The organism is Bacillus cereus group sp. MYBK216-1, from assembly GCF_051916495.1.
Classification (GTDB): Bacteria; Bacillota; Bacilli; order Bacillales; family Bacillaceae_G; genus Bacillus_A; species Bacillus_A thuringiensis_K.
The window spans coordinates 1-115343 of record NZ_JBQAGT010000009.1; the positions used below are offsets into that span (position 1 = coordinate 1).

Consider the following 115343-nt stretch of genomic DNA (forward strand, 5'->3'; position numbering starts at 1 on the left):
ATACAGAAAGATTCCAAGAAAAACTTCACGGCCTTTCCCCGATAGAATATCGGGAAAAGGCCGTGGCATAATACTCTTTTTATTACTGTCTACTTGACAGGGAGATGACCAAGCAGATCCTCTCTTTCACTTCACATACACATAGGCTTCGTTTGCTGTTATATAATATGTTTTACCTTTACTATTGTGCACTCTATATTGTGGTGAATTATTTACAATTACCTTTGTATCAATAATGAATCCTAAACCCATATCTACAGTACCGGCAACATCTTTATCTTGCCAAGATGGAGAATCATAGAAACGTAAATTATTTACTTTTGAAATAACTCTTTTACCAATTACTGTAGCAGGTTCATTTCCTTGGTAACGTATATATGAAGAATCATAATAAATCCATTGGTTATCACCAAGATGTAACCAATTTCCTAATTTACCCCATACTTTATAAGTCTCACCTTTTTGTAGCTTACGAATAACACTATTTTCTGTTGATGGTCCAGAGCGAAGATTTACATTGTATCCTTCAATATATGCAATACCATTCGACTCTACTGTACCAGGTATTTCATTTGTCTTTTGTGGTTTGGTATCCACTGTAACCGTGCTCCCATTATAAACCTTTAACACGTCTGCTCGGAACTTAGCCTCAGATACGCCATGACTACGAAGATAATCCAGTGGATCTTCATGGTCTGTCCCGCCTAATTTATAAGTAATATCCCTATGGGTCCATAATCCTTTAGAGGGATGAATATTTCGTTCTCGCAAGATTTCCCCAATTAATTCTATATATTTTTCATATGAACGCTTAAATTTTAATGGATCACTTGTCTCACACAATTCAACATGAACAAATCTAGCATTTGCTGCTGGACCTGCCCCCCATGCCTGATGTTTTGTAGATGCAATTTGAATTTTTTCATTCCAATCCACTGCGTAGTGAACAAACGCTGAACGCCATGTACGAGACTCATATTTTTGAATATTAATTGCTGGTGCCTCTGGGGTAGCTGTAGAATGTGCCACAACACCTTCATAAGCTCCAACACCATAACGGTATGGTTGTTTTGGTAAATCAGGAATAAATAGAATTCTATCAGCAAATACATTTGTTTCAATTGATACTACTAAAATCATTGCAACAACTATGGATAAAATATGCTTATATTTCTTTTTCATTTTCTATCGGCATCCCTTTTTATAATTTTTGTATGGTCAAATAATCCACTAGCTGACAATCCGATAATCATTCCTTGAAATAAATTCATTTTAATATCTTGAGACAAAAATAAAACACCTAGCGTAATGCCAAGTGTTAAATTAAATAACGGAATATATTTTGTTTGCAGTCCAGTTGTTTTTGCAATTTGTGAAATTCCTACAACAACCCCAATCATTGCTGTAATTTCAATCATTACATACCTCCTCCTTTCAAAAAGAAGGTAAGAGCAGCTCCAATTAGTCCACCAATAATAAGGCGTAGGATCCAAGTTGTATTAGCACTGATTTTGTCTAATTGCTTATTAATATTAATAATGTCCTTTTCATTACCTGTCGTCCGCATTTCTAAACTTTTAATCTCTAATCGTATATCCTTAATATCTTGCCTTATTTCCTGAATATCACCTTTCACCTCTTGTAAACTATCCATTTTGCCACCTCTTTCCCACTTCTTATTTAATTCAACATAAACAAATTACGCACTAAACTACTCCTTTTATTCTTGAATCGATACATAAAAACAACTTAGTATAGAACACTACTGACATTTTCTATTTTCAATCATACTCCAATCCAAAAATTAAATAGCCACTCATACGAGTGACTCTAATTCTTTAACCTTATCTCACATCAAAATGTTCTTCTTTTACCCATGCATTATTTCCAATCACCAAATAACCATCTTTTCGTGCCAAAATTCTATATGGAACAGACCCGTCTACAAAACCTGTATAATTACCGTTAGGACCATCATATGTGTTAATACCACCGCCTGGGGGATATTTTGAATAAGCACTAAACCATTGCACATCAAAATGTTCCAGAGCAGCCCATGCCTCGTTTCCTAGACAAATCATAGGATTTTCATACCACGCTGCATCTATAATAAGATACGGTGTTTTATCATAAATTACCCTCGTAAAATATCCTCCTTGCGGTTGGCTATATAGATTAATCCCTCCATTATTCGGATATTTATTTACAGCAATCCCCAGACCTACTGGCTGTATTGGTTTATTATTATTGTTGTTAAATACTTTATTTACCTTCTCAATGAATTGATCCAATCTTTCCTCGTCAAGCATACGGTGTGGACAATGTTTCCCACTCCACGATTTATGTGTACGTACATTACTAATTGGAATGTTGAATTGTTTCATTAACTGAGCTATAACAATTGCTGCATTATCTTCCGCCTTATAATATCTATCCCCACCACTTAAAGAATAGCAAATTTCCACTCCGATGGATTTACGATTACCATTTCCGTTACCATCACCAGCATGCCAAGCATTACGATCAAACGGAATACCTTGTACTGCTTCTTTGTCATCTACTGCAACATGGAACGAAACTGCATTATTATTTCCAATCATATAAGAAATTTCATTTTCAGCTGATGCATTATTGTACGTATTATGTACTGTGATGAATTCTGGCTTCATTACATTGGGACATTTTATGGCATATTTACTTGAATCCACTAATTTTTTTCTAATCTCCATTACTGAACATCTCCTTTTTATTCTCTCGTTTTTATTACTAAAATTCTCACTGCATTATTTAGTACATCTAGTAACCTAATCTCCATACGGCCAGCATTTTCTCTAATAAATTCCTTGTCTTCACCTGCTAAAAAAGAAAAAGAGCAACTGTTTATCAGTTGCTCTTCCTTTAATTCCTCTCTACACTCCTACACCATCGTTTTAAACGAATTCATAGAAAAGTATCACACTGCTTCTTCCATTTAATTTGATATTTATAGATTTCAAAATACTATCTCACATTAAAGTGTTCTTCTTTTACCCATGCATTATTTCCAATATCAATATAACCATTTAGTCGTCCAAAAACTCTATATGGAACAGATCCATCTACAAAACCTGTATAATTTCCGTTAGGACTATCATATGTGTTAATACCACCGCCTGGGGGATATTTTGAATAAGCACTAAACCATTGCACATCAAAATGTTCCAGAGCAGCCCATGCCTCGTTTCCTAGACAAATCATAGGATTTTCATACCACGCTGCATCTATAATAAGGTACGGTGTTTTATCATAAATTACCCTCGTAAAATATCCTCCTTGCGGTTGGCTATATAGATTAATCCCTCCATTATTCGGATATTTATTTACAGCAATCCCCAGACCTACTGGTTGAATTGGTTTATCAGTATTGTTACCACCACCAGCTTTACCCAAGTGATCTAACGGATTCACAGCATTACTTTTACTCGCATTCCAACGTCCTTTATGCAATTCAAAATGTAAGTGTTGGCCACTAGAATCCCCCGTGTTTCCCATAACTCCAATAGTTTGTCCTTGTGAAACATAATCACCTTCGTTTACTGTTCGAGAACCACTACGCATATGAGCGTATACAGTTTCCCATGTAACTCCATCAATTGTATGCACAATCATAATACATTCACCATAACTAGATGAAAAATAAGAACGACTAACTTGACCGCTAGCCGCTGCATAAATAGGGTGATAACCTGCTTCAGCAAGGTCTATCCCATGGTGATCTGGTCTGCTGCCTCTAAAACCACTTGTTACTCTCGTTGTATCTGTAGGATAAATAAATTTTGTCATATTAGTCTCCCTTTCTATTTTTACACCATTTAAAAAAGGTACTTAAATGAGCACCTTCGTTCACTGTCTATATTTATTATTTTTTGGATATATTTTAGTTGTTCAAATTTTAAGATGAACAGAACGAAAAGCTATCCTTCATTATTTAACATTAAAATGTTCTTCTTTTACCCATGTATTATTTCCAATATCTATATAACCATTTAATCGTCCAAAAACTCTATATGGAGCAGATCCATCTACAAAACCTGTATAATTTCCGTTAGGACCATCATATGTGTTAATACCACCGCCTGGTGGATATTTTGAATAAGCACTAAACCATTGCACATCGAAATGTTCCAGAGCAGCCCATGCCTCGTTTCCTAGACAAATCATAGGATTTTCATACCACGCTGCATCTATAATAAGGTACGGTGTTTTATCATAAATTACCCTCGTAAAATATCCTCCTTGTGGTTGGCTATATAGATTAATCCCACCGTTATTCGGATATTTATTTACAGCAATCCCCAAGCCCACCGGTTGTATTGGTTTATTGTTATTACCAGCTTCATCAAAATCTACATATTGTTTAACAATTTCAGAGTAGAAGAAATTCCCTCCATTTTTATATCGATAGCCACCATTATATGCAACAGCAATAGGCTGACTATACTTGACCATAGCACCAGTTGTATTACCAAGTGATGGCGCAACAACCGTTTTAGAATACTGATCTGCCACCGGTAATGAATGTTGTTTATTGTTAGAAGCTAACCAGCGAAGGTAAGCTCGTCCAAAATTATATGATTGAACAATGGCACTTAAATCTGTAATGCCATTTTTCTTTGCATCATCAAAAGCTCCTTTTAGATGCTTTACTCCATAATAAATTGAATCTTTAGGATTTTTAATTGTATTCATCGCCCAACCTTGTGATTCACTGGACTGCATAATATCAGGTGTTGTTTCAGAGTTTCCTCCACTCTCCACCATAATAATCCCAAGTACATAGGGAACTAATTCAGACACACCTTGTGCTGAACATTCACTTTCTACCATTGATTGCCAACGTAACACTTGTTGTGGCAGATTCTTTGTTTTAACTGAAGCAGCTAATATACTCATTACTAAATCTCTCCTTATTTTCCTATTATTTTTTCTATAAAACTCTTAATCTACTAAGTACCTCTAACACTTAAATGAAAATTATTTTTTAAAATTACTTCATGTTGCTCACCTTCTTTCACAACAAAAAGAGCAACCATAAAAATAGTTGCCCTTTCGTCAAAATCTTATATTACTACTATAAATCACTTTTTCAATACTTTCTGTACACTGCATGTATCCTACAAAAAGGTAACATTAAAACCCTTCTACAAACTTGACAATCTTTCTTATTTCAGCATGTTTGCGTCGGATATAGCCTGTACTATAATGCAAGTCAAACGCTATTTGTTCTAAGGTCATTCCATCAATATACTTCATTTTGAGTATTTGATGATCTAATCCTGTAAACTTATTAATTAAAATCTTTAAATCAAATACTTCATTCATCCTATGTCCTAATTCATATTCAATAGCTTCAATCCGATCTTCTACTTTAGCCCCTTCCGATTCAGCAGTTAATCGTATATTTTGCAAGTCCCCACTAGTCCAGCGCTTTAATTCTGCTTTTGATTTGTCTAAGTTATATTCTAAATATGCAATTTCTTCTTCTAGTTTCTGATAATCTTTAAGCCAGTCAAACATATAATAATCCCCCTACTTCTCTTTATTTAAATGCTGCTTTTATTTTTATCGTTTTCCGAAAGAAGACTCCTTCCTCAAAAATGTGAAGGTGTGAAACACCAATTTTAGGTGGGAGATGAATGTCGGTTGGCATAAGCCAACATATTTGCTATCATTTACTTGTACAGATTGCTCTTCGAAAACTGAAGATATGAGGTTGGTTGCAGAAAAACGTTGCAACCGTAAAATCTTCAACGTTCTATCGCCCCACGCTTCTCAAAATTGCGAAAACCAAGCTAAAGTAGGTAGTGTGGTGAGTCAGCGTACAAGATACTTATGTTCTCACCGTAGGGACTGCGGATAGAGCCTGCTAAGATAACTGGTGGATACATCGGTGTTCGCAGGAATCTCCCACTTCAAACAGTTCATTAGGACGTTAAGTGGTGAGTAGTTCAACACCAAAGATAAGCTAACCTTTATTATCAATTTAATAAAATTTATAAATATTAATTATGATTTATATTTTTTTAATAAAGTTTTTAATCTCTCACGCTCTTCTTCAATAGTTAACTCATTATTTTTTATAGGCTGCTCTTCTGGAATATCTTCTTTTTCATGTAACCATTCTGGTACCATTTCATTTCGATTGGTATTCCCTGACCCAAATTGTTTTTTATTCTTACCAAGATCAAACTGTGCATCTAGCATAGCTACATCCTTGAGTGTTTTTACCTTTTTGGCTTCCCAATTTTTAAGAATCCCACGTACATATCTCCACTTTGGTACATTTTCATCAATTGATCTATTTACTGCTTCCCCAATTAGTTCACTACCTAATGATTCACAAAATGCACCAAGCTCTATAATTGCTATTTCACTTAATGAAATTCTATTCTTCATCAAAAATTGATGACTTATTTTAAAATCTTCATTTGTTAATTTTTTTGAGAGTAAACTTTGTTTATTATCATGAATATGATTTATATTTTGTATATTAGTATTTAGTTCTTTCGTACTTTGTATATTAGTATTTAGTAGCTTGTGATTATCCACCGGTAGGTTACCAGCAACAGGTTTTCCAGCAGGTGGGTTTTCCACTGGTGGATAATCATCCACTGGGATTTCGTAAATAATTGTCTCCCATCTAACAATTTTGTTTTTTTCATCTCTAACAGGAAATCTTCTAATATATCCGTACTCTTTTAATTCCTGCATTCCAGCTCTTAAGCTATTAATACCGTCTTTTGCATGTTGCGATAATTCTTCTCTATAAAACACCCAATCATCTGGAAGTGTAAGTATGTAAGCTAATATTCCTTTCGCCTTCCAAGAAAGCCTCTTATCCTTTAGACCGGTATTATTAATAACGGAATAATTATTATCTTTTTTTACTCGGAAAATCCCCATATTATCTACCTCTCATATTTTCAAACCTTTTTTACTTACTTATTGCAACTCTTAACTTCTCCATGACAAAATCTACTTTCCACACTTTTTAAACCAAAGTGCGGTTAAAAAGAACTTAAAGTTCGATTTATTACTAAAAAAAATATCATCTACACTCTTATCAAAAAACTGTGCAATCTTCCTAGCTGTCTCCATTGATGGCGTTCTTTCTTTTTGATCAATCATTCGAATATAGCGTTCAGTTACTCCGCAATAGCTAGCAATTTCTTTATATAAGTTTTTTTTCGGATCGTACATTTTATTTCCCATTATCACACCTCCATAAGAACAATTAGTTCTAAATACAGATTAAAGAACTAATTGTTCTTTGTCAATGCATAAAAGAACTTTTTGTGCTAAAATGAATTCAAAGAGAACAATTAGTTCAATTAGAGAGGTGAACGATGTGATAGGACTTAGAATAAAATCCTTACGAAAAAAAGAGAATTTAACTCAAAAACAACTGGCAGAAAAAATCGGCGTATCCCAAAGAATGATAGGTTACTACGAATCAGAAGAGAGGTTCCCTCCACATGATGTTTTAACTAAATTAGCTGATTGCTTTTCAGTTTCAGCTGACTATTTACTTGGTCGATCTGTTACAGGCGAACCAAACGAACAAGTAACGCCAAAAGATGAGAAAGATATAGCAAAAAGAATGGAAGAAATAAAGAAAGATCTACAAGGCGAAGATGGCTTAATGTTCTCTGGTGAACCTATGAGTCAAGAAGCGGTAGAGTCATTATTAGATGCGATGGAGTACATTGTAAAACAAACAAAAGTAATCAATAAAAAATACGTGCCTAAGAAATATCGTAATCCAGACGATAACTGATGCAAGCTTAGGAGGGAAAACATTGAAATTCGTCATTAGAGATCTAGTCCAACAACTTTGCACCAAATACAACACGAAAAACCCCTATGAGCTTGCAGATTACTTAAAAATACATGTACTAACATGGGATTTACATGAAGAAATAAATGGTTTTTATAAATATGAAAAAAGAAATCGTTTCATTGTTATTAATACTAATTTATCTCCATCTATGCAGAGAACTGTTTGTGCCCATGAATTAGGACACGCGGTTCTACATACTCATGCAAATACACCTTTTCTGCGTAAGAATACATTCTTTTCCGTTGATAAATTAGAGATAGAAGCAAATACGTTTGCTGCGCTTTTGTTAATTGACCAAAAGACCATTCAGCGTGGTGATACAAAAGCATGTATAGCATACAAAAATAATATTCCTGTTGAACTTTTGGAATTTTACAAGCCTTGCTAAAGGAATTAAGATGTTTTAATTGTTGGTTCAAACGCTGACGAGAAAAAGAGAGTGCTCCATCTTTAAAGCAAAAGAAATGAAATAGTATCTATTGTTTAAAAAATCTATACAGTTAAGCAAATAAAAAAATGCACCTCTAATTGTTAATTATGTGTCTAACAATTGGGGTGCACTTCAATAACAGTAGGTCTGTTTCAAAAAATCAATAAGCCCTAATATTGTCTATCCTTCACTGTACGAAAATCAATACACTACTTAAATATTACTTTCCCTGTACAGAAATTCCTAATACATAGTAATCTGGATGTAGAGTAACTACAGACTCCCCAGGTTTTACCCACTGTAGAGGACTTACATTTAATTCTACGCTATGATTATCTTTTTCAAAACGATTGATATAATCCTTATCATTTTTTACAAAACTATCAATTTCTTTTTTTAATTCTGGATTTGGATTTACTAATCTATCAATCTCTTTATCAAGAGTGAAATTCGGATTTATCATATGCATCCAGTTTTTCGCTAACTCAACAGTTGATTTGTCAACGACAAACATGAAATAGAAGTTATCTTCATCCTTCCCAACAAACGAAAATGAACCATGAGAGTCAATCATTCTTGGCAAATTAGGAGTATATAGATCAATTTCTGATGCTACATATCTATATCTGAAATTCGCATTATATTTCTTATTTACTTCAGTAACAAGATTTTGACCTTGTTTAGAAATAGATCGCTCTCTTACAGATGAAATTTCAATTGAATATCTATCAAAGAAAAAATCATCTGTCACTAACGCATTGGGAATACCTATTGGCGTTACCCCTGGTTTTGTCTCTGGCTTTGGCTCTGGTTTTGTTTCTTTTTCAACTGCATTAATAGAGTTATATAAGAACTGACTATACGCTTCACGTGTTACAAACATTTTGGGAGAATACATATTACCTCCAGTACCAATTGTAACCCCATTTTCCTCTAATGCACTAATTGCACCGTAAGACCAAGAATTTTTATCAACATCTGAAAATTTTGTTGTTTTCGTTGCCTTAAATTTAAAAGCATTTGTAAGTGCTTGTGCCATTTGTTCACGAGTTAAAATATCATCTGGACCATACTTCCCATCACCAAACCCATTTACAAATCCTGCTTTAGCAAGTGCTAAGATTTCTTTTTCAAACAAATGTCCTTTAATATCAGTAAAAGGATTTTTGAAGCTAGCATCTGCATCTGCTGGTTTTAGGTACATATAAATCATTCGAGCAACTTGCCCACGAGTTACATTGTCACCAAAGCCAAAGATATTATTTCCGTACCCTTGCACTACTTTACGATTTGTTAAATCATAAATTGCTTTTGTAGACCAGTGATTTGCTGGAACATCTTTAAATGTTGTATCTGCCTGTACATTTGATAAAGATGTTAAAGTTGTTGCTGCAAGTACTACACCTGTTAAAATCATTTTTTTCATTTTCATGCTATTTCCCCTTCTTCTCCTAATTATTTTTACGAATAAAAATATACTTTATTTTCCAACTTAATCATAATAACACAAATACATTATATTTATATATATTTATTTATTGTTTTAATGATAAAAATACTAATACCCCCAGAACACTATAGACTCACAAAAAAACTCTTCTTGCCTATAGAAGAGTTTTTACTACATTTTTACTGTTAAATAGCATTTTCCTTTATTTTAAGTAAATGTCTGCTGTATTCTTTTTAAACTAGCCGAGATATTGTTTTAGTATTTCTAGCCCTATTTTCAACTCTTCTAATGAGTTTGTAGAGGATAGAGCAACTCGTAAATACTGATTAGGCATGGTTTGTGCGGTAATAAAGCGCTCGGAATGAAAAACCCGAATGCCGTTCCTCTCCAAATCTGTTTCTAATTGAAATGCATCATAATGATTTTGAATAGGTAGCCAACGGTAAAAACTAAAAGGATGCCCTACAGCCTTGTTGGAAGAAAAATAGCCTGAATAAATTTCGTTTGCAGACTCCGCTAAAAATTTCTTCTGCTTAACAATTTCATGAGCTTTTCCTGATAACACTAGCTCTGTTATCACCTCTACGTCTAAAGAAGATGTTTTAACATTGACATTAAATATAGCCTTTAAAATATCCTTACGTAAGGCATCCCCGAATACCATATAAGCAACCCTTAACCCTGAACAAATGCACTTAGAAGTTCCACTAATATAAACACTTTGTTCTGGAAGTAAATTAAACATTGGTTGCTCATAATCAGAAATAACCCCTGCTGTCAAAAATGCATGAATATCATCCTCAATCAAAATTATTTGATGCTTTCGAATGATTGCTGCTAACTCTTTTTTTCGAAAATCTGAAATCATAATCGTAGTAGGATTAGAGCAAGAAGGCATTAAAAAAATACCATGAATATCTAATTGACTACATTGCTTATCGAGTTCACTTGGGAGCATTCCAAATTCATCCCCTTGAATGGGTACTAATTGAATATGTAGCATTTTTGCCAATTCGATAAAATTTGAATAGGTATATATATCAGTTGCAATTCGGTTTCCAGGTTTAAACAACGCTGTCAATGTAATTGCTAAAGCATTTTGTGCCCCCGAAACTATTGCTATATGGTCTTGATCCACATTAATGCCGAAAGACTTCATCCAATTGAGACCTGCCGTTTTTTGATGCGGAAGACCAGTTGGATCATTGTAATTTAATAGTTGCTCTAAATACTTTTTATCTACGACTTTTTGAATAGTCTCTGCGACAATACTATTAGTTTGCTCAAATGATGCTACTAATCCAAGATCAATGCAGTTTCTGATTTCCTCTGTAGAAATAGTAATGGAACGAGTTGCATTAGGAGCTACAAAAGTTCCACTCCCTGTGATTGCATAAATTAGGCCTTTAACTTCACATAGTTTGTAAGCTCGGGTAATTGTTGTAAAGTTTAAATCTAAAAAATCTGCTAATTCTCGTTGTGGAGGCAATTTTGTTCCTGGAGCTAAAAAACCATTTACAATATCATGTTCAAGTAGTGCTGCAATAGAGGAATAAAACGGACGCTTTAATAGTTCCTTATTAGGTTTCCAAGACATAGAGTAATTTTCAAATGAATTTACTGGCATGCTTCACCTCTACGATTAAATTTTTATAGTATAGATTTTAAAAGTTAAAATTAAGATTTATAAACTTTGAAAATTATTATAAGGATATAAACTCAGCATTATTTTAAAGTTAGAATAACACACTCCTCTAAAGAAAATTGTAATCCATACAATTTTCTTATTCATTGTATGGATTTTATGTGTTAAATTTGTATGCAATAAAGCTCTTGATTAAGGATGTGAATAATATGAAAAATAGAAATCAAATACGAATCGCATTCCGTGCAGCTTTCCCTTATACAATACCTATTTTTGCTGGTTTTGTATTTTTAGGAATTGCTTATGGAATCTACATGAACTCTCTGGGTTTCAGTGCAATATATCCAATTCTAATGAGCTTAATCATATTCGCAGGATCAATGGAATTTATTGCAGCTAATTTATTACTGGTTGCTTTTAATCCAATTCATGCACTTTTTCTTACTTTAATGGTGAATGCACGGCATTTATTTTATGGTATTTCTATGCTAGATAAGTATAAAGGAACTGGAAAGAAAAAGTTTTATCTTATTTTTGGACTATGTGATGAATCTTTTTCTATTAATTCTACTGTTGATATTCCAAAAGATGTTGATAAGGGTTGGTTTATGTTCTTCGTGACACTGCTTAATCATTTGTATTGGGGTATAGGAGCCGCAATTGGTGGTATTTTTGGTTCCCTTGTACACTTCAATACAAAAGGACTAGATTTCGTTATGACAGCACTTTTCGTTGTGATTTTTGTTGAACAGTGGATGAGGGAGAAAAAGCATTATAGCGCTCTTGTAGGACTGGGATTATCGATATTTAGCCTAATTATTTTTGGTGGAAACAATTTCATCATTCCTGCAATGATTATGATTTTATTAGTACTTACTATCCTAAAAAAACCAATAGAAAACGTAGAGGAGGTTTCCGTGTGACAATGAGTTTACTGCAACAAGTTATAACAGTGGGTATAGTGGTTTTAGGCACAATGATTACAAGGTTCCTTCCCTTCTTAGTGTTCCCATCAGATAAACCTACTCCGCAATATGTTCAGTATCTCGGTAGGGTACTACCTTCAGCTGTCATAAGTCTTTTAGTTATTTATTGTTTTAAGGATCTAAACTTATTATCCGGCAATCATGGTGCTCCAGAATTAATTTCAGTAGGAGTAGTAATAATGCTCCACATATGGAAGAGACAAATGCTTCTCTCCATAGCAGGTGGAACAATTATCTACATGCTGTTAGTACAATTGTTTTTTAATTAAATTTATAATGACAAGTAATTGATCCTATCATCCTTCTATTTTAGAAATAGGATCATTATATTCAATAAACTAAAGAATAAGCAATGAATGCATTAGCATGCGCAATTCTTTTCGATAATACAGTGAGCTTCGAGAAAGATTACTATTAGACTAGTTACAACGCACCAGTGGGCTAAATCTAATTATCAATGTTGTCTCTACTTCTGTAATATTTTGTATTTAACTCCAGCTACAAAAAGTATGAAGAAGGTTGGCAAATATCTTACCTCTTAGTTCAAAGCATATTAATTTTCCTAGGTGAATACAACTTTATTGTTAGGAATTCTCTTTCGTTTTTTCCTTTAAGGGAATCAGAACCTTAGCTCTTCCCAAATTCTCTTAGCGTACGAAATTTGTGTTTTGATGGCGCTACCCTATCGCTATCAAGCTAACAAGACAAAATACTCTCTAAAATGAAAAAGGCGTTATTCTTTCTGAGAAATCATAGGAAAGAATAACGTCTTTATATTAATATTGCAACCCGTATCTAAAAGCGCAATAGCTATGTCCTTTCCTTTCTCCCATACTAACGGAGAAAACTCATCTCTTAACCTTAGGAACTACAGGGATAGCATAATCAATTAGAATCCACGAAGTTTTCGTACTTAGAAATCTCCCACTTAACGACCTTACAGCCTATAAGAATTGAAAGTAGTTTAATTCTCTAACATGGATTGTGGAACAACTTTCTTTCCCACTACTTTAAATTCAATTTCCCCTTTTTCTCCATATATTAGTTCTATAATTGGAATAGTTACCATTAATTTTTCCTTTTTTTTTCTTTCTGTCTCTAAATCAATTATTTTCATATCACAATCCCCTTTATTTATTATAAACAAGGAGAAAGCACTCATTCGAGTGCTTTCTCCTTGTTTATAAGTGGACCTTGTAGGACTCGAACCTACGACCGAACGGTTATGAGCCGTTTGCTCTAACCAGCTGAGCTAAAGGTCCAAAGCATAAAATTTACTTCATAAGGCGTATTCACATATATCATTTTACCATATAATGTATCAATTCACTTTACTTTTTATTTAATATGCACATTTACATCGTGTTAAAAGTGTTTATATTCTGCAATCCTAATCCTTTGTAATTAGTACTATCTTTTAATACCTTTATAGAGGCCTAATTAACAGTAAAAAAATTCATATATCAATCATATTAAAAATGATATAGTTACAACATTGAATTGTTTATATTATCAAATGCTTTTATGCCATATTTCTTTATATCAGAAATTGTAACTAAATTATATGCCTGTTTCATTGTATTAAAGCAATTATCTATCTCTTCTTTTTCCATAATAGGTTTACCGGGACCATTATCTTCTAATTCTAGATGAGCAACTTCCCATGGTAAGTCAAATAGAATCATTTTTTCTAAACTCTTCCCACTATAACAACCTAAAGTATTCATTACACAGTCTAATATTTCCTTTTCTATTTGAGTTAATTGATTTGTACTAACATAACTAACTTCAAGATTGTCGTACTGATATACTTTATATTTATTAAAAATAACTCGATATACCGGGCCATGACTTCCTACTTCACAATCATCTTCAAATAAATATGTTCCAGTAAACACCTTACAAAATCCTTGCGCATAGTATAACAGCTTTTGAAGAGCTAAAGGAGTAATATCATCATTTTTATATAGCAAATAGTTAGCAACTTCCTCGATTTTCGTAGTCTGCGTAGAAGGGATATCACTATTTTCCTGTAGCTTTGCGATTGCTTCTTTAGAAACTCTATATGCTTTTTGAGTAATTAAATCTTTATTTCTTTCCAAAATATCTAGCATAAAAGATTGATCTCTACCTAATCTTTTCAATATATCCGAGTACTGCTTTGTCGGAATATCTCCATTTACATACCTTGTTAGGGTAACCTCTCCCCAACCTAAAAGTAAAGACAATGGACGTTTTCCAATCTTATATTTTTCTAAAACCTCTCTTATTTCAGAAATAGTGACTAACTGTTCCTGTTGTCTATAGGCATGATCTAATTGTTCTAAATTATAATCATGAATGTTAGGAACAAATATTTCAGATTTACACTCCTCGCAATTTGCTTCTTTACCTACGTAATGATATTGCTTCCCTCTAATGACTGTCACTTTTGAAACATCTTTAGTAGAATACCTTACCATATCTCGACAAAACTCACATAAAACCAACATAAAAATCCTCCCTCATTCTAAAACCATTAGTCACTTATCTTTACCTAAAAAGATAAGTGACTGGTTTATTCCTTTTATGAAAAGAAACAACAATCATGTATTTGTTCCTGTCCTTATTTTCAATTAGATTCATCTTAATATATATGTCTACCGACTTCTTTTGTCCCCAATTATCTAACTCATATTGTGGACAAAAGATATACAATTTTTCATGAGCAAAATTTGGATTTTTATTATCAACTGCATAACAAAAATCACGTACTCCTATATTAAGAAGAATCTCTTTCACTTTACTAGCGTTAATATTATTAGCCTCTAAAAATTCACTATTCTCTTTCCTTTTTTCATTTCGAGAAACCGTAAATCGATTATTTTTAATTAATTTTTTAAACTCTAATATGTACTGCTCAATCTCCCCGATTGTAAAATTAGTGTGCTTTTTTGTCTCCCTATTTTGAAAGCTAATATGCATTAAAATTCTTTCCCCTTTCAAATCGTACCTCATATTTACTAGAATTACAATAAAAAAACGTATCAATTGATACGTTTTTTTTAAAATTCACAGTAAAATTCTATTCATCCTTCTTATAATGAGTACATTTATGTCGTCTACAAAACTTCTATATAATTATTTTTGCTGCGATTCGTAAATCTATTATGTATCTATTTTACAACCACAGTTTCATATATCCGTGTATACATTTAACGTAAAAAAACTACATATCCCTCCAATTTCCCTGATAAACAAATCAATTACTCATATGTTTTCTCCCCCTATATAAATTTCCTATCTTAATCTGTTGTTTTATACAGAAATGTATATTTATACCTGTTTAAACCCAAACAAAAAAGGCCTCCTCAAGTCGATTAATTGTGCATAGCAAAATAAGCTAATTACACTAATCGGCTCAAAGAAGCCCTTTCAAAATTAAAGTAAGAAAAAAACTTACTTCTACAACTCAACCACAACACATAAGGTGTGGGAATGAACGGAATCAAATAAACTAACAATATACCTATATATTACAAAATACATAGGTTTATATCAAGATATTTTAAAATATTTCCAAATGCTGATTTTCATTCTTTATTTTCTTCCAAATAAAAAAGCATATAAATACTTTATTCTTTCCAAAACTGTTCCAATAGAATGACAATCACGGTACCCACGAGCAATCCATTCCTTAAAACATATTGTAAGGAAGAAGGAATGCCACTAAATGCGCTTTCTGGAAGAAACATTATTCCTAAACTGATTAATAATGTAATTCCTAATATAGTTAATCGGCGTTGATTTAATTCTTCGCTTAAAATCGATTGAAATGAAATGCCTATTACTTGGACAAATGTTGCTAAAAGTGCAGCATTGGCAATAGGGCCTGGAAGCAAGGATATAAAGCTTACGATTGAGGGAACAAAAGAAATTCCTGCTAATATAAGACTTGCTATAAGGAACGACTTCAACTTTCTTTGTCCTGTTAATTGAATAAATCCTGCTGATGCAGGTAATGGTACAATACCAATTGTAGAAAACAACGACGAGATAATATGTGATATACCTCCGACCCATACACCACGGTTCAATGTTTGCTTTTCACTTTCTTTAGATAAGGGAGCTACTTGTTTTACAGCTGAAATAGCAGCAATTGTATTTGCAACTAAAAGAAATGTAAATAAAGTTGCAGTTAGGGTCATTCCAATATCCAATCTAGGTGTGCCCCAAGCAAATATCTCTGGTAACTTAACTAGCGTTGTATGTGTAGGCATATAAGATGATTCTCCTAAAAGAGTATACAAAAGCCAACCACATGAAATTCCAAGTAACACAGCGTACCTTTTCATCCATCCTGTCCCTTTAATTGATAAGAAAGTAATAAGGGCAAAAACAAAGAGCGCAATAATAGCTGTTGGATAATCAGGATGAGTTGCAGATCCTTGTAATCCCATCATTCCTTTTAGTAACACACCACTAAGTTGAAGTGCTAAAATTAAAAGAAATGTCCCTGTAACTAAAGGAGTAAATAAACGTAAGATTCGATGAACAAGCCCTGTTATACCAAGAACGAAGAGTAATATACCTGCAATAATTAACCCACCTTCTAAAAGTTGCAACACGTCTTTTGCACTTTGTCCCTGATGCATAGCAACTTGTCCCAGTATGACAAATATACTTACCCATGAACCGGCTGGACCATCCGCTATGGGATAGCGATGCCCAAACCATGCTTGTATAAATGAACTTATTCCCACGACTAAAAAAGTTCGCTGCATTAATGTTGAAATATCTTCTACTGATAAATGGAATATGCCACCAATAATGATAGGCAATGCAATTGCATTTGCTAATAGAAACACAAACCACTGTAGAATACTAAAGCTTGTATTAAAGTATTTTTTATTCATATTATTCTCCTTTACTGAAAAAGAATCTCATAGTAAAAATCCATCCTTTCTATACAGTTAGATTAAAAAGGATGGATTTTGTAAATCTATAAAATTACTTTAATTATATAGATGAATTTTCAATTGATTACCATGTACGAAATGGTAAGAATTTCCCATTAAGTGTAATAACGATACGAGGATCGCCACCTTTTGGATCTTCTTGTGTATCCACACCTAAATTGAAGTTAATTGCACTCATTACACCTTCACCAGCTTTTTCTAAGATTAATTCTCTAAGAGTTGGTGCGTATTGTAACATCATTTCATATAATCGATATAAGATTGGGTCAGTAGGAGGCATTTGCATTACTTGACCTCTAAGTGGAACTACTGTTAATGCCTGAATTACTTCTTCATCTAATTCTAATAGTTTACCGATTTTTTCTGCCTCCGGACGTGTCATTGTAGCCTGCCCTAATAATGCTGTTACAACCCAAGTCTCAGAGTTTTCACTTACTTTTGAAATTTCTTCCCATGTTAAACCTTTTGCGATTTTTGCTTCCATAATTTTTTGCGTAGCTTCTTGTCTATTCATATTTAATAACTTCCCTTCATTTAAGTAATGATTAATGTTTCATACCATTTAATGTTTTATATCCATCAACTACTACATCTAATTTACCTGTGTGAGGATCAATAACTAAACCATGTACAGGAACATCTTTTGGAATAAGTGGATGATTTCTTACTAAATCAACATTAGCTTGAGTCGAATCACAGATATCATCGAATCCAAATAGCCATTTTTCAAGGTCAACACCAGCATATTCAATTGCTGCTAAAATTTCTGGTGAAGCTACTCCACGATCTAATATTTTTTGAAGTGTTCCTTTGGGATTAGTTTGGCTTGCACCACATCTATGGTGTCCGATAAGAAAGATTTCATCTGCATTTAGATCATATACTGATGCTACAATACTTTGCATAACACTATCGAAAGGAGCAGCAATCTTACCACCTGCATTTCTGATAACTTTTGCATCTCCATCGTGTATATCTAAAGCTTTTGGAAGTAGCTCAATTAAACGAGCATCCATGCAAGAAACAACAACCATACGTTTCTTAGGCATTTTTGTTGCTTCACGGGGGGCGTATTTCTTATTTTCTACAAATTTTTCATTGAACGATAAAATATCTTGTAATAACATATTTGTAACCTCCTTTAAATCTAGATGTATTTTTTTGTTGCGTCCTCTGTGTTATAAGTAAATATAACTAATAAACAATGCGATGTAAGAGGATAAACTTAGTATAGTGAATTGTATCGATAAGCTGAATAAGTTGGCGAAACACTTTCTGCTTTTCTACTTTCACGATGAAAGGATTGGTTTATATTATTGATCAAACAGATTTTGAGATACTGAAATTATTAGGAGAAAACTCAAGAATACAATGGAAAGAACTAGGTCAAAAAATACATATGACTGGGCAGGCTGTAGGAAATCGAATTAGGAGATTAGAGGATTTAGGGATTATTGAACAATATACAATCGCTATAAACCGAATCAAACTAGGACAAACCGTGACTGCATTTGTTACTTTGTTTGTCACATCAGCTAATCATCAAGAATTTATGGATTTCTTTCAAAAAGAAGAAGAAATATCTGAAGTACATCGTGTAAGTGGTGAAGGATGTTATTTATTAAAAACACATTTTTCTTCTAATGAAGAATTGGATAACTTTCTAGGTCGACTATTAAAATATGGGAATTATCGTGTTAACCTATCAATAGGGAAGTTAAAATAAAGTCTTTTTTCTTCCGAGGGGATAAGTTATTTTCTAATCCTTATTTCTATAGAGATAATAAGAGCCTTACTACAATTTATGTGTAGTAAGGCTCTTTAAATACTTATTAAATGCTATCTAATTGGCAGGGACTACCACATTAAAGGTAACCCCTTTTCATAATTATTGACTTACTTTTGCTATCTCCTTTAAATATCTTTGCATATTTTGATTTACTGCATAGACATAACATCCATTTATTCCGCGAGATAATAATACATAATAAATACGTTTAATATAGGATGTTAACTCCTCATTATTTATATCTGTTCCCTTAATTGGAAGACCGTTTCGATCTTTATATTCTTTTGGATTCACTACAATCTTAGCCTTATTTAAATCATAGTCTCCATTTTCTTCACCTGCGTAATCACAATCAATTTCAGCTCCTAAAATCACTCCAACATAATTTAAATCCGCACCTTGTGTAGTATGTATACATCCTATTTCCTCTATACTATTCTCAAAGTTAATCCAACCTTTTACCTTTGAGTTCCATTTGAATGTCTCACCTGTAACGGGATCTTTTATATCATAGTGATTTTTATCCTTTTGTGTAATCCATTTCCAAGAATATCCTGCGACTACGCGACATAATTCATGTTTTTTATTTAATATTTTCATAGATTCATTCAATTCTGTAATAGAATCCATTACCTTAAAGTCATATCCCTGTAATAACCCTTCTTCATACACTCCAACATTATTTGCTATTTGTAAATATTTACGAAGCCATGCTAAATATTGATCTCCAGATTTTAAACGGAATTGTTTATGTAAAGGATGCCTCTTATAATTCGCTGTCAACTGCTGGAATACATCTGTATCTATATCTGCTGGTCGAATTGTTTGGTATGGATCATAAACCACAGTTAAGTGATACGCAAATGTTTCTATTAATTCCAACTCAGTTGTATAACCATTATCGGTGACTAAATGTTTTAAATCACGTGCTTGTTTACCAAAATATTGTTTTAGACGATGTGCTTCGTCCACAAAAACATATTTATATTTTGTGCCCCTTCTTTTTGCCTGCTTAATAAATTGTGAAGGTGACAGTACTGTAATACTTTGTAGACCTAGTTTGTTCATCAAGCTCTTATATAAATTTAATGAGTGGTTTTGTGGAACAACAAGTGCTATATCCTTATAATTCAATCCCTCTCTCGCTTTACCAGTTTCACTGTCATAAGCAAGCGCATATAAGATGTTTGTTAATACAATTGTTTTACCAGTACCCGGGTCCCCTGTAATCAAATGTCGACTATTTGATGTAGTAAGCATTGTATTAAAAATGTCTTTACAAACCTCAATTTGATTAGCCGATAACTCTTTAAACGGTGAATATTTATAAATAAATTTATTATGTATCTCACCTAAATTCTCACTTGCTACCCCTTCTTTAATTAACCCATTCCAAATTTCTTTAAACATACTTTGAACATCTTCAATGCCGTTATAAGAATGAATCTTTTGGCCCCTTACTTTATTCAGTAAGTTAAATTTATCATCTGCAGATAAATATTCAATTAACAATGTTTCAATATGCTTAATTGAACTTTCATTAAATAATTCACTTTTTATTACAATAACTTCATTGAATGTTTTAGCTTCATCACTTATATGTGCAACAAAACGCTCATATATATCTGTAGACTTACCTACATATAAATTCTTCTTATCCCGCTGAATATAGACTACTGGTATTCCATCTATTTTAGGATCTCTGATACAACCTTGCTCAAACTCTTTTCGCTTCTTTTTAATTATGTAAAATGAAGATAATTTTGCTGCAAATGATAGCATTTGAATAACTCCCTACTTTTTAATTTTAAGAATACTTAAGGATGTGTGGATTTCATACTTTTGAAATACAATCCGTACATCCAAATCATGATCTCAACCATCTGCTTTCTCATAACCATTTTAAAAAACTGTAAAACGATTTTCGCTTTACAGTTCGTTATATTTTTTATTACTCCCAAATGCTTTTTCTACAGGATATTTCTCTGCATTCTTTTCCAACTTAGCATGTACTACTTCTTCTAGATCGATATCTAATTTATCACTTAGCATAAGTAAATAGATCATTACATCGGCCATTTCTTCTTTTATTTCCTGCATTTTCGTCTCTGTTGCTTCTTCACTAGACTTCCATTGAAAAGTCTCAAGCAACTCTGATGCTTCTAAATTTAAGGAAATTGCTAGATCCTTCGCATTATGAAACTGCCCCCAATTTCTCTCATCTCGAAACTTTATTACTGCATTTTGCAAATCTTCCATCACTATTAATCTCCTCTCAATTACTTACTATCACTTTAAAACAAAATTCATTACATCTGGAATTCCATCTAATTAACCTTAATCCAGATATAATCATCTTCATATTTAACATTTAATTTTAATCGAATCCCCTTCATATACTCCTCTAATTGTCTTGTAAAATCCTCATCATTGAATTGATCATATTTATCTATGTCTAGATATAACTTGAATATATTCCCTTTCGTTAAATCAAACTCCCATTTCAAAAAATTAAGTAGCATATTTTCCTTACTCATGTAGTGATTCGCTTCCATATAATCTAGTAATTCATATAGATTATAGTATAACAAGTTATTTGGTTTAAGCTCTTCACATTTGGGACAATATTCTCTATATCTATCTTGTAATTGCATAATCATTTCTGTTCCACATTGTTTACAGTTATACATGTACCATTCCCCTTTACTGGATAACACAATTCGTCTCTCTTATGTTCTTCCTGTCCTTGAAGTTAAAAATTATACTATTTTACTTTAAAAATATTCCTCTTATGCCACTTAAAGTATAATTTATTCTCCGGTTGAATTCCTATCTTAGCTTTTGGTATTAATCCAAATTTCAAATAATCTGTTTCCACTATTAATGAGGAAATATGCAGTCGTCCCTGTCCATCAAATGTGATAAACCCTTTATCATAAAGAGCATCATGATTACAGCACAGTAGTACACCGTTATACGGATCTAAGCGTTCCATACTTGTACTATCTTTCCATGGCTTAGAATGACTTGCTCTTAACAATTCTGGTAAATTTATTCCGCATAATGCACATTTTCCGTTCCAAATCTCCATTAATTCCTCTCTAAATTTTTGCTGTCCAATTCGGATTTTCGCTTTTACTTCGGATTCCGTCTCAGCTATAACCGGAATTAATGTGTTGTTTTCTGTCCTTCTTACCGGATCAACTGCCAACTCTAATTGCTCATCATTTATTTTATAAATGTTTGAATCACCAATTAGTTCCATTAATTTAAGGGCTAATTCTTCATTACATGGATATAAATAACCTTGGTTTCCATTTGCATCTAATTGAAAAGGTGAATATTTAATTGGCAACAGGTGCGATATCTGTTCAAATTTCTCACGTATATTAATTGTTTTTTCTAACTCATGATATTTTAAAGATACCAAATAGCCTTCATCATTCCATTGATCATGGCTTTTCATAATCGATGGTTTATTCGATTCCTTACAATCTTCTTCAGCGATACTAACTGCTACAATATTCCCTTTTACATAATGAAAGATTCGATCCCCCTCTTTTACATCCATCATTCTTTTCCATGAATGAAAGATTCGATCCCCCTCTTTTACATCCATCATTCTTTTCCATGAATGTGGTACATTACCGCCTTTATCCTTTTTAGGTGACCAAATAATTTCTAATCCTTTTTCCTCTTGATATGTATGCCCCTGCATAACAATAAAATAATTCATATACTCTCTCCTAAAGCGTTAACTCATTACGCTATTTTCTATTTAATATAATACTAAAAAACTCTCCTATGATTAGCAAATTGTCTGTTTCATTTTCAATACCAAATAACCTTCTCTACAGAAAAATTCTGCAATTCCTTTTACTCAACAATTGAGAAATCCAACTTTATATCCATTTATAAAAACAAAAGAGTTGACTCAAAAGGTCAACTCTTCTATTTTAAATTTTTTATTTCTCTTTTTCTTCTTTTTTTACAATTTCCCGTTCATTTTTAGTGATTAAATCATGAAAATGTTCTTCTTTGTTTTCTTCAATATAATTCATAAGGTCTTTAAGTTCCATTTATATCGCCTCCTGTATTTATTATATCAATAATATATTGAACTACCCCCACTTTCACTTCGTTTAGAAGTGAGGGATTCCTAAGTAAAGAGTTCTATCGAACTCTAATTGATTAGGCTAACCCCGCAGTCCTTGCGGTTAGAAGCCTTATTGCTTCATTCTTTAGATTGATACTTGCGTTAATATCCCTATCATGGTGTGTACGACAAGAAGGACAGTCCCATTCACGTAGGTTTAGATTTTTAACGTCTTTATTTTGATATCCACAACAAGAACATAATTGGCTGGAAGCAAATGTTTTCGATACGACAATGACTTGTTTGCCATACCATTTTGCTTTGTATTCCAACATGGATCGAAATTGCGACCATGATACTTCACTAATTGCTTTTGCTAACTTATGATTCTTTAACATATTCGATACTTGCAAATCCTCTATACCGATAACATCGTGGTTTTTGATGATTTCAGTTGAAATTTTGTCCAAGTAATCTTTTCTAGCATTTGATATGTATTCATGAATTCTAGCTACTTTTACTCGTTGTTTATTCCAGCGGGAAGATCCTTTCATTCTTCTAGAAAGAACAAGCTGTGCTTTCGTCAACTTATCTTCTAATGATCGGAAAAACTTCGGATTTTTATAGATGGTTCCATCTGACAAAATGGCGAAATCTTTTAGTCCCACATCCATTCCAATGTAAGAACTTGTTTTCGGGAGCTCTTGTACTTCTGTTTCGACTAACAATGAAACAAAGTATCTGCCAGAAGGGTTCCGTCTAACTGTAGCATTTACAATACGCCCCTCTACTTCGCGACTTTTGGCAAATCGAACGAGGCCTAGTTTCGGCAACTTTATTTTATTCCCTACAACGGCAATATTTTCATTTGTTTGTTTTGTGGTATAAGATTGTACGTTGTTATTCTTAGATTTAAAGCGCGGTGCGCTGTTTTGTTTTTTGAAAAAGCGCGTATACGCATCTGCAAGGTTGCGAACAGACGACTGAATCGCAATACTATCCACTTCTCTTAGCCAAACAAGCTCTTTCTTCATGGCAGGTAGTTTGGCAGAGCATGTACCATAGGTCAAGCCTTTTCCTGTCTCTTTGTATGCGTGATCCCATAAGGATAGGAAATGATTAAATACAAAGCGAGAACACCCAATCGTTTTGTTGATTAGAATTGCTTGTGCTTGATTTGGATAGATACGAAACTTATAGGCTTTATTCATCATTATTTGATTCACCTCCATTTCGGTATATGACTATTATACACCAAACATACATTCGATAGGTAGTAGAGTAATACTTTCTATATGTCGAACAATTAAGATGGCTTCCTTCCATCCCTTGTTCGAAGCCAATTCATTTCCCACCTACTCACTGGACTGTGACCCTTCACGTTCCTTGAGGAAGGAGTCTTCTTGGCTAAAATGATAAATTATAAAAGGACAGCTATCCTTAGATAACTGTCCTTTTATTAAACATGCAATAAATATATTATCCTTATCGTATATTAATTATTCAAACTTAATGTTTATTAAAATGGTAAATATGGTTTTGGATCTACTTGTCCACCTATATACTGATTCTTAATTTCGAAGTGCAAATGGTTCCCAGTAGAATCGCCTGTACTACCTACTTTCCCTATTACTTGACCTTGTTGTACATGTGCCCCTACAGTAGTTAAAATTGAGTCCATATGACCGTATAGTGTCCAAAGTCCGTCTTCATGCCTAATAACCACCGCATTTCCATATCCACCAAATCCTTGACCTCTTACACCAAAACCAGCAAATTCTACAGTTCCTGATTTAGATGCCATTATTGGTGTACCCTTTGCCGCTGAGAAATCAATACCTTTATGTACTGTCCCCCAACGACTTCCATACCATGAGCTAACATTTGGATTTTTGATAGGCATTTGATATTTAGAAGAACTTGAATCTGTTTCATGCGGATTCATCCACTTGTCGCCTTCCCATGTTTTAATCTTTAACCATCCACTAGTTGTCCCATCTATTATTCTAAAATTCTGTGGATTATATACTGCTCCGGCGTTTGCTTTGCCTGAACTAAATGAAGGCTCGTTATACGCATAGAATGATTGATTTATGAATCTTTCTTCTCCATCTAGATTCAGCCATTTCTCGCCTTCCCATGTTTTAATCTTTAACCATCCACTAGGTGTTCCATCTACAACTCTAAAATTCTGTGGATTATATAATGCTCCAGCGTTTGCTTTAGCTGCATTAAATGAAGCTTCGTTATACGCATAGAATGATTTGTTTATGAATCTTTCTTCTCCATCTGGATTAATCCACTTATAACCTTCATAAGTACCTACCTTCATCCAGCCATTTTCTTTTTTTTCTACTACTCCCCAATTTTGTGGGTTATATGGTGCTCCATAATTTGCTTTCGTTGCATTAAATGACGGCTCATTATACGCATAAATCGTTTTGTTGACAGTAATTTGTTCAGACGTAGGATTCATCCACTTGTCGCCTTCCCACGTCTTAAATTTTAGCCAACCATCTGTTGTTCCATCTACTATTCTAAATGTTTGTCGCCCATACTTCGCTCCAGCATTCGCAACCTTTGATGAGAAAGAAGGTTCATCATATGCATAGAAATCTCCCATGACACGTTCTTCCCCATTCAAGTTAATCCAAACTGGACCTTCCCATGTTTCAATCTTCCACCAGCCATTATCTCTTTTTTCTACGACTCCTACATTTTGGGCACCGTACTCTGATCCACCATTTGTTTTAGCTGAAGTAAATGACGGTTCTTTATACCCATAGAATGATTGATTCACGTACTCAGAACTATTAGCAGCTTGAGTTACCATACTAAATGTCGAGATAGATAGAATAAAGAATAATAACATTACACCCCTTTTTAACATATACTCTCTTCACTCCTTTTCGAATAAATTTATATTTCGATTATCACATTAACATATTTTTCTTTATTTTTCTATATTTTTACTATTTAAAACCCATTTGATATTCCTATCTCATTCCTATAATAAGAAAATAGTTTTTTACTCTAATATAAATATTTACAGCTTAATAAAAACAAAAAAATCCCCTGATTTAATACAGAAGATTTTGATGTTATTTCCAATCTATATATTTAAAACTCTAGCGATTTGACGGGCTTTGGAATTCTCAATATAATAATGCATTTCTAATCCTTTTCTTTCTGCACGAAGTACGGTTCCTCTCAATTTTGATAAATGCTGTGAAACCGTAGATTGTGGAAGCTCTAAAATCTCTATTAACTGTGTAACATTACATGTCTTATGATACATTAACTCATTTACAATTTGTAACCGTACTGGATGTACCTTCGCCTTTAATACCTCTACATCTTCTTCCAAGATTGCTTTTCTTTTAACTCTAACATTTCAAATTCCCCTTTATTATTTATTTCTTTTTTCCTATTATTGCTATACATAATTACTTAGGTATGTTTCCCTTTTCGCCTGTTAAAAAAAGATTATTTTTATAGAAATTACAATAATACATACTACTTGAATCTCAATAAATGCAAATTAATAGAATATTCCATCTTATATTGATAAATGCTATTAAATAGATTTTGATAGAGGAAATTTCTGATATGATACTAATTGCTGAATAATATCTTTGGAGAGGATGAAATTGAACAATGAATGTTCATATACAGGGGAACGAGCAAATAACTCATTTATTAAATGAATGGTATCAAGAAATTAGGGCTAGGCATGTAGACGCCGCTCAATTACTTAAACAAGAAATTGAAAACAGAATTCATAATATAGAAGAAAATCAAACGATATTATTATACTACTCACTACTAGATTTTAGACATCAATATTTAATTGATAGCTTAAGTATTTCTAAAGATAGCTTTAAACAAAGTGATGCTTACAAAACTCCTACAGACGATTTCCTTTCATACTATTATCACTTCTTTAAAGCCATTCATTCCAATGTTACCGGCAATCATAGTCTTGCAAAAATACATTACGATAAAGCAGAATACCTGTTAGAAACAATACCTGATGAGATTGAACATGCTGAATTCCATTATGAGTTAGCCATTTTCTATTGTCATACACATAGATCAATTTTATGTATTAATCATGTAATGAAGGCTAAAGATATATTTTCAAAGCATCCTGGATATGAATTAAAAGTTGCCTTCTGTAATAACTTATATGGATTAGCATGCACTCATTTAAAAGAATGGGAATTAGCTGAGGAACACTTTATCTCTGCTATGGATACATTCCAAAAAGAAAATTTAGAATACAATATTTTAATTGTCCGTCACAATCTAGGGTTTATGTACGCTACTCAGAATCTATCTGAAGTAGCATTACGATATTTATCCGAAGTTAATCAGAAACTACCTAGCGATTATAAAGCTGTATTCATTGAAGCTAGAGAGCATTATAAATTAGGAGAACATGAAATTGCTCAAGAATTAATAAAAAAGGGCCTCCAACTCTCTACTCAATTGGGAATTGAAGGTTATATTCATCACTTTAATATTTTAGAAAAAATAAATCTACATAGCTGTGCTAATGATTTAGAAAAAGCTGTTTTAGAAGGAATTTCTTATTTTGAACGAGAAGAACTATATGAGTATATAAATGAATATACCGAAAAGTTGGCAGTCCAATTTTACAAAGAAGATAATCATCTAAAAGCTAGCTATTACTTTTATGAAGCTAGTAAAGCCAATGAAAAAAACTTTAAAAAAGGAGCATTAAAATGAAAAAATTAGCGATTAGCTTACTTGGTATCTTAATTGTCGTTACAGTAACTTTTGGATCAAGTTCTTCAACAGGCCCTCAAAGTACTGTAAATATTATTAAATATTCACATGGACATACTGGATAATGAAAGGAAGGATTACACCTTCCTTTTTTATATTTTAGAATGATAAACGTATCCCCTATATATCTATAAGAATTTAAGAAATAAATAATTCAAAAGGTAAAATAAAATACTACAATTAAAAACTTCCATTTGTTTCTTTTCGTTGGTTTTCCAGCATGTTGTATATAAAAAAATAAGGCAATACCTGCCATAGTAATTAAAAACATTTGATAGTAATCAGTCATCTGTAATACCCCCTCCATACAAAAAATAAGAAGTCTCTTTTTAAGAGACTTCTTATTTTTAATACAAACGACATACATAGGCTAAACATACACAATAAAGTCAGGATGATGTACTTTATTGCCTTTTTATCATACCATATAATTTATCATTTTTGTTTAATAATTCCACCAAATAAAACTTTATCAACCTTAAAATTTTTTATAATAAAAAACAAAAACAAATACAAATAAAATTAATAATATATTCACTTGATGCAGACGGAATAAGCTCAAAAGATATATAGTTCGGTTACAATATCATTCATGATTTTTTAATTTTTTCCTTCCCTTCTGTTAAGAATACTTCAAAACTTGACTGATTACCTTATGTTAATACTTTATATATGCAAAATTACATACTAACCCTTATTGAAAATAATTCTCATTGTAACTATAATGGTTTCAGGGATTGAAATTTTCACTTTCGTTTCAAATCTCACAATATATTAAAGGAGGAAATACTATTATGAAAAAATTGATTTTAGCAGGGGCACTAGGAATTGCAGTATTTTCAGGTATGAACTTACCAGGGGCTGAGGCATCAAAAGCGAGTGCAGCTACTACGAATTTAGAAATTCAAGAAGTCACAAAATACTACTCTATGAGTTCCTATGAAGTGTCTCAAAAAGAATCATTTAATGTTAAAAAAGGGGACGAACTTACAGTCTTTGTACAAAATTCAGGGTTCCCAATTTCTTATACGGTCTTTGATGCGGATAATCAAGTAATTGGCACATTCAATGCTAATTCCCCATATGGTCGCGTATTTAAAGCGCAAAAAGACGGTAATATTTCTGTACAATTTCAAGCAGGTGTAAATTCTACGTACATGAAGAAGATGAATTTTACAGCTAAATTTGCTGTTTCTAAACTTAACCAATAATAAAAAATGTAACGATCCTCTTTACAAACAAATTAAAAAGGTATATCCCTTCAATGGGATATACCTTTAGTTTTAGTGAATTTTATATTGACCAGATAACTGTTCTTGCGCCATACGAACTAAACGTTTTGTAATTTCTCCACCTACTGAACCATTTGCTCGTGCAGTTGAATCCGGTCCAAGTGTAACACCAAACTCCTGAGCAATTTCATATTTCATTTGTTCAATTGCACTTGCTGCAGCTGCTATTAAGATTTCGTTTGAATTATTATTTTCGCGAATTTGCATTTTTTAAACACCTCCGTTGAATTTGGTAATATCATGCTCTATTTCCAACAAAATATGCAAAAAAATTATTCGTTTAGCTATTTTACATATATACCTAAGCTTTCATCCCTTATGTGGGAATAAATAAAGGTATAGGTCATACCCTATACCTTTACCTTCTTCTATCCTACTTACTTTTAAATTCCCCTATTAACCCCTGTAACTCTTGCGAGAGCCAATTTAAAGAATTTGCTAACTCTGCAATATCTTGTACATATAGTTCTTGTTCTTTCATACTTTTTTCCACATTACTACTGCTATTCACATATGTATTTGCAATGTGTGATAATTCATTTATAAACTGAACAATAGTTTGATTATTTTTTAGAATGTCACTTGAATGGTTCGAAGTCGCTTTAATTTGATTTGTGACAGATTGTGCAGATTCTGAAATCTTTTCAAAGAATGCACCACTACTTTGAACAAGTGTTATTCCTAATTCTACTTCCTTTGAACTCTTCTGTATGGATCTTACAGCTCTCTCTGCTTCAGCCTGGATTTCACCAATTAATTTAGCTATATCCCTTGCAGATGCCTCGGTTCTTTCCGCTAATATACGTACCTCGTCCGTAACATCTGAAAATTCTTCCCCCATCTCTCCAGCACATGAGGATTCAGTAGAAGCATTTAAAGCTAATGAATTTGTTTGATTTGAAATGGTTGTAATTACAGTAAGAATTTCATGAATTTCCTTAGATCGTGCTTCGAATGCATAAATACTAGAAGGTACATCCTGAACTGTATCTTGGATTCTTTTCATTTGATTCACGATTTGCTTAATCAAATCTTTTCCCTCTACAGAATTCTGTTTCATGTCTTCCAAAGCATTGCCAACTTGTTTTGCAGCTCCTTTAATTTCTTTCATCTTACTTTCCATTTCTTGAACAATCCCTAAACATTTTTGCACTACATATTCATGAGAATGTACTCCTAAATTTAATCCTGTAATAGCACTTGCAATTTCTTTAAAGGCTATGCTATTCTCTTTTGTACTTACCGACAATTCCTGTGAAGATGTCGAAACCTGTTCAGCAGTCTGCCTTACTTTATCTATAATCCTATTAAACTTTTTAATAGTGTTATTAAAATAGATATTGGTTATCCCTATATCATCAGATCTTTCATTCAATTTAATACTTAAATCCCCTTCACCAACTTTACGTAACCCTTCTTGTAAATCCTTTAAAGGCGATAGAGAGTTTCGTGAGATAAATATTTGAATTGTAATTGCGATAGTTAATGAAATTATAATAAATAGTAAACCTTGTATCATAAAGTTTTTCTTTGTAAGAGGAATAATAGAAGCTTCCAAATCCGCTGCAACAATTGCAATTATATTTTTATTTTCATCTGTAACTGGCTCTAAAATTGTTACCCAGAACCCTAATTCATCTTCATACACTTCTGTCATTTGTGCCTGTTTTGTTTGTATTACTTTATCGTATGTTTTCATCCAATAAGTAGGCTGCTCATAGTATTCACCTGGTTTTACAGAAACAGTATTTGCTAATTCTGTATCCAAAGCTACTATTTGTAATTCAGCTTTATCATTTAGCTTGGCTCCTGTAACATATGTTTGCCCAACACTTTTCATATCTTTTATAGATTTATCTAATTGCTCTGTCAATTTTTCCTTCTTCACTCTTTGAGCTGTGGGGTCTTTTGCTACATCTCTTACTATTTCTAGATCTAATTGATTTAATACCGCATCACCTGTTTCAAAAGACTGCCTCTCAAATATAGACATCATACTATTTTGAAACATATTAAAACTTAACGCTCCCATACTTCCAACAAGGGTCAGAATTACTAATACCGTTAGTAATACATTTTTTTGAAGCAACGATAGCTTATGCCAATATTTTTTCATTGATTTCACCTTTCTTATTTTCAACAATACAAAAACAAAGTAGTAACATATTAAGAGGTTCTCTTTCTGTTATTAATTTAAACTTTAAAATAGCATACTAATCGTTCAACCAAACGTTCCAATTTTTTTCATTTACAATTGCATCTTTTATATGTCCAGCTGCTCCTGAAAATCTATTAAAAGGAAGTCGTAATACTTCTACTACTTCATCTTTTCTATTTGTACTGATTTCTTCTAAATCGATTATATTAAAGGGTTTGCCTATAATAATTGCTATAATATTTAATGGACTACTAAGAATATTTTAAATTTCATATTTATCGCCTAAAAATTTTCACATTAGATTTGTTGAAGTTCCTTCATTGAGGATTTTTTATACTATCGTTAGTTTTATATATAAACAAGAATTTTTAAGAGCCACATCTTTAGTCATCTTTATCTTGCACAAAAAAATTGGAAAGTTTAATCCAATCTCCTATTTTATAACTTTTTTCCTTATTTTTCTATAGAATTTTGATATCTACCTGTACAAATTAAACTTAGACTCTTTTGGCCTTTACTCTTCAATCGTCTTAAATTCATATGAGATAGCGCAGAAAGTAAATTTTTAATAAAAAACTTTTGTATTAAAAAATGCAAAAATACATACTTTCCCAGAACTATATGCACTTAAATATTCATATAGTAAAATAAACAGTACAAGCTTGTCCTATACAGCATATTTCCTTAACGGGCTTGATATTATATTCATCCTAAAATTGGTGTGACCTTAATATCTCACTTAGCTCTTTAATATTTTGATATTAACAATATAGTTTTAATATATCGCTACACCTACATATAAGCCAAGAATTTAATTACAGAACGGTTTTCATCAATAGTAGACGAAAACATGTCAAACAAAAAGAGACTCAATTATTTATTACTTTTCGTATAGATGTAATAAAAGATTATAGGAGAAATATATATGCTCAAAAAAATAAATAGATTTATGTTTACTTTGCCTACCATTTCTTTTATTTTTCTTATTTTATTAGGATCATTTTTATTTGTAATACCATTAGATCTATTCTTACCTGAAATACAAAAAAACCCAATAACAGAAGCACCTCTTATTCTTCAAGTTTTATTAGGGGTATTAGCAGCACCTATATATGAAACAGTAGTTTTTCAAGTATTTTTATTTTGGCTATTAAGTTGGATCCCTTACATTAAAAATCGCGATTACCTTATCATTTTAATAGCTTCAATTATATTTGGATTAAATCATCGATATGGAATCACTTATATAGTTGGTACAACGATAATTGGTCTTTTATATAACTATGCTTATTGGGTATATAAAAAAAAGAATGAAAAATATCAGGTTACAATGCCTGCTTTTGGGGTTGTTTTTTTGATTCACTTATTACATAATTCTATTGCTTTTATAGCATCAAATTTATAAATATTTTAAAGATAATATAGATTAATGAGTTATGTTTGTACTTGTTAAAGGTAAGAGACACGAAATAAGAATTAAAAAGAGGCTAATTCACTAATACTTCTAAATAATCTTGTTTCAGTTTGTTTATTTGAAGAATAAAAAGAGAGGGCCCTGTCGGGTAGACAGGATTTTCAAAGCGCAGCTAAGCCACCTGAGTCTATATTTGTATGGACTCAGGTTATTTAATTTCTCTTGAAATCTTTGATGGTTATAAAATTGTATATATTTGCGGACTTAACATAGATGAAGAAGTCTTTTTTATGTGCATTATCCTAAAAGTTTTACGTTCGCAACATACTTTCCTTCATTTTTCTAACATCCCATCCTCTTCTTTCAATCGTTTAGTCTTTAGGTTTCATTCTACCTAAACATTACCCTTTTGTTTTCCCACGTTCTTCTTCTAGTTCTTTAATACCTAAAGTTTCGAATCATTTCATTTACCGTCTTACAATTGGATAATAAATGTCTATTTCTTTCTTAACAGTTTTACATCTTCTTTTAAGTATAAACCAACTTCCTTTTCCTTTCATTTTATATAGCAAGTAATTCTAATTTACCCCATAGAAAAATCCCCTCCATAATAAATTGGTTAATGTGTTTTCTTTTTCCTATCTACTATGAGGGGAGAATAGCATACTAAAGATAGCTTCTTTTTTGTAAAAGATCTAAGATTCTAGTGCAGTAATTAATTGCTGACGTTCTTTATCTCTAAAAATTTTAATTTCATGTTTAAATTGATAATTTCCTTCTTCAAATCTAACCCATTCCTTACTTGTCCAATATACAATATCTACATTTGCATCTAAAATTACAGAACATATGTCTACTAATTCTTCTTCATAAAATGGTGCTTCTTTTGCTAGTTCAAAAGCCAGTACTTTTGGATCCTTACTTTTAATTTGAAGTTCCCTTGAAGTTTGTCCTAAATACTGCCATGGAGAATATAGGGATTGCACATGAACATTTCGAGTTTCTTTAAACTGTGATGGAGAATGTATTGTAGCAGCAAATGTAGATTTACTCACTCCTATTGTTGTGCCTAAAGCAATAGCACCAATAATAAGTTTTTTAATCATTTTTTCAGCCCCTTTAATTATTTTGGATATGCTTCATTTTTATACTACGTTCATGTTCGTGTAAATGAAGATAATTTGACATGATTCATCATTTTTTTCAAAAACTGAATATTAATTAATCGTTATAAATTTACCCAAAACAAAAAAGTTTCCAAGAGGAAACTTTTTTGTTTTGGGTATACATTATATGTATAAAAATTAGTTTTAAAAATATTTACTTATTTGTTGATAAAATTGTATATGGATATTTTTCCTACTATTATCTACACACATCTCATACAAAGCCTCACTACAACATAAACAAATTCATCTTATGACCGCGTTTCTTCTTACGAAATTAAGTGATTGTTTCAATAGCTGGTTTGGGAATCATAGAATTACTTTCTTTCTCAGCCCTATTATTCTGTTCTTTTGCCTAAAATTCCAATATCCCCATTACTTCTTTTGTAAATAGTTTAAAATCAGTTAAATGTTTTTCAATAATTTGACGAACAATATCTAAATTCACACTTTGATAATCATGAACAGCAATATTACGAAATCCAACCATTGCCTTTAACTTATTTGCTAGATCAGCGCTAAGTAATCCTGCTGTAACCAATAAATCAAAGGCCTCTCGACTAGATTGGGGTAGTCCTAATTTTTTACCTGCAACAATATGCATTGCTAGATCAATACTCGCTTCACAAGCTCTTTGTATATTCAATATTATTGAATCTTGTTTTGTAAAGTCCTCTAAATTTTCAGGGTCATTTCCATATACATCTTGGATTCTTTTTATACAACGCTCTATTGTAGAAATTTTATTTAAAATAACCTCATTCTTCATATATAGAACCTCTTTTCTTTATATCATCAAATACTATCTGTCGTTCTTCATTCAATTTTGAATACATTTTTAAGGTTTTCATTTCAAAAATGATTTTCCGTTCTTCATCAGAACAAAATATTGTCTTTCCTGTATGTATAATCTGAGCTTGAAAAACTGTAGAAGCTTCGGATAAATCAACTAAATCAACATCTCTATGAACAATGTTAGCTAAATCCTGTGCTAATAAAAAACGTTCATAGTTCCCTAATGTTGTGTCACTTACATAAGCTATATCAATATCGCTATCTTCTCGTTCTCTATTCTCAGCCGTTGATCCAAACACAATTATCCAATAGGGATTCACCGTCTCTTGTAATTTTTCTATAATAGCTGTTATCATGCTTTGAAAAATCATTTAATTAATCCCCCTTATTGTACTTGAATTTTATTATATCATAACCAATCATAAATCCTTTAAACGACTATAAATACGTAAACAAAATTAAGCTTTTTTAGTACTTAACTCCTCACAAAATTAGAAGCTTATTTCTGACCTAAAATTATTATAGTTCAGGAGTAGATATATTGTAGCTTTGGATCATAAATAATTGTTAATAATCCAACACTTGTCTGTTAAATGCCTTTTATATTTTCTTCGTGCAAAAGTAAAAGACTGACAATAACTGTTAGCCTATTTCACAATATACATTCTAATAGTTTGAGGATATATTGCTCTAACAAAGCATTATATATTAATCCACCTTTAATTTTTCTTTTACCTTTGTAGGGAGTTCGTCTTTTTTAACTTCTTCCCAAGATTTCACACCTTTTTTCTCAGAGTAATATATACGTAAAAACGCTTCTTTACGAAGGTTTTTTAACGCTGTAAACTCCATTTCTTTCTCTTTACCATCCTTATCAAATCCAGGTAATTTATATTCGTAAGTCGTATCCCCATTTACATTTTTCTCTTTTAATTTTTCACCATCCTTGGTAATTTGCACATAATATGTATCTGTACCAAGACGATTTAAATTACACCCGGATAACAACACAGTAAACATCACAAAAATGCTACACATAAGCACTATTCGTTTCATATTATTCACCTCATATCTTTTCTCACAAAAATTATATCCTAATCTATTGGCTGCGAAAATTCATTTCCATTACGCTAACATTACGTTTTTGTAAGGTAGTAAAAACAGCTTAAAATAAAAAGGATATAAATTCATATTTCTATTGAATTCATATCCTTTGTTCTTATTGAGTAAACTATTTTGCCCCATGCTTAATAGGAAGTATTTCTATTATTCTGGGAAAATAAAGCTAGAGTCCTCTCCACTATTAGCGGTATCTTCTTTCGGGAATGTTATAGTAGATCCTTCATTTCCCTTATTTCCTTTATTTATTTCTTGTTCCTCAGGAAATACAATGGAAGAATCATTACCTAAGTTTGGTGAAAAACCAAGTTTAGATAAAATAGCTTTTAAGTCAGGTAAAACACCAATTTTATCAGAAGTTGGATCATTGGATTTCGTTCTGGTGCTAGAATCACTTAAAATATCCCTAAGCTGTCTTGGTGTATATACTCTCCCCTGATTATTTTTTGCAATTCCTTGAATTGATGCTGCAGCACCAGCAATAATAGGTGATGCGCTAGATGTTCCAGCAAAACTAGATGTATATAGATTTGTTATAAATTCACTTGGTTTAGCATCTGTAGTATCTACTGCATTCCCCCATCCATACACATCCACTCTACTACCGTAATTAGAGAAATATGAACGCTTATGAGGAACCCTTGCAGAAGCTGCCCCAACCATAATTGCCCCTGAATCTTTAAAATCAGGACTATTACGATTTAAAACTTGTTTACCATTACGGTCTCTAAATTGATCCAAGTCATTTCCGCCGTTTGCACCTGCTTCAATAATAATAATTCCCTTATTTGTTCCCATACGAATTGCATCAAATATGTCTGGTTTTACTTCCACAGGAAAATAGTTCTTATCTCCATATCCATCGTAAGTTGCTTGTGCCTCTAGTAAAAGAATATCTCCAGCTTGCATATTGTTAACCGCGCTTAAAATAGCATCAGCTGTATTATAATTTCCGTTATCCCTAATCTGAGATACAACCTTTACCTTAGCTTTCGGTGCGATCCCGATTCCACCTATGTTATTATCCTCTGCCGAAACAATTCCTAAGACTGAGGTACCATGATCATGGTGCTCGCTTTTATTCTGTCCAGATATCAGTTCAATCTTTTGATTCACTAAATCCTCATGATTAAATAACCACCCATACTCCATATCTACGAAAGTAGTTCCTTTTCCATCTCCACCTTTTATGCTCCAGGCATAAGGTGCATTAATTCCTAATGGTGCTGGTTCAAGGTAACCTTGTCTTGTAAGTCTAGACTCATCATATGGATTAACAGATAAGTTTGGCAAACGCTCTGCTGGTGGCGCCTCTTCTTCCTGTAAATACGCCGTTTCAACAAGAGATGATTTTTCAAATTTTGTAAGTAATGCTTGTACATCAATATCATCTTGAGTTTCAACAATATAATAGTTTAGCAAATTAGAAGAAATATGATCGGAATCTTTTATTTCTTTACCAAGATTTTTAATTTCTTTAGGATTTAAAGAATTAAAAAGTCGATTTATAGTTACATTTGGATATTCAGCTAAAATTCCAATTAATTCAGGATCTTGTTTTTCTTCTTTAATGAATTTTTCTATTCCATCCTGATGTGGTAAATTCGCTTCATTTTTAAATTTCAAAATTAATTGTTTAGTAACTTGCTTATGTACAGTAGAATTCAATTGCTTATTTGAATAATTGTAAGTAGCCGCATAGGCAACTTCTGATTTTTCATTTGGAAGTAGTCCGCCTACCCCATTAAATGCTGTTAATGCAATTGAAGAAACTAGAATTCCCTTAAAAATTTTCAAAACGTGAACCTCTCTTTATTAATATATATTTATAAAAAAATGTATATTATCTAATTTCTTTTTATACAAACGTTTTATATGTAGGACTATATTTTCAACTCCATTCATTCCTTAATATTTGTTTATACATCATTAATACAACCAATTCATACCAACAACTTTATTAATTCAGTTGCATTGCTGTAACCGGTATAGTTACAACTTATGGAATAGTCAACCTTAAATGCAATTTTGCATGTAAAATCATACATACTTCTACCAACTTACTCCCAATTATTTCAAGAGAAGTTGAACTTCTATCATTTTGAGTAATTGCATATATATAATATAAAACATATAAGGGGGGTTAAAACGTGGTAATCTCAAGACAAGATTCCTGGACTGATGATAACGATTTACTTCTCGCATCAACAGTACTTCAGAATATTCGTAACGGTGGAACACAGTTAGCTGCATTCAAAGAAGTAGCAAAACTACTAGCTAGAACACCCGCAGCTTGTGGATTTCGTTGGAATTCATATGTGAGAAAACAATACCAAGAAGAAATACAACAAGCAAAACAAGACCGAAAAATGGGAAACAACATTCCCCTCTCCCCATCAGAAAAAGAAAAAAAATCTTTGTCTATTACATTAGATGATATTATTCTCTTTCTACAAAATTATAAAGATGTGAATGAATTGACAAAGTTACAAAATCAAATTGAAGATTTAAAAACAGAGAATCAATCTCTTCTACAACGTATAACTATGTATGAAGAAGAGTATCGTATGTTACTGAACCATATCGATAAGACAAGAAATTTAATTGCAGTGGATTAAACAGCATAACTATAATGACTTTCCAGTAGGATCTTCACCTGCCAAAACCGCCATAAATAAAGAAAATCCAGACTATTATTAGTGATAATAAGTAAAATACACATACATAATGTATGTGTATTTTTAATTTGAATATTATTAAAAGAAATATTTAGTCTATGTTACATCTTTTCTAATATTTCTTGTCTTTCACACCATTTCGTTAACTTTTCTAACGCCTTTTTAGATAAACGTTTTGTTTTATAATTACAAAATCTAGATAATGTCGATGGAGAAATACTCATTTCATCTGCTATTTCACGAATGCTTACCTTTTTTTCATTGTGTACTTTCAGTATTTGGTCACGGATCTTTTTCTCTATTTGTTCGACTGATTCTACAGTCTTCTTTATTTCTTTAACAACTGTTACTTCCGGTAACTTCTCTTGTGGTTCCTCTATACTCTTCTTTCCTATTACCCTATCCATTGACTGTAGCATTTCTTCAGGTGGTAAAATCGTTATTCCTAAGTTATTGTAATAATTTTTAAACCAATTACGTTTCCCAATTTGTTGTTCATCCAGTGGATCACTATACTCCCAATGAGAGATTACTTTTTCATTTTCTAAATCCATTAGAACATTTTCTAACTGTTCTCTAATACGATTCGGCTTCCAATCTTTTGGGATATCCATTACTGCTAGTAGTCCTTTGTCCCCACCTATAGAATATGGCTTTTTCAATGATGAATACATTTGTCTAATTCTCCATTGCCATGTTAAGTATCGAATTAACCTTTTATGATATTTGTGTCTATAACTATTGTATTCAAGTGCTTTTTTAGACAATAGGGCTGTTGTATTATTTGATCCATACAAATAATTAGTTAAAAAGCTACCCGGCTTAATACGACAAGATTCAATGCCCATGTATTCATTAGTAACACTATGTCTCCATAAAACAACTGAATCTAATACAAATAATCTTTTGATAACTTCACGCTTTAATTCTAAACGTTCCCCCTCATCATCACGGTCATTTAATACAACGACTTCATTATCATCATTTAAATAGATAAAAATACTTGCTAAAGCTGCAATTCTCTTTGCTATCTTAATTTTATCTTCCGCTCTATAGTATTCTTTATTTTTAACAACTGTTTTTGGAATATTGCACATCTCTAAAACTTGTTCATAAGAAAAGTCAATAAAATCATCTGGAGATTTTGCTTCATTAATCCACTGTATTGTGATTGCATCTAAGCAATCTGCCGTTAAATCATCCATATTACTCATTACGTCATCTACAAGGGTATTCCATCGAGCTGCTTCTTCTATATTGGTAAGTCTTAAATCTTCATCTTTGTGTGAAGAAAGTTGAGCTACACCATTAGAAGACCTCGTTTCAATGGGATATTGTAAGACCTTACTTATTTCATCTTCTTCAAATTGATTCTTTGCAATCCCATCTCTTAATTTATAATAAACAGCAGAGTTATTTACCTCGTAATAATCCTCGTGATTCACTATATTTGGCTTATCTATATTTTGATCATTTTCCAATATCACGGAATTAGAATGTACTACATCTTGAAATTCTTTTTCTATAAATAATTCAATTTCTTTATATATTTCTTCTTTATAAGAATCAATTTTCGCATAAATTTGTACTAATGTAATTCCGGACTCTTGCTTTTTCTCTAACCAAGATACTAATGCAGTAAATGATGGAGAAGCATGGGGTGATGTAAGTACCTTATTATTATTGTTTTCAACATCTTTAAAGTATGCATTCCACTTATTCCATACTAGCTCGTTAGTTTTATAAATTGGCTCAGAGATTAACAATGCATCTCGAAACATTTGTAATAAGTTATCCACTTTCTTTTCCTCCCTAAACCATGGATCACAATAAAATAATTCTCAGTATAAAAATCTTAACTACTATTATATTTAATTTATTGTAACAGATATTTACAAATTTTTGTTTCTTTCTTTCCCTATTCTTCTTTTCTTGCATTTCTTTTGCTCTTTACTTTCCTTAACTCCTCAACTTGCAACAGTTGCTCTTTCTCTTACCTATTTCTACTTACATTCCCTTTTGCGCTTTGTTTGCCTTACATTTCTCAACTTGCAACAGGTTGTTCTTCCTCTTACCTATTCCCCCTTACTTATATTCCTTTTGCGCTTTGTTTGCCTTAACTCTTTAACTTGCAACAGGTTGTTTTTCCTCTTACCTATTCCCTCTTACTTACATTCCTTTTGCGCTTTGTTTGCCTTAACTCTTTAACTTGCAACAGGTTGCTCTTTCTCTTACCTATTTCTTTCAACTTGCACACTTTTTGCGCTTTGCTTTGCTTTCCTTAACTCTTTAACTTGCAACATACTGCTCCTTCTCTTCCTTATTTCTACCTACTTGCATTTCTTTTGCGCTTTGCTTTCCTTAACTCCTTAACTTGCAACATACTGCTCCTTCTCTTCCTTATTTCTACCTACTTGCATTTCTTTTGCTCTTTGCTTTCCTTAACTCCTTAACTTGCAATATGCTGCTCTTTCTTTCCCTATTCTTCTTTACTTGCATTCCTTTTGCGCCTTGCTTTCCTAAACTCCTTAACTTGCAACATACTGCTCTTTCTTTTCCTTTTTTCTTCTTCCTATATTTCTTTTGCTCTTTACTTTCCTTAACTCCTCAACTTGCAACAGTTTGCTCTTTCTCTTACCTATTTCCCCTTACTTACATTCCTTTTGCGCTTTGTTTGCCTTATATTTCTCAACTTACAACATGCTGCTCTTTCTCTTACCTATTTCCCCTTACTTACATTCCTTTTGCGCTTTGTTTGCCTTATATTTCTCAACTTACAACATGCTGCTCTTTCTTTTCCCTATTTCTTCTTCCTACATTTCTTTTGCGCCTTGCTTTCCTTAACCCTTCAACTTGCAACAGTTTGTTCTCCTCTTACCTATTTTCCCTTACTTACATTCTTTTTGCGCTTTGTTTGCCTTATATTTCTCAACTTACAACACGTTTGCTCTTTCTCTTACCTATTTCTAATCAACTTGCAACACGTTTGCGGTATCCTTTCCCTATCTCTTTCAACTTGCAACAGTATAATTTATTTCTCAACTAAGTAATTTTAAAAAAATCATGTCATTTTAAAGTTTTTAAGCTATTTATCTCATATTTTTAATAAGTTACATACATAATATGCAACATGTTTGCGGTATCCTTTCCCTAACTTTTCTATCATCTTCACTCTAAACCTTTATATACCAAGGGTTTAAGTGCTTTTCCATTTACTTTTATACATATCATCCAACTTGCAACACGTTTGCGGTATGCATGCCCTTATTTTTCTCACAAGATGCAACACTGTTTGCGGTATCCTTTCCCTACTTTCATTCTATAAATATCAACAAGTCCTTTTATATCAAGGGTAATTATTACAATTCATTTTTAATGATTACGTTTACTAACTTGCAACATGTTTGCGGTATCCTTTCCCTAACTTCCCTACCATTTTCACTATAATCCTTTATATACCAAGGGTTTAGTTGCTTTTTCACTTACTTTTATACATATCAAACAACTTGCAACACGTTTGCGGTATCCTTAACACAAAAAAAAATCATGAAATTCTCTTATCCCTTGATACAACTAGCTTCATAAGCTGTTGCAAGTTACTAATTTTCTTCTTAAAGGAGCACATTTCAGCAATTTTCATTTTGCTATAATCAAAATTGGTATATTTTATAGTATTTTGACATATATTTCTGAATTTGTAGAACGGAGGTGAAAAAGATGGGAAAAGCATTTGTGATACGTAATCAACGTAGCTTAAATGGGAAAACAACAAACGCAGTTTTAGTAACACTCAAATCTTGGCAAAAGTTTGTGGAAACATTTGAGGAGAAATACTACAGCTATAAAGATACATATTTAGAAGATATTCTGCAGCACATGACATACGAAGAGCGTATTGCGGATGTAGAAGGTTTTGTCGAAAAAGCCAAACCATCTTTTTCACGTCGAGCAATGTCTACACTTGCAGAAAAAGCAGGACGAAAACATAAATTATACGGTATTACGAATGCTGATCTTGAAGTGTTCTTGTACTTACATAAAAAATGCTATACAAACGGTGTCATTCCAAATGTAACCATACATATGATGTGGGAAGATTACAAGCAATATAAAGAAGAATTTGCTTATATCCAACACTCTCAATTCTATATCGCATTAAAGAAATTAAACTTACATAACATTATCTCCATCGAAAATGGAGTAGATGGCCGTTATACAATCAAACTCACTCATTTTATGAATGAGGAAACAGAAAAAGCAAATCCGTACGTATATATTAGCCCTGTTGTATTTACAAAGGATTTCTTTAAGCTATCTGTAGCAGCTAAGAAACTATTCTTAGACATCGCAATGCAACAACATACGGAAACAACATTAAAGCGTTCTTTGGACAAGCAGGACGAAAGAGGAAACAAAACTCACTTCGGTGGGATGTATCGTTTCTTACATAAAAAATATCCGCATCAGATCCGTGCGGTTATCGAGGAATTAACAACTGTATTACCATGTACGGGGAATCCCCTATTCAAAATTTGCAAAATGCAAAAAGGTGTAAAGCATACAAAACGATATACGACATTATATCTGTCTATCCATTCAGACTTCTTATGTTCGAAAGAAGCTGGAGAAGAACAACATAGGGATCCATTTACACCAAAAGCTACCTATGCTCGAAAAGCGAAATTTATCGAAGCAGTCCTACAAGAGATGAATATCGGTGAATTGTCTGCAGACATGAATAAATTCATTCATGTATTAAAGCATACTTGTCATCGTCAAATTCGCAGTGTAATTCGCGGACTACGTGACATGGTTGATCGAAAAGAAGGATATCCAACGAAGATTGTATATACGTTGAAGAAACTATTGCATCAAACATCTCAATATCAAATTCTCGATACAGCAGCAAAAGAAGGTATCTACCCTCTTATTGCGCAGCATATACCAAAAGAGAGAAATAGTGACCGTGAGCAAGCTATCTTTAATTTCGGCCTACATTATTCTATGTACTCTCTTCGTAACATTAAAAAGATGTTTAAAAATGTGCATGCATTATTGAAGCAGAAGTTTGCGGTACCAGTAACAGAAGAATCTTATCACCGTAATTATCTAAAATACCAGGAAGAAACGTTATTTAGAAAATATGCATATGATCAGGGAGTGAATCTCCATGCATATATCGCTTTAGAAATTGAAATGCGCGAAAAACTAAAAGTTCGTGGCCATAAAGAACGCACAATTCCAAGTGATGTACGTGAATGGTTTATTGAAGCAATTGATAAACTACCGCAAGAACAACTGCGTGTGATTGAGCTACCAAAACAGTTTAATTTACTAGAGTTTATGCGTACCTTTGAACGTTTAGTACGTGCTGGTGTAACAATAACAGCTCCAGATCAGGTGCTACACGCAATGGAAATAAAATAATAGTAACGAGCTCTCTATTTTTGAAAAAATCGAAATTAGAGGGCTATTCGTAGTTGTTTCATTCATACTCCTTTTCTACTACTCTATTTATAAATACAAAATCAGAAGGACTTCATGTAAAATGAAGTCTTTTTTTATGCACTTCTATACAAATTCTCTTCTAGCACTATATAACTCTCCACATAGTACTAGGGAATATTCTTCTAATGTAATAAAACCTATCTCATAATACCTACAAAAAATCAAAAATAAAATTATAAAAACAGTGGATATGAGGACAAATATACTCGAATGTGAATAGTATTTTTCTGACATCATTGTAACTACTAGTGTTGTTGTATATATCTAATAAAAATCATCAATAATAATGTGAGTTATGTGTAAATAGTGAGTTATGTTAACAAATAACTACATTTTCTGAATAAAATGTGGATAATTGAACGTTAAATACTGCTTATTTAACAAAATAAAGAAAATGAAGCCTATTTCCATAGTTGGATAAATATAAAGTAATTTGTATCAATTCCTTTCCGATTTCATGTAGAAACATATGATTTTCTTTCTGCTTTTTTGTAGAATTGAAAGTCTTATAATTATTGAATCTACGGATACATTTTTTACTATTTATGATTTTTTACGTGCTAACATCAAATTTTCCCTTGTGGGAGTAGAGTTTCCCCCTATTTTTGATAACCTATAATAGTTTTATCTTTATTTCTTTTTAATATATAAGATATATATTTATAATAGATTTTATTATTAGTAGTATGAGTGTTAATAAAATTTCAGATCTAATCAAAAAAATTTAATAATAATGATCTTTAATAATGTCCATAGTATTTTTCTAAATGAAAAAAGCCTAATAGCTGTGCTAGTTATTCACATTATTTTTTAGTTGTAATATCTAAATATAAGCCCTCGTGCCTATTTATTTTAATATCTTTACTACGGTACAAGCGATGATAGTAAATTTTCTCGCATTACATATGTCTTGTAATGTTCTTAATACCATTTGTCCATTATGCATAAATTTAATTTGTTCGGATGTATTTAACTTTTGAATGTTTAGATATTCCATACAATTGCAATCATAGATCGTTTCCTTTAAATAACCCCCTATTGTTTCATGAGAAAAACGAGCACAAATTATGTGCATTTTTCATTTAGTGTACTATTAGCCTCCGATGTTCTATATACAAGTGATTCCTAACTTGAAGGCAACACAAAAAGAACTTCTTCAAGTCGATTAAATATGTACATAGCAAAATAAGCTATATATACACTAATCGGCTCAAAGAAGCCCTTTCATAATTGAAACAAGATGAAACTTGCTCTTACAACTCAACTACAATAAAAAAAGGTGAAGCTCTTGATACAACTTCACCTTTTTTAGTATATAACGAATCATTTAATAATTTAACAGTATGTTTTTAAAGTCTCTATATTTTAGCAAACTTTACAATAAAACCGTACTTTCCTATTTTTTTGAAGAAACAGGATCCATTTTTAATGTTTTTATTCCTTCTTTTAATGTAAATGCATCTGCTCTTAATGTTTTCCAACTATCTTTTGCTGCATTCAGGTTAGGTTTTAAAAATTTAAATTTATTTTGATCTGCCTTTTGGGATGCTTTATCAATATGATTAAGTACTCCTGAATACTGAGAATCTAAATCATGCCATTGTGCTGACATATAGGTAAGAGCATTAATAGCTGATCCAATTGCATTTTGCATTTCAGCAATATTATTATACGCAACCCCAACTACACGATTTAATGTTATTTTATAGTCAACCGTTTGGCGTAATTGAGCTAATAACGGCTCTAACGTACCTAAATTATTTCTTGCAACCCCTATCATTACACCTCCAGCAATCCATGTAGGGATTGAGGGATATGATACAGTTATTATTCCATCCGATTCTACTTGTTTAAAATGTCTTATTTGCTCTAAAACATCATTTAGGCGTTTTTCATCTTCATCTATTCCAGATGCTTGATTTTTTAAAATCGATTGCAAGATATCTTTATGACCTCCAAATGCTCGGACATCTTCTCCAATACTATCTCTTAACTTAGCTAGTTCTTGTATTAAATTCTGTGTATATGCTTGGTTTTGTTTAATCTCACCTTGTAAATCTGTAATGCCTTCTTTTAATGTATCTGCATCTCCTTCATTAATTGCTTCTACTAATGTATCGTAATAATTGTCAAATGTGGTATCATACTCTACAATTCCTGTAAGGGTATCTAAAAGTTGTTTTTTTATGTGCGCATCCCATTTTGTAGCATGCTCTCTTGCATTCTTTTGATCTTGTGCTATTTGACTAGGTAGATTTGTATATCCTTTAATATCAATTCCTTCAAAGTTAACATCTGGATTATTAATTAACAAATAAGAGTAATCATTCATGGATTTTGCAAATACCCCAGCATCTTGCAAAGCTTTTTTCATCTTTTCGCTGTTTACAGAAAGAGATATATCTTCCGTACTCGTTTGTTCTATTTTACTTTCACTTGCAAAAGCAGCTACTGGTGAAACTACAGTAGTTGTTGTCAGGGTTAAAAACGTCGATACAGCAAGTAGTTTATAAGGAAAATTATTATTCACTTTAATTCCTCCTATGAATATATATTGATTTTTAGTTTGCTTTTTCTTGTTTAAAAGCAATGTCTTTGGAAATGAATTCTGCGTCCTTATGAATATCATTCCAACTTTGTTTAGCAGCTTTTAAATCGTCAGGTATTAACGAAAGTTTATGTTCTTGCATTTGATCGATATTATCATATAAATCTTTATAATTAGCCCCCATTTTATTCCATTGTTGCTGAATACTTGTTAGAGACATGATTGCTTGGTCCACTGTCTGATACAAATATGTTAGAGTGTCCTTGGTATTAGTAAGTGAAATAACCGCTTGATTAGCCAGATCAGCTTTCATACTTAATTCTCCGATTTTATTCGAAATTTCATTATAAGAATTCATATGATTAGATGCCTCGACACCAGCAGCTGTTCCTAAACCGATACCAGCGGCTCCTAGAGCTGTAAGACCACCCACAACAGCTGGTGTAGCTGTACCACCCGTCACAACAATTACTACCGCTCCTGCAATCGTTCCAATAACTAAAATAGCAGCTCCTAATCCACCACCAATTGACCAGGCTAATACATTATCAAAATGTGATTTCTGTGTAGAACGTAAATTCTCAATTTCGGCCTGAAGTTGTGGGACTAGTGCTTGTTTTCCCGCTAATATAGCCGTCAATCCGCCCTGTCCATCTGGACCACCAACATTATTTTTAAAATCTACAGTATTTGTATACAACTTTGTTTTAAAAGCCTCTAACATCTTAATGACTTCCGTAACATCATTTGAATTTGTATGAATTGTATCGATTAAATCCCCTATTCCTTCTTTGAGGCTCACCTTATCTTTCTTTTTTACAGTGTCTACTAATGTGTCGTAATAGTTTTGAAATTGCTCATCATAATTTACAATATTACGTGCTGTTTTTTGAATGTTTGGCTTCGCTGTATCTAACCAGTAATTTGCATTGATTCGTGACAGTTCCTGATTTAGGTGAATATTTTTGATTAATTCTCCTCCTCCGGAACCTAAATCAATGTTGGATAAATTTACATTCGGTTGCTTAATCATAGTTTTTGCGTACAAATCCATTACAAGAATATGAGAGCCTGTTTCGGCCAACGCTTTCTTTAATCCATCAGGTCCTAACGCATAATTTTCTATTTTCTGTTCCTGAGCTGTCTGTTCTTGTGCAAGTGCATGAATAGTACTACCATTCGTAGCAGTTATAACCGTTGCTAAAGTGGCTAAAGTTATAACCTTAAATGGAAATTTCATCATTTGATCTCCTCCTTATTTTCAGTTGCAATATAATCTTTTTGATAAACCTATGTTCTTAATATTAGAATTTATAAACTTGTTCTTCGAGTTGAGTTGTTACACTTTTTAATCGTCTTAATGTATCTTTTTGAGACTGAGTGTTATTGGCATCAACTTCAGTCGATAATTTTGTAATACTATTATTTATTAGATCCAAATCCTCTTTGTAACGTTTCATTAGCTCAATTTCTCCATCTACTTGGTTAGCAAATGTATGCAAATCATTTTGCATGAAAAGAATCATTGATTTTTGTAAATCCGCTACAGTTAATTTAGTTGTTAAGTCATATAATTTCTGATTTTGTTTCTCTAAATCATTTAAATATGCACGTTGCTCTGCTGTTAGTTTATTAATTTCAGCAAAAGTATTATATGTTTTTTTTATTTTTTCAGGATCAATCACTTTCATAAGGTCATATTCTTTCGTTTTTGTAACTGCAGCCGCAGCGATTTCGCCTTTTTTACTTTTCTCTATCGCTTCACGTGCTTCTTTTTTGGCAGCTTCAATTTCTATAGCTGATTTTCCCTTTTCTTTTGCTTCTTGTTCTGCTTTCTTCTCTGCGTCTACAATGGCATTGTTTATTTCTTTTCCTTTGTTATACGCTACTACTGCTGTTTGAGCAGCCGGTTCAATGATATCTTTCGATAGACTATAAATTTCTTGGAATACCTTTAGCCCTTGTTCATTTAAAGCCCCAGGTAATAATGCTATTTGCTGTAAATCATTTTGAATTGATTTTTTTGTATCTAGCATTTCATTTTTTAACTTATCTATTTTTCCTGTTCCCTCTGAATTAAGGACACTCTGTGCTTTTGCCACATCAGTATCAAGATTTTTCAACTTCTTATCTACCTGTAGTTTTAGATCTGTTAACTCATTAATTTGACGTTGCACACTTTCTTGGTTTGTTATGGTCATGTCTTGAAGGACTTCCAGTCTATCTGTAAACCCTTCTTTATCTTCCCCATTATCTATAAATCCTTTTAATGTTGGATAATAACTATTAAATTTAGTTACAAATCCTTTACTTTTTGAATTTAATAGAATTAATTTAGGATAAAGTTCGGATGACCACTCTTTCATATCTTGTTTAATTAGAAATTGAGTTGTATTTAAAGATGGAACTTCTTCAAGTTGTACATTCGGACTTGCTAAAGCTCCATCGATAAAGGTTTGTGTTAACTTGGAGTGTGCACCTATTTTTCGTAATGCCGAGGAAATATCTATATTATCTTGTTTTGTTTCTGCCTGAACAATTGGCGTTGCGAGAGTATTGATAGGAATAGTCGCCCCGGTAACAATTGATGTTATTAAAAATCCTGCCATAATTTTGCTCTTCATTCCTTACACCTCTTTACTATTATTTTTTACGATTTTAATCGTATATGCTGTAAAATCTAACGTTAGAATTTCTTCATACACACTTGAGGATAGAATTTTTTCGAAAGAGTAATTGCATCACGTTTTTTATTTGTTTTTGATAGAATATAAGGTCCTTACTTCCCCCCCATTTTAATCACTATGTTTTTTATAAGTAAACTAGAAAATCGTATTTGTAATATTTGATTTTTCTGATATTAAATGCTTTGTTTTTTTAAAATTATATTTAAAAAGTTTTCATACTATTATCACTTCATGAAGCGAAATAATTTTACTACTATAATTAAACATAAAATTTGTTGGTATCATTGAATCTTAATAAATATCATATAAAGAAATGTTTTCACTATAACTTTATGGGATTTTATGTATTATGTACTTTATATGAATATGTACAATTGCATACTCATATAAAGTACTATCCTTGAATAACAGACAAGGCAGTCGCCATACATTCCTATCAACTTAAGAGTTTTTACTCCCCCAAGTGTAAAAAAGTTATTATCTCTAAAATTTAACTAGAAAAGATGATGTTTTTTATCCATCTTTCAATTCAAGATAAATTACAACTATTTTTTAAAGCTTGTTCGAACTGGAGAATACAACCAAATTAATCTAGATAATATAGTGACGAAGTTTTTTCTCAGAAAGAAGGAACTGATTCTAAAAATGAAATAACTTTATTGCTACTCAACAATTCCTTAATCGGTCTTTCCGTCCAGATTTTTTGGGAACTATAAGAATATCCCTTAAGATAAACAGATCCCAAGGGACAAAACATTGCAATTTTTTAAAACGTCGAGACTTTATTTAAAAAAACGACATTAAAAATTTTCTTCAAATCCAGGAGCATAACTTTGCAGCAAACAAAAAGAACCATAAGTTTGCTGTTCCAGAAAACTTATGGTTCATATTACACTTATTTTGAAAATTATTCATGCGAATCTTATACTTATTTTTTTTAGGCTATATTACCTTTAATTAAATTGGAATAGTTGATAAAATCAATCATTCCAAATGTTCATTTAATGTTGAATCTTTTTTAGTCATGTTAAAAAATCCTCTCCAAGTAATAGTGTAACATCAATGTGTGTACATGGTCTTTTTTACATTGTCTACCTAAAGAGGATAATATCGATTATTACTTTGATTAAGTCCTTTTGTTTATATATATTTATTTTTAAACCGTCGTTTACAGCAGATTAACTACTACCTGTCTTTCTATCCACTTATCTAGCTTATTTTTCGTATCATCATTTAATCGTTTTCTTTTACCGGATAACATCCTTGAAAGTGTTGAATACGAAATATCTATTTCTTTCGCTAAATCACGAATACTTTTATTATTCTTCTCTTTATACGTGTTCATCTTTTCAATATAAAACTCAATACTATTAGGGGTTTCTTGATTTACTATACTTATTGGCTTCTCTTCAATTACCGGTGGCTTTTCTTCCATCTCAATGACCAATGGTGCGTGCTGCTTACTTTTCTTAGTAATCAACTCTTGTTGTAATTTAACAAGTTCATTTGTAGGAGAAATGCTTACTTTTAATTTTAACCAGTAGTTTTCAAACCAGTTTTTTCCCTTACATTTTTCTTCATCAATCTCGGGAGAGTATTTCCACTCTTGAATTACTTGGTCGCTCATAAGGTCATCTAAAGTCTTTTCAAAAACTTGTCTTATTAGACTTGGTTTTCTATTCATGCTTATCTCCATTACTTGTAATAACCCTTTAGGACCACCAATACTATAAGAATGTGTTAAATGTTGATAGGATTGTTGAATGCGCCAACGCCAACTTAGATATCTGGTTAATCTTTTGTGATATCTCTGTTGCTTGCTGTTATACTCTAGGGCTTTTTTTGATAATAAACCTGTTAGCTTTTCAGAGCCATAGAGATATTTTGATAAAAAGCTTCCTGGTGTAACGTGCATACTCTCTATTCCTAATGTTTTATCCGTATCAATATCTTTTGCAATGATAATTTCATCCATTACAAATAATCTTCGAATTCTTTGCTTTTTATAAGCTAGGCTTTCATTTGGATCTTCTTCATTTAATATCACGATCTCATTATCTTCATTGACATAAATAAAAATACTAGCAAGAGCAGCTAATCGCTCCATAATCTTTAATCTGTCTTCTTTTCGATAATAAGCCTTACCATTTTTGATTTGTTTCATATTACACATATTTAATACTTGTTCGTAATGTACAGGCACAATAGTCTTATCATTTTCCGCACTCTTTACCCAAAGTTCAGTTACAATATCGAGGCAGTCCGCCGTCAAATCATCCATTACTCTTGTTAAAAAAGTAGAATCAATCAGTGTATTCCATCTTTTTAATTCTTCCCTTTGTAATTTCATATCACCATCATCGTGTGACGATACTACCACTAGACTATTTTGTTTATCCTGTAATTGAGCAATCCGTACATTCTTATCTTGGTCATCTGTAAACTTATTCTTAGCAATAGTGTCTGATAAATGGTACATAAACCCTGCATTACTTCGTTCTATATAATCACTCTTAGCCTCTGAATGTAAAGGTAATTCTTTTACGATAATAGGCAGTTTAATTCCAAACTCCATATATAAGTCATCTCTTAGACATTCAAAAATTTCTTCTCTATGATTTTCTAGTTTTGGAAGAATGTCTATCGCTGATAATCCTAAAGCTTCCTTTTTAGAGACCCATTTTACTAGCCTTTCGAAAGTCTGTGATGAATAATTTGAGTTGTAAATTTCCTGTAGATCTCTTTCTACATCTTGATAGAATTGTTGCCATGTATTTAAAACCTTTTCACTTCCCTCAACTCCAGTTAAAAGAGGGTAAGCTATATATAAGGTGTTTTGAAATAGTACTTTTAACTTCTCCACTAATAATCCTCCTAATTGCTTCTAATACAATTATATCAATTGCTACTAATCATTTATACCATGTTAATTCTAATATATTTTAATGTCGTAAAAAGATAGCATACATAGAATACAACCATTAATTATTATGTATGTGACGATTTTATTTAGTGCTTTTATAGCCTCGGCTTCTCTTTCAAGAGAAATGTGGGGATTTGTACTATTAATAATTTTAATTTCAATTTTGTTTCCTTATATTTTTAACATTTTAACTTTTGCTAGAAATAGATGGACTAAATTAGTTTATTTAAAATTTCGTTTTGAGCAGATTTTAGATGAAAGTGAGAGAGAATGATTAAACGTATAAGGGACTGTGAACTCTTTATTTACAGTGTTTCCAATGTATACTTTTATTATATGAATTGAGGATATCAGGGGGTTCGGAGAGAAGTTAATAATTAAGGGGATTTGAATATAAACTAATAATGAAAAGTTTACATTGGAAAATAAGCAAAAGAACCTGGTTTTTAGGCTTCTTTTGCTTATTTATAATTCCAATAGTCTCTTTTTGTTTACTTCTTCGTTTTGACGATCCTGGAGATTATAGTGTTCAAAATGTGTTTGGTTTTAACTTTATAATTATTGTATTTTTGGGTTTTGAAATTACTAAATATAAAATTGTATATAGTACCGTTCCTAGTATTACTATCAATAAGGACATTGAAATATCTGAAATGATGCTAACCCAATCTTTATTTTGAACATATTTGATAATGTCTTTATAAAATATTAAGTTCATAAGGATAAACATTGGTAGACTCCAAAATAAAACAATATTAAATAAATGGAAACTAATATTCAAGAATTAACTTTCGTATTTGTAATAGCAACAATACACTTAGTTTTTATTAGTTTGTAAAACCCTTTTCACTAAATGGAAGTAAAACATGCAACACCTTTCTCATCTTGCGTACCCTTAGTTCTAAAGAAGCAACACCATTCTCAACTCACGTACTATTTCACTAGAATAAGCAACATTTTTCCCGTGTTGCGTACTTATTTCTCTAAAGAAGCAACATTTTTCCCAAGTCGCGTACCTATCTTATTAGTGAAATCAGCCATAAATGCTGTTATATCAGGTGATCTAAGATGTTAAATCACAAGCAATTTATATATTACACAAAAATCCTTTCCCAAGTCGCGTACCCATTTTCCTGAAAAAGGAGCAACACCTTTCCCAAGTTGCGTACCAAAAATCAATTGAATTATCAATAAAGTATTGATATTAAAGGATTTCTCCTTTTCTCATTAAATAGCATCATACAAGAAAAGAGCAACATTCCTTCCCAAGTCGCGTACCAAAAATAAAAATAACAATTTTCTCTATCCCTTGTCGCTCTAAGGCCCATAAGGTGTTGCCTTTTTTGAAATTCTCTCTTAAAGGGCACATTTTTACAAAATTCGATTTGCTATAATCATAATTGGTATATTTTATAGTATTTTGACATATATTTCTGAATTTGTAGAACGGAGGTGAAAAAGATGGGGAAATCATTTGTGATACGTAATCAACGGAGCTTAAATGGGCAAACAACAAACGCAGTTTTAGTAACACTCAAATCTTGGCAAAAGCTTGTGGAAGCATTTGAGGAGAAGTACTACAGTTATAAAGATACTTATTTAGAAGATATTCTACAGCACATGACATACGAAGATCGTATTGCTGATGTGGATGGATTTGTCGAAAGAGCCAAACCATCTTTTTCACGTCGCGCAATGTCTGCACTTGCAGAAAAAACGGGAAGAAAGCATAAATTATACGGCATTACGAATGCTGATCTCGAAGTGTTCTTATATATACATAAGAAATGCTTTACTAATGGTGTCATTCCCAATGTAACCATACATATGATGTGGGAAGATTACAAACAATATAAAGAAGAATTTGCTTATATCCAACACTCTCAATTCTATATCGCTTTGAAAAAGTTAAGCTTACATAACATTATCTCCATTGAAAATGAAATTGATGGCTGTTACACAATTAAACTCACTCATTTTCTGAATGAGGAAGCAGAAAAAGCTAATCCGTATGTATATATTAGTCCTGTTGTATTTACAAAGGCTTTCTTTAAGCTATCTGTAGCGGCTAAGAAGCTATTCTTAGATATCGCAATGCAACAACATACAGAAATAACGTTAAAGCGTTCATTAGATAAGTATGACGAAGGAGGCAATAAAACCCACTTCGGCGGGATGTATCGTTTCTTACATAAAAAATATCCGCATCAAATCCGTGCGGTTATCGATGAATTAACAATTACATTACCATGTACGGGTAGTCCCCTATTCAAAATTTGCAAAATGCAAAAAGGTGTAAAGCATACAAAACGATATACGACATTATATCTGTCTATCCATTCAGACTTTTTATGTACGAAAGAATCTGGAGAAGAACAATACAGGGATCCGTTTACACCAAGAGCTACCTATGCTCGTAAAGCGAAATTCATTGAATCACTTCTACAAGAAATGAATATCGGTGAACTGTCTGCAGACATGAATAAGTTCATTCATGTCTTAAAGCATACTTGTCATTGTCAAATTCGCAGTGTCATTCGTGGGCTTCGTGATATGGTTGATCGAAAAGAAGGATATCCAACGAAAATTGTATATACATTGAAAAAATTATTGCATCAGACATCTCAATATCAAACTCTTGATACAGCAGCGAAAGAAGGTCTCTACCCTCTTATTGCGCAGCACATACCAAAAGAGAGAAATAGTGACCGTGAGCAAGCTATCTTTAATTTTGGTCTACATTATTCTATGTACTCTCTTCATAACATTAAGAAGATGTTTAGAAATGTACATGCACTACTGAAGCAGAAGTTTGCGGTACCAGTGACGGAAGAATCTTATCACCTTAATTATTTAAAGTACCAGGAAGAAACGTTATTTAGAAAATATGCATATGATCAGGGCGTTAATCTTCATGCATATATCGCTTTAGAAATTGAAATGCGTGAAAAACTAAAAGTTCGTGGCCATAAAGAACGCACGATTCCAAGTGATGTACGTGAATGGTTTATCGAGGCAATTGATAAGCTGCCACAAGAAAAACTTCGTGTTATTGAGCTACCAAAGCAGTTTAATTTACTAGAATTTATGCGTACCTTCGAACGTTTAGTACGTGCCGGTGTAACAATAACAGCTCCAGATCAGGTGCTAACCGCAATGGAAATAAAATAATAGCAACAAGCTCTCTATTTTTGAAAAAATCGAAAGTGGAGGGCTATTCGTGTTTGGTTTATTCCGCCCTTTTTTTACTAATCTATTTATAAATACATAACTAGAAGGACTTCATGTAAAATGAAGTCTTTTTTTATGCATTTCTATATAAATCCTCTTCTACCTATAGTAGAATCTCCACACTACACATTAAGTATTCTTTACGTGTAGTAAAATATCCAATTTTATATCTACAAAAAATCAGAAGGATATTAATAAAAATAGTAGATATGAGGACAAATATGATCAAATGTGAATACTATTTTACTAATATTGTTGGGAATACTAGTGCTATTGAATTTATCTAATAAAAATCATCAATAATAATGTGAGTTATGTGTAAATACTGTGTAATGTGAACAAATAGCTACATTCTCTGAACAAAATGTGGATAAACAAAACCCGGATACTTCCCTATTTACCAAAATAAAGAAAAAACACTCTATTTTAAAGGTTGAATAAATATAATATGATTTGTATCAATTTTTTTCCGATTTTATGTAGAAATATATAATTTTCTTTCTGCTTTTTTGTAGAATTGAAATTCTAATAATTATTAAATCTAGGGATACATTTTCTACTATTTATGATTTTTTACGTTCTAATATTAAATTTTTCCTTGTGAGAGTAGATCTCTTCCCCATTTTTGATAGCCTATAAAAGTTTTATCTTTATTTCTTTTTAATATATAAGATATATATTTATAATAGATTTTATTATTACTAATATGATTGTTAATAAGATGTCAGACCTAATTGAAAATATTTGTAAAATCCGTTATAATAATGGTAATTAAACATATCATTACTCCCATGTAAAAGGACAAATCTACGAATCCTTATTAGGACGAGATTTGTCTTTTTTTCATTGAAAATAAAAAACAACATATCAAAAAGGAAAAGGGTTGTTTGTCCGTTTTCCTTTTTGATATGCCAGCAACCGAACGTAGCAAAGGGCGGTAGCAGGTCTTTCACTTATTTTTTGTTATTATATATAATAAGAATTTAGGTGATTATAATGATCAAGGGTATTAGTTTAGAAGTAGCATTAGAAGCATTTTCTGCTTATTTAGCAGAAAATGGACGTAAACAATCTAGGGTTGAACGTTATAATTACGATATTAAAGGTTTTTATAAGTGACTAAGAGTAAATGAGAAACTCCTACATATCAAATCATGGAGTGAACTATCTAAAGAAAATTATTAGGAGTATTTCTATGAGCTAGAAAACAAGACACAGAATATGGCGGTTCTTAAATAAATTGAACATGTCTAAACTTCAGTATATGGTTTTCACCTCTCCTTAATTCCTGATCAATCACTAAGTGATAAGGATTTTATAATCGAAGCAGAAAAAAATTATTAAAACAAACTATACTTTCCACAAAAGGATTAACAGAAAGACAAGTTAAATATCGCCCTCTTATTATGGATAAAAACGCTTTTATAATAGATTTAGTAGTAAACTATGGGTTGTCTACAAGAGCTTGTATCGCCTAATATGAGCCATATACAGTTTGTTAGAAATACCTTAGTGGTTCGTGGTGAGAATGGCATAAATAGATATATCATTATAAAAGGATTATACGAAAATTATCTACAATTACTATAAAACTATTTCGGAACCTTTAAGAGCTAGAAAGTATACAGATAATCCCTATTTGTGGCATTTAATTTTAATCATGGAACATATAGTTGGGTGTACGAAAAAGATGATCAAAAGGCTTTGTATGAGGTTGCTACACAAAAGATGATTCCACTTGAAGTGAAACGAGCAGGGTTGAATAAACGTATCTTGACGCAGCAGATGCGAAATAAATTCATGGTTCGTCTTATTAAGCAAGGCTCTTAATTACTGTTATCATGAGAGGTTTAGAAGTGTATAAACAAGCGATTAGCTGCTTATTTATCTGTATTAGCCTAGATATTTTGTAATGTCAGTGAGATATCAGCCATCATAGAAGTGTTTCTACTCCAACCTAGGAAGCCAAGATATCAATAGGTTTTGTACGGTTCTCTAGCAGAATCTCAGCAATTGTATTACATAATAGTGTCAACGGACTATCTTTTCCCCACTGTAACCTACAAAACAACAATTTCGAGATAAATAGACTTTTTTCATTTCCTCTTTAATTTCTCTATATGTATTCATCATTATAAAACATGCCTCTTCTTTTCTACATAGAAAAAGAGAGTCCCTTACTATAGGAACCCTCTCTTATGTATATCCTCTATTTTTAATCAATCACAATTTCATGTATATTTAGCTTGTTTAATTTTTCATTATAGAAACTCATTACTTTTTGAGCATGTTGAGCCATTAATCCATCTTGGACAGTAAGTGCTTCAAAATACGGATAAACGAATGTCTGTAACATAACCATTCAGCTTCACGTATTGTTCTAAAATCAATGAGAACTCCTCAACTAATTTACGACAAGATTTGTGCAGCAGTGAACTACCCGCCACTTAACGTCCTAACGGACTGTTTGAAGTGGGGGCTTCTCGGTTAGTCGTTACTTTTGGTAGCTAACGAATTCGTCCTAAGACAGCCGAGCTAACTCCTTTGTTCCAAGGGTTATTTTATTGCTATCTATGCTAACGCCAATAGGCGTATTGCTTCATTTTTGATATTGATAGCTGCGTTATAATCTCTATCGAGATTTACACCGCATATACAAGAATAGACTCGCTCAGACAATGACATATTTTTCACATTTCCACAACTGCTACATGTTTTTGTGGAAGGAAACCATTTGTCTATTTTCACAAGCTGTTTGCCTTGTTCATTTAGTTTATAAGCTAAGAAAGAAGTGAACATACCCCAAGCATTATCAGCGACGCTTTTTCCAAAATGAAGTGCTTGCGATATTCCCTTCATATTTAGATCTTCAATAGCTACAACATCAAAATGAGTAGCTAACTCTTTAGACTTATGATGAAGGAAGTTCTTACGTTGGTTTGCTACTTTTTCATGCAGCTTAGCTACACGGATACGTTGTTTATTCCAACGCCCTGAACCTTTTGTACGTCTTGATAATACTCGTTGAGCATTTGCTAATCGGTCTAACATTTCACGATAGAACTTAGGATAATTGGCTCTCTCATCCTCAGAACTGACGTATAATTGATCCATCGCAAAGTCTAATCCAACAACTGTTTCTACTTCTTTTTGTACGATCTCTTTTTCGTATTCAGTCAAAATGGACACATAGTATTTACCAGTAGGTGTCATAGAAATCGTACATGACTTGATTATATGGCCTTGTGGTATTTCTCTATGCTGTTTGATACGTACCATTTTCAGTTTTGGCAATTTGATATGACCGTTAAGCAACATAATATTTCCGTTCACTACATTCGTTGTATAAGACTTTCTGTCTTTTTTGCTTTTGAATGTTGGGAAGTCATTTTGACCACGAAAGAAATTTTTATAGGCAGTTTGCAAGTTTAGTTGAGCATTTGCCAAAGCTAATGAATCAACTTCTTTTAACCACTCAAATTCTGCTTTGTATTTCGCAGGAGTGGGAAGCTTTTGTTTCTTTAGTTGATTCTTATCATCTTTATGTTTTTCATACGCTTCTTTCCGTTCAGCTAACATTCTGTTATACACGAAACGTACACAACCGAAAGTTTTACGCATAAGATGTGCTTGGTCTTCTGTTGGATACAAACGGAATTTATATGCTTTATTCTGCTTTGTCATATCATTTCACCTCACTTTTCACTTTGATTTTCAATATATGTTTTTACTACGTCTATTGGCGAACCACCAGTAGTTAGCAAGCAAAAACTTCTTGACCAAAACATCTCTTTCCAAAGTTTCTTTTTCACTTGTGGAAAGTCTCTTTTAATAAGTCGAGAACTTGCACTTTTATAAGCATTGATGAATTTTGTCATTTCTGTATTAGGGTGTGCCTTGAACAAAATATGAACGTGGTCTACATCATGATTCCATTCAACTAACGTGATGTTATAGTTTTCAGATAGTCGAACAAACATATCTTTTGCATAGTCTGACATATCATCATCAAACACATTTCTTCTGTATTTCACGACCAACACAAGGTGATAATATAACAAGAATACTGAATGATTATTACTATCTAATTTCATTTATATACCAGCCCTTATAATTTATAAGACTGATTATATCAGAGGTAAAATAAAAAGGAAAACCTTTTGGCTACGCCAAACCGAAATTCATCTCCCACCTACCGTTGGGCTACGCCCTTCACACGCTTGAGGAAGGAGAATTCTTTCCGGAAATTCGTTAAAAAAAACCATAATTTTTCCTCCAGTTATATATATCGAATAGTAGCAAACAAACCTGACATTCTACCGAATATTATAATTTACAAATATAAGTATAACACACCTAAAACACTATAGGATGCCAAACAAAGCCTTAACCATTTGTTCCTCTATAGTTTAAAAAGAAAAAAGACATTGAAACAAACCGTTCAATGTCTTTTTTCTTTTTAAATGTTTGTATACTCAAAGTATAATTTTTCTGGTTTTCCATAAATGTTAATTTCATTTTGATATAGGACAGCTAATGGCTGAAACATCTCAATGCTTTCCACATAGGATAATGAAGCAGTTGCTTCTATTTTTTCTTTAATCTCATTAGGAATGGCTGAGTAAGATAAGTTATTCATTTTACTTCCTAGTTTAGTATCTGTAGCAGCTTCATAATAAATCTCGGTAATTAAAAATTCATCATCTTCCGGATCATACATGTATCCTCGATTAACTGTAATCATATTATATAACTCCTCTCAAGTTTCATATTCTGATTCCTCGTGCTTTTAGCATTGCAACAAGTACTTTCCATATTTAGATTCCCTTTTTCTTCTCTTTCGAATGCCATTATGAATGGATACTTATTATCTTACTTCATCGTAAAATTTTGGAATTTCTAACAATATAAAGGTTTGATTTTATAGATAGTAAGTTCATAACTTTTAACGCGGTAATTAATTTTTTTCTTTTGAAAGTTTTAAATGATTTCCCCTATTGATAATGTTGGCTTATCTAAAGTAATTGCATGTTCATATTTCATCATAAATATCCTCTTTTCTAAATAAAAAGCACGAAATATGTGCGTTTATCCATATTTTTTTATGCTATGTATGCTCTGTAAAAATTCATATACTCTCCCCTCTAAATTAAACAAAAAGCACAAAATATGTGTTTTCTCATTTAGCATACTTTTAGTCCTAAAAGTTTATGTATAAGTGATTCCTAACTCGAAGACAACACAAAAAGGACTTCTTCAAGTCGATTAAAATGTGCATAGCAAAATAAGCTATATATACACTAATCGGCTCAAAGAAGCCCTTTCATAATTGAAACAAGAATACAACTTGTTTCTAAAACTCAACCACAACACATAGGGTGTGGGAATAAACGGAATCAATTAAACAATAAATATAGATTTATATTAAACTATTTTTATATTATATTCAATTATTTTCAATAGAACAGGGATAAGAAGGAAGTTTATATGCAGATCCCACATGTATTGTATAATAATGCCCCTGAATCCCCTGCTATAAATCCCCTCTTATATTCAGTCCCTGGAGTTACTTCATGTACTGTATTTCAAAATATAGCTTTTCTGGCTTTTGATTTTGAACTAAATAACAAAGTATTTCCTTTATATTTTTTTCTTCTACTTCAACACTTTCCATATAGGTCATACTTTCGTTTTCCTGGACCTTTTGAAAAATAGCAACAGGTACTTTAACTGCATCAAATACACCCATGTTACTGCCTAACTTTTTTTCTGATGTACCATCATAGAAAATTTCATTTACTATTACCTCATTATCATCAGGATCGTACATGTACCCTCTTTGTATACGTAGCAATATAGTACTCCTTTCTTGTATATTCCTCCAATAAAATAATTATATTTGTATATAATGTTATTTTATTAACAGGTGTCAAAGAATATTATTTCGCAAAATCTGTGCTTTGTATAGAGGTAGATACAGGATTATTAATTTTGTTAAGTTTTTTTGAATACTCCAAGCTAATTATAAAATAAACAAGCCACCCTTAAAGCGAAAGCTTGTATGGTGGCTTAGTTTTCTATAAATAGCTTTGTATCTAATTGTTTGATCTCCCCTTCTGCAAGAGGTTGATAAAAAGCGTGTTGTAATCCTTGAAAATGTAAAGATTCCCCTATGCATAACAATACTTTACCAGGAATTAAATCAAGTAATAGTTCATTATTAATTTGCTTTGCTTGTTTTTTAGTAGAAACATAAATAACTAAGATTGTAGGGTTATTCCCTAAGTCCTGCATAATAACATCTTTTCCTGACTCTACAAAAGTCTTCCATCTAGCAATTATTCGTTTTAATCGATCCTTTTGATCAGATAATAAGGTGGAGTATACAACAAAGTTAAATTTACGTTCTTTTCCTCCATTTATTATAAAACTTAAAGAAGGGGTAAAAACCCCTTTACTAATAGATGGATGCATAATATGACCTAAAAATGAAGGAGCGTAGCGTAAATGACAAAGTAGGTCTATGTCATGCCAATAACGCAGGTGAACATATTTACCATGATTGTCAAGACGCTCTGGGGCAAAGAAGAACATATTTCCTTGCCAGTATTTTAGTAGTTTAAATCCATTATTGGATAAGGTATATGTTTCTTCAAAGATTTCCATATCAAAAATTTCTACTTGCCATTTTTCGATAAATTGATAGTAAAGTAATCCTTGAAGTGCATTGTTAATTTTCTTCCGCGAAAATTTATTCTTGAATAGATATAATAAATGATTAAACCGAACGGATGTATGAACACCAATAAAATTGAGTATAGCATATTGTTCCTCTGTTAAAAGCTGCTTAAACTTAACTAATTCGTCATAAGAGTGGAATATATAGGTTTTATCCAAATCATGTATCCGATATATTTGAAGTCCTTGTATATCCTCACTTGATAAATGAGGAATAGAAGGAATATAAGTAGACATTTGTTTCTCTATTGTACGCATAATCATCCATTAAAATTGGTAAATTGACGAATTAGATTTTTTACTTTGGCCTTGCGGATAATTTAGGATACGTACAGTTCCTCTTCTATTTTTAGCATCAATATTAAGCAGCTCACATGTAACAATTGTTTGGTTTACTGCGTCATCCACAGTTGGATTTGCCAGATTACGACCCTTTAGCCCTTTAAACTGAATACCTGGTGCAACTTCTACGAAAATCCCAGCAATAGCATCTACACCTACAATTTTACCTACAAAGCGGTCACGTCGTTTGTTTAATTCTAATAGTTTTTCCATTGGATCCGTTTCAAGTTTCTTTTTATTTCCTCTAAACTCATAGCGCCCATCCTTTTCCACTACTTTATCGATGATAAGCTCTACAACATCGCCAATAATAATATCCGCCGAACGAATGAATGAGACCATTGCGAGTATCTTACTCCTACTGTTACACCATGAACTTCAACCAGAATAGTTTGTGCAGATGGAATATGTCCAGAAACTGTTCCTGTGTATACTTTATTCCCCTCTTGCTCTACTATTTCTTCATATAATTTTCTTTGCAGTGCAAGTTCTCCTGCAGTGATAGATACAACAGCAAAGTTCCCTTCCTCAGTTCTTTGGAAATGCTCAATAATAACGGGTTTTGTTTTACCTATCAGCCATTGAGGATTTTTAGGAATATTTATACCTGCCTCTGTAAGTGGACAATATGCTGTCGTATGAGTACCAATTTGCATTGTGAGCACTTGTATCCGCTCAGATGTCCCGTTTTTAGTTGGGAATAATTTTTCAGATACTATGGTAATTAAGCCTTTCCCTACAGTACGTTCACGTTTCATACGAGCTAATTCTTCTAATTCATGTTCACGTATTCTTTCAAATTGATTGAAAGTTGATTCTATAAAGATGTCCTCTAGCGTGTTATCCGGTTCAAATGCCATCCCTAGTTCTTTTGTAATATGAGTATTTACCTTATCTTCAAACATTATATTTTCCTCCTAGAACGTAAAAAAGGACACACCTGTACCGTTGGAATGGTACAGGTGTGTCCTTCACGTAAATCATGTTTTATTTGTATAATTATTAATTAAAATATAACGTTTTTATGTAATTTGTGCAAGTATTATTTTTTGAAAAGGGAAAAGTTAAAATACTATATCTAACCTTTCCTCCTAATTTAAGCTAGATTTTCCCTAAAAATATAATCTTGAATAAAAAGTTATTTTAGGTTTCTATAGGTATTAATCAAAAAAATTATCCAATTCCTTACTCATTACATTAGATGTATTTTTCTTTTGTTGCTGGTTTTTATTAAGTAGTGACTTCGTATTGTTATACGTATTCTTTTGTTTGGCTTTTAAGCCTTTTTGGCGTTCTTTATAGTTCATATGTTTATCTTCATGCTGCTCTTCATTATTTCTAGTGTTCTCTACCAAATTCTTTTCTAAGTTTTGATGAACAGTAATGCTAATGGATTCGTAAACTTTTGCAACTTCTTCATCAAGTTTATTTTCTTTAGTAGGATTAACTGTTTTTGTAGCTGGTTTCAAATTAGTTTTCATATCTGTTTTTGCTTCCTCTAATACTGTAGTTATAAGTCCCTCTGTTAGAAGCTTTTTTTGCAATGAATCAGTCTCAACAGGAATTCCTAAATGAATTGGGTAATCTATATCCCTTTTTGCTTCCAACATAATATTAGATACCTCTTTCTTCCGTTCTGCTAGCTCCATATTTTTTTTAGGACTTACAATTTCCATATGTGTCTCTTTTGTTATATTCGGCAGCTCGCCATTCCGTTGTAGGGCATCTTGTAATCTTGAAGCACGTGTATAATCGATTTTAAATGCGTTCTGTAGTGCATGTATAGAAGCATTCCCTGATTCCTTAAAAAAGGCTACTACATCATCATATAGGATGTCTTTAAAGAAGCCTGTTTCCTCTTGCTTTGCTTCTGTCTCTTCGTTTGGAATGCTATTTTCTCGTGAAGTCGTATTATCTAAATCTGTATTAGATGAAAGAGTAGTATTGATTTGAGAATCCTTTGATAATATCGACGTACTATTATTTTTTGAAATTAAAACTTTACGAGGGCTATTCCCAGTGTAAGTGCTCACAACATGATTGTGTTCTAACTTCTCAATAAATTGTACAGCCTTTATATGGCTGATTCTGAATTTTCTTTGCAAAAGAGATGGTGAGATTTGTTGTGATTCAATAACGAATGCCTTAATTTCTTCATACAACTTATTTTCAGTTTCTTCAATAACATTTCCCTGTTGACTGACATCCTTAAAATAATCAGGAAAAGTTACATTTTCTACGGTGTTTGTTTCTATGGAATTATTTTGTTCTATTTTATCACCATGCATAGGTGGAAATGATTCTATCTGTTTTATATTATTTGCATCTACATGTTTCATAGGATTTGATTTTGCGATAGATTCTTCAATGAGTCGAAGACGTTCAGTTTCCCAATATTGTCCAGACTTGATCTCTACTTGAATGATTGCTTGAGCAAATTCCTCTTTGGGTACAAAGTTACTAGTAATTTGTTGTACAGGTTGCACATGATTGTCTTGTACAATACGCGCAGCACAAATGAAGGCACCTTGTGCCATGATATCTCCTGGTGACATAACGACTTCTTTTAATTTTTGATATGTCGAACCTAAGCGACTAACGGGATTCTCTTGCATAGGAGAAATCCCTTGTTCAGATTCGGATTCTTTAAATTCCTCTGTTTCACCAAACATGTCAGAGAAAATTTTCGCATCATATGGTGTTACATCACCAAATATCATCTTGTTACGGAACGAACCTAGTAAAGTAAACATATACTGCTCTGTGAAATCCAAAGCTAATTGAGATAGTGTTTGACTTGCAATTGTCAGAATGACTTTATATTTACGAGATTGTGCAGGGAACTCTTTGAACGGGCGCACAAATGTGTAGCATCCTAGCCCGAGAGGGCTGGGGTAGCTACTAACCCTTACGGGTCGCGATAGGTAAAGCTTTGAAGTTATCTCTACTTTTCCCCCGCCCCACACCGTGCGTGCGACTTTCACCGCACACGGCGTTCCATCGGTTCAGATTGATAATCCCTAACAAATTTAGTTAGTATCATCCTTATTCTTTGCCTCGCGATTAAGATAAGGTGAACAATGAGATATATTTCAAATGTGTAGCAGCTCACGGTATTTCTTTAGTTTCGGTAGTTTGTATAAGATACTGCCTTCTAAGTCCTTTTGATGTATAAGCTTATGGCATCTTATGCACATGGTGGCAAGATTGCTGAGTTTGTTGATTTTCTCTAAAGGTAGTCGATTATTAACGTGATGGCAATGTATGTTAGTTGGAATCAACCCTGTCTTACATATTCGGCACTTTCCTTTGTCGCGATTATATGCATAATCGCGATTAAGTATATATTCAAAGTTATAGAGTCGTTTATTCTTAGTTTGTCTAAGCATCTGATACAAGACCATTTGGTTGATTTGGTCGTTCGAATAAATGGTTGGTCTCATTTTCTTATCGACCTTGCCATGTCTTCTCGAATAAATTATCCTTCCTATCTGTGTATAGGGGGTCGTATCATAATTGTATAGGAGTGCTTTAGTACTAGGTGTAAAACTCATTTTGGTTAATCCTATCTTAACTCCATCGACTTCAACGAAGGGAACTTTGGTTTTATGCCCTTTATGCCTATCTTTACGATTATTAAGATTTTCAGCTGGAGTAAGTATTTTTTCGAATACTCCTCCACCATGTTTGTTCTTAATAGACTTGTAGAATGTATAGCGTATTTTGTCATCGCATCTAACGAAAATTCTAGCAGAATTTCCTATACGGAAATAATTACTAATACCAAAAATTTTGGCGTTAATAAGTTCTATTTGGGCGGCAACATCGTGAGAGTTGGTTGTTTTCCGAACATTGTATGTATCTCGAAGAATTTCTCTCATTTTAGAGTTTAATTTCTTTTTGTTCGGTATAGCTTTTCCTGCAATACGGTTTTTCAGTCTCATCTTTTCAGCTCTGATGTCGAATCCTAGGAATTGGGCTGGCTTCTCTCTCATATCGGTAATAAATGTTTTCTCCTTTGATAATTCTAATTTGAGTATATGTTTGTAATACTTATCGATTTTAGTCAAGAGTGTTCTTGCCTGTGCTTTATCCTCGCATAGAATTATCCAGTCGTCTGCGTATCTAACAAGAAAACATTTCTTATGTTTTCTAACTACTTTTCTAAGTCCTGTACTGAAAGCGTGTTTAACAGTATAACGCGCGTAGTGTTCTTCGAACTCTTTAGCTATCATCCAGTCAAAGTTATTTAAGTATATGTTCGCTAACAGGGGAGATATAATTCCACCTTGTGGAGTTCCCAACTCCGTAGGGAAAAGTTGATTATCTTCTAGTACACCTGCTTTTAACATTTTCTTAATAATAGTTAGGAATCTCTTATCCTTTATGCCCATATTCCACATTATTTCAACAAGTTTATTATGGTTAATATGGTCAAAGAAACTTTTGATGTCACCTTCGATGGCTACGTACGTTTTTGACCTAGAAATGGTATTCAAGATTCTGCCTATTGCATAGTGACATGAACGATAGGGACGAAAACCATAACTATGGTTGAAAAACTTCGCCTCTGCTATGGGTTCTAACACCATTCTTGCTGTTTCTTGGATTATCCTATCTATCATGGCTGGGATTCCTAGAGGACGCTTTTTACCATTGCCCTTGTCAATGTAATGCCTTCGAACGGGTTTAGGTTTGTAGTTGTCTATGTGTTCCCAAATGAGTTTGATAAGCTGTTCCGTTTCCATTTGTAGGTAGTAGTTCACGTCTTTCTTGTCAATTCCGACCGTTTTACTCCCACGATTGCTTTAAATGTTGTGAATTGCCGTTTTAATAGTCTGCTTGTTTTTCATTAGTTCTATCATGCCATGAAAAGAAGAGTTATCTTCTTTGGCCTTTTTGTATATTAGGTCTAACTTATCTTGGAGCTGTGCTTCATTATCTATCAAATGTCCTTTAATCCTCATTACATCTCCCCATTATTCAAGCGATTGTAACGATGTGCTGTTTAATTCCCACTCTAGAAGAGGTTCATATAGACATTTGAAATATCCATTGTTATTCTGAATCGACTGGTCCCCTTCGCTCCACGGACATTACTCCGCTTCCTCACTACTACGAGACCGCTGCCACTTGCATTGTTTCAAGCAGGATCACACTCCCTAAGGCAATGCAAGCTTCCCAAGTTCCATTTGTTCTATCCCTTATTTTACATTCCTTTAGGTGCCCACTTTAAGCCGACGGTACTCACCAGTCTTGAGTAGCTCTAACATACTGGTTCAGCATAATCGGTAATTACGAAACCGATTATGTGCAAGGATTAGAATTTCGAACCTCTCCTTGTTCCCGTTATTCCTTCCGATTGCTCACGTTAAGAAGGGATTCCCTCACGACGCTTCAAGACATGGATTCCTTCCGTCACCATTGGGATGTTTTTAAAGACCACCGCACCATATAGGCATTAGTGAGTTGTGCCATCAGGTTACGACCTTACCTAACTTCAGACCCTAACTCGTGTGTAAGTTAGCGCATGTAGGGGTATCATGGCTAGGATTAATGAGCTATTATCCTAGAATGGGAGTTTCACCCATAAAATTCGAACAAATAGTTAGGCTGTGTAAGAGTCAGCCCCTCCATTTCACGCCGCTACGTTTATAGGAGAACTTGGCGTACCATAATCCGGGAACTCATCCACAATAATGTGATGATAAGGCGAGACGTTTGGTTCCCTACGGAATACCGCATTCTGCATACTCAGCAATACAAATTTTCCCAATACGTTTGAAAGGTCTGCTAATTCCCCTTTCGCAGTATTAACAAGTAGAATGCCACCCTGCTCTAAGTAGGGTAAGTACCCAGCGCCTTATCATATTTCTATGATAGGTTTCCAAGTACTCCCCCCCCCCGAACCGTACGTACTCGTCTCCAAGTATACGGCTCTCCATTTATCAATCCAACTTACCTGAGTGTAAATCTATGTGACATTGATGGCAGAGTGCCATGGTTTTTCTTTTTCTAGCGATCATCATTTTCTCCCACATTTTCTTACCTTTTAGGTCTTTTAACTTTCTTATGTGGTGTATTTCGATAGCTAGGTTCTTTTTGCCACACATTTCACATTCTTCGGCTAATAATCGTTCAATGAGACTTGTTCGTCCAGACATTTTTAAGGTGTTTGGGAGAATATCGACTTCTGTTTTGGTATCTATACTAATGTGTCTCCGAAATCCTTGGTCATAAAGATATCTTATCTTTTCACCGTTTTTAGTTTTGTATCGTATACCAAATTTCCCATTAGTTCTATATTTGTTGAGTATTTGTTTAACACTTTTTTTGTACTTGCTAGCGAACGTTTTATACATACTATATTCCATTATGTATTTGTATTTATTTATAACACTTACGTTGTTCGCCAACTTGTAGTATTCATATAGACCACGAATTTCTGCGTTGTAGATACTTAAAATCTCTAAGTCGTCATTATCTTTTAGATAGGTTCTGTGTCTAGGTTTCCAAGTACCTGTATTTTTATCAATTGCTAGTGCGTCTTTTTGAAATAGGTTCTTTATCCATTTGTTTTTGGGTACGTATAGTTTAGGCGTGAAAGAGAATACCCTTTTTGTCCTTCTATGGGTTGTTTTTGCTATTGCTTCTTCTCTTGAGATTGTAATATCGTAACCGAGAAATTGTACTAATTTTTCACTATGGGTTATGAGAGTCTTTTCCTGTGACAACTCGAGTTCAAGGGTTTCTTTAAGAAAAATCGTAAGATTTTCTTTGACTTGAATAGCGTCTTCTTTACTACCTATTATTCCTATGAGGAAATCATCTGCGTACCTGGTATATACAATTTTTTTGTAGTTTTCGTCCATAGGTTCTTTTGAATGTATAGAGAGCTGTTCTTTGTGTAGTTTGTTCCACTGTAGTTTAGCTTCTCTTTTTTCGTCCTCTGACATTTGTCCCCATTGTTCCTCATGTTTTTTTCGTAGTCGGTATTTCTTATCTGAAAGGTACGCATAATCACGATTTGTCTTTCTTCTTGCTCCTTTATCAAATTGTTGTTTATAGATCTTCATAAATTTGTCTAGTTCGTTCAGATAAATATTTGATAGTATGGGACTGATTATGCCTCCTTGAGGGGTGCCAGAGAATGTGTTGTTATATGTCCATTCTTCAAGATAACCTGCTCTGAGAAACTTCCAAATTAACCTTATAAATTTTTCATCATCAATCCTTCTTTTAAGGATATTTATAAGTGAGTGGTGGTTTATGTTATCGAAGAAACCTTTTATGTCCCCCTCAACAAACCATCGTACTCCTCTATATGTCTTTTGAATTTGAATTAACGCAGTATGACAGCTCTTTTTAGGTCTGAACCCATGTGAATCATCGGAGAACGTAGATTCATATATACTCTCAAGGATACTTCTTATTATTTCTTGTATGATTTTATCATCCATAGAAGGGATGCCTAGTGGTCTTTTACCACCATTAGCTTTCTTCCTATAAATCCGTCTAGCTGGATAAGGTTTGTAGGTCTCGTGTTTAATTTTGTCTATAAGAGTGTTAATTCTTTCAATACTCATTCCATCGATATTCTTTCCATCCATACCTTTGGTCATGTTGCCTTCTTTGGCGTATATCTTAGAATATGCCGTATAATAAAATTCTGGATTATACAGGTTTCTGTATAGTCTCTTGAACTTGTAATCTGTATTACTAGCCATGGTACGTAGGCTGTTTAATACCTCATTTGGATTTCTCATAGAGCCTCACGCTCCTTCCTAGTTTGTATTAAACTGATAAACTGTTTCCCTTCGCCCTGTAATAGGCTTTCCCTATCTCTGACTACTACGGAAACTCCGTTACCTTATTGGATATTCATAAGCCACATACCTTGTTTTACACTTGGTATCATCCTTAATAGCCAGTTTGTGTTGGCGTTCCAACTTAGGTAATCCCCATTTAGTACATTTAGAGATGAGCTTGCTATAGTGTCGGATGCGACTTTCGTCCTTTTCCACCTACAGTGGATAGTTAGTAATGGGTCTCTGAAACTTGAGTCTAAAGTAGTAGAACTCGTTCTTCTAAAACATTTAATATCCACTTAATTAAATGGTCATTACTACATAACGTTACTAGTTACCTTTCGTCATGGGGTTCGATATCCCCCTTTGGACTATCGTTTAAGCAGTTTAGCTTTCATCCTTGTCTATACGTTTCATCTGGCCATTCAGTCGTAATTTGGTAACTAATTAACTTATGGCTTTACCAACATGCTACACTCCCCGTTCAGTTTCCTTCACGGATAAGTTGGTTGATGATAGGCTTTTGTGAGACCTGAGCCTACAACTTTGCTAGAGTTGAATCTCTAAATGCCCGTATGGGCGCACATGGACATCGAAATCAAAATCAGATTTCCCAAATAAAACACGTCGTATTAAAACGTTTGAAGCTAAATCTTTTAAGATGTTGCGTAAACCTTTTACATATTCTTCTTCTCTGTCATAATGCATCGGTTGTCCGCGGTATTTTCCAGATTTATAAACTGCTGGTTCACCTTGAAAATCCAGCTTTTCACGAATGGTATTATATAGCAATAGGTAAGGTTTTGAGGCAATCTCCACCTTTTCCCCTGCTCCACACCGTACGTGCGATTTTCACCGCATACGGCGTTCCATCATTAAATTAACTAATCAATAATATCCAAATTACATTTCTGACGAAACATATTGAGTTTTCTCAATTGTTTTCCATCCAATTGAAGTAAGTTTTTATATTTAACAATCGTCTCTTTCTTTGTAGCATGTATAAGTGTATGAACTAATTTATGAACAATCACAAGGTTTTTAAAATCATCTTTTCCTCCTAATTTTCTGGGGGTTACATGATGACAATGTACTTCTTCAGCTTCTAGGAATGTTCCCAAAATTGAGCATTTCCCTAACTGCATAGAGTATCTAGAGATTCGATTATCCTCGTACTCCAAGTTGTCATTTCTTTGTGTGAACATCATTTTATTGATTTCGTGTTCTACATTTTGTTTAATTCTCTTGTGATTTTTTCTTCCCTCCGTGGTGTAATTACAGATGTTTTGACTGAAATTCATTGCATTTTCAGTTCGAATATCTGCTATTGGATATAAATAGACTCCCATTATTTTGTATGTTTTATAGTTGTTTTTATGAAGTCGTTTATATAAAACCGAAGGGTTTATTGGTTTTTCAAATACATGGTTTTTAAGTCGATTATATAAGGTTCGTGATAGACGATAGGCTATTAGGCGAAAATTATAATTTACATGCGTAGCTGTTCGGTAGTAGTTTTTGATTCCTAATATATATTGATTATATTTGTTGACAGATATTACAGTTGGTTTATGTTGAATTTCTTTGATTAACTTTTTGGTTTTATCTAAAATAGTTTTTATTTGTTTACTTGAAACGTGAGTATTAGCAACAAATTTATTCTTCTTTTTAACTGCTTTTAAGTTGAATCCTAGAAATTCTGATTTACCCTTTGTAATATTTGTTATCTTTGACTTTTCTCTTGATATATTAAGCTGTAGGTGATTTTCAAGGTATTCTTTGACCGCATGGAATATCTTCTTTGCAGATTCGTGAGAATCTGTAAAGATTTTAAAGTCATCTGCATATCGTACGATAAACATTTCTTTTAACTTTGTAGCCTTCAGTGCTCTATATTTGTGAAGGCTTGTATACTTGTGTTTCGTATCCATGTTTTCCCATTGGTTCGAGATCCACCAGTCTAGATCATTCAGTACAACGTTCGATAGTAGTGGTGATAAAATACCACCTTGCGGTGTTCCTTTTGAAGGTATACCTACGCCTTCTATTGGTGATTTAAGCATTTTTGAAATAATGCTTAGCACCCTGTTATCTTTTATTCCAATGTTGTATAGCTGTTTTATTAGCTTGGTGTGGTTTACATTGTCAAAGAATCCTTTTATATCTACATCTACTATATGATGTTTATTCCCTTTATTTATAAGAGATTGACATCTAGCTATTGCATGTTTTGTCGCTCGATTAGGTCTAAATCCATAGGAATGATTGTAGAATTTTGCTTCACATATTGGTTCGAGAACTTGTTTAAACATTTGTTGGATTAGTCTGTCTCTCATTGTAGGAATACCTAAAGGTCTTGTTTTACCGTTTTCTTTAGGTATCGCTACCCTTCTTACTTTTTGAGGTTTATAATCATTTAAAGCTGTTCTAATGTCCTTTATGAAGTTTTCTACATTTTTCATTTTGTAATTATCTATGGTTATTCCATCTGTACCTTTTGTCTTTGAGCCTGTATTGGCTTTGATATTGCGGTATGCGAGTAGTATATTTTCTTTTGATGTTATAATTTCATATAATCCTATTCCTTTTGTGCAGTTATATTTACTGCGCTCATATAGCGTGTCAAAGGTGGATTGCATACCGTAGTACTCATTGTTTCTCAGTGTAGCGTTCATCGATGGATATATTGCTCCTTCCTTTTGGAAAGTCCCATCATCATACTCGACCTTATGAACTTCATTTGGTTACTATTGCTTAATTTCTTTAATGACTCGGGGTTATCCCTCCACTATGTTTCCATAATTTCATCGGTACTGTACCCCTGCTTTCACGAGAGTAAATCAATTTCGGCTTTATACCTTATATGAACCAACCCCAAGATAGTGGTTTAAATAGTTGTCTCTCGCTTCCCACGTTCCGATTTAACTAGCTGTACATCTAATTTTAGGTGGATACTATAGGCCTGTAAGTTCTCTATGTTCATTGTTACATAGTACGAATTTCATAGGTTCGATTCTTACTTTTCGTTGACTTACTCCATACAAGGGATACAGTTTTCACTGTATTCGAATTTTAGACCCGTACATTCGTATCTTCGTCAGACCAGTTGGTCATTCTCACCATGATTAGTTTATAGCCAACCGCATTATCAATTGCCATATACATGTTGTCATGTACTTAGGCTTTCTTCATGCGTCTTCACCTAGCTTCATACAGTGCAGTCTATCAACTTTCTCTGCATGTAGGAGTATTATTGGGAGTGTTTCAGCTCAACATGAAGGCTTTCATTCCACTCACTCGTTAAATCAGTTATTACTATCTGTGTTAATCTAGATAGTCTTCTCATTTCATAGTTATTAACTATTTATAGAGAAACGTGTCGCACCAAACCATTCGTCAATCCCTTTTATAATTTTATATTCATTTTTTTGGTCACGTGAAGCAGCTCCACTTTGAACAAAACCATATAATTTTTCGACCTGTACCTTTAATAGTTTATGCATACGGTGAACACGTTCTACATCGTCGTAGGGTAAGCGCCCAACGCCTTTTTACATTACTGTGATAGGTTTTCAAACGCTCCCCTCCGAACCGTACGTACATGTTTCCATGTATACGGCTCTCCACTTATCCTCTGAATTTCAATCTAACCTTCCAGCGTGCAGGTCAACATGACACTTTTTACACAATGCTAGTGTTTTGCGGTTGCGAGCTATCATGATTCTTTCCCAAAGTTGTTTTCCTTTTAGTTCTTTGAGTTTTTTAACATGATGCATTTCGATAGCGGTGTTTTCAGTTTGACACCACTCACATTTACTAGCCTGAAGGCGTCTGATTAGACTATTGCGTCCTGCATATATCATAGTATTTGGAACGATATCTATTTCTTTATTAGTAGTTGGATTTTCATAAACCCTTTTCAAAGGTTCATTATAGAAATATCTATGCCTCTGACCAGTTTTAGTCGTGTAAGAAATTCTAAAATTGCCTTCATGATTAAACTTTTTCATTATTTTGCTGACTGATAGTTTGTATTTGTTTGCAAAAGTTTTTACCATGCTGAATTTCATAATGTAGCGAAACTTCTGTAGGCTGTGTACATTTTTTGCTAGTTTATAATAATTATATAAACCTCTAATTTCACTATTGTATATACTTAGAATTTCTAAATTGTCGGAGTTTATTAATTCGGCCCTATGAATAGACTTCCAACTACTATCTTTTTCGATTTTAAGAACTTTGAGCTCCTTAAGTTTTCCAATCCATTTTTCCTTAGGCATGTAAATTTCGCACTTGTTTGATGCATACCTTTTGGCTATTCTACTGTTTGAGCCTTTGTATACAGCCTGAAGGTTACTTATAGTTACATCGTATCCAAGGAATCTCGTTTTCATTTTGCCATGTGTAATGAGTGTTTTCTCTGATGATAGTTCAAGATTTAGTTTATTCTTTAGAAAAGCCGTAAGGTCTTTCTTTACTTCTTCTGCGTCCTGTTTTGAACCAATTATCCCTATTAGGAAATCGTCGACATATCGTACATATTGAATTCTCTTAAAGCTAGAATCCATTAATTCTACTGAACTCATTGTACGTATATCTTTTTGAAGCCTTTTCACTTCACTTGTAATCTCAGTTAATTCATTGTGTGAAGCCAGTACTTTTCTATCTGCGAATTTCTTTCTTAAATACCAAAGTCGCTTATATTTTTGGGTATATACTATGTTGTTTTGTCGGCGTGTGCCTTTATCAAATAGTGTTTTATACTCTTCGATATACTTATCAAGTTCATTTAGATAAATATTTGATAGAATTGGGCTGATTATTCCTCCCTGTGGAGTGCCACTATAAGTATTATTGAATTTCCAATCCTCTAAATAACCCGCTCTAAGAAATTTCCAGATTAAATTAATGAATTTTTCATCTTTAATTTTTCTTTTTAGCAGTTTAATCAAAATGTGATGGTCAATATTGTCGAAGAAGCCTTTGATATCACCTTCTACCCACCACTTAACTCCTTTGAAGATTTTAGTTGCTTGTGTTAGTGCTGTATGACAACTGCGATTACGTCTAAATCCATGAGAATTGTTAGAAAAGGTCGGTTCGAAAACAGCTTCTAGGATGTTTCTTACGATTTCTTGAACTAATTTATCATCTATAGAGGGTATCCCTAAAGGCCTCTTTCCCCTTATTGATATATACTCTGCGAGATGGAGCTGGTTGGTAACTTTGGTTTTTAATTCTTTCAATAATTTTATCGATACGTTCCAAACTCATACCATCAATGGTATGCCCATCTGTTCCTCTAGTCATGTTCCCTTCTTTTGCATATATTTTTTGATATGCTGCAAAGTAGAACTCCTGGTTATATAGATTTCGATACAGACGTTCAAATTTATAAGCTGGGTTAGTTGTTTTTTTATTCAGATTGTCTAATACTGCATTTGGATTTCTCATTGTGTCTCACACACCGTCCAATTTTGTTTTAGACCGGATAAGTTGCCTTCCTTCGCCATGTACTAGGCTTTCCCTAGCTCGGACTACTATGAAGGCTCCGTTGCCTTATTGGGTATTCAGAAGTCACACACCTTGTTAGTAACTTGGTCTCATTCTTCATAGCCAAATTCGCAAGTATGCCGGTGGCATCCCAACTTAGGCAATCCCCATTTAGATAGATAAAGAATAGCTTTCATAATGTCGGATGTGACGTTTGACCTTTTTTTCCACTTACTGTGGCTGGGAGGGAGAGACTCACTGATAGTTTATATGTACGACCTAAACTATCCTCTTTATAACCTTGTTCCCTAGTAATGTATCAACTACCTTTCATTACTCGTATCGCTGACCACCCTTGGTCTATCATTCAAGCAGTGTAGCCTTCATCCTTATTTATGAGTTTTACCTTGCCATTCAGTCGTGATCTTAGTAGTTGACCAACTTATGACTTTATCACCATGCTGTTTTCCCCTTTAGGTTTCCCTTCTAGGTGAGGTGATTGGTAATAGGTCTTTCGTGAGTTAACCTAGATTAGTGCTATTTAATCAATTCTAAATCTACCCGTATGGGCGCACATACATCTCAATCAAATCGTCGAAGGTAACATCTTTTTGTGGGTTATGAAGCTTTAATAAATAGATATGTTGTTTAAGATGGTTACGCTGCGCTTGTTCAAAGAATGCATTGTTAGATTCAGACAAACCTTGAATAACCATAGCGAAAACTTCTGCTACTTTATCAACCGGTCCACGCAGAATGTTTATATTTTTGGTATCAGGATTGGTTGGATCAATGTAGTAAACCGAGCTTGCTGGGATCTTATGTGCTTGTACCAATTTAAATACTTTTTGACATAAATCATTACTCGGTTCAATAACAGTCACACCATTTAAAAATGTTCCTTTTACTTCTTCTGTATCATAATCATTCTTTTTATACGCTGTTTCAAACTTATTTATAAAACGTACCATCCAGTGTAAATCTTGATTAATCATGGGAATAATTAAACTTGATGTTTTACCAGAACCGATTGGACCAATAATGATTCCATTTAGCGTTCTATCTTTCCCCTTAATACGAACCATCTCTTTATGCTCAATATGCGGTCCAATTTCTACATCAGGGTATATTTGTTCTTCTTGGCTATTAAACCATTTTTGTAACTTGTGATTTTTATATTCGTATTTTTGGACCCACTTTAATATTTCTTCTCGGTAACGAACAATATGGCCACTATACCAAAGTGTAAATAAAATCATAAATACTGTAGGTAAAAAGACAAAAATCATAGTGAGTGTGTGAAAATTTCCTGTTAAAACATGACCTATGGCCTCATACTCACCAAAATTAACATGTTTTGATTTATCTGTAAGATACGGAATAACCTTTGCATGGATCGGAGCAGTTGCAAACCATAAAAATTGAATATCAACTGCAATATGAGAAGCAATCAAAATTATTAACTTTCCATTTTTTACATGCAAAGCAGGGATACGGCTGTAAAACCTAAAGCTAAATTCTCCTAATAGTAAAGAGAAGAACATTAAAATAAGCGGTACATATGTAATTTCTATAGGATAAGAAGGTGGTTCAAATGCATAGTAAAGTAACTTGATGTAGTTTACTAAACCGAATCCAAACGAAAGAATAAATCCGCTAATTAATCCGATTGTAGTAAATAGCGGTAATCGTTGTTTAAATGTCTCCATATAGGCTCACCTACCTTTTACAGATATAATTGAGCTTTATGTTTAAACTTGAATCGATTATTGAATTCTGGTTGAAATAGTTCCTTTGATTTTTCAAAAAAGAATTTCGCTGCGTCTTCAGTTTGTTTTAAATATAAATCAATACTATCTCTTTCACAGAGCTGGTTATATTCTTCCTGAGAAAGTACCGCAATATTTACTTCTATTTTTTTATTCGTTGTCGTTTCAATGATTACATCATACCAATAGTAATTCGGTTTTCCTGGGATTTGGATATCTTGTAAGGAAACACTAAACGTTGCCCCCTCCTCTGTCATATGTTTGAGGACTAGTTCAGGGTTTTTAAACGCTTCTCTAGCAGAGAGCACTCCCTCTGTAGTAGTAGTTGCATATTGTAAATCCATTTTGATTTTCCACTTTTATCCATATAAAAAAAGGCAAGCGACACCCACTGTAAAAACAGCGTGTGTCGCTTGCCTTAATTTCATATGTTCTGATTTGATTTTAGTTTTAATTATATGTTCAAACGCTATTCTAACACCTCAAAAAATAAAAATCAATAAAATTATATAGAAGTATATAAAAAACAATGGATTAATATAATTCTACAAGCTTGCGTCTTTTCGGGTGTATGTTATTTGCAGTACGTGCCATGATTTGTTCATCCGCTTCGATAGTAACACTTTCATTTTGGAGCGATAGAAGTAGTACATTGTCATAAGTGTCCATTAAAAGTATATCTCTAGCCTTGTTTCGCTTTGGATAGATCACAACAAGTGGCACCCCCTCATCACCTTCTCTTCTTGAAAACACAACATCGTCTAATCTAGCAATCATTCGGTAATCATTTTCATTGCCAAAAATAAAGAAGAAATCTTGCATAGCATCTTTATCTCTCCTATATGTTCGTCTAAGACCACCATCTATTGTTTCCTTAAATGTTTGAACTTTTTCAACAAATGCGTAGCGCCAATCAGCATCTCCTACTGTACGTTGAGATAAAGGCAAAAGAATATCTTGTTCCAAGTTTTGATTATCGTCTGTTCCTAGAATGATATCTGAAATAACATCTCCAGCATCTTTCAATGAGCAAATGTGTACATTTAGATTTGGTATATTCATTAATAGTTCATGATACTTCCGCATAGAAAATAATAGATTTTTCATACGTACGTATGGCGGTTCTGCATCTTCTGCAAGGAACATTGATTTGTCGTACATAACAAAGACAACCGTTACATCTTCATTGTTTTTTTTTGTATATTCTATGTACTTCTCTACTTTTTCAACTAAGGTAGAATTGGTTTCTTTACACATATCCATCTCAATATGGATATTTTTATCTTGATATGAAATATGTTCATCAGGAATCAAGGCCAATTGGTTGTCCTCAATTTTCACATTTTTTTTCTGGTAAAAAGAACGAATATCCAATTCATATAATATTTCATTGGTTTGTGTCTTCTTTGTAGTCGCTAAAAGAGTACGGATCATGACCTCACGTGAACACATTGTGTGAAAAGAAGTTGCTCTTGAGTAACGTCTTTTTGAACTTTTTTCAGAAATTCTTCCTATTTCCATTAAGAATTCAATTGTCTTTTCTTTTAAGGAAAATAAAGCACGTTTCGTAATACTGTCAGCCTTTTTATCTATTCTTTTAGTTAGCATAGCTCCATATTGTGAGTAACGGTCAAGCTTTGTAAATATGCTAGCTTCAGAATATTCTCTTCCCTCAAATGCACTATATAACTGAGTGATTTGTCTTGTTGTAAGTGCTCTTTTGTAATATAAAACTGTAAAGACAAATATGTCAGCTTCTTTTAAGTGAAAATATTTTTTGGTACCTGATCTTCTATATTTATACACTTTTCCGGACAATGCATACACCTCTTATATTGAATTAAACTTAAATTAAATACTTATTATTTTTAATATACTATTACATTGATGTGGTAGTTGTAAAACAAGAAAAAATGAATAAGAGATTTTAATCTTTAGAGATACCTCATTTTGTACATCGAAGTTGAGATGATAACTACTCTTATAAATCTCTTATAAATTATTGATTTATAAGGCTCTATTAAATCCTTTGTTTTGTTAGGACGAGCTACTACTAAACATCTAACAATAGTTATAATGAAATTCCATTTGTAAAATAATGTTATGATGTCCTAACATTTATTAGATAGTAAAAATACATTTTAAGTGATTAAAATTATTCAAGAATTATAAAAAGGCTTATTGATAATAAAGAGTAATTTTCTCTATCTTTAACTCGAAATTCAACTTTTTATATGTGATGAAGCGCTCTTTCCAAATTCTGACATTGACTCAATTTAAAATTCCAACTTTTTCTTTTAGTTGTTTTTATTGTATAGAATTATAAATTCACTTAGACAAATATTATTAATTGTTTCTACCAAATCAAAAATAAGTTAGAAATATGTCTACTGGTACTTAACATATAGGTTTTAGTCACTAAAACTACTTCCCCTTTTGCTTTGTTGAGAAGGATTAATCCTAACTGCAATGATAAAATTAACCAATTGTTAATTTTATGTAAGGTTATAATTGTTATCATCATTCCTCATGCATTACAAGAATTTTTATTGTAATGTAAGTATCACTTTGATGTTAATAAGATGAGATTTCACTTTTAATAATCTAGTTTGAACAAATGTTTCTTTTTCATAGTAGTGATGTGATTGTTAGCCTACTACTTTTAGAATGTCAAAGTTGATTTATCCTTGTATTCCCTTTTTAATATGTTGAACATTGAGGGTATTGATGCTGTTCATATGAAATTAACAACCTCTTCTACTGGCTTTCAAGGAATGAATGAAATTGACAAGGAATTGAATTCAAATGAGGAACAGAGGATAATTTTTCTTATAACATATATAATAATGTGAACTAACAAGTACTAAGTGAAGAACAGTGCATTAACATAACATTAACAATGAGCGGTATTATAAGTGATAAATACTTTTAAAACAGCTAGGTAATAAAGAAAACCTTAGTGTGAATTGCTATAAGAACGTTTTGAAATCTCCCTAGTAATATACGATATTAGAAAATTCTGTTAATGAAAGTCGAATTCTATAAGCTGTACAAATACGTTTTATATACAAGTTTTATATAAGGGTCTTATATAAAAATTTATGCTAATTGAATAAGTATTTTTTCATTTTAACATTGATATAAAAGTATTTTTTTATACACCTTATATATAAAACTTATATGTAAGATGTATAAGTTTTTATTGGTTTTTGATGTTAAAAAAATAGGTGGTTTTTAATCTGTTTTTTTTAATATTAATCTGGATTTTATAATAATCTTTGTCGAAATGTAAATTACATGAAATTTAAAATTGATATAACATGTATACGCATTATATATACGTCGTACACTTAACCCCTTATAAAATATAGATTAATTCTAATTTTGTCTTTATAAGTCTTATATATAAGTCCTGTATATAGGTTTTATTTATAATGACTTGATATACGACGTGTAATGATGTACTATGTTCCTAGGAATAATTAACCAGTGTTTTAAGGGGGGGACAACTTGAACGAAGTTTTAAGTGAAAAATATCAAACAATCAAGTTTGCAGATGAAGTAGTAAACATGTTTGCTGATATACTTGAACAAGATGAGATACTCTATAGTGTATTTCTATACATAGGAAACATAGTAAATAAACAATTTCAAGAGACGAAGTACATGAGGGGCATATCTATTAATGAAATAGTGGAAAATGTAGTTATTGATAGGAGAGTAAAGAAAAAAAAGGGAAAATCCTATTCATTAGAGGTTGAACGTACAAATATATCTAGACGTTCAGCTGAAATAAGTGTGAGTACGCTATCATCAATGTCTTTAATCTATGAAAAAACTATGCACCCATATAAATTTTTAATCTCAACTTATAGAGGGCAACAAGTACTGATTGAGTTAGGTAAAAGAAAAAAGATAAATAAGGAGAGATAAAATAATGGCAAAAAACTTCTTAAAGAATGAAGTGGCAGTTAAAATGACGATGGTTGGTTTTGGTCAAGCTGGTACTAGAATGGTAGATAAATTTGCAGAATATACACATACAGATGGCACAGCAGTATATAATTGCTTAGCACTAAATAGTAATGATGGGGATCTAGCTGAATTAAAAAATGTACCAAAAAGTAATCAAGTTTCACTGAAATTAGGTGGTTTAGGTAAGAACCCTGAGCGTGCAGTAAAAGTCCTTGATTCAAATGAGGAAGCAAAAGAAAAGCTAAAAGAATTTATTACTGAACGTGTAAGACCTTCGGATGAACTTGTTTTATTTTTTGCAGGTTTAGGTGGAGGAACTGGAACTTCTACAATCATTAAGGCCATTGAAGAATTTTCGGCTTTTCACAACAAGCCCGTAATCAGACAAGAATTACAAAAGGTTGCGCAGCTATATCCAATGGCTGAAATTAAGGCGAATCAAGCAAAGTTTGCAAGAATAGCCTTTGAAAATGCTATTGAGCGCAAAGACTTTATTAAAATGGGGATTGTTGTAACTCTTCCCGTCCGAGCGGATGGGCCTGATGTATTACGACAAGTAAATAAATTTTCACAGGAAATTTGGAAATTAGCAAATGATAAATCAAGAGGTGTAGCATTTGTAGTATTTGCCGATAACCAGCATTTTTACGATGAATTTAAGGAATTGAATGAAAATGAGAAAAAAGGTGTCGCTAATTCACGAGATTATGCAAATCAACGTATTAGTGAAATTATTCATGAGTTAAATACCGCTGCTAATGGATCTGGTACATCTGTAATACTAGATTCTCAAGACTTTAAACGTATTTTACTTGAGAAAACGGGCTGTTTAGTAATTAATAAGGTTTCACGTAATATGAATCAAATAGAAAATAGCCATGCAATTATAGAAATGTTTCAAGAATCATTAAGAGGAAGCTCTTTCCATCCCCCAATTGATTTGATGAAGAAGAACGATGATGGTTCTGTTGAAGCATCAAAAGTACATCATTTTGGTATGCTTGCTATCCTAGATGAGCAAAAGAATATTAATGATTCCTTTATGGATGACGCTAAGGTAGAAGTTTCAAATAATTTACCTATAAATGGCACAGTCTTTAATGGATATTTGGTAAGTAAGAATGATTTCTTAGGAAGTGTATATACCTTCTATAAAACTGATGCATTACCATCAAGATTATCTAAAGGTTTAGTTGAAGAATTTAATGAGTTTAAAGAAAGACAGAGCCAAATTCAGTATAAAAAGTCTCAAATTAGTACGATTGAGAGTATAGATGAGGATGAGGATTTAGGTTTTGCATTTGGAGATTTTATCGATATGGGTAGTGACGAGGAAAATAATAATGCTGGAGCAAATGAAGATGAAGATCTAGCAGATTTTCTAGATCCAGATAAGATGTTTGGTACTACAAAATAATAAAAAAGTCTGGACTAAGTTCCAGACTTTTTTATTATTCTACTGAATTCATAAGAGATTTTATATGCTCAATAATATTATCTTGTATGTACTGCTCTATGAAGAGTTGTTTTTTACTCAAATCTTCCTCTTTTTTAAACCAGCCTGCTTTTCTAGTACGCTCTTCCTCAGGTTTATTATTCCATAAGCTCTCTGCTTGTTTTCTTAATTCCTGGCGTGCTCTATGCTCAATAATAAAATTATCAAGCCTATCTTGGCGTTGGCGTAATTTTAGCGTTTCTACATCTTCTGGTTGTGGTAACTGCTTTAATATACTCTCTACCTTCTCTTCATAATGAGATTCAATATGTTTTATTTTTTCTTCTAACTGTTTAGTTACCATTTTTTCAATAATTTCTGCAGTAGCTTGAAGGTTTAATTCAGTGGATACCTCATTTGTTTGATGTTCTGGTGACACTGGTCTTAAATCAAACTGGTGTGGTAAAAGGTCAATAATTGCATCTAAAGACCATTTCTCATCCCTTTTCTGCTTTATAAATAGAGCAATTTCAAGATCTAAAGCATTATAGAGTTTTTCATTTGTATTTTGAGTTCTTAAAGTTTCATGAAGTCCCTTTTCTTCTAGGATATTGAACCAATTATAAACTGTATTATGATGACGTCCCACTAGTTTTGAGAATTCTGTTATCCGCCATGCTTTTTCGAAAACATTATCATCTAATATATCATCATCGTTAATTTGATGGTCTTGTTTTTCATTTTTTTGCTCAATCATTGTAACTACCTCCTCAAAAATCAACTCATAAATAACTAATTATAATTAACATGTGATCTGAAATTAACATGTTAGCCAGTATTTCGATAATATTTACGAAAATCCCTACTAATTCAGTGAATTACATGAAATGTGAAATTGACATGTAAACATACACTTGTTAACAAAACATTAACGTTCAGCATAAAATTTGGTTGAATTAGCAACTTTAGTACCAATTATATATTTCAAATTGGTAATGTTTTGTTAATAGGAATATATATATTATGTTAGTAGCACTACTGATAGTTGCTATGAGATTAACAAATTAGGCTACTTAATATTAATGATAAGGAAATAAAGCTATTTTGTAAATAAGTTATAAGGATATAATCCAGGTATATAACGGAAAATACACATAGTAACGTCCAAAATGTAATTATCACGTATAAAAACTAGTAAAAAGTAAAATAATATTAATGTAGATTTAGTATTGTTCAATAAACAAAACAGTATTTAAGGATATAGGAGCACAATCATAATACTTTGAGAGGTTCGCTCCTACTCCCCATTTACTTGCTACGGATCTACTTATGTATATTAATTTAGTATAGAATGTACAATTTAAGTTGTATATTGCATGTCATGATAGAAATTTATATAGTCAGTATCAACAAAATGAACTTTATCGGTATTTAAGAACAAACTGAGCCTGCGAATTGACATTGATATAAAAGGTGACATTGACATGAAACTGACACTAAGACATTCTTCTAACAACACACAAGCGCCTATTGTTAATGTTTTGTTAACTATAATAGGTATATTAACCCTATGTTTACATGTTGATCTAAAAAGATTACCTTTTAACATGAAATGTGAATCGTAAACGAAGGATTTTATGGGTAATTTTAAGGAAGTTTTTAAGATACTAAAGTTTGACTTAGAATACTAGAATAATCCTGGTGGTGTTTTTTGTAGATATCCGATCTCTAGTACATGCTTGCATATAATAATAAGATCATAAATAAGATGATGAGATTGATATGTTAACCAAAATTAGATAAGTATACTTCGAATATCCATAAAGATAACATTGACATGAAATAAGAAATCGCTATGAGATCAATATAACATTAACAAAAACTATTCAAACTAAGGACGGATCATCCTAATTGTTAATGTCATGTTGATCAGAGATAGAAACTACCATTTTGACTTAGAGATGCTAGTTATTCTAATGGGTGTTATGACTTAAACCTCCTTAAAAAGTTAATAAAAGTAATTGGTAATAAAATATAGCATGCGCTGGTTTGCTAGTTGTTACATCCTATTAACTAATAATAATAAATGTAGATCTACCAAATGGTTTTACGTTAATTCACATCTGAGTACCATCGGATTGATATAATGTGTAAAATACTGATATGAAATTAACTTCTACACATTTTTATTTCGTTTCATATCAATGTCAATTGATATGTCAATTTCAATCAGGAGTATTAGTGTCGGATAATTGTTTATATAACATTAACATATCTGAGTTGTGTACATCTTGTGTTAATAAATTAAATAGAGATAGATTTTCTTTGAAACCTTCTTGATCATGGAGATTTATAAAAAGAATGGTGTACCATATTTGAAATTTAGTTATAAATAGCAGTTGTAATGTTCAGGTATATGACTTATTTAGTTGGGCATACTATAAGTATGAGTTTTTTTATGATAAAAAAGTACAGATACTATAAAAACTACAATCTATAATTATAGATTGTAGTTTTTATAGTATCTGAGTGAAAGAAATGGTTTTGAAATTTAGCTATAATAGAAATGATTTTGTGCGTCATTCAATTTTAAGCATGCGCAAACTAAAAGTCATTTTAATTCTTACAAGAAAAACATGTTATGGATGTATATTCATCATTAGCGTTCCTTTTTGTCTAATAACTAAAATAGGAATCCAAAAGCTATTTTATAATCTTTGTTTGCGAAATATGTAATTAGTAAGTTGGCTTAGGTATGAACTGGCTGGGTTAGTTTAACTTATATTTATCTCTCAATATAGGATTTCATGTCAATGTCAGTTGATGTGTTAATATCAATGAACGTGTTTATACCGCTTGATTGTTTACATAACATTAATATGTATTAGTCGTTTGCTGTTAGTTATGTTATGAGTACTATAAAGATTGTTTTGTATCTAAAGTTCTCTAAGGTAAGGAATATATCAAATGAATGTTTTTTACTTTTGATATTTAGTTGTAAATATAAATCGAAATTTTGGTATGAAAATCCTGTACTTAGATATACTAATAGTATTACCTGAATTAGGTGATTAAATGACATATGCAGAAAAAGAAAAAGGTTAATCAATTAGAAGCATTATTTTTGTGAGCTTAATTAATAATTGCGAAGTAGTATTGACATTTAGATATTATAGAGATAATCTTATACATAAGTTTAATTGTTTAAAACTTAATATACGAATTGAGAGATATTTAATTCTTGCTAAACGGACACACCGAGGGCATATACCTGCCATTGGTGTGTCTTTTTTTATTTAATAACTAGAAAATGATAAGGAGAGTATTAAAGAATGAATGAAATTATTAGTGAAAGCAAAAGAAGATTTGATAAATATTGTAAAGATAATCAAGTTTTTGAGGAGAGAATTAATTCTCTTATTAACTACTATTTTTTACTGCTTGCTGATCGTGTAAACATTTTACAAGATAGAGAATTTAATAACGAGGTCGAAGAGAAGCAATTTAAAAGCAGTCTCAAAAGGTTTGAAACATTATTCCCAGCTGCTGCTAAGAATGCATTTCTAAAAGGATATCAGCTTGGTTTAGAGTTTTTCAAACATCCAGAGACAGTGATTCCGGATTCTCTATTTACAAATCCTAATTTTGTACAAGATATTCCTTTTGCAATTGTAAATGCAGCAGAATTTAGCATTTATGAATTAGTTCGAACGGATGAGACACAAGAATTTAGTGTATTTGCTGTTCGAACGTATGAAGGCATTAAACACATAATGGAGCAAGTATTTTGTGAAATTGCACTTGAGCATGAACGTGAGGAAAGAGGATTGAAAGTAGTAGAAGGAAAAACAACTACATTTACAAATGTTCCAGTAGACCGTTTATTTACAATTACTCCATCTGTAGCTGCTAATGTTGTGCATGCAGACGGTCGATGTGAAATTTGGAGTCTAAACTGGAATACGAAATTAACTTTAGATAACCCTTTTATTGAATTAGCACAAGTAACCATTGTTTACAAAGATAAGACAGAGATACAAAAAAATCTTCGAGATGGATTTATATATGAACAAAGTTTATTTAGTGCGGTACCGTTAGAAGAAATCGAGGATCGTTTAGAGATTAGAGTCAAATATAACCTTATTGATAATATGCCATGCAATTTGGATGGATTTGAAATAGAATCGCTTCTCACCGAACTATTAACAAAAATACAAAATGCAACAAAAGTGCCTTTTGAAAACATGCTATTACTTTAAAGCGATTTTCTATCAAAGAATGGATTAATTAATAAAGATAAGAGTTATAAAATCATAAAACAAGAGTATGTTAGAAAAGTCAAAGAGGATTTAACGAAAATTGCAAAATGGCAAGTTACAACAAAAGCTAGACTTGTTACGACAACACATTTTCGTTTATATACAATTTGGCAGAAAAATAGCACAGGCTATCAATTGAAAAAAATAGACGATTGTATTGATCCATATGCCAAGATGAACCTCATTCAATGGATGATTGCTTCATTTTGTACGACTGGTCGTATTAAGTACGATAAGAAACCAAAAGAGTGGGTAAGCTATGAATGGATTACTTTAAGGTAAATAAAAAAGACAGAAAATAATAAAATGTACCCTATAGAATTGACACTCAAAAAAAGTCTATTCTATAGGGTACATTTTACATTGTATGTATTTTTTCTCTTTGTGTAGTTTTTCAACAAAAAGAGCGCTTTTAAAGGCGTCCAATGAACAAGATTTATATAAAAAAGGTGCACAAGATAGGTATGTATGCTTCTTAAAATTGGTGCAGATTTAATACAAAATCCTTATTTGAAAACAAGAAGCCCTAGAGTTAGGGCTCTAGGGCTTCTTGTTTTGGTATTCTCACATGGTTTTTCAAAAAGAATAGAACATATTGAAGATAACATGTGAATGTTTCATAAATGTATCAAAAAAGTGAACAAAATTGCTATTGCAGAAGAAGCAGAAATGAAGTTTCTAATACGTAAGTATGTAAAAGGTATTATTTCTAGTGGATAAAATGCGCATGGGACACCTAATCATTATTTTATCAGAGGAAAAGAATATGTTATGAACTTGGTTGAATGAAAAAATGAAAATTTTACTTTTAGAGTGAAACTAAACAAAAACGCTATTTGAATAAAAGAAGTTAGATAAGGATGAAGAATAGTCATCTCTTATGCTGGGGAGGTTAACGGATATCCAAATTAAATAAGGGTGATTATGTGTTAAAAGGTAAAGTGATTAGTTTGTTTTTTGGAATTGTAATGGTAGTTTTATTTTTAAGTCCGTTAGATATCAAAGCGGTTAATAGTAATGAACAAGAGTTTTATGATTCTTATAATACTTTATTAGCACCATATGCAAGTCAAGTTATCAGAAGGAAGCTTGGACCAGATCATCAGTATAGTTTAACGGACACAAAAATTATAAAAATTGAACGTTTCCCAGAAGAAAACTTTAATTTTATTGTTACAGTTCAATATAAAACTTATATAGGAGCTCATAACCCTCCGAATGGCATAGAAACTATTACTTTTAATATAGATCCAAGTGGAGTAAAGGTTATAAATTTTGTTCATAAAGATACTTAAAGAAGAAGTAATATTCTTTATACATTGATGAAAAGGATATTTGAATTAAAAAATGTAATAAAAATTTCATTTTGTATTAAGTTGGAATATAAAAAGAGCACTTAGTAAAGTGCTCTCGTGACGAGCCTTATTTTATAACGACTATTTTATAAAGAAAGGAACTCAGAATATTATATGTGCGCCAGTCAATTGAGTACCTTGTACAAATAAAGAGCAGCTAGCAAAAGCTAACTGCTCAGGTAATGGAATATGGTTCGAAATGGGTTGTCTACAGTATTGACGGAATATTGGTTTTTATTCGTGAAGAATTACGTTTAACTTAATGCATAGCCAACAGTCAAAGTTAGTGTTAAAAACACTGATAATAAAAGTGTTAGTAGAACGGTTGCTATGCTTCTAAGCATCGCAATCCAATTATTTATTTTAGAAAATCCTTTCATACCAGCAAAAAAAGTTCCTATTGTTAAAACTAGTAAAAAAATAAAGGGTGGATAGGTAGTGAATTCATAATAAAGATTTTAACGATTAGGCATATTTAAGAATCTCGAACATAAGATGGTAATGACAACGAGAAGAATTCATTGTGTTCGCTACTCGCGTTAATACGTTTCGAAAAGGCACCTATTTAGGTGCTTTTTTGTTTGCATCTTTCGAGATGGACGAGCATATATTGGAATGTGTGGATGGAAACCACTTTATATATCAGAACACCTATCAATTATGGGTGTTCTCTTATTATGTAAAAATTTTACAAGTTGTGTGAGAGTTGAAAAATAGTATATTATCTTTCTCAATGTACATATTAATAAAAGTTTTTAATATCATACATAAAAGGCGGGATAATATGAGTGAAAATAAAAAAAATGAAGAATTGAATAAGATAAAGAAATATTATTTTAATGAGGACAATCAACCAGTAGCTGGTATAGAGTTAATTTTGCCGCCGGATATAGGAATCATGTTAGACCCGAAATCAGTTAATGATGAAAGTAGAGATATTGATAATGAATAAGTTTAATTTAAGCATCCATTCGGGTGCTTTTTTCTTTGTTATATAGAAATTACACATGATCCCCCTTTAATACATGACTTAGGCATAGTTGGGAATGAGATATCATATAATGATACTGAACGGTTTCCAACATGATCCCCTATATTTTTTTTAAGCGAGAGCACTTATTGGGGGAGTGCTCTCTTTCGTTTGCACATAAGGAGGCTTTCATCATACAATATCAGGTCAATATAGATAAACCGTTACTCAATTAAAGAGCTCTATAAATAGGTATAGAGCTTTTTTATTGCACATAAGGAGTTCCCAAACATACAATATCGAGTCAATGCCAATCAACTTATTCCTTTTCCGAGAGCTATATATATTCCGCTATAAAGCCCTTTTAGGTTGCGCCATTAGAACGGGCAAGGCATTGTCGTATATTTTATACTCAGAAGCTTAGGGCACTTTATAGTGTTCTTTTTTATTGAACAAAATGGACATTTGAATAGAAAACATATCCTTAAAATAACCTTAATTTTACTATGAATTTAATAATAACCGAAAACTAAATGGTATAATTTTCTAAAGAAATTCAAATAAAGTTTATTTTAGAAAAGGGGTAGAGGAAAAATGTTTCAGAAACTTAAATTTTATTTAATGAGCATATTAATTAGTGCATTTTTAGGTGGGATTATCATAGGTGCTAATTTCTTGGTACATAACATATATAATTTAGTTGCAGGTAAAGAATATCAATTTAATATGTGGTCTTCTATTATTATATTTAGTGTTGTATTTATTTCGGGTTTCTCGTACATGTTGAAGAAGGGACCAGATATACTTGTTAATGATTAAACCAATATCAATTATCGTAGGCGCTGCCGTGATCTGGGTAGCGTCTTGTTTGTTGTTAAGGAAAGATAAGGGATGAGATAGACTTGCAAATTGAAATATTATTAGTCTGAAACATAGACTAGTAAACAAGCTATGTCTACCGTTTCATCATAGAATGTGATGAATTCTATTTTTAGAGGAGGGAATCATATCTATGGGATGGGATAATAATTTTGGGCATTCTCGAGATTGTAATAGATTTTGGGATGATTTAGTATTTTGCGGATGCGGTCGTAGACGTAGGAGAAACGATTTTAACGACTGTCATTGTAGACGCGATTGCGATTGTGATGAGTGTCGTCGTAGACGTGATCATGATCATGGTGAACATCGAGATTGGTAAAGTCTTTTGAAGGAGTGCATATCTTAATAGCACCCTTTTTAATTTTATAAAGAATTCACTTTAAACATTTCTTATAACTAAGAATACTTATGTAAATATGGGAAACATATTTGATTCTTGGAATGAGGGGATCAATGTGGATATAACGTAAAGTATTGCAAGAATAGTTGTTAATGGGATAGATCTTCCGTTTACTTCAGTTATAACAACTGCATGGATTAATGGACCTGCAAATGATTTAATTGTTACGACTAGGCAAAGAGTGAATGAGCTTTATCGTGTTATGTGGTCGCGGGTGCCAGTTATGCTAAAAATGTATTTCATTCAGGGGGCGGACATAGTAAGATTTGCTAGAGTTGCAGGAGTTGATGAAAGTATAACGGGAGAATATATATATCATTTTAATTGGTGATAAGACAAACTTTAAGTAACCTAACAGCTGCTTTTTTATTTTACAAAAAAAGAACCTGTAAACCTGCAGATTCTCCTGATAATGATTTATGGAGCAAGACCCGAAAATATAATATAATAATTCGAAAATGAGTTCAAGTAAATAAAAAGAACCCGCTGGAGTTCGGGTCCTTTCAGAAGTGATGATGTATTCTCGGCTTGGGAACTGAGAAAAACACAAAAATATAATACATCGAGTTTTAGAGAATTTCAATATTAAATTAAATATTATCGTGGAGGGAGTTAAATCATTTGATGAAGAAAACAAGGTAGTGATAAAGCATATGAATTTTAAAAAAAATGAGCGGGATATCTTAAGGAAACATAAAATTATTTAAATTTTTGTATGAATTCATTAATATAGAATTATATTTATTGTTTAATTGATTCCGTTTATTTCCAAACCTTATTGTGTTGTGGTTGAGTTGTAGAAGCAAGTTGCGTCTTGTTTCATTTATGAAAGGGCTTCTTTGAGCCGATTAGTGTATATATAGCTTATTTTGCTATGCATATTTTTAATCGACTTGAAGAAGCCCTTTTTGTATTGTCTTCAAGTTAGGAATTACTTGTAAAAAGGTCTTTATATTTAAGTATACAAATAAAAAAAGGGGGGATCTATTTATATCATGTCTATTTCCATGGATGTATACGAGATTTCCTTTTTTATCATTTTAGCCAAGAAGACTCCTTCCTCAAGGAGCGTGAAGGGGCACAGCCCAGTGAGTAGGTGGGAGATGAATTGGCTTCGAACAAGGGATGGCAGGAAGCCATCTTAATTGTTCGACATACAGAAAGTGTTACTCCACTACCTATCGAATGTACGTTTGGTGTATAATAGTCATATACCGAAATGGAGGTGAATCAAATAATGATGAATAAAGCCTATAAGTTTCGTATCTATCCAAATCAGGCACAAGCAATTCTAATCAACAAAACGATTGGGTGTTCTCGCTTTGTATTCAATCATTTCCTATCTTTATGGGATCAAGCATACAAAGAGACAGGAAAAGGCTTGACCTATGGTACATGCTCTGCCAAACTACCTGCCATGAAGAAAGAGCTTGTTTGGCTAAAAGAAGTGGATAGTATTGCGATGCAGTCGTCTGTTCGTAACCTTGCGGATGCGTATACACGCTTTTTAAAAAAACAAAACAGCGCACCGCGCTTTAAATCTAAGAAGAACAACGTACAATCTTATACCACAAAACAAACAAATGAAAATATTTCCGTTGTAGGGAACAAAATAAAGTTGCCGAAACTAGGCCTTGTTCGATTTGCCAAAAGTCGCGAAGTAGAGGGGCGTATTGTAAATGCTACAGTTAAACGGAACCCTTCTGGTAGATATTTTGTGTCACTATTAGTTGAAACAGAAGTACAAGAACTTCCGAAAACACATTCTTACATTGGAATAGATGTAGGACTAAAAGATTTCGCCATTTTGTCAGATGGAACACACTATGAAAATCCGAAGTTTTTCCGATCATTAGAAGATAAGTTGGCGAAAGCACAGCGTGTGCTTTCTAGAAGGATGAAAGGATCTTCTTGCTGGAATAAACAACGAGTAAAGGTAGCTAGAATTCATGAATACATATCCAATGCTAGAAAAGATTACTTGGACAAAATTTCAACTGAAATCATCAAAAACCACGATGTTATCGGTATAGAGGATTTGCAAGTATCGAATATGTTAAAGAATCATAAGTTAGCAAAAGCAATTAGTGAGGTATCTTGGTCGCAATTTCGATCCATGTTAGAATACAAAGCAAAATGGTATGGCAAACAAATCATTGTCGTATCGAAAACATTTGCTTCCAGCCAATTATGTTCTTGTTGTGGATATCAAAATAAAGACGTTAAAAATCTAAACCTACGTGAATGAGACTGTCCTTCTTGTCGTACAAACCATGATAGGGATATTAACACAAGTATCAATCTAAAGAATGAAGCAATAAGGCTTCTAACCGCAAGGACTGCGGGGTTAGCCTAATCAATTAGAGTTCGATAGAACTCTTTACTTAGGAATCCCTCACTTCTAAACGAAGTGAGAGTGGGGGTAGTTCAATGGAGAGATGCTTTAGAGGGAAAAGTTATCGCTTTACTGCAATCCGTGATTTTCTAGAAATGGAAGCCGATTCTACACAGCTATCATGTAAAAACTGCAGATGTGGATTGTCTTTTTAAGAAAGATGATCTTGCAATGATTGTGCATCATGATGGAGTGTTAGAAGTGGTTAAGCGTGCAGAAAAAAGTAAACTTTCTGAAGGTAAATTTAAAAAGATAGAGTTTGTAATTCTATCTTTTTCTTATATTCAATTACTACAGAGGATTTAAATTCACTAAAAGAAAGGTAGAAGAGAATATGAATACATCTATGAAAAAAATCTAGTAAATTTATGAGTTGATTTTGCTTTCAAGCGCTTGTTTGGAGTAGAAGGAAGCGAGGATATACTCATTGGTTTTCTTAATGCGGTATTACAATCCTCTTTAGATGAGGAAATTATTTCTTTGCATTTAGATGATCCACATCTTCCAAGGGAACAAAAGGATGATAAATTGTCTATTTTAGATTTACGAGCTACCCTTAATAGTGGTATAAAATTAAATATAGAGATACAGGTTCGTGACAAAAAAGACATGATCGAGCGATCTTTGTTCTACTGGGCTGGCATGTATTATTCTCAAATGACTCAGGGGATGAAGTATACAGAATTAAGACCAACTATTTGTATTAATATAGTGGATTTCATTCTGTTTCCAGGAGAAGAGGACTTTCATAATGTCGGTGTAGTCATGAACAAAAAATCGGAGCACATAATTTCAGAGAATATGCAATTGCATTTTCTTGAGATTCCAAAGGTTATTCGAGAATGGCAAGAAGATCGAATGGATCCACGGGAGGATATATTAGCACGTTGGCTATTATTATTTCCTGCATATGAAGATGAGAAATTAACAACAATCCTGGAGGGAATCGCGATGGAAAAAGATCCAGTTTTGAAAAAGGCAATGGAGGATTGGGAGCGTTTAAGTAGTGATAAGGACTTTTTACGCTTATATGAGGCGGGAGAGAAGGCAATAAAAGATAGAATATCAGAAATAGAGACGGCAGAAGAAAAAGCAGCAAAAGAAGCTAGAATAGCAACTAAGATAGAGATGATTCACAATTTAATTAAAGTAGGTGTACCTATAGAGAAGATAGCGGAAGCCACTGAATTAAGTGTAGGAGAGGTTAATGAAATTTTAAAAAATAAAGAGTAAATATAAATGATAAAAAACAGGTAATTGTGATTACGAACAATTACCTGTTTTTTATTCCTTTTGTTTGATGCCCATTTTTTGATTACAACAATATTTTTTCTTGTTTTAGAGTTTCCTCTAATTCATAAAGAAATTTATTGTGTTGTTATTATATAAGAAAAGAAGACATCGATTAAAATGTCTTCTTTTACTTGTACACTTAGTGTTAAGAAGGTATTGTATTGCTTAAAAACCATAAAAAAATATAACAATCATCGAGTAAGTCTATTAGAATCAATAAATAGAGTTTTTTATATGCAACATTACATATATATAGATTTAATTATATTTTATCTATATAATTAAATTGTCTGTTTCTTGTTTTAATTCGTTTGTTTATTTTGGAGCGCTCCAGCAATGGAGCCTTTTTTTATGCAATAAAACATTTTCTTTGCATTACTTAGTTAATCTATATTAACTTTATCTTCTTAAACAATATCTATATTTTACCAAAAAAATTATAGAGATAACCAGTTTTTTCAATAATTTAGTGGATTAATAGTTTTTAGGTTATTTTTTAATTATTATAGGGAATTTTATTATGCAATGAAGAGTAAGAAATCAAGAATCATAAAAAATTTATAGTATCTTGGGAAATAATATATTATTATTTACGTATTTATATGTTATAATTTAATTCTCTAAAACTACTAAAAAGGACTGCCTAATGGTGGTCTTTTTTATATTAGTAAGATTTTACTAGTATAATAGAATTAACTGTATATTGTGAGGGTAATTGGTAGTCCCTTCTTTCCATTTGGAAGGAAAGGGGATGATACACCTATGGAGTTTTTGTTTTGGCTTCTGAAAGAATTTGTGAAAGCTATTGTACGTGAAGTTTCTGCGTATGTTTTTAGGAAACAAACTCTAGAAAAAGATAACAAAAAACCCCACTCCTCGTCGCCATCGGAAGCAAAAGGATGGGTTCCGTAAAAAACAAATGATATAACCACGTCCCTGAAGGTAGCAGTTATGAGAAGAGATGTTAGCGCATCTTTTCTTTTATTGTATAAACAAGCTATTACTGTAATACTACTACAGTAGTTATATCAAACGTACATAAAAAATCAATGAACATATAAATAGATATAATGTACAAAAGAAAAGATACCCAAAGGTGCCTTCTTACGATTTTAACCATCGTAATATGGTATTAGATGTCAATCCAAGTATTATTTTACCACGTTAAATAATGTTGGCTGTTGAGAAAAAAGGCACTCGAAAGAGTGCCTTTTTTCTATTCTACTTTTAATTTAATTTCTTTACCTGTCATGCCGCCACTAGCTTTTAAGAAAAGGCCTTCAGCATCTTTTGGTATATCAAATACAATTTTACCTGTTTGTGTTAGACCAGGATTCAATTGTTTTAAGAAGAAGTCAGTTTTCCCACCATTAGTTAAGTCAAATGATGTTTGACCTTGTGTTGAATATGTGAATTCACGACCTTTGTTATCTACTAATTTAAAACTATTAGCATCAACAGTAATAGCGTCTTTTTGATTATTAGTAAGTGTAACTTCTAAAATTTTAAAGACACCTTGTGCTTGTTCTTTTGTATATTCATTACCCACAGAATCTACTGTTTCCATAGATCCTACAGCGATTTTAACATCAGAAGATACACCTTCTTTTGATACTGCTTTAGTGTCTGTTGAAGTTTTTTCTGTTGAGTCTCCACCACCAGCGACCATAGCAATTATTCCGATTACAAATAAAGCTATAATGCCTAGGCATCCAAATTTAAATATTTTTCCCACGTTTGTTCCTCCAATTATGTAAAATATAAGATTGCCAAGCTAATAATAACAAACTATATATAAAGATATTGTAATATTATGTCGAAAGGAAATAAAAAAGATAGTTTAGAATTTTCAGGCTGAACTTCCGTCTTATGACCTATTATTCCTCGCATCTTGGCAGTACTTCTTACTCATAAAAAAAGACACCCAAAGGTGCCTTCTTCCTACTTAACCCACTTTAATTTTTGGACTCTCATCCTTACCGAATGGAAAGTAGAGATGCTTCAATTATGTACCGATCTGGAGCGTCTCCTATATAGTCAAAAGGATAACAAGTTGTTAGTGTTAATGTTGGCTCACTTTTTTCTACAATAACTGTTCGGTCTTCTGAATCTGTTATCCAATGCTTGTTAATTTTATATGTATATGTTTTATTTTCATATTCCACGATAAGTTGGTCATTTTCCTTTAGTTGACCAAGCTCGGTAAAAACAGTATCTCTATGTCCACTTAAAACTGTATGACCATTTCCAGATGGTGTAGTAGTTAAGTCACTAACAAACATACCTACACCCTTTTTTAGTACTTTATCATCAGCTCCCCAATATACAGAGTATTTCTTTTGTATTTTAGGGATAATTAAATATGCTACTTTATCTCCTAACTGATGGTTTACATTTGAAGCGGGAATTTGTACAGGTTCTTTAGGTTGTAGTGAAGTTTCAGTTTCAGTTTGATTGATGTTTTGCGCTTCATTTTCTTTAGAAGGTGTGGAGGTCTCATATTGTTTAGCCTCGTTAGTTGTTAATGACTCTGCTGATTGTCTAGCACTATACCATTCTAGAAAATAATAGGAAAAGATAGTAAGTCCAATAACAGTTAAACATAAGCCTATCCATTGTTTTTTATTCACTTTTATCACTCCATTTGAAAACGACAGGATTTCTCCTGCCGTTTTAAGGAACTATTTTATGCGTTTGTCTTTTTACGACGGAACATTAATACAGATCCAGCTAATGCTAATCCTAAGCTTGCTAACATCATTGTAACACCATTTGATGCTGTATTAGGTAATTTTTCACCTTGTTTTTTCGTTTCTTTTTTCACAACTGTATTAGTATTTTTCTTTGTTTCTTTTGCAGTTGTTTGAGGCTTAGTTTGTTCTTGTTTATTATTTGTTGTTTGGTTGTTTTGTTTTGAATTCTCTTGCTTAGTGTTCTCTTGTTTAGCAGGTTCTTGCTTAGTTTGTTCTTGAGGTTTGTTTTCATCTTTTTTAGTAGTTTGCTTGCTAGCTAAAAATTGATCGTAGTCCCCTTTTTTCACTTCACAAGGTAAGCCGTCATTGTCACGATCTAAGTCATGAGGATCATTAGTTGCGCTGTATCCATTGCTGTGCCAGAATTCCATAACTTCTTGTTTGTTTTTAAAGTGACCGCAATTCTTGTCGTTTGGATTTTTTTCTGCAAATGCAGCAGAACTGTACCCCACTGTTAATAATGTAACCGCTGTTGCTGAAGCTAATAATTTTTTCATAATTTTCTCCATCTCCCTAAATGGTATGTATTTACATTGAAATATTTTACATTTAAAAAATTAAAAATACAATAATAATTTGTAGATAAATGTAAGATTTCTAGATAATAATAACAAATTGTCAATTCGTATATTGTCATATTATGTCGAAGGAAAATAAAAAAAAGACAACCTAAAATACCTTCTCCTGACGTGAACCAGCTTAATATTAATAATATGTATTTGGACTATCATCTAAATATTTTTTTAACATGTAAAGAGAAAAAGTGGCATTAATTCTAGAATGATAACACTAGCTGAATGGAATGAAATAAGCCAGTCGACGTTCTTCAAACTGGTCAAAGATGGTATGAATTTATATGAAACAGCAAAGAAGGGAAAAGGGTACGCAGTGCATTTGGAATTAGCAAGAAAGAACGGGATTAAGAATACTACTTTTTACTCAAGGGTTAAAAGAAGGATGAAGCTGCTACGAAGCCATTCGTAGGTCGTAAGGGAGTACAGTAAATTATCTAGGATACGATATGAGCGAATAAGACAGGTTAATAGAAAAATGGATTCAGAGTAATATAGTTAAGTCTACTAATGAATGCGACTTATTTGAAGAGAGTTACGAGGAACTAAAACAGTTATTAAAAGGAGATGAAGATGTTATCTACTAGGAATAAAGCTCCAAGCAAAATTAAAGAATCAACTAAAACCAGGAACCGGTTTATCTGTGGCTTTCCAAATTTCTTTATTAAGCTAAAAACTGCACTCATTCCGAAACAAATATATAACAAAATCATTATTGTCCCTGATATATTGATAATTTAATTATATACTGAAAAATATGTACATATAAATTTTTAAAAAGTACTTATTTAAATAAAAAATGGTCCTTACATTACGTAAGAACCCCATAATCGAAGAAAAAAGTCGTATGTGAAACCATGTGGGAATTACAATAATATTTTAACATCTAAACATATAGTTGTCTATACATGATCGAACAAAATAGTTATTTAAACCAAGAAGCTCTAGATTTAGGGATCTAGAGCTTCTTGTGTTGGTATAATCCACACGGTTTATGAAAAGAAAAGAACTTACTGAAGATAACACATGAATGTTTCATAAATGTATCAAAAAAGTGAACAAAATAGTTATTTGATAGAATTTTGATAAAAAGCGATGATCATTAAATCACTCCATGATTAATGACAATCGCTTAAGTATTGAAAAGTTATTCAGTTATTTGAAATATAGTTTCATTAGGTCTGGAGAATCCATATAGTTTCCTTGCGAATTTTAAAATACCTTCCTCGCTTGCTGTTAAAGTTTTAATATCGTTTTCAAAATAACGTCCTATAAGTTCTAACTCAGACAATTTCTTCTTTTCTTTATTAAGTGTAATTTGTTTTTCTTGAATCATTTGCTCTTGCTTATAAATGCAGATTTGAATGGAAATAACCATAGGTAGCATAAAAGCAAGTGCTAATAAAAGGCGACGTCTTAGCTTTTTATTCGTTTGTTGATTCTTATTAGGATTAATTTTATTTTTTGAGATTGATTGTTGTGGTGATAAATTTGGGACACTTCCCATTTTAAAGCCTCCATTACTTATGTATAGAATTTAAATTGTTTACAAGTATTATATATGCTAAATAGATAATTTTGAACCTATTTGGATAAAGGGAGGTTTTATGAAATTTAAATAAAAACGTTATTTGAATTGAAAAGAACACCATATACTCTAATGGCGCTCTTAGACCAAGAACTATAGTTTAATTTTTTATAGTCGGTATAAGTATATGGAAGTTGAAAATAAAGAGTGAATACATTTGAAACAAAATCCTTATTTAACAACAAATAAAAAAGAGCGCTAATCAAGAGCACCCTTTATACGTCATTATAACGAAAGTGACAAACTCACATTATACAGAAAGGTATTATTAAAGTATGTAAAAGTATGAAATTGGTGAATGGGTTGAAACAAAATCTTTATTTTAAAGCGCTCTGTCCCAAAATATAAGTTGAAAGAGGAAACATGACATTATATGCATGCTGTTTTAGAGTGGTGTGTGTTTAAAGCTTGATTTTCATAAAAAATAAAGCACACATATAAGTGTGCTCTTATGAACGCTTTAGATTTGTATGACTAGATAGTCACCATACAATAAAATATGCTTGTTTGATATAAATGTGAGTCAAATCTATAACATATATTTTGGTGTGTAGAAAGAACATTAAATGTTAATTAGCCAAGCATATTGTTTTTATTAACGAATCTGTGCAACTGTTAACGCTGCAGAACGAATATCTACGGTACCAATTACTTCAACGGGTACAATTTGAATTAAATCACCAGGGTTTAAGTTAATTAGAATGACACCACTGGATACATCGACTTCACCAGTTCCGAAAATATTAGAACGGACTGCGGTTCCAGATCCTGCAATAATATTAGTTGATGTGTTTAGCGTCAAGAAAAAGCGCGCTGCTTCTGGGGCTACAGGAACGTTATCGAGGCTGATTGTTAATGTATAACTGATTTGATAAATACCAGCTACTTGAATTCTAATACCAGTTCCAGTACTAATTGTATCATTGATTACAGGGACAGTAATATTAGGATTTGGGCCCGTACTAGGTAGTAGTAGTGGCGTGAATAGTGTTGCGAATTGAGGTGAAGTAGCATTAAAAGCAAAACCGAGAGCTGGTAGTGTACTAGGGGCTTGTGCTCCACAATTAAAGTTTGTGAGTTTAAGACTAGATGAACGCATATTTTCACTCCTTTCTTTCATTTAGATTGCGTGAGTAAGAATCTCACGTTTTGGACAAGCGTAATACAATATATGAAAATTTATAGTGAATAGTGCAGAGTTGTACTGTTATGGATAAAACTAACTGCCTGTTGTACAAAAGGAAACATAATAAAAAGAGCACGCATATAAGCATGCTCTTTAACAAGAAAGGTAGATTTCTATAAGTGGATTGCCTCCATACAATAACATATGCTTGTCCAATTTAAACGTGAAAGGTTTTTAGCAAAAACGCTATTTTGTGCTTAACAAATGACAAAGCAGCTAGCTAATCTAGCTAACCGCTCCATCGTAATGCGCTGAGGAGTTTTACTAAGCATACATATTATGAGTTGTAACTACAAGCTACAACTATAGTATGAACAGAATCGAAAATATAATACAAAAAGAAAACTAAATAATATTTCATTTTGTATTAATTTGGAATACAAAAAAGAGCACTTAATAAAGTGCTCTCGTGACGAGAATCATTTTGTAACGACTTTTTATAAAGAAAGGAACACAGAATATTTTATGAAGTTATTTTCGGTTAAGTGTGTATCTTTCATAAAAAATTTTATTTTATAGAAAATGAAAAAGAGCATCGTTTGTAGATGCTCTTTGACCAAAACTTTCAGGAGAAAACAAGTAATGTGAGTTCACTCACTATAAGGTATGCATAATATTCTTTTCTTGTGTAGTGAATATAAAAAAGAGCACCTTTATATGGCGCTCATACGATAGGAGGTAACTTTTTGAGCTAAATACTGAGGTTAAATTTATATGTTTTATCAAGAAAAAAGAACAAAATTTCATTATTAGTTCAATATAAAAGAGCAGCTAGAAAAAGCTAACTACTCTCACAAGCACTGCCAAAAGGAACTACTTTGGAGAAAAAGTAGGTTGTACTTAGTGTTACCGTAATATTGGAATTTATTCGAGAAAATGAAAAGTTGAATTACTAAATAAAGTCCATATAAAGAGCAGCTAGAAAAAGCTAACTGCTCGAGCAAGGAAATTGGAGAAAAAGATTACCGTGTCATCTATATTATTGATGAAATATTGAGTTTTATTCAGGCGTAGAAGGTCTTTTCCGAAAGAAACAGCTAGGATTTCTCCTAGCATAGTCATAGGGTATTCGTCTATGGTCGAATTTACTTATATTGTAACTTGATTAACAAATGAATGAGATTTTAACTTTGCTAAGTTTTTCACTAGAAAATTACATTTATTAAATAAGAGTAAATTTAGTTTTAAACAAAATCCTTATTTAACAACAAATAAAAAGAGCGCTAATTGAGAGCGCTCCTTATACCTCATTATAACGAAAGTGACGAACTCACATTATACAGAAAGGTAGTATTAAAGTATGTAAAAGTATGAAATTGGTGAATGGGTTCAAACAAAATCTTTGTTTAGTTAAAAAGAGGTCCTAGGAAACTAGGACCAAAAGCGAAGTATCATCTTTAAAGTGAAAGTAAAAAGATTGATATGGGCTTATTCTATTACAAATCGAAATTTTAAAAAATTAAAATAAAATCGTTATTTTAATTAGTTCAGCCCCTTGAAGGGCGCTCCAAGGGGCTAAGATTCGAGAACTTGTAAACTCTTGTTTAATTACATGAAAACTCCCAAAGGAGAATCTATGATGTTTTAACACTCAACTAACTATTTTGACAAATATATATTGATAAAAGAAACCCCGATTGTCCGCGGGGCTTCTAAGGGTAAGTGCCAAGTAATGACGTACTCGACTAATTAACCATATCATGAATTTTTTGGTAAAAATACTGGTAAATGTGTCCAATTTTATGGTCGTTAATTTGAACAAAAACGCTATTTTAATAAGAGTTGGTTCTCGCTCGAAAGCAAGGGTTGCATAGGAAGTTCCAAAATGTTCTTTCTAGATGTATTAATGGTTAGGGAAACATAAATCTGGAAATAAAACTTGATATTCTGGGATTAATCGAAGGTCAACAGTTGTACTTGCAAAGAATTTATATTTTGTTTCTAATTCAGCTAGAGTAACTAGGTGATGCGTACCTAAGCCCTTCTGTATGCTATGTTTAGAAAGGGTTGGACCGATTTGTAATTTTCGATTTTTCATAGCTGTGTTCCATGGACTGTAAAAGAATTTTAAAACGAAAGCAGGGTACATGTAAACGATAAATGAATGATTTGACCAATGCCTTCCAGCTATATAGTTACCATGCGAATAATTGTGGATTAGTCTACCTCCGTAGTAAGGGGCAGGTGGAGTAGGATGGAGTATTCTCCCATGATAACGCTGTTTGACAAGGGGAATTCCGTATCTCGGATTGGAATAACCATGTGTAGGGTCATCTACCATCAGAATAGTCCTAATAGCATACATGTTTTTCCTTAAAGTGACAAGAGATGAGAAAAAGGCTTCCTTATCAAAACAGCAAAGAAATTCAGTGGTATTTAAAACCATTTTCCACCCCTTAATTTCTTTTTCTATTTCCATTATCTCTTTATCAACTAATATAGCATCAAACTCTAATACTTTTGAATCTCGGATTTCCCAATGAGGCGCAAATAATTTACATATTTCTACTGAACGATCAGTAGATCCTCGATTAATAAGAATACCGTGATCAAATAGTTTTGTGTGGTGCATTAGCCACCATGGGAGTAGATACTCTTCATTGTAAAAATGGGAAATTAAAGTTGTCTTAATAAAAACCCCTCCTTATAAACATGGATAAAATAATTCTTGCTCTAGTATAATGATTATCCTAGTAAATATGCATGTCGTGAGTATATTTGAGCAAAATGTTTATTTACAAATATAAAGAGCGCATTGGGAGGAAGGCGCTTTATAACCAAGTCTTTTTTAGAAAAAAGGTTCACATCATATTGTATGTATGTTTCATAGATAGGTGTGGTTTTATACAACAATCTGTATTTCATAACAAGAAAAAAAGAGCACATGTTTATATGTGTTCTAAGATAATCCTTTTAATATCTATTCAATTGTTTCTTTTGTATCAGGTGTATCAAATTTATCCCTTTTTTGAAGCGATAAAAAGTGTTGAGAGATTTGAAGTGACCCCTAAAAGTTAGACACGGTTATTTCATTAGGCAGCTTGATAAAAGTGAGTCCGGTATTGTACCGGGCTCATTTTTAATTTTGCCTTAATCCGTTTCGTATTATAATAATCTATATATTTTTCTAATTCTATTTTAAAGTGCTCTACATTTTCAAATTCTTTTATGTAGAGGAACTCAGACTTCATAATCCCAAAGAAATTCTCTATTACTGCGTTGTCGTAACAGTTGCCTTTTCGAGACATACTCTGGACGATAGCTCTTGATTCAAGTGTACGGACGTACTGTCTCATTTGATAATGCCATCCTTGATCCGAATGCATCAGTAGCTGGTGGGTTTCAGGTAAACGTTCCAATGCTTTCTCTAACATGTCTGAAACAAGCGAATACGTCGGTCTAGAACCAATTGTATAGGTAATAATTTCACCATTATACAAATCTAATACAGGTGATACATACAGTTTTTCTCCAAACAATTTAAACTCTGTGATGTCTGTTACCCACTTTTGATTCGGTGCATCTGTATGAAAATTACGCTCTAAAATATTAGGTGCAATTCTACCGACTTTTCCTTTATAGGATTTATATTTCTTCATACGCACAACACACTTTAACCCAAGCTCTTTCATAATGCGCTGAACCTTCTTGTGGTTCACTTTCTGACCACGATTCGTTAATTCATCACGAATGCGACGGTAACCATAACGACCTTCATTTTCTTTACTAAATCATAATACGTGCTTCGAGGAATAGTAGCTAGCTCCATGAGTGCCTTCACCGAATATTTATGCCTTAATTCATAGACTACTTGCGCTTTGTCTTGTTTTGTGATTTTTCCTTGTTTTGAACTAAGGCATTTAACTTTTTTAAGTACTCATTTTCCATCTCAAGCTGTTTAATACGTGCTTCAAGTGCTTCAACTGACCCTTCAGCTAAAGGTTGTTTTAATTGTTTATTTGAATCTTTTTTCATGGATGGACGCCCCTTTTTCTTAGATTGAAGGGCATCAATTCCTTGTGTTTCGAGCTGTTTTTTCCAAACAGAAATCGTTGAAGGGGCAGGAATATTAAAGATAGCTGCCGTCTCAAATAAGGACATACCGTTTTCAATCATAAAGTTTAGTACGTCTAGTTTAAATTGTTGTGTGTAATTTGTACATCGTTTTAGAAAAGCTTCCAGACCATTCTGTTTATATTGGTTTACCCAATTCAAAATGATTGTGTCACTTATACCGAGCGATCTACCCATTTCTCGATAACTTTCATTTCCGTTCAAATAACGTAGAACGATTTGTATTTTTTCATCCGCTGTAAATTTAGCCATAGAAAAACTGCACCTCCAATTGTTAGACTGTGTCTAACAATTGGGGTGCAGTTCACATGCATAAGTGCTCTTTAAGATAGGAGGTAACACTTTGAGCTGGATGTTTCGGTTAAAATTATATGATGCAGAAAAGAAATAAGACCTAAAATTTATTTTCAACTCAATATAAAAGAGCAGCTAGCAAAAGCTAACTGCAATGAGAAATTACATGGGTGATTATAGTATGGACAAAAATATCAAGTAGAACCAATTTTTGATTTTAAGGGTTTTGAGATTCAAAAGATTTGTGATCAGTGTAATGAGGTGGAAGAAGAGTGTTATTGTGATGCTGAGGCATATGAAAGGTGATTATTAAAAAGAATATTGCTTATACTAGTAAAAAAAATAAGAGGACCTGAAATGGAGAACAGGCCCTTTTACAAAAGTACATAAGAGGAAAACAATGTCTACTAATATAGTATCAATGAAGGTGATGTAATTCTAGGTACTAAATATTGAGAAATAGATATTAAAAATGTTGTTCGTGTAGCGTATGTAAATATCATAAAGAAAGTAGAGGATGGAAATAAGAATATGAGTAGTGGTACTAGATATAAATCGGGTTTCATCATTTTGATATATTTTGTTATGACACAATTTGTGGGGATAATAGGTGTACAATTGCTAGCGAAGACAGGTTGGTATGATATTCAGGGAAACCAACAGCAAGCAATTCAACAACTTCTTGTGCATTGGGAACTAATTGGGTTTTCACTTATGCTAATAATCATTTTTCCTATATATAGTAAAGAATTAATAAATGATCCAAAGTTATCGATTAAATTATCAAGAAATTCATTCATATGGATTTTAGTTGGGATCATATTCGTATTTCTTGCGCAGATGGTTGGTAGTGTATTAGATAAGAGTGTATTTCAGCTAACTACGCAATCAGCAAATACGTCTAGTACAGTCGCTGCAGCAGCAATATCTCCTGTGGCACTTGTTTCAATTGTTCTTCTTGCATAGTAGAAGAGTTTGTTTTTCGTTATGCGGCTATAAATATTTTAACTCAAAAGTTTAAACAAACTTGGAGAATATTAATAAGCTCATTGTTCTTTTCTATTATGCATTTTGATTTTCCATTTATATTTGGATATTTTTTAATTGGACTTGTACTTGCTGTAGTATATGTGCGTACTAATAGGTTACTGGTATCATTTGTTGTACATGCAATTATGAATTTAATAGTTGTTATGTTTCAAGTTCTATGATGGAAAATATATTGGTAAGTGGTGTTATTTTCATTAACACCACTTATAGTTTTATAGCATGAAGTTTGTAATGAAATAGCCAAATTCATAACCTGTTCTTATTAATCCAGCTCCTAATATTATATATAGAGAATATTTGATAAAAAGATTTTTGTTTAAGAATTCTTTTAGATTATTCATGCTGAATCTTCCATTTCAATTTTATTAATTAGATCGTGATGTGGCGATACCTTAAGTAAGCTTAAAATTATTGTATCGTTGTGTATACTTAAACTTTAATTTGTTTCATTAAAGCTCTAGCTGCTAAAAATAACATGAAGCTATTAAGAACTAAACCTCCTAAATTTATATAAAAGAAATTTGTTTTTGTAAAATTGTATATACCAGCTACTACAAAACTAAAAAAGATAAATGAAGCTATTATAAGGGATACTGTTTTTTTCTTATTTGTGTATGAATACATTATTATCATCCTTAAATATTATATATAGATACAATTATACCATAGAGTAGTGTATGGGATCCTGCCAACAAAACTCGGATTTCTTACTTTATCAAGACCTAAATTCAAAGAAACCTAAAATATAAGAGTCCTAACATATTATATATGACTAATATGTTAGGCTTTTTTATTTTTTGTAATGAGTTTTGGACCTGAGTTTGCGTAATATTTTTCTTTATTTGGATAGAAGTAAATAAAGCACCATAAACGGTCGTTTATGGTGCTTAGTTGGTTACACTAATTCACTAAATATATCATCTTTTATTTATTATATATATTTCGAAAAAATTACCATTTACACAAAATCAGTATTAGTGTATTATTCGTCTAGTACACTAATACTGAGGAGGGAATAAATGGAAAATGAGTTTTCTCCTAATATCCCGATTTATATTCAGGTAATGGAATACATAAAAAAGGAAATTGTAACAGGTCGTTTAGCACCGGGTGATAAAATCCCAGCTGTACGTGAACTAGCCAGTGAATTACAAGTGAATCCAAATACGATTCAACGCACATTTCAAGAGCTAGAACGAGAAGGTATTGCTGTGACACGAAGAGGAACAGGGAGATTTGTAACGAGTGAAGGAGAAAAGATTACTGAATTACGCAAAGAAATGGCAACAGAGTTGCTTGATAATTTTATAAATGGAATGGACAATTTAGGTTTTACGAAAGAAGAAATTCTTACAATCCTCCATTCTTCATTAGAAAAGAAAAGGAAGGAAAACGAATGACAGAGTTATTAAAAATTGAAAATCTGTGGAAAAGATATAACTTAAAAACAGTGCTTCAAGATTTAAGTGCAACAATTTCTGAAGGGAAAATTATTGGTCTTGTTGGTGATAATGGTAGCGGAAAAACGACATTATTAAAAATGATTGCTGGTTTGCGTTATCCATCTAAAGGAACTATCACAATTGAAGGTCAGAAGGTAGGAATAGAAACAAAGAAAATTGTTTCATTTATGCCTGATAGTCCTATTTTTGACGAGTGGATGACGATAAAAGCTGCTGTAGCTTTCTATCGAAATTTTTATCCTGATTTTGATTTAAACCAAGCAATGGAATTAATAACTGAATTTAAAATGCCATTAGAAGAGCATATAGTTGCTTTATCAAAAGGTGAAGTGGAAAAATTACAACTTATCTTAACTTTCTCCAGGAAAGCAAAGTTATATATATTAGATGAGCCATTGGGTGGAATTGATCTTGTTTCTAGAAAACATGTACTAGATTTAATTCTTAAATTTTACCGAGAAGATTGTACCATTCTCATTTCAACTCATTTAATAGAAGAAATCGAAAGTATATTTGATGAGGTAATCTTTTTAAAAGACGGAAATATTGTATTACATGAAAACGTGGAGGAAATTCGTTTTCATCAAGGGAAAGCAGTACATGAGTTGTTTAGGGAGGTTTTTGAGAAATGAATCCACTTTTTCTCTATTTATATAAGTGCAATAGAAAAAAAATAGCTGTCTTTTATTCTGGTTTTATTATTATTTCTTTACTTCTTTTATTTAGTACGATAGGACTCTCAAGGGTACTACCTCCGTTTATAAAGGATTTAGTCTTACTCATATTCCTGATGATAATTGGTATAGCTGCATTTTTACTTCTTTTAATAGCGCTGCCTTCTTTCAATAAAATATTAAAAAATTCTATGATTCGTTATACAGCCATCCCAACCCAGAAATATATATATGCGAATTTATTATTTTTCACAGTAATGTTTATTATTTTATTAGGTATAGGCTTAATTTTTTCATATTATTTTTCACAAAGTCTTGATGATGGAAAAGTAATTGGTTATGATCCCAGTCTTTATGGTGGGGAAATAACCGGAGAATTCCGACAAGAATATCACAAGTTGTATAGTTACGGAATCTTCCAACACATATTTGCTTTTCTTTTATGGGGAATCGATTTCATGAGTATCCTTATTTCTTGTTATTTTATCATGGCAATTATACGGCTGTTTCCAGTGAAGTCATGGATGAGTAAAATAATTTTATTCATCATTTTCGTTGCTATTTTTTCAACAATACAAACAATGATAGTGAATGTGTTAAGTAAATTAGAGAAATATGCAGTTACTATTAATAGTTCTGGGTTCATGGATAAGAATAATTTTTTTGATACATCATTTTACCCTATTGAAGATTTCACTATTTTTGGTCTATGTTTTACTTGCTTGTTAATAATTGTACTCGTAGAGATTACAGGTCGCATTATCAATAAGAAATTAGAGATATAAAAAATTCACATTACAAGCAAAAAATATTTTAGGAGGAAAACATGAGAACATCTAATCCAATGTTAAAAAAAGACAAATTTCATGAAGAGAAGACAAACGCTTCCACGATGACTATAGGTGGAACAATAGGAAAAACATTTATTATGCTTATCTTACTTCTTGCAGCATCTGTCTATTCATACTTACAAATGATGCAAGGTTCAATGAAAACATCAGTATTAATTGGAGTAGCAATAGTTAATATAGTAGTTGCATTTTTAGCTATATTTATCCCTCGTATATCACCAATTTGTGCACCGATTTATGCTGTGGTAAAAGGGATTGTATTAGGAAGTATTTCTGCATATTATACAATGCGTTTTGGAAATTCTATTCTTTTAACTGCTGTATTATTAACCATTTCGATTTTATTTGCAATGTTAGTATTATATGCTACTCGTATGATAAAAGTAACTGAAAAGTTCCGTACTGTTTTAACAGCTGCAACACTTGGCATTTTAATTATGTATTTGATTGTCTTCTTACTAAACACCTTTGTTTTGACTGTTCCTTACATTCACCAAGGTGGGACAATCAGTATCATTATTAGTACCGTTGTGATTGTCGTTGCTGCATTAAATCTATTACTGGATTTTGATTCGATTGAAAATGGTGCACGTAGTGGGGCGGCAAAACATATGGAGTGGTATAGCGCAATAGGGCTCATGATGACATTAGTATGGTTATACCTTGAAATTCTCCGTTTTGTTTCTTACTTTATGAAAAATGAAGAATAGAAAAAATCCTGCATGTTTCAAACATGCAGGATTTTTTTATCTAGTAGTGTCAATTTGAACATGAGAAAGTATCAAGATGCTTTACAACGGTTTCAACCATTGCATGTAAATTTTCAGTATCCCTTATAATATTCTTTCGACTACCACAAATAAATTAACATTAAAGAACTAATTCCTACTTAGCGTACGAAATTTGCGTTTTATTGGTGTTAGCCCATGTACATCAACTTAAGGAATGTAAAAACCCCCAAAACAAAAAATGAGCTGACTTCTCAAAATAACTAACTGTAGAGAAAGAGAATTTTCATTTAGGGGTACTTTTATGCTAAAAAAAAGGCTTATAAAGTTGAGGGGCTCAAAAATTAAATTAGGATAATCCGTAAGTATATGCTAGGCTTGGTTTACCATTTGATTTACTGTTTTCATGTCCTTTACGAGTGGGGGGGCTTTGTTTCACGGAAAAAAGAAAAGCAGACTCTCATAAAACAGCCTGCCTTCCCTGCTTTGTAAAATTAAGAAGCTTTACGTACGTTTGAAGCTTGAAGTCCACGTTGACCTTGCTCCAAATCAAAAGTCACTGCTTGACCTTCTTCTAAAGTTTTGTAACCTTCGCCTTGAATCGCTGAGAAATGAACGAATACATCGTCTCCACCTTCACGTTCGATGAATCCGAAGCCTTTTTCGCCATTAAACCATTTTACATTACCTTTTTCCATTTGTATTGCCTCCTAGTGTGTAAACACACACAATGTAATACTATCCTTGCTCTCAGTGATCATAAAGGTGAAAAGTTACAAATCCTTTACACCGAACAAAAATAATTCATTTTAATAATAACATTTTTTGTAATAAATGTCAAGGTGAAGAAAAGGCATTAAGCTCACTATTTCTTTATGATAATCATTGACGTATATGGTGTGTGTAGCAATGGAACAAAATCACGCAACAAACACTAGCGAACATTCATTTTAAGGGTTATTTCGTATATTAGTGGACATAAAATAGCTATTTTATGTCCACTAATGCTTATTGCTTTATCCTGTTCCATTGCTATACATACCCCTGTTAGAAAATGAAACTTTATTCGATAGCCGTAAGTTTCGTGAAATGTGTGACATGGGTCGGTTGATTGAAGATCAATTTTTATCTTTGCTTTCCTATGTTGCAGATCAAGAGCGTAAAAAAATCCATTAGCGACGAGCAGAAGGGATTGCTGAAGCTAATTTAGGACGTCCTCAGGTGAACCTTTCAACCCTAAGCAAACAACAAATGCATATGATAGAAGAGACTTATTTTAAATGGAAAAGTGGCGAAATAACAGCTACTATGTTTATGCAAATGTTAGAGTTAAAGAAAAACATGTTTCATAAAATAATGACGGAATATGAGGAAATAAAGTAGGATCTCTCTTATTAGAAATCCTACTTTTTCTTTGGTTGTAAGAATCTTGATGTTTTTGTATCAGAATAGTATTGTGTATATCAAAAAAAATAAAAGACAACTCCAATTAAGAGTTGTCTTTTTGTGTAATAAAATCCCCAAAATATGAAAATATACAAACGAATATAATACGTTATGGTTGATATTATAACAAAACCGAAGAGTATTGAAAATAAAAAGAATGTTGTAATGATTTTTTAAGGTTTTAGTTAAAAAAGCCTCGAAAATAAACCTTTTATAAAGGTTTCCTTAAAATATGATTATTGTATTTCGAGGGGTTCCTTATAAATCTTAGCTATATATTTTACAAAATCAATGACGGGATAGTGTATGAGTGAACGGTGCTGCGTAAAACGAACCCCTTCGTTTTCCATTTTTGAAATGAGTTGTTCAATTTCCAACTCTTTTTGTTGTATTCTATTATAATTTTGATATACAATGTTTTTCCATTGATAGGAAGAGCCGTGAAAATAACTCTCTCCTTTTACCCTGTGACTAAATATAATTTCTATTTTTTCTCTACGTTGTTTTTCCTTCATATGCGCTTCCGTTGACTGCATGTTTATCGCCTCTTCCCTTTTTTGTTGTATAACAAAATTTGGTCTAACTCACCATACATAGACAATGTACATTGTTCTAGTTGGGATTTGTCGTTTAAGGCTATCTCATCCACTGTATTTGGTTTTCAAGTGCTTAATCTAATATATTGGATTTACATCTAAATAAGTTGTTAGTGTGTATAAAACACTATCTATCTTTATTATAAAACGATTCTTTATAAGCATGCACCTTTTTACACTCAAGAAGATTTATAACATGACGAGTATCTTCATCCATGAATGTTATTCTGTATTTACTGAGGTTAGTTTCTTTATCTAGGCTAACTAACATATTGTATGCCTCAGTATCTATTTTATAAAAAAGAAAATAGATGTAACGGTCCCCCTTTTAATAAAAAGATCCTATAAAAATATAGCGCTCTTAAAAAGTTTTGTTACAAATTTATTATGTTTGACTTAAAAAAGGAACGTAATATTTATTTGTAGAAAATTTTAAGAGTAAAAATAGAATGACTATCTGTGATAAGAAATGGGGGGACTTTTATGCTAACAAATGATTTAGATTTCCGATTAGAACCACGTTTAAAAGAACTGTATGAACAACATAAAATAAGAGCGCAGAAGATAGACTGGGGTTATCATGAGTTTTTACCATGGGATAAGGGAATGGACTTTAAAAGAGTTCCTTGGGATGAAAGTCAAGTTACTCTTCCTTCTGGTGTAATTACAGCCATTGAAACAGCTTTATTAACAGAAGTGAATTTACCATGGTTTACAACGTATTTATCTGTGACTTTTAAAGGGTCCCTTTCTGTTATTACAGACTTTATTCATACTTGGACCTCAGAAGAGGATCAACATTCGAATTTATTGGAGACATATTTACTACTCACTCGAAGTGTGAACCCTAAACGTATACATGAATTAAGAAAGTCAGTCGTTGAGGGTGGATTTGAGCCTGATTTTCATACACCAATCGAAGCCATGACGTATACGACGCTACAAGAACTTGCAACGATGGTGTTTTACAATAATGTTGCTAAGGTTGCAAGTAAGCATGATCCAGATCTTGCTACATTATTACGCCGTCTTGCAAAAGATGAAACTCTTCATTATGCGTTTTATCGAGACGTTATTCGAATACATTTAGAATTGGAACCAAATTATTGCTATCATATTGCCAATGTGATTAAGAATTTTAAAATGCCAGGTGCCGTCATGCCTGATTTTGAAAATAGAATGGCTGTGATTGCAAAAGAAGCGAACTATGGACCACTACAATATTTTGATCAAGTACTTGATGTAGTGATTGAATATTGGCGGTTAAAAGCCTTACGACCAATTGCACCTTTAGCTGAAAAAGCAAGAATTGAGATTTTGGAGTACCACACAAGATTGAAAAAAATAAGGGATCGATTTGGTCGTTTTCAAGGGGGAAAATGATCTACGTTAATGAGTAGAGGTTTCAGAATATGCGAGGGGAAATTCCCTTTCCCTTTATGGGAAATCTGACACACTCCCTATGTTTTTTGTGCTATTTTTATTCGATTTGATATTTAAAGAAAAAGTAATTGACAACAAAAATAATTTTATGATATTATGAAATATTTGATAAAAAATCACATATATGGTAACCTTAAGAAGGTTACCATATATGGAGGTGGATTATATGTTTCAAATTGGCGATAACATTGTTTATCCAATGCACGGAGCAGGTATAATTGAAGCCATAGAAGAAAAAGAATTCTCAGGAAAAAAACAACAGTATTTTGTCATAAAAATGTCGATCAGTAAGATGCAAGTCATGATTCCTACGGGTAAAATAGTGAATTCGAATATACGCCCAGTTACTGATATACTTGCATTAAAGCACATTATACACATTTTTCACCATGAAGAATCCTGTAAATTACTGCCGTGGAAACAAAGGCATAAAGTGAACACGGACAAAATAAAAACGGGTGAAATACAAGAAGGTGCTGAAGTTGTACGGGATTTAATGCGTATGAAGAAAGAAAAAGCACTCAATACAAGCGAAAAAAAATTGCTGGATGATGCATATAGATTTTTGGTCAGTGAACTAGAATTAATTAAAGGAATCACTGAAAATCAAATAAAAAGTTTCTGTTAAGGTTCATTATAAATAATGTATTATATCCTCTGAAAACATTCTAAATCTTTCGGGAATATGATGAGTATTAAAAGCAAATCATTTCAAAGACATTCAATTTCTTCAACTCACTTTTAGAGTAGGAACCTCTTTTGTTATTACTTCAATCTAATCCATTTTTATTATAAAATTTTTTTACGAACGTTCGAAGTTTCATCAAATAACTCGATTAAATAGTCACTTGATTTTTGCAATCCTGATTCACACTGGCACGGACAAGGAGCCGTAAGGATGAAAGAGAGGTAGGGCTTTCATTGTTTTAGGTAATATACTATCTAAGTCATTATTTCTAGAAGAAAAAACAATCAATCTCACTGCTATCTTTAAGAGTTCCTTACATCTACTGAGACAGTGAATAGTAATTATTTATCTTCTTTACGTAAAATTGATAAACGAACTGGTAACACCATATGGTCAACTACAAAAATGGTTTCCAGACCAGGAAACCATTTTTAATTTCATTTACATAACAATAGTAAATTAAGCAGTAAGAAGGAGTGCACACATGAAAAAAATGTTAACAAAAGAATTGAGTAATGAATTAAAGAAGCGGGAAGGGATCATTTCTATTAAAGTTGAGCCTTATGAAAAAATCGAAGTTGGTGGAATTCGTGTAGATGGACCAGCTGTGATTCTAATTAATCAAGAATAGCTAAAAATAGTTGCATGCAAGAGGAAAGGATCTGCCTTTAAGAGGAAGGAGGGTCCTTTTTGTTTGCTGCAAATTTTATTTAATGTGTTGGGCTTAAAAGGAAGGAGAGGGTCGGGATTATCATGGTGGAAAGCTTAATATTGATAGGATTTCTTTTTACGTTATATAAGTTAGTTGAAAAAAAAAGAAACTAATTCATATAACGATATATTGTTTCCTTTATAAGGGCAAGACTTATTTGAAAGTGATATGGATAATTTAAAGGAGGAATTTAGATGGATGCAAGGAAAGAACGCATTAAATGCGAAAAAATGTCAAAGTATTATGATCGTATTTATTCAGTTTCGTTTATCCTATTAATTATACTTGTTTGTAGTAGTGTGATAATCATAGGAGCTACAGGAGGAAAATATGGAGTGTTTTTATTGTTAGCAATTTTACTTAATGCACGTATTACGAAAGAATCTCAAAAAAAGTATGAGCACTATTCTAATAAAGGGCGTATTTAAATTCATACATATCTAAAAGGAACAACCTAGATGTACAATCAAAATATTCATATATCATC

At 32.3% G+C, this 115343-nt stretch carries 91 protein-coding genes, 1 tRNA gene and 18 pseudogenes; 38 read left to right on the forward strand and 72 right to left on the reverse strand.

Annotated features, from left to right (window positions below):
- On the forward strand, positions 1-71 hold a 71-nt coding region (locus ACTFRH_RS24040; protein WP_325782447.1), incomplete at its 5' end, for an IS3 family transposase.
- A gap of 55 nt (positions 72-126) precedes the next feature.
- Here the strand turns inward: ACTFRH_RS24040 and ACTFRH_RS24045 are convergent.
- The 9 genes from ACTFRH_RS24045 to ACTFRH_RS24085 form a co-directional block, all read right to left on the reverse strand.
- Positions 127-1182, reverse strand: a complete 1056-nt coding sequence (locus tag ACTFRH_RS24045) for an N-acetylmuramoyl-L-alanine amidase (RefSeq protein WP_000731449.1) — start codon at positions 1180-1182, stop codon at positions 127-129.
- The gene (locus ACTFRH_RS24050) at positions 1179-1418 is read right to left on the reverse strand and encodes a hypothetical protein (protein WP_000570185.1); all 240 of its coding nucleotides are present in this window, start codon (positions 1416-1418) and stop codon (positions 1179-1181) included. The genes ACTFRH_RS24045 and ACTFRH_RS24050 overlap by 4 nt, the downstream gene beginning before the upstream one ends.
- Complete coding sequence (locus ACTFRH_RS24055) at positions 1418-1654, reverse strand: hemolysin XhlA family protein (RefSeq protein ID WP_000377823.1); 237 nt, start codon at positions 1652-1654, stop codon at positions 1418-1420. Before ACTFRH_RS24055 ends, ACTFRH_RS24050 begins: the two co-directional genes overlap by 1 nt.
- 190 nt (positions 1655-1844) lie before the next feature.
- Entirely contained in the window at positions 1845-2729 is an 885-nt protein-coding gene (locus ACTFRH_RS24060; RefSeq protein WP_440048819.1) for a peptidoglycan recognition protein family protein, read from the reverse strand.
- Between the two features lie 271 nt (positions 2730-3000).
- Entirely contained in the window at positions 3001-3822 is an 822-nt protein-coding gene (locus ACTFRH_RS24065; protein ID WP_061884947.1) for a M23 family metallopeptidase, read from the reverse strand.
- A 141-nt stretch (positions 3823-3963) separates the two neighbouring features.
- Positions 3964-4932 (reverse strand): lysozyme family protein, encoded by a 969-nt coding sequence (locus tag ACTFRH_RS24070; RefSeq protein ID WP_061884948.1) that lies wholly within the window; start codon positions 4930-4932, stop codon positions 3964-3966.
- 237 nt (positions 4933-5169) lie between these two features.
- Complete coding sequence (locus ACTFRH_RS24075; RefSeq protein ID WP_000460734.1) at positions 5170-5556, reverse strand: hypothetical protein; 387 nt, start codon at positions 5554-5556, stop codon at positions 5170-5172.
- A 489-nt stretch (positions 5557-6045) separates the two neighbouring features.
- Complete coding sequence (locus tag ACTFRH_RS24080; protein WP_000510881.1) at positions 6046-6942, reverse strand: DnaD domain protein; 897 nt, start codon at positions 6940-6942, stop codon at positions 6046-6048.
- A gap of 72 nt (positions 6943-7014) precedes the next feature.
- Complete coding sequence (locus ACTFRH_RS24085; protein WP_000527101.1) at positions 7015-7251, reverse strand: helix-turn-helix transcriptional regulator; 237 nt, start codon at positions 7249-7251, stop codon at positions 7015-7017.
- Positions 7252-7387: 136 nt separating this feature from the next.
- Here ACTFRH_RS24085 and ACTFRH_RS24090 point away from each other — a divergent pair, with 136 nt between their 5' ends.
- On the forward strand, positions 7388-7816 hold the full coding sequence (locus ACTFRH_RS24090; RefSeq protein ID WP_000579788.1) for a helix-turn-helix domain-containing protein: 429 nt from the start codon (positions 7388-7390) through the stop codon (positions 7814-7816).
- 22 nt (positions 7817-7838) lie between these two features.
- Positions 7839-8267: an ImmA/IrrE family metallo-endopeptidase gene (locus ACTFRH_RS24095; RefSeq protein ID WP_000673778.1), complete on the forward strand. Its 429-nt coding sequence runs from the start codon at positions 7839-7841 to the stop codon at positions 8265-8267.
- Positions 8268-8529: 262 nt separating this feature from the next.
- Here ACTFRH_RS24095 and ACTFRH_RS24100 read toward each other — a convergent pair whose 3' ends face one another.
- Positions 8530-9741: an S-layer homology domain-containing protein gene (locus ACTFRH_RS24100; RefSeq protein ID WP_000782478.1), complete on the reverse strand. Its 1212-nt coding sequence runs from the start codon at positions 9739-9741 to the stop codon at positions 8530-8532.
- A 256-nt stretch (positions 9742-9997) separates the two neighbouring features.
- Complete coding sequence (locus ACTFRH_RS24105) at positions 9998-11386, reverse strand: aminotransferase-like domain-containing protein (RefSeq protein WP_001145012.1); 1389 nt, start codon at positions 11384-11386, stop codon at positions 9998-10000.
- A gap of 227 nt (positions 11387-11613) precedes the next feature.
- Here ACTFRH_RS24105 and azlC point away from each other — a divergent pair, with 227 nt between their 5' ends.
- A complete protein-coding gene (azlC, locus tag ACTFRH_RS24110; RefSeq protein WP_000797392.1) occupies positions 11614-12327 on the forward strand; it encodes an azaleucine resistance protein AzlC in 714 nt (237 codons plus the stop codon).
- On the forward strand, positions 12324-12659 hold the full coding sequence (locus ACTFRH_RS24115) for a branched-chain amino acid transporter permease (protein WP_000178820.1): 336 nt from the start codon (positions 12324-12326) through the stop codon (positions 12657-12659). The genes azlC and ACTFRH_RS24115 overlap by 4 nt, the downstream gene beginning before the upstream one ends.
- Positions 12660-13354: 695 nt before the next feature.
- Here the strand turns inward: ACTFRH_RS24115 and ACTFRH_RS24120 are convergent.
- The 7 genes from ACTFRH_RS24120 to ACTFRH_RS24150 all read right to left on the reverse strand — a co-directional run bounded on the left by ACTFRH_RS24120 (position 13355) and on the right by ACTFRH_RS24150 (position 18475).
- Positions 13355-13507: a hypothetical protein gene (locus ACTFRH_RS24120; RefSeq protein WP_000691088.1), complete on the reverse strand. Its 153-nt coding sequence runs from the start codon at positions 13505-13507 to the stop codon at positions 13355-13357.
- A 71-nt stretch (positions 13508-13578) separates the two neighbouring features.
- Positions 13579-13652, reverse strand: a tRNA-Ile gene (locus ACTFRH_RS24125).
- Positions 13653-13877: 225 nt separating this feature from the next.
- Positions 13878-14882, reverse strand: coding sequence for a type II toxin-antitoxin system antitoxin SocA domain-containing protein (locus ACTFRH_RS24130; protein WP_000960612.1), 1005 nt, complete (start codon positions 14880-14882; stop codon positions 13878-13880).
- Between the two features lie 40 nt (positions 14883-14922).
- Complete coding sequence (locus tag ACTFRH_RS24135) at positions 14923-15354, reverse strand: hypothetical protein (RefSeq protein ID WP_000548171.1); 432 nt, start codon at positions 15352-15354, stop codon at positions 14923-14925.
- Positions 15355-16004: 650 nt separating this feature from the next.
- Complete coding sequence (locus ACTFRH_RS24140; protein WP_001037035.1) at positions 16005-17285, reverse strand: purine/pyrimidine permease; 1281 nt, start codon at positions 17283-17285, stop codon at positions 16005-16007.
- 127 nt (positions 17286-17412) lie between these two features.
- Entirely contained in the window at positions 17413-17862 is a 450-nt protein-coding gene (gene cynS, locus ACTFRH_RS24145) for a cyanase (protein WP_001081566.1), read from the reverse strand.
- Between the two features lie 31 nt (positions 17863-17893).
- Positions 17894-18475, reverse strand: coding sequence for a beta-class carbonic anhydrase (locus ACTFRH_RS24150; RefSeq protein ID WP_000926478.1), 582 nt, complete (start codon positions 18473-18475; stop codon positions 17894-17896).
- A gap of 167 nt (positions 18476-18642) precedes the next feature.
- Here ACTFRH_RS24150 and ACTFRH_RS24155 point away from each other — a divergent pair, with 167 nt between their 5' ends.
- Positions 18643-19074 (forward strand): Lrp/AsnC family transcriptional regulator, encoded by a 432-nt coding sequence (locus tag ACTFRH_RS24155; RefSeq protein ID WP_000677474.1) that lies wholly within the window; start codon positions 18643-18645, stop codon positions 19072-19074.
- A gap of 162 nt (positions 19075-19236) precedes the next feature.
- Here the strand turns inward: ACTFRH_RS24155 and ACTFRH_RS24160 are convergent, their stop codons facing one another.
- The 7 genes from ACTFRH_RS24160 to ACTFRH_RS24190 form a co-directional block, all read right to left on the reverse strand.
- Positions 19237-20919 (reverse strand): DUF2075 domain-containing protein, encoded by a 1683-nt coding sequence (locus tag ACTFRH_RS24160; RefSeq protein WP_000947889.1) that lies wholly within the window; start codon positions 20917-20919, stop codon positions 19237-19239.
- Between the two features lie 147 nt (positions 20920-21066).
- On the reverse strand, positions 21067-21396 hold the full coding sequence (locus ACTFRH_RS24165; protein WP_000389845.1) for a nucleotide pyrophosphohydrolase: 330 nt from the start codon (positions 21394-21396) through the stop codon (positions 21067-21069).
- Between the two features lie 68 nt (positions 21397-21464).
- Positions 21465-21827 (reverse strand): hypothetical protein, encoded by a 363-nt coding sequence (locus tag ACTFRH_RS24170; RefSeq protein ID WP_000282127.1) that lies wholly within the window; start codon positions 21825-21827, stop codon positions 21465-21467.
- Positions 21828-21901: 74 nt separating this feature from the next.
- Entirely contained in the window at positions 21902-22873 is a 972-nt protein-coding gene (locus ACTFRH_RS24175; protein ID WP_001105768.1) for an HNH endonuclease, read from the reverse strand.
- Between the two features lie 455 nt (positions 22874-23328).
- The gene (gene tnpB / locus ACTFRH_RS24180; RefSeq protein ID WP_061884949.1) at positions 23329-24447 is read right to left on the reverse strand and encodes an IS200/IS605 family element RNA-guided endonuclease TnpB; all 1119 of its coding nucleotides are present in this window, start codon (positions 24445-24447) and stop codon (positions 23329-23331) included.
- Between the two features lie 305 nt (positions 24448-24752).
- Positions 24753-26123: a M23 family metallopeptidase gene (locus ACTFRH_RS24185; protein WP_000919353.1), complete on the reverse strand. Its 1371-nt coding sequence runs from the start codon at positions 26121-26123 to the stop codon at positions 24753-24755.
- A 222-nt stretch (positions 26124-26345) separates the two neighbouring features.
- The gene (locus tag ACTFRH_RS24190) at positions 26346-26600 is read right to left on the reverse strand and encodes an ArsR/SmtB family transcription factor (RefSeq protein WP_000390682.1); all 255 of its coding nucleotides are present in this window, start codon (positions 26598-26600) and stop codon (positions 26346-26348) included.
- A 290-nt stretch (positions 26601-26890) separates the two neighbouring features.
- Between ACTFRH_RS24190 and ACTFRH_RS24195 the strand changes: the two genes are divergently transcribed.
- The gene (locus tag ACTFRH_RS24195) at positions 26891-27985 is read left to right on the forward strand and encodes a Rap family tetratricopeptide repeat protein (protein ID WP_001100605.1); all 1095 of its coding nucleotides are present in this window, start codon (positions 26891-26893) and stop codon (positions 27983-27985) included.
- Entirely contained in the window at positions 27982-28110 is a 129-nt protein-coding gene (locus ACTFRH_RS24200; RefSeq protein WP_000731770.1) for a hypothetical protein, read from the forward strand. Before ACTFRH_RS24195 ends, ACTFRH_RS24200 begins: the two co-directional genes overlap by 4 nt.
- 89 nt (positions 28111-28199) lie before the next feature.
- Here ACTFRH_RS24200 and ACTFRH_RS24205 read toward each other — a convergent pair whose 3' ends face one another.
- Entirely contained in the window at positions 28200-28334 is a 135-nt protein-coding gene (locus tag ACTFRH_RS24205) for a hypothetical protein (RefSeq protein ID WP_002164319.1), read from the reverse strand.
- 505 nt (positions 28335-28839) lie between these two features.
- Between ACTFRH_RS24205 and ACTFRH_RS24210 the strand changes: the two genes are divergently transcribed.
- Positions 28840-29256, forward strand: coding sequence for a hypothetical protein (locus ACTFRH_RS24210; RefSeq protein ID WP_000733524.1), 417 nt, complete (start codon positions 28840-28842; stop codon positions 29254-29256).
- A gap of 72 nt (positions 29257-29328) precedes the next feature.
- Here the strand turns inward: ACTFRH_RS24210 and ACTFRH_RS24215 are convergent, their stop codons facing one another.
- Together ACTFRH_RS24215 and ACTFRH_RS24220 are read right to left on the reverse strand one after the other, a co-directional pair.
- Entirely contained in the window at positions 29329-29544 is a 216-nt protein-coding gene (locus tag ACTFRH_RS24215) for an alpha/beta-type small acid-soluble spore protein (RefSeq protein ID WP_001167047.1), read from the reverse strand.
- 166 nt (positions 29545-29710) lie between these two features.
- A complete protein-coding gene (locus ACTFRH_RS24220) occupies positions 29711-31453 on the reverse strand; it encodes a methyl-accepting chemotaxis protein (protein ID WP_000761119.1) in 1743 nt (580 codons plus the stop codon).
- 967 nt (positions 31454-32420) lie between these two features.
- Between ACTFRH_RS24220 and ACTFRH_RS24225 the strand changes: the two genes are divergently transcribed.
- Positions 32421-32900, forward strand: coding sequence for a CPBP family intramembrane glutamic endopeptidase (locus tag ACTFRH_RS24225; protein ID WP_000913866.1), 480 nt, complete (start codon positions 32421-32423; stop codon positions 32898-32900).
- Between the two features lie 123 nt (positions 32901-33023).
- Here the strand turns inward: ACTFRH_RS24225 and ACTFRH_RS24230 are convergent, their stop codons facing one another.
- The 6 genes from ACTFRH_RS24230 to ACTFRH_RS24255 form a co-directional block, all read right to left on the reverse strand.
- On the reverse strand, positions 33024-33161 hold the full coding sequence (locus ACTFRH_RS24230) for a hypothetical protein (protein ID WP_416135262.1): 138 nt from the start codon (positions 33159-33161) through the stop codon (positions 33024-33026).
- 443 nt (positions 33162-33604) lie between these two features.
- On the reverse strand, positions 33605-34015 hold the full coding sequence (locus ACTFRH_RS24235) for a hypothetical protein (protein WP_000592179.1): 411 nt from the start codon (positions 34013-34015) through the stop codon (positions 33605-33607).
- Between the two features lie 415 nt (positions 34016-34430).
- Positions 34431-34844 (reverse strand): type VII toxin-antitoxin system HepT family RNase toxin, encoded by a 414-nt coding sequence (gene hepT / locus ACTFRH_RS24240; RefSeq protein ID WP_000787540.1) that lies wholly within the window; start codon positions 34842-34844, stop codon positions 34431-34433.
- Entirely contained in the window at positions 34834-35241 is a 408-nt protein-coding gene (gene mntA, locus ACTFRH_RS24245) for a type VII toxin-antitoxin system MntA family adenylyltransferase antitoxin (protein ID WP_000577224.1), read from the reverse strand. Before mntA ends, hepT begins: the two co-directional genes overlap by 11 nt.
- Positions 35242-35578: 337 nt before the next feature.
- Positions 35579-35926, reverse strand: a complete 348-nt coding sequence (locus ACTFRH_RS24250; RefSeq protein WP_000822911.1) for a YxeA family protein — start codon at positions 35924-35926, stop codon at positions 35579-35581.
- 210 nt (positions 35927-36136) lie between these two features.
- Positions 36137-37786 (reverse strand): S8 family peptidase, encoded by a 1650-nt coding sequence (locus tag ACTFRH_RS24255; RefSeq protein WP_000688773.1) that lies wholly within the window; start codon positions 37784-37786, stop codon positions 36137-36139.
- Between the two features lie 353 nt (positions 37787-38139).
- Between ACTFRH_RS24255 and ACTFRH_RS24260 the strand changes: the two genes are divergently transcribed.
- Positions 38140-38607, forward strand: coding sequence for an RsfA family transcriptional regulator (locus tag ACTFRH_RS24260; protein WP_000237076.1), 468 nt, complete (start codon positions 38140-38142; stop codon positions 38605-38607).
- 161 nt (positions 38608-38768) lie between these two features.
- Here the strand turns inward: ACTFRH_RS24260 and ACTFRH_RS24265 are convergent, their stop codons facing one another.
- Positions 38769-40466, reverse strand: coding sequence for a helix-turn-helix domain-containing protein (locus tag ACTFRH_RS24265; protein ID WP_000369379.1), 1698 nt, complete (start codon positions 40464-40466; stop codon positions 38769-38771).
- A 1918-nt stretch (positions 40467-42384) separates the two neighbouring features.
- Here ACTFRH_RS24265 and ACTFRH_RS24270 point away from each other — a divergent pair.
- A complete protein-coding gene (locus tag ACTFRH_RS24270; RefSeq protein ID WP_061884953.1) occupies positions 42385-44094 on the forward strand; it encodes a hypothetical protein in 1710 nt (569 codons plus the stop codon).
- Between the two features lie 928 nt (positions 44095-45022).
- Here the strand turns inward: ACTFRH_RS24270 and ACTFRH_RS24275 are convergent.
- From ACTFRH_RS24275 to ACTFRH_RS24295, 5 genes are all read right to left on the reverse strand, one after another.
- Positions 45023-45172, reverse strand: a complete 150-nt coding sequence (locus ACTFRH_RS24275) for a hypothetical protein (RefSeq protein WP_000456146.1) — start codon at positions 45170-45172, stop codon at positions 45023-45025.
- A 399-nt stretch (positions 45173-45571) separates the two neighbouring features.
- Positions 45572-46705: a hemolysin BL binding component B gene (hblA, locus tag ACTFRH_RS24280; protein ID WP_001063467.1), complete on the reverse strand. Its 1134-nt coding sequence runs from the start codon at positions 46703-46705 to the stop codon at positions 45572-45574.
- Positions 46706-46736: 31 nt separating this feature from the next.
- Entirely contained in the window at positions 46737-47966 is a 1230-nt protein-coding gene (hblD, locus tag ACTFRH_RS24285) for a hemolysin BL lytic component L1 (protein ID WP_000975322.1), read from the reverse strand.
- A 61-nt stretch (positions 47967-48027) separates the two neighbouring features.
- Complete coding sequence (gene hblC / locus ACTFRH_RS24290) at positions 48028-49347, reverse strand: hemolysin BL lytic component L2 (protein WP_000836973.1); 1320 nt, start codon at positions 49345-49347, stop codon at positions 48028-48030.
- Positions 49348-50578: 1231 nt separating this feature from the next.
- On the reverse strand, positions 50579-52273 hold the full coding sequence (locus tag ACTFRH_RS24295; protein WP_000413211.1) for a helix-turn-helix domain-containing protein: 1695 nt from the start codon (positions 52271-52273) through the stop codon (positions 50579-50581).
- A 127-nt stretch (positions 52274-52400) separates the two neighbouring features.
- Here ACTFRH_RS24295 and ACTFRH_RS24300 point away from each other — a divergent pair, with 127 nt between their 5' ends.
- The 3 genes and pseudogenes from ACTFRH_RS24300 to ACTFRH_RS24310 form a co-directional block, all read left to right on the forward strand.
- Entirely contained in the window at positions 52401-52607 is a 207-nt protein-coding gene (locus tag ACTFRH_RS24300) for a hypothetical protein (protein ID WP_003303983.1), read from the forward strand.
- A gap of 1187 nt (positions 52608-53794) precedes the next feature.
- Positions 53795-55504: a hypothetical protein gene (locus ACTFRH_RS24305; RefSeq protein WP_000520287.1), complete on the forward strand. Its 1710-nt coding sequence runs from the start codon at positions 53795-53797 to the stop codon at positions 55502-55504.
- A gap of 1056 nt (positions 55505-56560) precedes the next feature.
- Positions 56561-57388 (forward strand): annotated as a pseudogene (locus ACTFRH_RS24310) (integrase); the annotation flags it as partial.
- 136 nt (positions 57389-57524) lie between these two features.
- Here ACTFRH_RS24310 and ACTFRH_RS24315 read toward each other — a convergent pair.
- From ACTFRH_RS24315 to ACTFRH_RS24410, 20 genes and pseudogenes are all read right to left on the reverse strand, one after another.
- Positions 57525-57697 (reverse strand): annotated as a pseudogene (locus ACTFRH_RS24315) (phosphoadenosine phosphosulfate reductase family protein); the annotation flags it as partial.
- An 82-nt stretch (positions 57698-57779) separates the two neighbouring features.
- Positions 57780-57996 (reverse strand): annotated as a pseudogene (locus ACTFRH_RS24320) (HEPN domain-containing protein); the annotation flags it as partial.
- Positions 57997-58135: 139 nt separating this feature from the next.
- Positions 58136-59248, reverse strand: a complete 1113-nt coding sequence (locus ACTFRH_RS24325) for an RNA-guided endonuclease TnpB family protein (protein ID WP_000166235.1) — start codon at positions 59246-59248, stop codon at positions 58136-58138.
- Between the two features lie 11 nt (positions 59249-59259).
- A complete protein-coding gene (tnpA, locus tag ACTFRH_RS24330) occupies positions 59260-59658 on the reverse strand; it encodes an IS200/IS605-like element ISBth16 family transposase (RefSeq protein ID WP_000762752.1) in 399 nt (132 codons plus the stop codon).
- A gap of 365 nt (positions 59659-60023) precedes the next feature.
- Positions 60024-60308 carry a hypothetical protein gene (locus ACTFRH_RS24335; RefSeq protein WP_000633824.1) on the reverse strand — a complete coding sequence of 95 codons (285 nt, stop codon included), beginning with the start codon at positions 60306-60308 and terminating at the stop codon, positions 60024-60026.
- A gap of 822 nt (positions 60309-61130) precedes the next feature.
- Positions 61131-61418, reverse strand: coding sequence for a hypothetical protein (locus ACTFRH_RS24340; protein WP_033703350.1), 288 nt, complete (start codon positions 61416-61418; stop codon positions 61131-61133).
- Between the two features lie 215 nt (positions 61419-61633).
- Positions 61634-62560 (reverse strand): hypothetical protein, encoded by a 927-nt coding sequence (locus ACTFRH_RS24345; RefSeq protein WP_001259114.1) that lies wholly within the window; start codon positions 62558-62560, stop codon positions 61634-61636.
- A gap of 9 nt (positions 62561-62569) precedes the next feature.
- Positions 62570-63549 (reverse strand): annotated as a pseudogene (locus tag ACTFRH_RS24350) (RNA-binding protein).
- Between the two features lie 255 nt (positions 63550-63804).
- A pseudogene (locus ACTFRH_RS24355) lies at positions 63805-65505 on the reverse strand (DNA translocase FtsK); the annotation flags it as partial.
- 231 nt (positions 65506-65736) lie between these two features.
- Entirely contained in the window at positions 65737-67392 is a 1656-nt protein-coding gene (gene ltrA, locus ACTFRH_RS24360; protein ID WP_003303963.1) for a group II intron reverse transcriptase/maturase, read from the reverse strand.
- Positions 67393-67452: 60 nt separating this feature from the next.
- Positions 67453-67611 carry a hypothetical protein gene (locus tag ACTFRH_RS24365; RefSeq protein ID WP_002182079.1) on the reverse strand — a complete coding sequence of 53 codons (159 nt, stop codon included), beginning with the start codon at positions 67609-67611 and terminating at the stop codon, positions 67453-67455.
- A 671-nt stretch (positions 67612-68282) separates the two neighbouring features.
- Positions 68283-68489: pseudogene (locus tag ACTFRH_RS24370) on the reverse strand (conjugal transfer protein TraG); the annotation flags it as partial.
- A gap of 103 nt (positions 68490-68592) precedes the next feature.
- Complete coding sequence (locus ACTFRH_RS24375; protein WP_001245664.1) at positions 68593-70410, reverse strand: reverse transcriptase domain-containing protein; 1818 nt, start codon at positions 70408-70410, stop codon at positions 68593-68595.
- A gap of 591 nt (positions 70411-71001) precedes the next feature.
- Positions 71002-71235, reverse strand: a pseudogene (locus ACTFRH_RS24380) (conjugal transfer protein TraG); the annotation flags it as partial.
- Positions 71236-71336: 101 nt separating this feature from the next.
- Positions 71337-73127 carry a group II intron reverse transcriptase/maturase gene (gene ltrA, locus ACTFRH_RS24385; RefSeq protein ID WP_000994565.1) on the reverse strand — a complete coding sequence of 597 codons (1791 nt, stop codon included), beginning with the start codon at positions 73125-73127 and terminating at the stop codon, positions 71337-71339.
- 702 nt (positions 73128-73829) lie between these two features.
- Positions 73830-73982 (reverse strand): annotated as a pseudogene (locus tag ACTFRH_RS24390) (conjugal transfer protein TraG); the annotation flags it as partial.
- 111 nt (positions 73983-74093) lie between these two features.
- Positions 74094-75906, reverse strand: a pseudogene (locus ACTFRH_RS24395) (reverse transcriptase domain-containing protein).
- A gap of 614 nt (positions 75907-76520) precedes the next feature.
- Positions 76521-77654 (reverse strand): annotated as a pseudogene (locus ACTFRH_RS24400) (conjugal transfer protein TraG); the annotation flags it as partial.
- Between the two features lie 17 nt (positions 77655-77671).
- Positions 77672-78058, reverse strand: coding sequence for a hypothetical protein (locus ACTFRH_RS24405; RefSeq protein ID WP_000365743.1), 387 nt, complete (start codon positions 78056-78058; stop codon positions 77672-77674).
- 190 nt (positions 78059-78248) lie between these two features.
- Complete coding sequence (locus ACTFRH_RS24410; protein ID WP_000015599.1) at positions 78249-79532, reverse strand: replication-relaxation family protein; 1284 nt, start codon at positions 79530-79532, stop codon at positions 78249-78251.
- 1692 nt (positions 79533-81224) lie between these two features.
- On the opposite strand from ACTFRH_RS24410, the gene ACTFRH_RS24415 reads away from it, so the two are divergent.
- Positions 81225-81647: a hypothetical protein gene (locus ACTFRH_RS24415; protein ID WP_001006726.1), complete on the forward strand. Its 423-nt coding sequence runs from the start codon at positions 81225-81227 to the stop codon at positions 81645-81647.
- Between the two features lie 4 nt (positions 81648-81651).
- A complete protein-coding gene (locus tag ACTFRH_RS24420; protein ID WP_001097030.1) occupies positions 81652-83106 on the forward strand; it encodes a cell division protein FtsZ in 1455 nt (484 codons plus the stop codon).
- 34 nt (positions 83107-83140) lie between these two features.
- Here the strand turns inward: ACTFRH_RS24420 and ACTFRH_RS24425 are convergent, their stop codons facing one another.
- The gene (locus tag ACTFRH_RS24425) at positions 83141-83881 is read right to left on the reverse strand and encodes a MerR family transcriptional regulator (RefSeq protein WP_000572534.1); all 741 of its coding nucleotides are present in this window, start codon (positions 83879-83881) and stop codon (positions 83141-83143) included.
- A gap of 2575 nt (positions 83882-86456) precedes the next feature.
- On the opposite strand from ACTFRH_RS24425, the gene ACTFRH_RS24430 reads away from it, so the two are divergent.
- The 3 genes and pseudogenes from ACTFRH_RS24430 (at position 86457) to ACTFRH_RS24440 (ending at position 88738) form a co-directional block, all read left to right on the forward strand.
- Positions 86457-87383 (forward strand): hypothetical protein, encoded by a 927-nt coding sequence (locus ACTFRH_RS24430; RefSeq protein ID WP_001002558.1) that lies wholly within the window; start codon positions 86457-86459, stop codon positions 87381-87383.
- An 18-nt stretch (positions 87384-87401) separates the two neighbouring features.
- Positions 87402-87725: pseudogene (locus tag ACTFRH_RS24435) on the forward strand (hypothetical protein); the annotation flags it as partial.
- Positions 87726-88369: 644 nt separating this feature from the next.
- Positions 88370-88738 carry a DUF3888 domain-containing protein gene (locus ACTFRH_RS24440; protein ID WP_000911827.1) on the forward strand — a complete coding sequence of 123 codons (369 nt, stop codon included), beginning with the start codon at positions 88370-88372 and terminating at the stop codon, positions 88736-88738.
- Positions 88739-89052: 314 nt separating this feature from the next.
- Here ACTFRH_RS24440 and ACTFRH_RS24445 read toward each other — a convergent pair.
- A pseudogene (locus ACTFRH_RS24445) lies at positions 89053-89252 on the reverse strand (hypothetical protein); the annotation flags it as partial.
- Between the two features lie 330 nt (positions 89253-89582).
- Here ACTFRH_RS24445 and ACTFRH_RS24450 point away from each other — a divergent pair.
- The 7 genes and pseudogenes from ACTFRH_RS24450 (at position 89583) to ACTFRH_RS24480 (ending at position 94678) form a co-directional block, all read left to right on the forward strand.
- Positions 89583-89750: a hypothetical protein gene (locus ACTFRH_RS24450; protein WP_001293569.1), complete on the forward strand. Its 168-nt coding sequence runs from the start codon at positions 89583-89585 to the stop codon at positions 89748-89750.
- A 612-nt stretch (positions 89751-90362) separates the two neighbouring features.
- Positions 90363-90587, forward strand: a complete 225-nt coding sequence (locus ACTFRH_RS24455) for a hypothetical protein (RefSeq protein WP_000486797.1) — start codon at positions 90363-90365, stop codon at positions 90585-90587.
- Positions 90588-90780: 193 nt separating this feature from the next.
- Positions 90781-90969, forward strand: a complete 189-nt coding sequence (locus tag ACTFRH_RS24460; protein WP_002164326.1) for a hypothetical protein — start codon at positions 90781-90783, stop codon at positions 90967-90969.
- Positions 90970-91123: 154 nt separating this feature from the next.
- Positions 91124-91381: a hypothetical protein gene (locus ACTFRH_RS24465; protein ID WP_033703277.1), complete on the forward strand. Its 258-nt coding sequence runs from the start codon at positions 91124-91126 to the stop codon at positions 91379-91381.
- A 906-nt stretch (positions 91382-92287) separates the two neighbouring features.
- Positions 92288-93406 (forward strand): annotated as a pseudogene (gene tnpB / locus ACTFRH_RS24470) (IS200/IS605 family element RNA-guided endonuclease TnpB).
- A 74-nt stretch (positions 93407-93480) separates the two neighbouring features.
- Positions 93481-93751, forward strand: a pseudogene (locus ACTFRH_RS24475) (hypothetical protein); the annotation flags it as partial.
- A gap of 28 nt (positions 93752-93779) precedes the next feature.
- Positions 93780-94678 (forward strand): annotated as a pseudogene (locus ACTFRH_RS24480) (Rpn family recombination-promoting nuclease/putative transposase).
- Positions 94679-95954: 1276 nt separating this feature from the next.
- Here the strand turns inward: ACTFRH_RS24480 and ACTFRH_RS24485 are convergent.
- The 3 genes from ACTFRH_RS24485 to ACTFRH_RS24495 all read right to left on the reverse strand — a co-directional run bounded on the left by ACTFRH_RS24485 (position 95955) and on the right by ACTFRH_RS24495 (position 97988).
- Complete coding sequence (locus ACTFRH_RS24485) at positions 95955-96473, reverse strand: DUF4352 domain-containing protein (protein WP_000516002.1); 519 nt, start codon at positions 96471-96473, stop codon at positions 95955-95957.
- A 241-nt stretch (positions 96474-96714) separates the two neighbouring features.
- Positions 96715-97368: a class D sortase gene (locus ACTFRH_RS24490; protein WP_001036095.1), complete on the reverse strand. Its 654-nt coding sequence runs from the start codon at positions 97366-97368 to the stop codon at positions 96715-96717.
- 56 nt (positions 97369-97424) lie between these two features.
- On the reverse strand, positions 97425-97988 hold the full coding sequence (locus tag ACTFRH_RS24495) for an excalibur calcium-binding domain-containing protein (protein ID WP_000734525.1): 564 nt from the start codon (positions 97986-97988) through the stop codon (positions 97425-97427).
- Positions 97989-98533: 545 nt separating this feature from the next.
- Between ACTFRH_RS24495 and ACTFRH_RS24500 the strand changes: the two genes are divergently transcribed.
- Positions 98534-98650: a Fur-regulated basic protein FbpA gene (locus ACTFRH_RS24500; RefSeq protein ID WP_258010520.1), complete on the forward strand. Its 117-nt coding sequence runs from the start codon at positions 98534-98536 to the stop codon at positions 98648-98650.
- A gap of 560 nt (positions 98651-99210) precedes the next feature.
- Here ACTFRH_RS24500 and ACTFRH_RS24505 read toward each other — a convergent pair.
- The 4 genes and pseudogenes from ACTFRH_RS24505 to ACTFRH_RS24520 form a co-directional block, all read right to left on the reverse strand.
- Positions 99211-99570: an FtsB family cell division protein gene (locus tag ACTFRH_RS24505; protein WP_000536029.1), complete on the reverse strand. Its 360-nt coding sequence runs from the start codon at positions 99568-99570 to the stop codon at positions 99211-99213.
- Positions 99571-100246: 676 nt separating this feature from the next.
- Positions 100247-100750: an exosporium protein ExsF gene (exsF, locus tag ACTFRH_RS24510; protein WP_001257908.1), complete on the reverse strand. Its 504-nt coding sequence runs from the start codon at positions 100748-100750 to the stop codon at positions 100247-100249.
- A gap of 1930 nt (positions 100751-102680) precedes the next feature.
- Complete coding sequence (locus ACTFRH_RS24515; RefSeq protein ID WP_000546538.1) at positions 102681-103409, reverse strand: hypothetical protein; 729 nt, start codon at positions 103407-103409, stop codon at positions 102681-102683.
- A gap of 460 nt (positions 103410-103869) precedes the next feature.
- Positions 103870-105163 (reverse strand): annotated as a pseudogene (locus ACTFRH_RS24520) (IS3 family transposase).
- Positions 105164-105736: 573 nt separating this feature from the next.
- Here ACTFRH_RS24520 and ACTFRH_RS24525 point away from each other — a divergent pair.
- Positions 105737-106416, forward strand: a pseudogene (locus tag ACTFRH_RS24525) (lysostaphin resistance A-like protein).
- Between the two features lie 268 nt (positions 106417-106684).
- On the opposite strand, the gene ACTFRH_RS24530 reads toward ACTFRH_RS24525, so the two are convergent.
- Positions 106685-106879: a hypothetical protein gene (locus ACTFRH_RS24530; protein ID WP_000287694.1), complete on the reverse strand. Its 195-nt coding sequence runs from the start codon at positions 106877-106879 to the stop codon at positions 106685-106687.
- A 395-nt stretch (positions 106880-107274) separates the two neighbouring features.
- Here ACTFRH_RS24530 and ACTFRH_RS24535 point away from each other — a divergent pair, with 395 nt between their 5' ends.
- Genes ACTFRH_RS24535 through ACTFRH_RS24550 form a run of 4 tightly spaced genes read left to right on the forward strand, consistent with a single transcriptional unit; the run spans position 107275 to position 109953 of the window.
- A complete protein-coding gene (locus tag ACTFRH_RS24535; RefSeq protein WP_000426666.1) occupies positions 107275-107655 on the forward strand; it encodes a GntR family transcriptional regulator in 381 nt (126 codons plus the stop codon).
- The gene (locus tag ACTFRH_RS24540; protein ID WP_000137755.1) at positions 107652-108350 is read left to right on the forward strand and encodes an ABC transporter ATP-binding protein; all 699 of its coding nucleotides are present in this window, start codon (positions 107652-107654) and stop codon (positions 108348-108350) included. Before ACTFRH_RS24535 ends, ACTFRH_RS24540 begins: the two co-directional genes overlap by 4 nt.
- Entirely contained in the window at positions 108347-109177 is an 831-nt protein-coding gene (locus tag ACTFRH_RS24545; protein WP_001068581.1) for a hypothetical protein, read from the forward strand. Before ACTFRH_RS24540 ends, ACTFRH_RS24545 begins: the two co-directional genes overlap by 4 nt.
- A 41-nt stretch (positions 109178-109218) precedes the next feature.
- Complete coding sequence (locus ACTFRH_RS24550) at positions 109219-109953, forward strand: Bax inhibitor-1/YccA family protein (protein WP_001260636.1); 735 nt, start codon at positions 109219-109221, stop codon at positions 109951-109953.
- Positions 109954-110465: 512 nt separating this feature from the next.
- On the opposite strand, the gene ACTFRH_RS24555 is transcribed toward ACTFRH_RS24550, so the two are convergent.
- A complete protein-coding gene (locus tag ACTFRH_RS24555) occupies positions 110466-110669 on the reverse strand; it encodes a cold-shock protein (RefSeq protein WP_000410774.1) in 204 nt (67 codons plus the stop codon).
- Positions 110670-111009: 340 nt separating this feature from the next.
- Here ACTFRH_RS24555 and ACTFRH_RS24560 point away from each other — a divergent pair.
- A pseudogene (locus ACTFRH_RS24560) lies at positions 111010-111354 on the forward strand (recombinase family protein); the annotation flags it as partial.
- 299 nt (positions 111355-111653) lie between these two features.
- On the opposite strand, the gene ACTFRH_RS24565 reads toward ACTFRH_RS24560, so the two are convergent.
- A complete protein-coding gene (locus tag ACTFRH_RS24565; protein ID WP_001191998.1) occupies positions 111654-111953 on the reverse strand; it encodes a hypothetical protein in 300 nt (99 codons plus the stop codon).
- Positions 111954-112496: 543 nt separating this feature from the next.
- On the opposite strand from ACTFRH_RS24565, the gene ACTFRH_RS24570 reads away from it, so the two are divergent.
- The 4 genes from ACTFRH_RS24570 to ACTFRH_RS24585 all read left to right on the forward strand — a co-directional run bounded on the left by ACTFRH_RS24570 (position 112497) and on the right by ACTFRH_RS24585 (position 115284).
- A complete protein-coding gene (locus tag ACTFRH_RS24570; protein ID WP_000957107.1) occupies positions 112497-113396 on the forward strand; it encodes an acyl-ACP desaturase in 900 nt (299 codons plus the stop codon).
- 226 nt (positions 113397-113622) lie between these two features.
- Positions 113623-114084, forward strand: a complete 462-nt coding sequence (locus tag ACTFRH_RS24575; RefSeq protein ID WP_000486303.1) for a CarD family transcriptional regulator — start codon at positions 113623-113625, stop codon at positions 114082-114084.
- Between the two features lie 544 nt (positions 114085-114628).
- Complete coding sequence (locus ACTFRH_RS24580; protein WP_000738545.1) at positions 114629-114775, forward strand: BC1881 family protein; 147 nt, start codon at positions 114629-114631, stop codon at positions 114773-114775.
- Positions 114776-115050: 275 nt separating this feature from the next.
- Positions 115051-115284, forward strand: a complete 234-nt coding sequence (locus tag ACTFRH_RS24585) for a hypothetical protein (RefSeq protein WP_000340025.1) — start codon at positions 115051-115053, stop codon at positions 115282-115284.
- Positions 115285-115343 lie beyond the last annotated feature (59 nt).

Bases quoted from the DNA above. Each gene is read 5' to 3' on its own strand.
- ACTFRH_RS24530 (WP_000287694.1), bottom strand. From the start codon at position 106,879: ATGTATTCATACACAAATAAGAAAAAAACAGTATCCCTTATAATAGCT.
- ACTFRH_RS24135 (WP_000548171.1), bottom strand. From the start codon at position 15,354: ATGCATATTAGCTTTCAAAATAGGGAGACAAAAAAGCACACTAATTTT.
- ACTFRH_RS24225 (WP_000913866.1), top strand. From the start codon at position 32,421: ATGCTCAAAAAAATAAATAGATTTATGTTTACTTTGCCTACCATTTCT.
- ACTFRH_RS24055 (WP_000377823.1), bottom strand. From the start codon at position 1,654: ATGGATAGTTTACAAGAGGTGAAAGGTGATATTCAGGAAATAAGGCAA.
- ltrA (WP_003303963.1), bottom strand. From the start codon at position 67,392: ATGGAAACGGAACAGCTTATCAAACTCATTTGGGAACACATAGACAAC.
- ACTFRH_RS24200 (WP_000731770.1), top strand. From the start codon at position 27,982: ATGAAAAAATTAGCGATTAGCTTACTTGGTATCTTAATTGTCGTTACA.
- ACTFRH_RS24570 (WP_000957107.1), top strand. From the start codon at position 112,497: ATGCTAACAAATGATTTAGATTTCCGATTAGAACCACGTTTAAAAGAA.
- ACTFRH_RS24130 (WP_000960612.1), bottom strand. From the start codon at position 14,882: ATGTTGGTTTTATGTGAGTTTTGTCGAGATATGGTAAGGTATTCTACT.
- ACTFRH_RS24070 (WP_061884948.1), bottom strand. From the start codon at position 4,932: ATGAGTATATTAGCTGCTTCAGTTAAAACAAAGAATCTGCCACAACAA.
- hblD (WP_000975322.1), bottom strand. From the start codon at position 47,966: ATGATGAAATTTCCATTTAAGGTTATAACTTTAGCCACTTTAGCAACG.
- ACTFRH_RS24565 (WP_001191998.1), bottom strand. From the start codon at position 111,953: ATGCAGTCAACGGAAGCGCATATGAAGGAAAAACAACGTAGAGAAAAA.
- ACTFRH_RS24325 (WP_000166235.1), bottom strand. From the start codon at position 59,248: ATGACAAAGCAGAATAAAGCATATAAATTCCGTTTGTATCCAACAGAA.
- ACTFRH_RS24185 (WP_000919353.1), bottom strand. From the start codon at position 26,123: ATGTTAAAAAGGGGTGTAATGTTATTATTCTTTATTCTATCTATCTCG.
- hepT (WP_000787540.1), bottom strand. From the start codon at position 34,844: ATGAAGAATGAGGTTATTTTAAATAAAATTTCTACAATAGAGCGTTGT.
- azlC (WP_000797392.1), top strand. From the start codon at position 11,614: ATGAAAAATAGAAATCAAATACGAATCGCATTCCGTGCAGCTTTCCCT.
- tnpA (WP_000762752.1), bottom strand. From the start codon at position 59,658: ATGAAATTAGATAGTAATAATCATTCAGTATTCTTGTTATATTATCAC.
- ACTFRH_RS24205 (WP_002164319.1), bottom strand. From the start codon at position 28,334: ATGACTGATTACTATCAAATGTTTTTAATTACTATGGCAGGTATTGCC.
- hblC (WP_000836973.1), bottom strand. From the start codon at position 49,347: ATGAAGAGCAAAATTATGGCAGGATTTTTAATAACATCAATTGTTACC.
- ACTFRH_RS24195 (WP_001100605.1), top strand. From the start codon at position 26,891: ATGAATGTTCATATACAGGGGAACGAGCAAATAACTCATTTATTAAAT.
- mntA (WP_000577224.1), bottom strand. From the start codon at position 35,241: ATGATTTTTCAAAGCATGATAACAGCTATTATAGAAAAATTACAAGAG.
- ACTFRH_RS24575 (WP_000486303.1), top strand. From the start codon at position 113,623: ATGTTTCAAATTGGCGATAACATTGTTTATCCAATGCACGGAGCAGGT.
- ACTFRH_RS24545 (WP_001068581.1), top strand. From the start codon at position 108,347: ATGAATCCACTTTTTCTCTATTTATATAAGTGCAATAGAAAAAAAATA.
- ACTFRH_RS24270 (WP_061884953.1), top strand. From the start codon at position 42,385: ATGGGAAAAGCATTTGTGATACGTAATCAACGTAGCTTAAATGGGAAA.
- ACTFRH_RS24450 (WP_001293569.1), top strand. From the start codon at position 89,583: ATGAGTGAAAATAAAAAAAATGAAGAATTGAATAAGATAAAGAAATAT.
- tnpB (WP_061884949.1), bottom strand. From the start codon at position 24,447: ATGATGAATAAAGCCTATAAGTTTCGTATCTATCCAAATCAAGCACAA.
- ACTFRH_RS24430 (WP_001002558.1), top strand. From the start codon at position 86,457: ATGAATGAAATTATTAGTGAAAGCAAAAGAAGATTTGATAAATATTGT.
- ACTFRH_RS24175 (WP_001105768.1), bottom strand. From the start codon at position 22,873: ATGAATTATTTTATTGTTATGCAGGGGCATACATATCAAGAGGAAAAA.
- ACTFRH_RS24540 (WP_000137755.1), top strand. From the start codon at position 107,652: ATGACAGAGTTATTAAAAATTGAAAATCTGTGGAAAAGATATAACTTA.
- ACTFRH_RS24345 (WP_001259114.1), bottom strand. From the start codon at position 62,560: ATGCGTACAATAGAGAAACAAATGTCTACTTATATTCCTTCTATTCCT.
- ACTFRH_RS24100 (WP_000782478.1), bottom strand. From the start codon at position 9,741: ATGAAAATGAAAAAAATGATTTTAACAGGTGTAGTACTTGCAGCAACA.
- ACTFRH_RS24080 (WP_000510881.1), bottom strand. From the start codon at position 6,942: ATGGGGATTTTCCGAGTAAAAAAAGATAATAATTATTCCGTTATTAAT.
- ACTFRH_RS24335 (WP_000633824.1), bottom strand. From the start codon at position 60,308: ATGATTACAGTTAATCGAGGATACATGTATGATCCGGAAGATGATGAA.
- ACTFRH_RS24555 (WP_000410774.1), bottom strand. From the start codon at position 110,669: ATGGAAAAAGGTAATGTAAAATGGTTTAATGGCGAAAAAGGCTTCGGA.
- cynS (WP_001081566.1), bottom strand. From the start codon at position 17,862: ATGAATAGACAAGAAGCTACGCAAAAAATTATGGAAGCAAAAATCGCA.
- ACTFRH_RS24505 (WP_000536029.1), bottom strand. From the start codon at position 99,570: ATGGGAAGTGTCCCAAATTTATCACCACAACAATCAATCTCAAAAAAT.
- ACTFRH_RS24235 (WP_000592179.1), bottom strand. From the start codon at position 34,015: ATGATTAAAAAACTTATTATTGGTGCTATTGCTTTAGGCACAACAATA.
- ACTFRH_RS24515 (WP_000546538.1), bottom strand. From the start codon at position 103,409: ATGCACCACACAAAACTATTTGATCACGGTATTCTTATTAATCGAGGA.
- ACTFRH_RS24105 (WP_001145012.1), bottom strand. From the start codon at position 11,386: ATGCCAGTAAATTCATTTGAAAATTACTCTATGTCTTGGAAACCTAAT.
- ACTFRH_RS24210 (WP_000733524.1), top strand. From the start codon at position 28,840: ATGAAAAAATTGATTTTAGCAGGGGCACTAGGAATTGCAGTATTTTCA.
- ACTFRH_RS24420 (WP_001097030.1), top strand. From the start codon at position 81,652: ATGGCAAAAAACTTCTTAAAGAATGAAGTGGCAGTTAAAATGACGATG.
- ACTFRH_RS24045 (WP_000731449.1), bottom strand. From the start codon at position 1,182: ATGAAAAAGAAATATAAGCATATTTTATCCATAGTTGTTGCAATGATT.
- ACTFRH_RS24535 (WP_000426666.1), top strand. From the start codon at position 107,275: ATGGAAAATGAGTTTTCTCCTAATATCCCGATTTATATTCAGGTAATG.
- ACTFRH_RS24250 (WP_000822911.1), bottom strand. From the start codon at position 35,926: ATGAAACGAATAGTGCTTATGTGTAGCATTTTTGTGATGTTTACTGTG.
- ACTFRH_RS24215 (WP_001167047.1), bottom strand. From the start codon at position 29,544: ATGCAAATTCGCGAAAATAATAATTCAAACGAAATCTTAATAGCAGCT.
- ACTFRH_RS24580 (WP_000738545.1), top strand. From the start codon at position 114,629: ATGAAAAAAATGTTAACAAAAGAATTGAGTAATGAATTAAAGAAGCGG.
- ACTFRH_RS24375 (WP_001245664.1), bottom strand. From the start codon at position 70,410: ATGAGAAATCCAAATGAGGTATTAAACAGCCTACGTACCATGGCTAGT.
- ACTFRH_RS24305 (WP_000520287.1), top strand. From the start codon at position 53,795: ATGGGGAAATCATTTGTGATACGTAATCAACGGAGCTTAAATGGGCAA.
- ACTFRH_RS24405 (WP_000365743.1), bottom strand. From the start codon at position 78,058: ATGGATTTACAATATGCAACTACTACTACAGAGGGAGTGCTCTCTGCT.
- ACTFRH_RS24060 (WP_440048819.1), bottom strand. From the start codon at position 2,729: ATGGAGATTAGAAAAAAATTAGTGGATTCAAGTAAATATGCCATAAAA.
- ACTFRH_RS24085 (WP_000527101.1), bottom strand. From the start codon at position 7,251: ATGGGAAATAAAATGTACGATCCGAAAAAAAACTTATATAAAGAAATT.
- ACTFRH_RS24140 (WP_001037035.1), bottom strand. From the start codon at position 17,285: ATGAATAAAAAATACTTTAATACAAGCTTTAGTATTCTACAGTGGTTT.
- ACTFRH_RS24075 (WP_000460734.1), bottom strand. From the start codon at position 5,556: ATGTTTGACTGGCTTAAAGATTATCAGAAACTAGAAGAAGAAATTGCA.
- ACTFRH_RS24460 (WP_002164326.1), top strand. From the start codon at position 90,781: ATGGGATGGGATAATAATTTTGGGCATTCTCGAGATTGTAATAGATTT.
- ACTFRH_RS24155 (WP_000677474.1), top strand. From the start codon at position 18,643: ATGAAAGGATTGGTTTATATTATTGATCAAACAGATTTTGAGATACTG.
- ACTFRH_RS24050 (WP_000570185.1), bottom strand. From the start codon at position 1,418: ATGATTGAAATTACAGCAATGATTGGGGTTGTTGTAGGAATTTCACAA.
- ACTFRH_RS24150 (WP_000926478.1), bottom strand. From the start codon at position 18,475: ATGTTATTACAAGATATTTTATCGTTCAATGAAAAATTTGTAGAAAAT.
- ACTFRH_RS24160 (WP_000947889.1), bottom strand. From the start codon at position 20,919: ATGCTATCATTTGCAGCAAAATTATCTTCATTTTACATAATTAAAAAG.
- ACTFRH_RS24455 (WP_000486797.1), top strand. From the start codon at position 90,363: ATGTTTCAGAAACTTAAATTTTATTTAATGAGCATATTAATTAGTGCA.
- ltrA (WP_000994565.1), bottom strand. From the start codon at position 73,127: ATGAACGCTACACTGAGAAACAATGAGTACTACGGTATGCAATCCACC.
- ACTFRH_RS24585 (WP_000340025.1), top strand. From the start codon at position 115,051: ATGGATGCAAGGAAAGAACGCATTAAATGCGAAAAAATGTCAAAGTAT.
- ACTFRH_RS24425 (WP_000572534.1), bottom strand. From the start codon at position 83,881: ATGATTGAGCAAAAAAATGAAAAACAAGACCATCAAATTAACGATGAT.
- ACTFRH_RS24495 (WP_000734525.1), bottom strand. From the start codon at position 97,988: ATGAAAAAATTATTAGCTTCAGCAACAGCGGTTACATTATTAACAGTG.
- exsF (WP_001257908.1), bottom strand. From the start codon at position 100,750: ATGCGTTCATCTAGTCTTAAACTCACAAACTTTAATTGTGGAGCACAA.
- ACTFRH_RS24300 (WP_003303983.1), top strand. From the start codon at position 52,401: ATGTATGTGACGATTTTATTTAGTGCTTTTATAGCCTCGGCTTCTCTT.
- ACTFRH_RS24275 (WP_000456146.1), bottom strand. From the start codon at position 45,172: ATGGAATATCTAAACATTCAAAAGTTAAATACATCCGAACAAATTAAA.
- ACTFRH_RS24165 (WP_000389845.1), bottom strand. From the start codon at position 21,396: ATGGAAGATTTGCAAAATGCAGTAATAAAGTTTCGAGATGAGAGAAAT.
- ACTFRH_RS24365 (WP_002182079.1), bottom strand. From the start codon at position 67,611: ATGAGGATTAAAGGACATTTGATAGATAATGAAGCACAGCTCCAAGAT.
- ACTFRH_RS24065 (WP_061884947.1), bottom strand. From the start codon at position 3,822: ATGACAAAATTTATTTATCCTACAGATACAACGAGAGTAACAAGTGGT.
- ACTFRH_RS24120 (WP_000691088.1), bottom strand. From the start codon at position 13,507: ATGAAAATAATTGATTTAGAGACAGAAAGAAAAAAAAAGGAAAAATTA.
- ACTFRH_RS24550 (WP_001260636.1), top strand. From the start codon at position 109,219: ATGAGAACATCTAATCCAATGTTAAAAAAAGACAAATTTCATGAAGAG.
- ACTFRH_RS24220 (WP_000761119.1), bottom strand. From the start codon at position 31,453: ATGAAAAAATATTGGCATAAGCTATCGTTGCTTCAAAAAAATGTATTA.
- ACTFRH_RS24170 (WP_000282127.1), bottom strand. From the start codon at position 21,827: ATGTATAACTGTAAACAATGTGGAACAGAAATGATTATGCAATTACAA.